Origin of the sequence: Streptomyces sp. CY-1 (assembly GCF_047218265.1) — a bacterium.
Taxonomy (GTDB): domain Bacteria; phylum Actinomycetota; class Actinomycetes; order Streptomycetales; family Streptomycetaceae; genus Streptomyces; species Streptomyces niphimycinicus.
This window is the reverse complement of sequence record NZ_CP178393.1, coordinates 4,224,080-4,339,422: the sequence shown is the minus strand read 5'-3', so window position 1 is coordinate 4,339,422 and position 115,343 is coordinate 4,224,080. Positions and strand designations below refer to the sequence as shown.

Sequence of the window (115,343 nt, the reverse complement as noted above, 5' to 3'; positions counted from 1 at the left end):
GGCGTGCTGTCCCTGCTGGCCCTCGCGAACGGTCCGGCCCTCGCGAACGGTCTGGCCCCTGCGGATGGTCCGGCCCCCGCCAACGGTCCGGCTTCCGCTGACGGCGACGCGCTGCTGCGGACCGCCGCGCTGACGCAGGCCCTCGGCGACGCGGGCATCGGCGCGCCGCTGTGGGTGGCCACGCGGGGCGCGGTGGCCGTGGGCCGTTCGGACGGTGCGGTCAGCCCGGAGGCGGCGCGGCTGTGGGGTCTGGGCCGGGTGGCGGCGCTGGAGCTGCCCGAGCGCTGGGGCGGTCTGGTCGACCTCCCGGAGACCGCCGACGAGCGTGCGCTGGGGCGCCTGGCCGAGGTGCTGGCCGGTGCCGGTGTCGGTGTCGGTGGCGGTGTCGGTGGCGGTGTCGGTGGCGAGGATCAGGTCGCGGTGCGGGCGTCGGGTGTGTTCGGACGTCGGCTCGTACGGGCCACCGCGTCGTCCGGTGACACATGGACGCCGGGCGCCGGTACGACCCTGGTCACCGGCGGTACCGGCGCGCTGGGTGCGCAGGTGGCCCGCTGGCTGGTCGCGGGCGGCGCCGAGCATGTGGTGCTCACCAGCCGCCGTGGCCTGGACGCCCCCGGCGCCGTCGAGCTGCGCGATGAACTCGTCGCCTCGGGCGCCCGGGTGACCGTCGCCGCGTGCGATGTGTCCGACCGGGACGCGCTCGCGCGGCTCCTCGCCGACATCCCGGCCGAGCTGCCGCTGACCGCCGTGGTGCACACGGCGGGGGTGCTGGACGACGGCGTACTGGACTCGCTCACCCCCGAGCGCTTCACATCCGTACTGCGCGCCAAGGCGGCCGCCGCGGCCCATCTCGACGAGCTGACGCGCGACCGGGAGCTGTCGGCCTTCGTTCTGTTCTCCTCGATCAGTGGCACGTTCGGCGCCGCGGGGCAGGGCAACTACGCCGCCGCCAACGCCTATCTGGACGCGCTGGCCGAGCGGCGCCGCGCCCAGGGCCTGCCCGCCACCTCGATCGCCTGGGGCCCGTGGGCCGAGGGCGGCATGGCCACGGACGGGACGCTGGAGCAGCGTCTGCGCCGGGGCGGACTGCCCCCGATGGACGCGGAGTTGGCGATCGGCGCGCTTCAGCGGGCGCTCGACCTCGATGACACCGTGGTCACCGTCGCGGACATCGACTGGGACCGGTTCGCACCGGACTTCACCGCCGCCCGGCCCAGCCGCCTGTTCGCGGACCTCCCGGAGACCCGCGCGGCGGCGGAGGACACCGCCACCGGGACCGCGGTCGACGGCTCCTCGCTCGCCGCCCGGCTGGCCGGGCTCGGCGAGGCGGAGCGCGACCGGCTGCTGTTGGACCTGGTCCGCACGCAGGTGGCCGCGGTGCTCGGACACGACGGCTCGGAGTCCATCGCCGCCGACCGCGCCTTCGGCGAGCTGGGCTTCGACTCGCTGACCGCCGTCGAGCTGCGCAACCGGCTCGGTGCCGCCAGCGGTGTCCAACTGCCCGCGACCCTGGTCTTCGACTACCCGACGGCCACCGCCCTCGCCGGCTATCTGCGCGGTGAACTCATCGGGGCGAGCACCGACATCGCCACCGCCACCGCCGCCGGGACCTCGCAGCCCGCGGCAGTGACGGCCGCGGCCGATGACGACCCGATCGCGATCGTCGCGATGAGCTGCCGCTTCCCGGGCGGGGTGCGGACGCCCGAGGAGCTGTGGCAGTTGCTCACCGCGGGCGGGGACGCGATCGCCGAGTTCCCGGCCGACCGCGGCTGGGACCTGGACGCGCTCTACGACCCGGACCCCGACCGGCGGGGCACCTTCTACGCACGCGAGGGCGGTTTCCTCTACGACGCGGGCCACTTCGACGCCCCGTTCTTCGGGATCTCGCCGCGCGAGGCCCTCGCGATGGACCCGCAGCAGCGGCTGCTGCTGGAGACCTCCTGGGAGGCGTTCGAGCGCGCGGGCATCGACCCGGCGACGCTGCGCGGCACCTCCGCCGGTGTCTTCGTCGGCTCCAACGGACAGGACTACGACGCCTCGCTGCACACCGTCCCCGAGGAGGTCGAGGGCTACCTGGGCACGGGCAACGCGGCCAGCGTGGTCTCCGGCCGGCTCGCGTACACCTTCGGTCTGGAGGGCCCGGCGGTCACCGTCGACACGGCCTGCTCGTCGTCGCTGGTGGCGCTGCACTGGGCGATCCAGGCGCTGCGCCAGGGCGAGTGCTCGCTCGCGCTCGCGGGCGGTGTGACGGTCATGTCGAGCCCCGGCGCGTACATCGAGTTCAGCCGTCAGCGCGGGCTGGCTCCGGACGGCCGCTGCAAGGCGTTCGCGGCGGGTGCGGACGGCACCGGCTGGGGCGAGGGCGTGGGCATGCTGCTCGTGGAGCGGCTCTCGGACGCCCGCCGCAACGGCCACCCGGTGCTGGCGATCGTCCGTGGCTCGGCCATCAACCAGGACGGCGCCTCCAACGGTCTGACCGCCCCCAACGGCCCCGCCCAGCAGCGGGTCATCCGCCAGGCGCTGGCCGGTGCGGGCCTGTCCGCCGCCGAGGTGGACGCGGTCGAGGCCCATGGCACCGGCACCCGGCTCGGCGACCCGATCGAGGCGCAGGCGCTGCTGGCCACCTACGGCCAGGAGCGGGACGCGGACCGGCCGCTGTGGCTCGGCGCCATCAAGTCCAACATCGGCCACACCCAGGCCGCCGCCGGTGTCGCGGGCATCATCAAGATGGTGCTGGCCATGCGCCACGGTGTGCTGCCGCGCACCCTGCACGTGGACGATCCGTCGCCGCACGTGGACTGGTCGGCGGGCGCCGTATCGCTGCTCACCGAGCAGACGGAGTGGCCGGAGACCGGCCGTCCGCGCCGCGCGGGCGTCTCCTCGTTCGGCTTCAGCGGCACCAACGCCCATACGGTCCTGGAGCAGGCCCCGGTCCACGACGAGCCGGCCGACAGCACACCGCACAGCCCGCTCGTACGGCCCGATGTGGTGGCCTGGCCGCTGTCGGCCAAGGGTGAGGACGCGCTGCGGGCCCAGGCCGAGCGGCTGCGCGCCCACCTCGAGGCCGACACCGGGCTCGGCGCGGTGGACGTGGCGTACTCCCTGGCCACCACCAGGTCCGCCCTGGAGCACCGCGCGGTGGTCCTCGGCCCGGACCGGGACCGGCTGCTCGCGGGCCTCACCGCCCTCGCACGCGGCGAGTCCGCCGCCCAGTTGGTCCGGGGCGTGCCCGCCGAGGGCCGCACCGCCGTGCTCTTCACCGGGCAGGGCAGCCAGCGGCTCGGCATGGGCCGTGAGCTGTACGAGGCGAGCCCGGTCTTCGCGGAGGCGCTGGACGCGGTCTGCGCCGAGCTGGACCGGCACCTCGAACGGCCCCTGTACGACGTGCTGTTCGGGGACGACAAGGAATCGCTGGACCGTACCGGCTTCACCCAGCCCGCCCTGTTCGCCATCGAGGTGGCGCTGTTCCGGCTGGCCGAGGCCGCCGGGCTGCGGCCGGACGTCCTGGCCGGGCACTCCATCGGCGAGCTGGCCGCGGCGCATGTGTCCGGGGTGCTGTCGCTGGAGGACGCCGCCACTCTGGTGGCCGCCCGCGGCCGGCTGATGCAGCGACTGCCCGCCCGTGGCGCGATGGTCGCGCTCCAGGCGGCCGAGGACGAGGTCGAGCCGCTGCTGACCGAGCGCGTCGGCATCGCCGCGCTCAACGGGCCGGCCTCCGTGGTCATCGCGGGCGACGAGGACGCGGCGCTGGAGATCGCGGCGTCGTTCCAGGCACGGGGCCGCAAGACCAAGCGGCTCACCGTGAGCCACGCGTTCCACTCCCCGCTGATGGACGGCATGCTCGCCGACTTCCGCAAGGTCGCCGAGGGGCTGACATACCGCGCGCCGCGCATCCCGATCGTTTCCACGGTCACCGGCCGGCCGGTCGCCGACGAGCTGGGCATGGCCGCCGACTACTGGGTGCGCCATGTCCGCCACGCCGTCCGCTTCCTCGACGGTGTCCGCGCCCTGGAGGCGCAGGGCGTCACCACCTACGTCGAACTCGGCCCGGACGGGGTGCTGTCCGCCATGGCGCAGGACTGCGTCACCGCCGGAGGCGACGGCGCCGAAGAGGTGGCCTTCGTGCCCGTGCTGCGCGCCGGGCGCCCCGAGGCGGAGACCCTGACCGCCGCCGTCGCCACGCTGCATGTGCGGGGCGCGGCCGTGGACTGGGAGGCGCTGTTCGCCGGGACCGGCGCCCACCGCGTCGAGCTGCCCACCTACGCCTTCCAGCGGCGCCGCTACTGGCTGGACGGTACCTCGCGGCAGGCGTCCGGCGAGGCGGCCACGGCCGTCGACACGGCCGGTGCCCGGTTCTGGGAGGCGGTCGAGAGCGACGACCTCGCCTCGCTGTCGGACGTGGTGGGCATCGACGTGGACCAGCCGCTCAGCGCGCTGCTCCCGGCGCTGTCCGCGTGGCGGCGCCGCGAACGCGAGCAGTCCGCGCTCGACGGCCGGCGCTACCGCGTCACCTGGAAGCCGCTGGAGGAGCCGCGGCTCGCCGCCGCCCCCGGTGTCTGGCTGGTCGCCGAACCGGCCGCGGCCGCGGGCCACGCCGACACCGTGCGGCGTGTCGTGGCCGCGCTGGCCGACCGGGGCGCCGACATCCGGAGCGTCAGCATCACCCCGTCCGCAGACGGCGGGGACCTCGACCGGGAGGCGCTGGCCGACCGGATCCGCCGGGCGGCGGCCGAGGAGCCCGTGCACGGTGTGCTGTCGCTGCTCGCGCTGGACGAGCGCCCGCACCCCGACCACCCCGCCGTGCCCACCGGGCTGCTGCGCACCGGAGTGCTGGTGCAGGCGCTCGGGGACGCGGGCCTGGACGCCCCGCTGTGGTGCGCCACCACCGGCGCCGTCTCCACCGCCGCATCGGAACCGACCGGCAGCGCCGCACAGGCGCAGCTCTGGGGCCTGGGCCGGGTGGTGGCGCTGGAGCACCCCGAGCGCTGGGGCGGTCTGATCGACCTGCCCGCGACGCTGGACGAACGGGCCGCCGACCGCCTGGCCGGTGTGCTCGGCGGACACGGCGACGACCACGAGGACCAGTTGGCGATCCGTACGGCCGGAATCCTGGCCCGCCGCCTCGCCCACGCCGAGTCCACCCCGGCCACCGGCGCGCCCTGGCGGCCGCGAGGCACGGTCCTGGTCACCGGTGGCACCGGCGCGCTGGGCGCCCATGTGGCCCGCTGGCTGGCGGAGAACGGCGCCGAGCGTCTGGTGCTCACCAGCCGCCGGGGCCCCGACGCCCCCGGCGCCACCGAGCTGAGCGACGAACTCGTCGCCTCCGGAGCCCAGGTGACCGTCGCCGCCTGTGATGTCACCGACCGGGACGCGGTCGCCGGGCTGCTGGCCCGGATCCGAGACGAACACCCGGAGCAGCCGCTCACCGCCGTCGTGCACACGGCGGGCGCCGGGCAGTTCGCACCGCTCGCGGAGACCACCCCGGCGGAGGTCGCCGATGTGGTCGCCGCCAAGGTCGCGGGCGCCGCCCATCTGGACGCGCTGCTCGGCGACACCGAGCTGGACGCCTTCGTGCTCTTCTCCTCGATCGCCGCGGTGTGGGGCAGCGGTGGCCAGGGCGCCTACGCGGCCGGAAACGCCTTCCTCGACGCGCTGGCCGAACAGCGCCGGGCCCGCGGCCTGACCGCCACCTCCGTGGCCTGGGGCCCGTGGGCGGACGGCGGACTCGTCGCCGACGACGAGGCGGCCGAGCAACTGCGCCGCCGCGGCCTGCCGGTGATGGCCCCGCACTCCGCCATCGCCGCCCTCCAGCAGGCGCTGGACCGGAACGAGACCGTGGTGACGGTGGCCGATGTCGACTGGGACCGCTTCGCCCCCACCTTCACCGCCGCCCGCCCCCGCCCGCTCATCGCCGATCTGCCCGAGGTCCGCGCCGCCCTGGCACCGGACCCGGCGCAGGGCGCGGACGGCGGCACGGCCGACACATCGGCGGAGTCCCTGCGGCAGCGGCTCACCGGGCTCACCGGGTCCGAGGCCGACAAGGTCCTGCTCGACCTCGTCCGTACGGAGGTCGCCGCCGTCCTCGGGCACGACGACACCACGGCCGTCCAGGCGGGCCGGGCCTTCAAGGAGCTGGGCTTCGACTCCCTCACCGCCGTCGAACTCCGCAACCGGCTGAATGCGGCCACCGGGCTCCAGCTCACCGCCACCCTGGTCTTCGACCACCCGACGCCCAGCGCGCTGGCCGATGTGCTCCGCGCCGACCTGCTCGGCGAGGACACCACACCCGAACTCCCGGCCCTCGCCGAAATCGACAAGCTGGAATTCGCCCTTTCCCACGTCTCCGACGACGCGACGGAACGCGAACGGGTCACGGCCCGCCTCGAAGCGCTGCTGCGGACATGGAACGAGACCGAGAGCGCGGCGGGCACCGACGGCGGCGAGGACGATGAACTCGCCCTCGACGCCGCCTCCGCCGAAGACATCTTCGACATCATCAACAATGAATTCGGAAGGTCCTGACGTGATGACCGCCCTCAATTCAACTGACCTCAGGAGGTGACGTTTCCGTGGCTAGCGCGAACGAAGAGAAGCTTCTCGACAATCTGAAGTGGATGACCACTGAGCTGCGCCGGGCCCGTCGCCGCCTGACCGAGGTGGAGGCGGACGCGCAGGAACCGATCGCGATCACCGCGATGAGCTGCCGGTTCCCCGGTGGCGTCGGTTCGCCCGAGGATCTGTGGCAATTGGTCGCGGAGGGCGGTGACGCCATTTCCGGATTCCCCGCCGACCGCGGCTGGGACATCGAGGGGCTGGCAGATCCGGACCCCGACCGCAAGGGCACCTTCTACAACAGCGGCGGCGGATTCCTCGACGGCGCCGCCGAATTCGACCCCTCGTTCTTCGGCATTTCGCCACGCGAGGCGCTCGCCATGGACCCGCAGCAGCGGCTGCTGCTGGAAACCTCCTGGGAGGTTTTCGAACGCGCGGGAATCGACCCGACCTCCGTCAAGGGCAGCCGCACCGGCGTTTATGTGGGCGCCTCGGCCATGGGCTATGGCTCGGATGTCTCGGGCGCGCCGGAGGAGCTGGAGGGGCTGCTGCTCACCGGCGGCGCCACCAGTGTGCTCTCCGGCCGTATCGCCTACACCTTCGGGCTGGAGGGCCCGGCCGCCACCATCGACACGGCCTGCTCGTCGTCGCTGGTCGCGCTGCACTGGGCGGCCCAGGCGCTGCGGCAGCGCGAATGCTCGCTCGCCCTCGTCGGCGGCGTCACCGTGATGCCCAACCCGGACGTCTTCGTGGAGTTCAGCCGCCAGCGCGGCCTCGCGCCCGACGGCCGCTGCAAGTCCTTCGCCGCCTCGGCGGACGGCACCGGCTGGTCCGAGGGCGTCGGCGTGCTGCTGGTCGAGCGGCTGTCGGACGCGCGCAGGAACGGTCACCCGGTGCTGGCCGTGGTGCGCGGCAGCGCGGTGAACCAGGACGGCGCGTCGAATGGATTGACGGCGCCCAACGGCCCGTCGCAGCGGCGCGTCATCCGCCAGGCCCTGGAGAACGCCCGGCTGTCCGCCGCCGAGATCGACGTCGTCGAGGCGCATGGCACGGGCACCACGCTGGGCGACCCGATCGAGGCGCAGGCGCTGCTGGCCACCTACGGCCAGGAGCGGCCCGAGGGCCGGCCGCTGTGGCTGGGCTCGCTCAAGTCCAACCTGGGCCACGCCCAGGCGGCGGCGGGTGTCGCGGGCGTCATCAAGATGGTCATGGCGATACGCCACGGCATCCTGCCCAAGACCCTCCACGTCGACCAGCCGTCCCCGACCGTCGACTGGTCGGCGGGCGAAGTGTCCCTGCTGACCGAGGCCCGCCCCTGGGACGAGACCGGCAGGCCGCGCCGGGCCGGTGTCTCGGCCTTCGGCGTGAGCGGCACCAACGCCCACACCATCCTGGAGCAGGCCCCCGAGCCGGAGGCCGATGAGCCGTCGGCCACGGACGAGGACGCCACCCCGGCTCCCGTCGTCACCGCCACCGTGCTGCCGTGGACCCTGTCCGCCGGGAACGCGGCCGCGCTGCGCGACAACGCCCGCCGCCTCGCCTCCCACCTCGACCGCGAACCCGCCCTCGGCACCACCGATGTGGCCTACTCGCTGGCCACCGGCCGGGCGGCGCTGGAGCGCCGCGCGGTGGTCGTGGGCGGGGACCGCGCCGGGCTGCTGTCCGGGCTGGAGGCGCTGGCGCGGGGTGAGTCCGCGCCGGGGCTGGTCGAGGGGACGGTTGCCGAGGGTGAGTTGGCGTTCCTGTTCACGGGGCAGGGGAGTCAGCGGCTGGGGATGGGGCGTGAGTTGTATGACGCCTATCCGGTGTTCGCGGATGCGTTTGATGCGGTGTGTGGTGAGCTGGACCGGCATCTTGAGCGGCCTTTGAAGGAGGTGCTGTTCGGGGAGGATGCCGCGGCGCTTGACCAGACGGGGTTCACTCAGCCCGCTTTGTTCGTGGTTGAGGTGGCGTTGTTCCGTCTCGTTGAGGCGTGGGGGCTGAAGCCGGACTTCCTGTCGGGGCATTCGATTGGTGAGTTGGCCGCGGCGCATGTGGCGGGTGTGTTGTCGCTGGCGGATGCGGCGCGGTTGGTGGCGGCTCGTGGGCGGTTGATGCAGGAGCTTCCGGCCGGTGGCGCGATGATCGCGGTGCAGGCGTCGGAGGACGAGGTCACGGCGCTGCTGACCGAGCGGGTGTCGATCGCCGCGCTGAACGGCCCGACGTCGGTCGTCATCGCGGGTGATGAGGACGAGGCTGTCGCGATCGCGGCGTCGTTCGAGGCGCAGGGTCGTAAGACCAAGCGGCTCACCGTCAGCCACGCGTTCCACTCGCCGCGCATGGACGGCATGCTGGACGCGTTCCGGCAGGTGGCGCAGGGGCTGACGTACGAGGCTCCGCACATCCCGATCGTGTCGAATCTGACCGGGAACGTCGTCTCCGCCGAGGAGATCACGACCGCCGACTTCTGGGTGCGCCACGTCCGCGAGGCCGTCCGCTTCCTCGACGGAGTACGCACCCTTGAGGCCAAGGGTGTTACGACGTTCGTCGAGCTGGGCCCGGACGGTGTGCTCACCGCGATGGCGCAGGAGTGTGTGACCGACGCCGCGTCGGACGCCGCGTTCATCTCCGCGCTGCGCAAGGACCGCCCCGAGGCCGAGACGCTGACCACCGCCGTCGCCCGGGCGCATGTGCGCGGTGTGGCCGTGGACTGGGCCGGGTTCTTCGCCGGTCGGGACGCGGATCAGGTGGATCTGCCGACGTACGCCTTCCAGCATGAGCGGTTCTGGCTGGAGCCGGGTGCCGGGTCCGTCGGTGATGTGGCCGCCGTGGGGCTGGAGTCGGCCGGACACCCGCTGCTGGGCGCCGCGGTGCCGCTGGCCGAGACCGATGGGCTGGTGCTCACGGGTCGGCTGGGTGTGGATACCCATCCGTGGCTGGCCGACCATGTGGTGCGGGATGCGGTGGTGCTGCCCGGCACCGCGTTCGTGGAGCTTGCCGTCCGGGCCGGTGACCAGGTCGGCTGTGACCTGCTCGACGAGCTGACCCTGCACGCCCCGCTGGTGCTGCCAGCACGCGGTGGCGTCCGGCTCCAGCTCACGGTCGGCGCGCCCGACGGCGCCGGACGGCGGTCCCTGACCGTGCTGTCCCGCGCGGAGGACGCCCCGGCCGAGGAGCCGTGGACGCGGCACGCCGACGGTGTGCTCGCCTCGGGCGCGCCCCGGCCGTCGTTCGCGCTGACCGCGTGGCCACCGCAGGGCGCCGAGGCGGCCCGGACCGAGGAGCTGTACGCGGCCCTCGCGGACGGCGGTCTGCGGTACGGCCCGGTGTTCCAGGGGCTCACGGCCGCCTGGCGGCGCGGGGACGAACTCTTCGCCGAGGTACGGCTGGACGAGTCCGCCGCCTCCGACGCGCAGGCGTACGGACTGCACCCGGCGCTGCTCGACTCGGCGCTGCACGCGCTCGGCATGGACGGCCTGGGCGACGGCGACAGCCAGGGCGGGCGGCTGCCGTTCGCCTGGAGCGGTGTGTCGCTGTACGCGAGCGGCGCCTCGGCGCTGCGGGTGCGGCTGGTGCTGCGGGGCGCGGACGGGGTCCGGCTGGAGATCGCGGACTCGGCCGGTGCGCCGGTCGCCGCCGTGGACTCGCTGGTCCTGCGCGCCGTGTCGGCGGAGCAGGTGCGGGCCGCGCGGGCGGCGTACCACGAGTCGCTGTTCCGCGTGGAGTGGACCGAACTCCCGGCCGGAGCGGGCGCCGGAGCGCCCGGCGGCAGCCGGTGGGCGGTGCTCGGCGCGGACGCCCTCGGGCTCGCGTCAGCCGGTGCCGGTGCCGGTGCCGTGGCGTACGCGGACTTCACGGCGCTGGGCGAGGCCGTGGCGTCCGGGGCGGCCGTACCGGAGTACGTGTTCGTGACGCCGTCCACGCGGGGCGGCGACGAGGTGCCGGGCACGGTGCGTGCGGCCACGGCCGAGGCGCTGGGCCTGGCCCAGGCGTGGCTGGCCGATGAGCGGTTCGCCACCTCGCGGCTGGTGTTCCTGACCCTCGGCGAGGGCGAGCCGGTGCGCGATCCGGCGCAGTCCGCGGTGTGGGGTCTGCTGCGCACGGCGCAGGCCGAGAACCCGGACCGCTTCGTCCTGCTGGACATCGACGGCCAGGACGCGTCGCTCGCGGCGCTTCCGGCCGCGCTGGCGGCGGGCGAGGAGCAGCTCGCCGTCCGTACGGGCGTCGCCCGTATCCCGCGCCTGGCCAGGGTGCCGATCGCGGACGAGACGGCGGCCATCGAGGGCGCCTTCGACTCCGAGGGCACGGTGCTGGTGACCGGTGCGTCCGGTTCGCTGGGCGGGCTGGTGGCCCGGCATCTGGTGGCCGAGCGTGGCGTACGGCAGCTCCTGCTGGTGAGCCGTCGTGGCCAGCAGGCCCCGGGCGCGGCCGAACTCGCCTCTGAGCTGAGCGAGTTGGGCGCCGACGTGGTGTGGGCCGCCTGCGATGTGGCGGACCGGGACGCGCTCGCCGCGACCCTCGCCACCGTCCCCGCCGAGCATCCGCTGACCGCCGTCGTGCACACCGCCGGTGTGCTGGACGACGGTGTGATCGGCTCCCTCACCCCCGAGCGCGTCGACCACGTCATGCGCCCGAAGGTGGACGCGGCGTGGAACCTCCACGAGCTGACCCGCGACCTGGACCTGACGGCCTTCGTGCTGTTCTCCTCCGCCTCGGGCGTCTTCGGCACCCCCGGCCAGGGCAACTACGCGGCGGCCAACGCCTTCCTGGACGCCCTCGCCGCACACCGCCGCGCCAAGAGCCTCCCGGCGATCTCGCTGGCCTGGGGCCCCTGGGCGGGCGCCGGTATGGCCGGTGGCCTGGACGAGGCCGACATCAGCCGGATGCGGCGGGCCGGACTGCCGCCGCTGTCCCCGGCCGAGGGCCTGGCGCTCCTGGACGCCGCGCTCACCACGGACGAGGCGGTGCCGGTCCCGATGCGCGTGGACGCCGTGGCGCTGCGCGCCCAGGCCGCGGCGGGCGCGCTCGCGCCGCTGCTGCGCGGGCTGGTGCGGGTCCCGGTGCGCCGTGCGGTGGACGCGGCCGCGGGCGGCGGTTCCGCGCTGGCGGAGCGGCTGGCCGGGCTGAGCGCGGCCGAGCAGGACCGGCTGCTGCTCGACCTGGTCCGTACGCAGGTGGCGGCCGTCCTCGGCTATGCGGGCCCGCAGGCCGTCGAGGAGGGCCGGGCCTTCAAGGACCTGGGCTTCGACTCCCTGACCGCCGTCGAACTGCGCAATCTGCTGCGCGAGGCGACCGGGCTGCGGCTGCCGCCCACGCTCGTCTTCGACTACCCCACCTCGACCAGCCTCGCGGGCCATCTGCGCGAGGAGATCGTCGGGGACGCGGCCGACTCGATCGTCCCCGACCGGGTGATCAGCGCGGTGGACCGCGACGACCCGATCGCGATCGTCGCGATGAGCTGCCGTTTCCCCGGCGGTGTGCGGTCGCCCGAGGAGCTGTGGCAACTGCTGGTCGCCGGTGACGACGCCATCACCCCGTTCCCCGCCGACCGCGGCTGGGACCTCGCCACCCTCTACAGCGACGACCCCGACCTCGAGGGCACCAGCTACACCCGCGAGGGCGGCTTCCTGCACGACGTGGCCGACTTCGACGCGTCGTTCTTCGGCATCTCGCCGCGTGAGGCGCTCGCCATGGACCCGCAGCAGCGGCTGCTGCTGGAGACCACCTGGGAGGCGTTCGAACGGGCCGGGGTCGACCCCGCGTCCCTGCGCGGCAGCCGGACCGGTGTCTACATCGGCTCCAACGACCAGGACTATCTGACGCTGTGGCTGAACGAGCCGCAGGGCCTCGAAGGACACCTCGGCACCGGCAACTCCTCCAGCGTGGCCTCCGGCCGGCTCTCCTACGCCTTCGGGCTCGAAGGCCCGGCCGTCACCATCGACACCGCCTGCTCGTCGTCGGTGGTGGCGCTGCACCTGGCCGCGCAGGCGCTGCGCAACGGCGAATGCTCGCTGGCGCTGGCCGGAGCCGTCACGGTCATGTCGACCCCGGGCGCCTTCCTGGAGTTCAGCCGGCAGCGCGGACTGGCCGCAGACGGCCGGATCAAGGCGTTCTCCGGTGACGCGGACGGCACCAACTGGGCCGAAGGCGTGGGCCTCTTCCTGGTGGAGCGGCTCTCCGACGCCCGCGAGAACGGTCATCCGGTGCTCGCCGTCCTGCGCTCCACCGCCATCAACCAGGACGGTGCGTCCAACGGTCTGACGGCGCCCAACGGCCCGTCCCAGCAGCGCGTCATCCGCCAAGCCCTCGCCAACGCCGGGCTTTCGGCCACCGACATCGACGTCGTGGAGGCCCACGGCACCGGTACGACGCTGGGCGACCCGATCGAGGCGCAGGCGCTGCTGGCCACCTATGGCCAGGACCGGCCCGAGGACCGGCCGCTGTGGCTGGGCTCGGTGAAGTCCAACATCGGCCACACCCAGGCCGTGGCGGGCGCCGCCGGGATCATGAAGATGGTCATGGCGATGCGGCACGGAGTGCTGCCGCGGACCCTCCACGTCAGCGAGCCGACCCCGCACGTCGACTGGTCGGCGGGCGACATCGAGCTGCTGACCGAGGCCCGGCCCTGGCCGGAGACCGGCCGCCCGCGCCGCGCGGGTGTGTCCTCGTTCGGCTTCAGCGGCACCAACTCGCACGCGATCATCGAGCAGGCCCCGCCGGTGGACGCGGTCGCCGCGCCCGCTCCGGAACGGTCCCTGCCCGTCCTCGCCTGGCCGGTCTCGGGCCGTACCGAGGACGCGCTACGGGCCCAGGCCGCACGGCTGAGCCCCTCTGCGGACGCCTTCGTGCACTCCTCCGTGGACAACGGCGCCGACGGGCCGCGCCCGCTCGACCTCGCCTACTCCCTGGCCACCTCCCGTGCCGCCCTGGAACACCGGGCCGTGGCGCTCGGCCGGGACGGCGGCCTCCTCGGCGAGCAACTGGCGGCGCTGGCCGACGGGCGCGGCGCCACGGGGCTCATCGAGGGCTCGGTGACCGGTGGCAAGCTGGCGTTCCTCTTCACCGGGCAGGGCAGCCAGCGGCTGGGGATGGGGCGTGAGCTGTACGACGCCTACCCGGCGTTCGCGGATGCGCTGGACGCGGTGTGCGGGGAGCTGGACGCCCATCTTGAACGGCCTCTGAAGGACGTGCTGTTCGGGGACGACGCCGAGGCGCTGGACCGGACCGGATTCACCCAGCCCGCGCTGTTCGCGGTCGAGGTGGCGCTGTTCCGGCTGGTGGAGGCATGGGGTCTGAAGGCGGACTTCCTGTCCGGCCACTCGATCGGTGAGCTGGCCGCCGCGCATGTGGCCGGTGTGTTGTCGCTGGCGGATGCGGCGAAGTTGGTGGCGGCGCGTGGGCGGTTGATGCAGGAGCTTCCGGCCGGTGGCGCGATGGTCGCGGTGCAGGCGTCGGAGGACGAGGTCGCGCCGCTGCTGACCGAGCGGGTGAGCATCGCCGCCCTTAACGGCCCGACCTCCGTGGTCATCGCCGGTGACGAGGACGCGGCTCTGGAGATCGCTTCCGGTTTCGAGGCGCGGGGTCGTAAGACCAAGCGGCTCACGGTCAGCCACGCGTTCCACTCGCCGCGCATGGACGGGATGCTGGATGCGTTCCGTGACATCGCGCAGGGGCTGACGTACGAGGCCCCGCGCATCCCGATCGTCTCCAACCTCACCGGCGCCATCGTCTCCGCCGAGGAGATCACCAGCCCCGACTTCTGGGTGCGCCACGTCCGCGAGGCGGTCCGCTTCCTCGACGGCGTACGGGCGTTGGAAGCCCAGGGCGTCACCACCTACCTCGAACTCGGCCCCGACGGCGTGCTCTCCGCGATGGCGCAGGAGTGTGTGACCGGCGCGGACACCGCCTTCGCCGTCGCGCTGCGCAAGGACCGCCCCGAGGCCGAGACCGTCACCACCGCGCTCGCCCAGGCGTATGTCCGGGGCGCCGAGGTGGACTGGACCGGGTACTTCGCCGGGACCGGCGCCCACCGCGTCGACCTGCCGACGTACGCGTTCCAGCGCCGCCGCTACTGGCCCGAGTTCGCCCTGGCGGCCGGGACCCCGGCCGAGGGCGCGGTGGACGCGGTGGACGCGCGGTTCTGGGAGGCCGTGGAGCGCGAGGACTGGGAGTCGCTCGCCACCGAGCTGCGGGTCGAGGGCGACCAGCCGCTCAGTGCGGTGCTGCCCGCCCTGTCGACGTGGCGCCGCGCCCAGCGCGAGCGGTCCGCCGCCGACGGCCACCTCTACAACGTGGTGTGGAAGCCGCGTCCGCAGAGCCCGTCGGGCTCCCCGGCCCCGGTCGGCACCTGGCTGACCGTCGTCCCCGCGCACCACGCCGACGACCCGCGGATCACCGCCGTGGCCGACGATCTGACGCGGCGCGGGACCCGGGTCGTCCGCGTCGAACTGGACGCCGCGGACACCGACCCCGCGAACGTGGCCGAGCGCCTCGCCGCGGCGACGGCCGACGGCCCGGTGGCCGGAGTGCTGTCCCTGCTGGCGCTGGACGAGCGTCCGCACCCGGCGCATCCGGCGGTGCCGGTCGGCCTCGCGCTGACCGGTGCGCTGGCCGAGGCGCTGGCACGGCCCGGGGCGCTCGCCCCGCGGGGTGACGACGCCCCGGCGCGGCTGTGGTGCGCCACCCGGGGCGCGGTCGCGACCGGCGGCGCCGACCGGCTGGAGAGCGCCACCCAGGCCCAGGTCTGGGGCTACGGCCGGGTCGTGGCCCTGGAGCAGCCCGAGCGCTGGGGCGGTCTGGTCGATCTGCCGGAGACCGTGGACGAGCGGGCGCTGGACCGGCTCGCGGCCGTGCTCGCCGGGGCCGACGACGAGGACCAGGTCGCGATCCGCGCCACCGGGGTCTTCGTACGCCGCCTCGTCCCGGCCCCGCGCGACGCGGCCACCGCCGCCGCCGAGCCCTGGACGCCGCGCGGCACCGTGCTGGTGACCGGTGGCACCGGCGCCCTGGGGCGGCATGTCGCCCGCTGGCTGGCCCACAACGGCGCGGAGCGGCTGGTGCTGCTCAGCCGCCGGGGCCCCGACGCGCCGGGCGCGGCCGAGATCGTGGCCGAACTGTCCGGCACCGACACCGCCGTGACCGTCGAGGCATGCGATGTGGCCGACCGCGACGCGCTCGCCGCGCTCGTGGAGAAGCTGGCGGCCAACGGCACCCCGGTACGTGCCGTGGTGCATTCGGCCGGGATCTCCCAGGAGCCCGGCACCGCCACCGAACTCCCCGAGTTCGCCGGGATCGTGGCGGCCAAGACGACCGGCGCGGTCCACCTCGACGCCCTCTTCGGCGAGGACGCCGGGCTGGACGCCTTCGTGCTCTTCTCCTCGATCGCCGGGGTGTGGGGCAGCGGCGGCCAGGGTGCGTACGCGGCCGGAAACGCCTTCCTCGACGCGCTGGCCGAACAGCGCCGGGCCCGCGGCCTGCCCGCCACCTCGGTGGCCTGGGGCCCGTGGGCGGAGGGCGGTATGGCCGCCGAGGGCGACGCCGAGGAGCAGTTGCGCCGCCGTGGACTGCCGCCGATGGCACCGGAGCTGAACATGGTCGCCTTCCAGCGGGTGCTCTCCCGCCAGGAGACCGCCGTGACGGTGGCCGATGTCGACTGGGAGCGGTTCGCCCCGGCCTTCACCGCCGCCCGCCCCCGCCCGCTGATCGACGATCTGCCGCAGGTCGCCAAGGCCCTGCGGGGCGGCACCGAGGGCGAATCGGCGGGCACGGCGGCGGCCGACGGCGCCTCCGCGCTGCGCGAGCGGCTCGCCGGGCTGGCCGTGGCCGACCGAAAGGACGCGGTGCTGGAGGTGGTCCGCACCCATGTGGCCACCGCCCTCGGCCATGCGTCGGCCGACGAGGTCGGGGCCGGACGCGCCTTCAGCGAACTGGGCTTCGACTCGCTCACCGCGGTCGAACTGCGCACCCGCCTCGGCGCCACCACCGGCCTCAAGCTGCCCGCGAGCCTGGTCTACGACTACCCGACACCGGCCGCGCTCGCCGAGCATCTGCTGACCGAGCTGGTCCCGGACGGACCGGGGCACGGCCCTGGCCACGTCCCCGCCCATGTGGACACCGATCCGCAGGACGCCGAGCTGCGCCGCACTCTGGCCACCATCCCCATGGGCCGGATCCGGGAGGCGGGGCTGCTGGACACGCTGCTCCGGCTGGCCGATCCACAAGCAGCCAGTTCCGAACCAAGCCGCGTCGAGGACGAGGCGGAGTCCATCGACGAGATGGACGTCCAGCACCTCATCGACATGGCGCTCGACCTCGACAGCCTCGACGGCAACGATTCCTGACGCGGGCCCAAGCACGGAGTACACGATGACAACCCCCAACGAAAAGCTCGTTGACGCGCTGCGGGCCTCGCTGAAGGAAACCGAGCGGCTGCGGAAGCAGAACCAGCAGCTCACCGACGCGTCCCGGGAACCGATCGCGATCGTCGGCATGAGCTGCCGGTTCCCCGGCGGCGTCGGCAGCCCCGAGGAGCTGTGGCGGCTCGTCGTGGACGGCCAGGACGCCATCTCCGGCTTCCCCACCGACCGCGGCTGGGACATCGAGGCGCTGTACGACCCGGACCCGGAGCGCGAGGGCACCTTCTACGCCCGCGGGGGCGGCTTCCTGTACGACGCGAGCCGGTTCGACCCGGGCTTCTTCGGCATCTCGCCGCGTGAGGCGCTCGCCATGGACCCCCAGCAGCGGCTGCTGCTGGAGACCTCCTGGGAGGCGTTCGAGCGGGCCGGGATCGACCCGGACACGATGCGGGGCTCGCGCACCGGCGTGTTCGTCGGCGCGTCCACGCAGGCGTACGGGGCGGGGGAGTACGACCTCCCGGAGGGTGTCGAGGGCCATCTGCTCACCGGCACCGCCTCCAGCGTGGCGTCCGGCCGGCTCTCCTACGCCTTCGGCCTGGAGGGTCCGGCGGCCACCATCGACACCGCCTGCTCCTCCTCCTCGGTCGCGCTGCACCTGGCGGTCCAGGCGCTGCGGCAGAGCGAGTGCTCGCTGGCGCTGGCGGCGGGCGCGACCGTGCTGTCCTCCCCGGATGTGTTCGTGGAGTTCAGCCGTCAGCGCGGCCTCTCCGCCGACGGCCGCTGCAAGTCCTTCGCGGCCTCGGCGGACGGCACCGGCTGGTCCGAGGGTGTCGCGGTGCTGCTGGTCGAGCGCCTGTCGGACGCGCGGCGCAACGGCCACCCGGTGCTCGCGGTGGTGCGCGGCAGCGCCGTGAACCAGGACGGCGCCTCCAACGGCCTGACCGCGCCCAACGGCCCCTCGCAGCGGCGCGTCATCCGGCAGGCCCTGGAGAACGCCCGGCTGACCGCTGCCGACGTGGACGCTGTGGAGGCCCATGGCACGGGCACCACGCTGGGCGACCCCATCGAGGCACAGGCCCTCCTCTCCACCTACGGCAAGGAGCGGCCCGACGGGCGCCCGCTGTGGCTCGGCTCGCTGAAGTCGAACATCGGCCACACCCAGAACGTCGCCGGTATCGGCGGCGTCATCAAGATGGTCATGGCGATGCGGCACGGGGTGCTGCCGCAGACGCTGCACGTGGACGAGCCCACCCCGCATGTCGACTGGTCGACGGGAGAGGTGTCCCTGCTGACCGAGGCGCGGCCGTGGCCCGAGACCGGCCGGCCGCGCCGGGCGGGCGTGTCGTCCTTCGGCGTGAGCGGGACCAACGTCCACACCATCATCGAACAGGCGCCGGAGGCCGAAGCGGCGGAGACCGCTTCGGCTCCTGCGACGGCTCCGGCTGTGGTGCCGTGGGTGCTGTCGGGACGGGGCGCGGGCGCGCTGCGGGACCAGGCCGAGCGGCTGGTCTCGCATGTGGAGGCGCATGGCGAGCTGCGTCCGGTGGATGTCGGGTTCTCGCTGGCGACCGGGCGGTCCGCCTTTGAACACCGTGCGGTGGTGGTGGCCGAGGACCGGGATGGGCTGCTGGCCGGTCTGGGCGCGCTGGTCGAGGGCCGTGGCGCGCCGGGTGTGGTTGAAGGCTCGGTGGCCGGTGGCAAGGTGGCGTTCCTGTTCACGGGGCAGGGGAGCCAGCGGCTGGGGATGGGGCGTGAGCTCTACCAGGCGTATCCGGTGTTCGCCGAGGCGCTGGACGCGGTGTGCGCGGAGCTGGACGCGCATCTGGAGCGGCCGCTGCGGGATGTGCTGTTCGGGGATGACGCGGAGGCGCTGGATCGGACGGGGTTCACGCAGCCCGCTTTGTTCGTGGTTGAGGTGGCGTTGTTCCGTCTCGTTGAGGCGTGGGGGCTGAAGCCGGACTTCCTGTCGGGGCATTCGATTGGTGAGTTGGCCGCGGCGCATGTGGCGGGTGTGTTGTCGCTGGCGGATGCGGCGAAGTTGGTGGCGGCGCGTGGGCGGTTGATGCAGGAGCTGCCTGCCGGTGGCGCGATGATCGCGGTGCAGGCTTCGGAGGACGAGGTCACACCGCTGCTCACCGAGCGGGTGTCGATCGCCGCGCTCAACGGTCCGACGTCGGTGGTCATCGCGGGTGACGAGGATGCCGCTGTCGCGATTGCGGCGGGCTTCGAGGCGCAGGGTCGGAAGACCAAGCGCCTCACGGTCAGCCACGCGTTCCACTCGCCGCGCATGGACGGGATGCTGGACGCGTTCCGCGAGGTCGCGCAGGGGCTGTCGTACGAGGCCCCGCGCATCCCGATCGTCTCCAACCTCACCGGTGGCGTGGTGGCCGCCGAGGAGATCACCACCGCCGACTTCTGGGTGCGCCACGTCCGCGAGGCCGTCCGCTTCCTCGATGGCATACGGGCGCTTGAGGCGCAGAACGTCTCCACGTTCATCGAGCTGGGCCCGGACGGCGTCCTCACCGCCATGGCCCAGGACTGCGCGACCGGCGAGGACGCCGCGTTCATCTCCGCGCTGCGCAAGGACCGCCCCGAGGCCGAGGCGCTGACCACGGCCATCGCCCGGGCCCAGGTCCGTGGCGTGGCGCCGGACTGGGCCGCGTACTTCGCCGGGACCGGCGCGGTTCGGGTCGATCTGCCGACGTACGCCTTCCAGCATGAGCGGTTCTGGCTGGAGCCGGGTGCGGCCTCCGTGGGTGATGTGGCCTCCGTGGGGCTGGAGTTGGCCGGACACCCGCTGCTGGGTGCTGCGGTGCCGCTGGCGGAGTCCGATGGACTCGTCTTCACGGGACGGCTCGGCCTCGACACCCACCCCTGGCTGGCCGATCACACGGTCCGGGACGCGGTGGTGGTGCCGGGCTCGGCGTTTGTCGAGCTTGCCGTCCGGGCCGGTGACCGGGTCGGTTGCGACCTGCTCGACGAGCTGACCCTGCACGCCCCGCTGGTGCTGCCCGCACGCGGTGGCGTCCGTTTGCAGGTCACGGTCGGTGCCTCGGACGACGCCGGGCGCCGCTCGTTCACCGTCTCCTCCCGGCCGGAGGACGCCGCCGCCGATACGGCGTGGGTGCGGAACGCGAGCGGTGCGCTCGCCTCCGGCGCCCCCGCCCCGTCGTTCGACCTGGCCCAGTGGCCGCCGACCGCCGCCGAGGCCATCGAGCCCGAGGCGCTCTACGCCCGGCTGGCCGAGGCCGGGCTGCGGCACGGCCCGGGGTTCCAGGGGCTCACGGCCGCCTGGCGGCGCGGGGACGAACTCTTCGCCGAGGTCCGGCTGGACGACGACATCAAGCCCGGCGCCGGAGAGTTCGCCGTACACCCGGCGCTGCTGGACGCCGCCCTGCACGCTCTCCACGGCCGTGAGGGTGCCCAACTGACCGATGTCTGGCAGGGCGTCCGGCTGTACGCGGAGGGCGCGTCCGCGCTGCGCGTACGGATCGCGCCCGCCGGAGCCGACACCGTGACCCTGGCGCTCGCCGATGCCACGGGCGAGCCGGTCGCCGCCGTTGACGGACTGCGCTGCCGTCCGCTCCCCGACGACCTCACCGGTGACGCGGACGTGGCGCGGCAGAGCCTGTTCCGGCTCGACTGGGTGGCTCCGCAGACCACCTCCGCCGGTCCGGATGCCGCCACTCGCCGTATCGTCCTGGGCGAGGACCCGTTCGGTCTCGTCCCGGCCGGAGTGGCCGCCGCCTCCGCCCCCGATCTGGCCGCGCTGGGCGCGTCCGTCGAGGCGGGCGACACCGCCGCCCCGGAGCTGGTCCTCGCGTCCTTCGCACCGGCGCCCGGCGGCCCGGACGACGACCAGGACGTGGCCGAGGCCGCGCACCGGGAGGCGCGGCGCGCGCTGGCCCTGGTGCAGGGCTGGCTGGCCGATGAGCGGTTCGCCGACGCGCGCCTGGTGGTCGTCACCCGGGGCGCGATGGCCACAGGCGCCGAGAAGGGCGTCACCGATCTGGTGCACGCGCCCCTGTGGGGTCTGGTGCGCTCCGCCGAGACCGAGAACCCCGGCCGCTTCGTCCTCGTGGACGTAGACGGGGCCGCCGAGGCCGCCGGGACGGCCGAGGCGGCCGGGTCCGCCGGCGCCGCCGAGGTCGCCGACACCTTCGCCGACGCGCTCTCCGACGCCCTGGCCACCGGTGAGCCTGAGCTCGCCCTGCGCGCGGGCCGGGCCCTCGCGCCCCGGCTGGCCCGCGCCACGGCCCCGGCCCCGGGCAATGACTCCGACGCCACCCCCGCGTTCGACGCCGACGGCACCGTGCTCATCACCGGCGGCACCGGCGCCCTGGGCCGACTGCTCGCCCGCCACCTGGTCGCCGAGCACGGCGTACGCCACCTCCTGCTGACCAGCCGCCGTGGCGCGGACGCCGACGGTGCCACCGAGCTGGCCGCCGAACTCCGCGAGCGCGGCGCCGAGGTCACCCTCGCCGCCTGCGACGCCGCGGACCGCGACGCGCTCGCCGCGACCCTCGCCGCCATTCCGGCCGAGCATCCACTGACGGCCGTCGTGCACACCGCCGGTGTCCTGGACGACGGCACGGCCGCCGCCCTGACGCCCGAGCAGTTGGAGCGGGTGCTGCGTCCGAAGGTGGACGCGGCCTGGAACCTGCACGAGCTGACGCGCGACCTCGACCTGTCCGCGTTCGTGCTGTTCTCCGCCATCGCGGGCACGCTGGGCGGCGCGGGCCAGGCCAACTACGCCGCGGCCAACGTCTTCCTCGACGCGCTCGCCGCCCACCGCCACGCGACCGGTCTGCCCGCCACCGCGCTGGTGTGGGGCCTGTGGGCCCAGTCCGGCGGTATCACCGGCGATCTGACCGAGACCGATCTGCTGCGGCTGGCCCGCAGCGGCATGGGCGCCCTCACCGACGACGAGGGCATGGCGCTCTTCGACGCCGCCCGCCGCACCGGCCGGACCCTGCTGATCCCGGCCCGGCTCGACCTCGCGGCGCTGCGCTCCGCCGCCGGATCCGGCCCGGTCCCGGCGCTGCTGCGCGGGCTGATCCGCACGACCGGCCGGCGCACCGCCGCGGGCGCGCTCGCCGCCGGTTCGTCCCTGGCCCAGCGGCTGCGCGCGCTCTCCCCGAACGAGCGCCGCCGGACGCTGCTGGACCTCGTCCGCGGCCATGTGGCCACGGCCCTCGGCCACGCCTCCGCCGACGCCATCGAGGCCCGCCGCGCCTTCAAGGAGCTGGGCTTCGACTCGCTCACCGCCGTCGAACTGCGCAACCGGCTCTCCGCCGCCACCGGGCTCAAGCTGCCCTCCACCATCGTCTTCGACCACCCGAACCCCACCGTTCTCGCCGACCATCTGCGCGCCGAACTAATCGGCCTGGACGTCGACGGGGCCGGGGCCGAGGCCGAGCAGGCGGACCCGGCGCTCCCCGCCACCGCCGCCTCCCTCGCCGACGACCCGATCGCCATCGTCGCGATGGGCTGCCGCTACCCCGGCGACGTCCGCTCGCCCGAGGACCTGTGGCAGCTCGTGGCCACCGGCTCGGACGCCATCACCGGCTTCCCCGTCAACCGCAACTGGGAGAGCCAGTGGGCGGCGGACGGCGACGAGGCCGACGCGGCCCCGTCCGACTACGCCCGCGCCGGTGGCTTCCTGCACGACGCGGACCTCTTCGACGCCTCGTTCTTCGGCATCTCGCCGCGCGAGGCCCTCGCCATGGACCCGCAGCAGCGGCTGCTGCTGGAGACCTCCTGGGAGGTGTTCGAGCGCGCCGGGATCGACCCGGACTCGCTCCGCGGCCGCTCCGTCGGCGTGTTCGTGGGCGCGGCCTACAGCGGCTATGACGCGGGCCTGGAGCAGGCCGGCGCGGAGGTCGCGGGCCATGTGATGACGGGCAACGCGGGCAGCGTCATGTCCGGCCGTATCGCCTACGCCCTCGGTCTCGAGGGCCCGGCGGTCACCGTCGACACGGCCTGTTCGTCCTCGCTGGTGGCGCTGCACTGGGCGATCCAGGCGCTGCGCCAGGGCGAGTGCACGATGGCGCTCGCGGGCGGTGTCACCGTGATGACGACGCCCGGCCACTTCACCGAGTTCGGCCGCCAGGGCGGCCTGGCCGCCGACGGCCGCTGCAAGGCGTTCGCGGCCGGTGCGGATGGCACCGGCTGGGGCGAGGGCGTCGGCATGCTGCTCGTGGAGCGGCTGTCGGACGCGCGCCGCCACGGCCACCAGGTGCTGGCCGTCGTGCGCGGCTCGGCCGTCAACCAGGACGGTGCGAGCAATGGCCTGACGGCGCCGAACGGCCCGTCCCAGCAGCGCGTCATCCGCAAGGCGCTGACCAGCGCCGGGCTTACCAGCGGCGATGTGGACGTCGTCGAGGCGCACGGCACCGGTACGACGCTGGGCGACCCGATCGAGGCGCAGGCGCTGCTCGCCACCTACGGCCAGGAGCGGGATGAGGACCGGCCGTTGTGGCTCGGCTCCATCAAGTCCAACATCGGCCACTCCCAGGCGGCGGCCGGTGTCGCCGGAATCATCAAGATGGTGATGGCGATGCGGCACGGTGTGCTGCCGCAGACGCTGCACGTGGACGAGCCGTCGCCGCACGTCGACTGGACGGCCGGTGACATCGCGCTGCTCACGCGGGCGCGGGAGTGGCCCGAGACCGGCCGCGCACGCCGCGCCGCCGTGTCCTCGTTCGGCATCAGCGGCACCAACGCCCACACCATCATCGAGCAGGCCCCGGCCGGCACGGCCGAACCGGTGGAGGAAGAGCCCGAGCGGGGCGGCTCCGATGTGCTGCCGTACGCGCTCTCCGCCAAGGGCACCGACGCCCTGCGGGCCCAGGCCGAGCGGCTCTACGCCCATCTGACCGCACACTCCGACCTCGCACCGGCCGACGTAGCCCACACCCTGGTCACCGGCCGCGCCGCGCTCGACCACCGCGCGGTGCTGGTCGCGGACGGCAGGGACGGGCTGCTGTCCGGGCTGGAGGCGCTGGCGCGGGGTGAGTCCGCGCCGGGGCTGGTCGAGGGGACGGTTGCCGAGGGTGAGCTGGCGTTCCTGTTCACGGGGCAGGGGAGTCAGCGGCTGGGGATGGGGCGTGAGTTGTATGACGCCTATCCGGTGTTCGCGGATGCGTTTGATGCGGTGTGTGGTGAGCTGGACCGGCATCTTGAGCGGCCTTTGAAGGAGGTGCTGTTCGGGGAGGATGCCGCGGCGCTTGACCAGACGGGGTTCACTCAGCCCGCTTTGTTCGTGGTTGAGGTGGCGTTGTTCCGTCTCGTTGAGGCGTGGGGGCTGAAGCCGGACTTCCTGTCGGGGCATTCGATTGGTGAGTTGGCCGCGGCGCATGTGGCGGGTGTGTTGTCGCTGGCGGATGCGGCGCGGTTGGTGGCGGCTCGTGGGCGGTTGATGCAGGAGCTTCCGGCCGGTGGCGCGATGATCGCGGTGCAGGCGTCGGAGGACGAGGTCACGGCGCTGCTGACCGAGCGGGTGTCGATCGCCGCGCTGAACGGCCCGACGTCGGTCGTCATCGCGGGTGATGAGGACGAGGCTGTCGCGATCGCGGCGTCGTTCGAGGCGCAGGGTCGTAAGACCAAGCGGCTCACCGTCAGCCACGCGTTCCACTCGCCGCGCATGGACGGCATGCTGGACGCGTTCCGCGAGGTTGCGGAGGGGCTGTCGTACGAGGCTCCGCGCATCCCGATCGTCTCCAACCTGACCGGGAACGTCGTCTCCGCCGAGGAGATCGCCACCCCCGACTTCTGGGTGCGCCACGTCCGCGAGGCCGTGCGCTTCCTCGACGGCGTACGGGCGTTGGAAGCCCAAGGCGTCACCACCTTCGTCGAGCTGGGCCCCGACGGTGTCCTGACCGCGATGGCGCAGGAGTGCGTCACGGGTGGCAACGCCGCGTTCGTCGCCGCGCTGCGCAAGGACCGTCCCGAGGCCGAGGCGCTGACCACGGCCATCGCCCGGGCCCACGTCCGTGGCGTGGTGCAGGACTGGGCCGCGTACTTCGCCGGGACCGGCGCCCGCCGCGTCGACCTGCCGACGTATGCCTTCCAGCACCGCCGCTACTGGCCCGAGGAGCCGGTGGCGAGCTTGGCCGCCGCCGGTGTCGACGGCTGGCGCTACCAGGTGGCGTGGAAGCCGCTGTCGCTGGGCTCCGCGGCCCGGCTGTCCGGGGTGTGGCTCGTCGCCGCCTCCGCCGAGGACACGGCCGCCGACGCGTGGACGGACGGTGTCGTCCGTACGCTGACCGAGCGGGGCGCCGAGGTGCGGCGGCTCGACCTGGCCGCCGCCGAGGACCGCGCGGGCATCGCCGAGCGGCTGCGTACGGCGGCCGACGGCGGCGCCGTGTCCGGTGTGCTCTCGCTGCTGGCCACCGGGGACGCCGACGCCCTGCTGCCCACGGCCGCCCTCGTGCAGGCCATGGGCGACGCCGCGATCGACGCGCCGCTGTGGTGTGCCACCCGTGGCGCGGTTTCGACCGGGCGTCAGGGCGAGCTGGTGGACCCGGCCCGTGCCCAGGTGTGGGGACTTGGCCGGGTGGCGGCCCTGGAGCTGCCCGACCGCTGGGGCGGTCTCATCGACCTCCCCGAGACCATGACCGACCGGGTGCTGTCGCGGCTCGCGGTGGTGCTCGCCGGGGCCGGGGACGAGGACCAGATCGCGGTCCGCGCCTCCGGGGTGTTCGGCCGCCGGCTGGCGCGGGCGACCGCACGGCAGGTGGCGGAGGCCGAGGGCTGGAGCGCCCGCGGCACGGTGCTGGTGACGGGCGGTACGGGCGCGCTGGGCGGCCAAGTGGCCCGTTGGCTGATCGACAAGGGCGCCGAGCATGTGGTGCTCACCAGCCGCCGGGGCCTCGACGCCCCGGGCGCGGCCGGGCTGCGCGATGAACTCGCCGCATCCGGCGCCCGGATCACCGTCGCCGCCTGCGATGTGGCCGACCGGGAGGCGCTGGCCGGGCTGCTGGCCGACCTCCCCGCCGAGCTGCCGCTGACGGCCGTGGTGCATGCGGCCGGAGTGCTGGACGACGGCATTCTGGAGTCGCTGACCCCCGAGCGCTTCGCCTCCGTCCTGCGTGCGAAGGCCGACGCCGCGCTCGCCCTGGACGAGCTGACACGCGATCTCGACCTGTCCGCGTTTGTGCTGTTCTCCTCGACCAGTGGCACCGTGGGCGCCGCGGGCCAGGCCAACTACGCCGCCGCGAACGCCTTCCTGGACGCGCTCGCCCAGCGGCGGCGCGCCGCGGGGCTGCCCGCCACCTCGATCGCCTGGGGCCCGTGGGCCGCGGGCGGCATGGCCGCCGACGAGGCGCTGGAGCAGCGCATGCGCCGCGCCGGGATGCCGCCGATGGACGCCGACCTCGCGATCGACGCCCTGCAACGCGCCCTCGACCTGGGCGACGCGGCCGTGACCGTGGCGGATGTCGACTGGGACCGGTTCGCTCCGGGCTTCACCGCGGGCCGCCCCAGCCCCCTGCTGGCCGACCTGCCCGAGGTGCGCCAGGCCGCCACGCGCCCCGCCGCCACCGCGATCGGCGAGGCCGCGCCCGCCGAGACGGCCTCCGCGCTCGCGCGGCGGCTCCTCGGCCTGCCCGAGGCGGAGCGCCACCGGGCCCTGCTGGATCTCGTACGGACCCATGTGGCGGAGGTCCTCGGCCACGCCGATGTGTCCGACATCAGCGCCGAACGGGCCTTCCGCGAGATCGGCTTCGACTCCCTCACCGCCGTCGAACTGCGCAATGGCCTGGGCGCCGCCACCGATCTGCGGCTCCCCACCACCCTCATCTACGACTACCCGACGCCGCTCGCCCTCGCCGACCACCTCTTCGCCGAACTGCTCGGCGGCCAGGTGGCGGCGGTCACGGGCGGCGCGTCGCCGGTGGCGGGCGCGGCGGCCGACGACGATCCGATCGCGATCGTCGCGATGAGCTGCCGCTTCCCGGGCGGTGTCCGCACCCCCGAGGAGCTGTGGCAACTGCTGGTGTCCGGCACGGACGCCATCGTGGACATGCCCGCCGACCGCGGCTGGGACCTCCGGACGCTCTACAACCCGGACCCGGACGTCGAGGGCACCTCGTACGCCCGCGAGGGCGGCTTCCTGAGCGACGCGGCCGACTTCGACCCGGCGTTCTTCGGCATCTCGCCGCGCGAGGCCCTGGCCATGGACCCGCAGCAGCGGCTGCTGCTGGAGACCTCGTGGGAGGCGTTCGAGCGGGCCGGGATCGACCCCGCTTCCCTGCGCGGCTCCACCGCCGGTGTCTTCGTCGGCACCAACGGCCAGGACTATCTCTCCCTGCTGCTGGGCGACTCGCAGGGCCTCGAAGGCCATATGGGCACGGGCAACGCGGCCAGCGTGATCTCGGGCCGGCTCGCCTACACCTTCGGTCTCGAAGGTCCCGCGGTCACCATCGACACCGCCTGCTCCTCCTCGCTGGTCGCCCTCCACTCGGCGATCCAGGCGCTGCGCGGCGGCGAGTGCTCGATCGCGCTCGCGGGCGGTGTGACCGTGATGTCGACGCCCGGTGTGTTCGTGGACTTCAGCCGTCAGCGCGGGCTGGCGGAGGACGGCCGGATCAAGGCGTTCGCGGCGGGTGCGGATGGCACCGGCTGGGGTGAGGGCGTCGGCATGCTGCTCGTGGAGCGGCTGTCGGACGCGCGGAAGAACGGCCACCCGGTGCTCGCGCTCGTACGCGGCACGGCGGTCAACCAGGACGGTGCGTCCAATGGTCTGACGGCGCCCAACGGGCCGTCGCAGCAGCGCGTCATCCGCCAGGCGCTGGCGGGTGCGGGTCTGTCCGCGTCCGAGGTGGACGCGGTCGAGGCCCACGGCACGGGCACCCGGCTGGGCGACCCGATCGAGGCACAGGCGCTGCTCGCCACATACGGCCAGGACCGGGCGGAGGGGCAGCCGCTGCTGCTCGGCTCCATCAAGTCCAACATCGGCCACACGCAGGCCGCGGCCGGTGTCGCCGGTGTGATGAAGATGGTCCTCGCCATGCGGCACGGGGTGCTCCCGCGCACCCTGCACGTGGACGAGCCCACCCCGCATGTCGACTGGTCGGCGGGCGACATCAGCCTGCTGACCGAGCAGGTGGCATGGCCGGAGACCGGCCATCCGCGCCGCGCGGGCATCTCCTCCTTCGGCTTCAGCGGCACCAACGCCCACGCCGTCGTGGAAGAGGCCCCCGCGGCCGACGTTGTCGAGGCCGCTGAGGACACCGACGAGGGCGGAACGGCCCTGCCGGTGCTGCTCTCGGCCCGGACGGCGGACGGGCTGCGCGAGCAGGCGCGGCAACTGCACGGCCACCTGACCGAGCGGACCGAGCCGCGGACGGCAGACCTCGGCTATGCGCTCGCCGTGGGCCGCTCGGCCTTCGAGGAGCGCGCGGCGCTGATCGCCGAGGACCGGGACGGGCTGCTGTCCGGCCTGGCGGCGCTCGCCGAGGGACGTACGGCGGCCGGACTCGTTCAGGGTTCGGTGGCCGGTGGCCGGGTGGCGTTCCTCTTCACGGGGCAGGGCAGCCAGCGGCTCGGCATGGGCCGTGAGCTGTACTACGCGTACCCGGTGTTCGCGGAGGCGCTGGACGCGGTCTGCGATGAGCTGGACGCGCATCTTGAGCGGCCGTTGAAGACGGTGCTGTTCGGGGAGGACGCGGAGGCGCTGGATCGGACGGGGTTCACCCAGCCCGCGTTGTTCGCGGTCGAGGTGGCGTTGTTCCGGCTGGTGGAGGCGTGGGGTCTGAAGGCGGACTTCCTCTCCGGTCACTCGATTGGTGAGCTGGCCGCGGCGCATGTGGCGGGTGTGTTGTCGCTGGCGGATGCGGCGAAGTTGGTGGCGGCGCGTGGGCGGTTGATGCAGGCGCTGCCTGCCGGTGGCGCGATGATCGCCGTGCAGGCTTCGGAGGACGAGGTCACGCCGCTGCTGACCGAGCGGGCGTCGATTGCCGCGCTCAATGGCCCGACGTCGGTCGTCATCGCGGGTGACGAGGACGCGGCCCTGGAAATCGCGTCGTCGTTCGAGGCGCAGGGTCGCAAGACCAAGCGGCTCACGGTCAGCCACGCGTTCCACTCGCCGCGGATGGACGGCATGTTGGAGGCGTTCCGTGAGGTTGCGGAGGGGCTGTCGTACGAGGCTCCGCGCATCCCGATCGTGTCGAATCTGACCGGTGGCGTGGTGTCCGCCGAGGAGATCACGACCGCTGACTTCTGGGTGCGCCACGTCCGCGAGGCCGTGCGCTTCCTGGATGGCATCCGCACTCTCGAAGCACGGAACGTCACCACGTTCATCGAGCTGGGCCCCGACGGGGTTCTGACCGCGATGGCGCAGGAGTGTGTGACCGACGCCGAGTCGGACACCGCGTTCGTTTCCGTACTGCGCAAGGACCGTCCCGAGGTCGAGGCGCTGACCACGGCCGTCACCCGGGCGCATGTGCGCGGTGTGGCGGTGGACTGGGCGGCCTTCTACGCCGGGACCGGCGCCACCCGACTGGCGCCGGACGAGCTGGCCGAGCTGCCCACGTACGCCTTCCAGCGGCAGCGCTACTGGCCGAAGGTCTCGTCGCTGTTCCTGGGCGATGTGGCCGCGGTCGGGCTGGGCGAGGCCGAGCATCCGCTGCTCGGTGCCAGCGCCGAACTGCCCAGTGCGGACGGAATGTTGTTCACCGGGCGGCTGGCGCTGTCCACGCACCCGTGGCTCGCCGATCACACGATCATGGACACCGTGCTGCTGCCGGGCACCGCGTTCGTGGAGCTGGCGGTCCGGGCCGGTGACCAGGTCGGCTGCGGGACGCTGGAGGAACTGACCCTCGAAGCGCCGCTGGTCCTGGCCGAGGACGGGGGCGTCCAACTGCGGCTGTGGGTCGGCGCTGCCGATGACACCGGCCGCCGCCCGCTGGAGCTGCACTCCCGTGCCGAACACCTGTCGGCCGAGGAGCCGTGGACCCGGCATGCGTCCGGTGTCCTGGCGTCCGGCGATGCGCCGGAGGCGTCGTTCGAGCTGGCCGCATGGCCTCCGGCGGACGCCGCCGAGGTGGCGGTCGGCGACCGTTACGCCGAGCTGCGGGACGTCGGTTTCGCGTACGGCCCCGCGTTCCAGGGGCTGCGCAAGGCATGGCGGCGCGGTGGCGAGGTGTTCGCCGAGGTGGTGCTGGACGAGGGCACGGCCGAGGAGGCCGCCGCGTTCGGGCTGCACCCGGCGCTGCTGGACGCCGCGCTGCACGCACTCGGACTGGCCGGGCTCGGTGGCACCGAGACCGAGGGACGGCTGCCGTTCGCCTGGACCGGGGTGTCGCTGTACGCGAGCGGCGCGGCCACGCTGCGGGTGCGGATGGCCGCCGTGGGCGGCGACGGCGTCCGCCTGGAGATCGCGGACGCCACGGGCGCCCCGGTCGCGGCCGTGGACTCGCTGGTGCTGCGCCCGGTCTCGGCCGAGCAGCTACAGAGCGCGCGGACGGCGTACCACGAGTCGCTGTACCGCGTGGAGTGGACGACGGCCGGGCTGGTGGACGCCACCGGGGCGGACGCCACGGTCGACGGCCGCTGGGCGGCACTGGGCACGGACACCCTGGGCCTCGCCACCTACCCGGACCTGGCCGCGCTGAGCGAGGCCGTCGATTCCGGGACGGCGCTGCCGGAGTACGTGGTGGTATCCCTGGCAAATGACGGCCCGGGTGCGGCACATCAAGCCCGTCCGGCGATTGAGGACCGGGGCCCAGGGGCGGAGCCCATGGTTGCGGGAAGGGGCGGGATAGGGGAAACCCCCACCCAAGCCGCACACCACGCCACCACCCAAGCCCTCACCCTCCTCCAGTCCTGGCTGGCCGACAACCGCTTCATGGACTCCCGCCTGGTCCTGCTGACCTCGGGCACCGTGGCCACCGAGGCCGCCGAACCGGTGACGGACCTCGCCGGGGCGGCCGTCCGCGGCCTGGTGCGATCGGCACAGTCCGAGAACCCGGACCGCTTCGTCCTGATCGACCTCGACAGCCACGACGACGCACGGGCCGCACAATCCGCGCTTTCCACAGCCCTCGCAAGCGGCGAGCCCGAGATCGCGGTACGGCAAGGCGTCCTCAAGACGCCACGCCTGGCCCGCGCCGCGTCGGCGGCCGACAGCGAGGCCCCGGAGTGGAACCCGGACGGCACGGTGCTGATCACCGGCGCGTCCGGTTCGCTCGGCGGCCTGTTCGCCCGCCACCTGGTGACAGAGCGCGGCGTACGGCATCTGCTCCTGCTCAGCCGCCGTGGCGACCAGGCCCCGGGCGCGCCCGAACTCGCCGCCGAACTGGTCGAGTTGGGCGCGAGCGTCCGCTGGGCGGCGTGCGATGTGGCGGACCGGGACGCGCTCGCCGCGACCCTCGCCACCGTCCCCGCCGACCATCCGCTCACGGCGGTCGTCCACACGGCCGGTGTGCTGGACGACGGTGTGATCGGCTCCCTCACCCCCGAGCGCGTCGAAAACGTCATGCGCCCGAAGGCGGACGCCGCCTGGAACCTGCATGAGCTGACCCGCGACCAGAACCTCTCGGCGTTCGTGCTCTTCTCCTCCGCCGCAGGCGCCTTCGGCGGCCCGGGCCAGGGCAACTACGCCGCGGCCAACGTCTTCCTCGACGCACTCGCCGCCCACCGCCACGCGGCGGGCCTGCCCGCCACCGCGCTGGCGTGGGGCCTGTGGGCCGGTGGCGGCATGGGCGACACCCTGGACGAGGCCGACATCACCCGGATGCGGCGGGCCGGAGTGCCCCCGCTGCCGGTGGCGGAGGGGCTGCGGCTCTTCGACGCCGCGCTGACGGTCGACGAGGCATCGCTGGTGCCGATGCGCCTGGATCTCGCGGCGCTGCGCAACCAGCCCGCCATCTCGCCGCTGCTGCGCGGTCTGGTGCGGGTCCCGGTGCGGCGCGCGGTGGACGCGGTCGCGGCGGGCGGCGAGAACGGTCTTGCCGGGCGGCTCGCCGGGCTGTCCGAGCCCGAGCAGGAGCGGCTGCTGCTGGACCTGGTCCGGGCGCAGGTGGCGACCGTGCTCGGCTACGCGGGTGCGGAGACCATCGGTTCCGGGCGGGCGTTCAAGGATCTGGGCTTCGATTCGCTGACCGCCGTTGAGCTGCGCAATCAGCTCAACTCCGTTACCGGGCTGCGGCTTCCCGCGACGCTCATCTTCGACTATCCGGACCCGCAGGTCCTGGCCCGCCATCTGCGGACCGAGCTGGTGGGCGAGGAGTCGGCGGAGGTGCTCACCCCGGTCCCGGTGACGGCCGTCACCGAGGACGAGCCGATCGCCATCGTCGGGATGAGCTGCCGCTACCCGGGCGGGGTCACCACCCCCGAGGAGCTGTGGCAGCTCGTCATCGGCGCCACCGACGCCATCTCCGACTTCCCCGTCGACCGTGGCTGGGATCTCGACGCGCTCTACAGCGACGACCCCGACCAGGTGGGCACCAGCTACACCCGCGAGGGCGGCTTCCTGCACGACGCCGCCGACTTCGACCCGGACTTCTTCGGGATCAACCCGCGCGAGGCCATGGCGATGGATCCGCAGCAGCGGCTGCTGCTGGAGACGTCGTGGGAGGCGTTCGAGCGCGCGGGCATCGACCCGGCGGCCGTACGCGGCAGCAAGACCGGTGTCTTCGCGGGCGTCATGTACCACGACTATCTGACCCGGCTGACCGCCGTCCCCGAGGGGCTGGAGGGCTATCTCGGCACGGGTGGCGCGGGCTCCATCGCCTCGGGCCGGGTGGCGTACACCTTCGGGCTCGAAGGCCCGGCGGTCACCATCGACACGGCGTGCTCGTCGTCGCTGGTGGCGCTGCACCTGGCCGCGCAGGCGCTGCGCAACGGCGAGTGCTCGCTGGCGCTGGCCGGTGGTGTGACCGTCATGGCCACCCCGGACACGTTCATCGACTTCAGCCGCCAGCAGGGGCTGTCCACCGACGGCCGCTGCAAGTCCTTCGCGGCGTCGGCCGACGGCACCGGCTGGGCCGAGGGCGCGGGCATGCTGCTCGTGGAGCGGCTCTCGGACGCGCGGCGCAACGGCCACCGCGTCCTGGCGGTCGTGCGGGGCTCGGCCATCAACCAGGACGGCGCGTCCAACGGTCTGACGGCGCCCAACGGTCCGTCCCAGCAGCGCGTCATCCGTGACGCGCTGACCAGCGCCCGGCTCACCACCGCCGATGTCGATGTGGTGGAGGCGCACGGCACGGGCACGACGCTGGGCGACCCGATCGAGGCCCAGGCCCTGCTCGCCACCTACGGCCGCAGCCGGCCGGAGGGGCAGCCGCTGTGGCTCGGCTCGCTGAAGTCCAACATCGGCCACACCCAGGCCGCCGCGGGTGTCGCGGGCATCATCAAGATGATCATGGCGATGCGGCACGGAGTGCTCCCGCAGACGCTGCACATCGACGAGCCCACCCCGCATGTGGACTGGTCGGCGGGCGACCTCGAGCTGCTGACCGAGGCCCGGCCGTGGCCGGAGCTCGGCCGGCCGCGCCGGGCGGCCATCTCGTCGTTCGGCGTGAGCGGCACGAACGCGCACACGATCATCGAGCAGCCTCCGGCCCCCGAGGAGATCCCCGCGACCGGTCCGGTGGCGGAGCTGCCGACGGTGCCGTGGGTGCTCTCGGGCAAGTCCGAGGCCGCCCTGCGCGGCCAGGCCGAACGGCTCCTCGCCCACCTCGGCACCCACCCCGACCTGGACACCACGGACGTCGGCCACGCGCTGGCGACGGGCCGGGCGGCGCTGGAGCGGCGCGCGGTCGTCGTCGGCGAGGACCGGGACGGGCTGCTGTCCGGCCTGGCGGCGCTGGCACGCGGCGAGTCGGCCGCGGGGCTGGTCCAGGGGACGGTGGCCGAGGGCGGCAAGGTGGCGTTCCTCTTCACCGGCCAGGGCAGCCAGCGGCTGGGGATGGGGCGTGAGCTGTACGACGCCTATCCGGTGTTCGCGGAGGCGCTGGACGCGGTCTGCGATGAGCTGGACGCGCATCTGGAACGGCCGTTGAAGACGGTGTTGTTCGGGGAGGACGCGGAGGCGCTGGATCGGACGGGGTTCACTCAGCCCGCTTTGTTCGCGGTCGAGGTGGCACTGTTCCGGCTGGTGGAGGCGTGGGGGCTGCGGCCCGACTTCCTCTCCGGCCACTCGATTGGTGAGCTGGCCGCCGCGCATGTGGCGGGTGTGCTCTCGCTTGCCGATGCGGCGAAGCTGGTGGCGGCGCGTGGGCGGTTGATGCAGGAGCTTCCGGCCGGTGGCGCGATGGTTGCGGTGCAGGCTTCGGAGGACGAGGTCACACCGCTGCTCACCGACCGTGTGTCGATGGCCGCGCTCAACGGGCCGACCTCAGTCGTCATCGCGGGTGATGAGAACGAGGCTCTGGAGATTGCCGCTGGTTTCGAGGCGCAGGGCCGTAAGACCAAGCGGCTCACCGTCAGCCACGCGTTCCACTCGCCGCGCATGGACGGGATGCTGGACGCGTTCCGCGAGGTCGCGGAGGGGCTGTCGTACGAGGCCCCGCGGATCCCGATCGTCTCCAACCTCACCGGTGGCGTCGTCTCCGCCGAGGAGATCACGACGGCCGACTTCTGGGTGCGCCACGTCCGCGAAGCGGTCCGATTCCTCGATGGCGTACGGACGCTGGAAGCCCAGGGCGTCACCACCTACGTCGAGTTGGGCCCCGACGGTGTCCTCACCGCCATGGCCCAGGAGTGCGTCACCGGCGATGCCGCCGCCTTCGTCTCGGCGCTCCGCAAGGGGCGCACCGAGCCGGTGGCGCTGACGGCGGCCCTCGCCGCGCTGCACACCCGAGGGCTCGCCCTGGACTGGTCGGCGTTCTTCGCCGGTACGGGAGCCCGCGCCATCGAGCTGCCGACCTACGCCTTCCAGCGGCAGCGCTTCTGGGTGGAGAACCCGGAGGAGGTCCGCGAGACCGTCGCGGCCATGGATTCCGTGGACGCGCGGTTCTGGGAGGCCGTCGAGCGCGAGGACTTGGAGGCCCTGGCCGGGACGCTCCAGTCCGAGGACGCCGACGCGCTCTCCTCGCTGGGCGCCGTGCTGCCGATGCTGTCCTCGTGGCGGCGCCGCCAGGGCGAGCTGTCCACCCTGGACGCCTGGCGCTACCAGGTGGCCTGGAAGCCGGTGGCCGCCCGCGCCGAGGGGGCGCTGACCGGCCGCTGGCTGGTCGTCACCACCACGGAAGAGGCGGACGGCGCGCTGGTCGAGGGTGTCGTACGGACGCTGTCCGCACGCGGCGCCGAGGTCCAGCGGGTCGAGCTGGCCGTCGACGACCGTACGGGCATGGCCGAGCGGCTGGCCGAGGCGGTCTCCGACGCCCCGGCGGCCGGGGTGTTCGCGCTGCCGTCCCTGGCGGAGGGTGCCGACGGGCTGGTCCGCATCGCCGCCCTGGCTCAGGCGCTGGGCGATCTGGGCGTGGACGCGCCGCTGTGGGTCGCCACGCGCGGTGCGGTCTCGACCGGCCGCGCCGACGGTCCGGTGGACCCGTGGCAGGCGCGGGTCTGGGGCCTGGGCCGGGTCGCGGCCCTGGAACTGGCCGAGCGGTGGGGCGGTCTGGTCGATCTGCCGGAGACGGTGGACGACCGGGCGCTGTCGCGGCTGGCGGGCGTGCTGGCCGCCGGCGCGGGCGAGGACCAGGTGGCGGTGCGCGCCTCCGGTGTCTTCGGCCGCCGGCTGACCCGGTCCGCCGATACCGGGCGTGGCCGCGACTGGCGGCCGGGCGCGGGCTCGGTCCTGGTGACCGGCGGTACGGGCGCGCTGGGCGCGCATGTGGCCCGCTGGCTGATCGACAGGGGCGCCGAACACGTGGTGCTCACCAGCCGTCGTGGCCTCGACGCCCCCGGCGCGGCCGAGCTGCGGGACGAACTTGCCGCCTCGGGGGCCAGGGTCACCGTCGCGGCCTGCGACGTCGCCGACCGCGAGGCGCTTGCCGCGCTGGTGGCGGGGCTTCCGGCCGAACTGCCGCTGACGGCGGTGGTGCACGCGGCCGGGGTGCTGGACGACGGCGTACTGGAGTCGCTGACCCCCGAGCGCTTCGCATCCGTGCTGCGTGCCAAGGCCGACGCCGCCGCCAATCTGCACGAGCTGACGCGGGACCTGGACCTGACGGCCTTCGTCCTGTTCTCCTCGTTCGCGGGCTCGATCGGCGCCGCCGGTCAGGCCAACTACGCCGCCGCGAACGCCTTCCTGGACGCGCTCGCCGAGCGCCGCCGGGCCGAGGGCCTGCCCGCCACCTCGGTGGCCTGGGGCCCGTGGGCCGAGGGCGGGATGGCCGCGGACGACGCGCTGGAGCAGCGCATGCGCCGCGCCGGTGTGCCGCCGATGGCGACGGACCTGGCCATCGCCGCGCTACAGCGCGCCCTGGACCTGGACGAGACCGCGGTGACGGTGGCGGACATCGACTGGGAGCGGCTGGCCCCCGGCTTCACCGCCTCCCGGCCGAGCCCGCTGCTGCTGGAGCTGCCCGAGGTGCGTACCGCGCTGGAGGCCGACGGCGGGCGGACGGCCCGTACGGCCGGTGGTGGCGCGGACGAATCCTCGCTGGCCCAGCGGCTCGCGGGGGTCCCGGCGGCGGAGCGCGAGCGGATGCTGCTGGACCTGGTGCGCTCGGCCGTGGCCGATGTGCTGGGCCACTTGGACGCGGAGGCGGTGGAGGCGGACCGGGCGTTCCGGGATCTGGGCTTCGACTCGCTGACCGCCGTCGAACTGCGCAACCGCATGAACACCGTGACCGGGCTGCGGCTGCCGCCCACGCTGGTGTACGACTACCCGTCGTCCTCGGCGCTCGCCGCCCACCTCCGTACGGAGATCCTGGGCGAGGAGAGCGCGGCCGAGACGGTCGCCGGTGTGCCGGCCAGGACGGTGGCCGTCGCCGACGATCCGATCGCGATCGTCGGGATGAGCTGCCGCTTCCCGGGTGGGGTGCGGTCGCCCGAGGAGCTGTGGCGGCTCCTGGTCTCCGGGCAGGACGCGGTGACGGGCTTCCCGGCCGACCGCGGCTGGGACCTGGAGGCGTTGTACGACCCGGACTCCGCCACCGAGAACACCAGCTATGTCCGCGAGGGCGGATTCCTGGCGGACGCCGGGGACTTCGATGCCTCGTTCTTCGGCATCTCGCCGCGTGAGGCGCTCGCGATGGATCCGCAGCAGCGGTTGCTGCTGGAGACCTCGTGGGAGGCGTTCGAGCGGGCCGGGATCGACCCGACGACGCTGCGCGGTCAGCAGGTCGGCGTGTTCGCGGGCACCAACGGCCAGGACTACATGTCACTCGTCCTCCACTCGCCGGACGGCGGCGATGGCTTCATGGGGACGGGTAACGCGGCCAGTGTGATGTCGGGCCGGGTGTCCTACGCGCTGGGTCTCGAGGGCCCGGCGGTGACGGTGGATACGGCCTGCTCGTCGTCGTTGGTGGCGTTGCACTGGGCGATTCAGGCGTTGCGGGCGGGTGAGTGCTCGTTGGCGCTGGCCGGTGGTGTGACGGTGATGTCGACGCCGGGTTCGTTTGTGGACTTCAGCCGTCAGCGTGGGCTGGCGGAGGACGGTCGGATCAAGGCGTTCGCGGCGGGTGCGGATGGCACCGGCTGGGGCGAGGGCGTGGGCATGCTGCTCGTCGAGCGGCTGTCGGACGCCCAGCGCCACGGCCATGAGGTGCTGGCGGTCGTGCGCGGCTCCGCCATCAACCAGGACGGTGCCAGCAACGGCCTGACGGCGCCGAACGGTCCCTCGCAGCAGCGGGTGATCCGGCAGGCGCTGGCGGGTGCGGGTCTGTCCGCGTCCGAGGTGGACGCGGTCGAGGCGCACGGCACCGGTACGACGCTGGGCGACCCGATCGAGGCCCAGGCACTGCTGGCCACCTACGGCCAGGAGCGGGACCCCGAGCGGCCCCTGCTGCTCGGCTCCATCAAGTCCAACATCGGGCACACCCAGGCCGCCGCCGGTGTCGCCGGTGTGATGAAGATGGTGCTGGCGCTGCGGCACGGTGTGCTGCCGCCGACCCTGCACGTGGACGCGCCGACGCCGCATGTCGACTGGTCCGCCGGGGAGTTGGAGCTGTTGACCGAGGCGCGGGAGTGGCCGGAGACCGGCCGTCCGCGCCGGGCGGCGGTCTCCGCGTTCGGCATCAGCGGTACCAACGCGCACACTCTGCTGGAGCAGGCCCCGGAGCCGCAGGAGAGCCCGGTCGTGGCTCCGGCGGTGGAGCTGCCGACGGTGCCGTGGGTGCTGTCGGCCAAGTCCCCGGCCGCCGTACGCGGACAGGCCGAACGCCTCCTGGCCCACCTCGGCGGCGAGCCCGCACCGGCCGCCACCGATGTGGCCTACTCGCTGGCCACGACCCGCGCCGCCCTGGACCACCGGGCCGTGCTCACCGCGGACGGCGGGGATGGGCTGCTGGCCGGTCTCGCGGCGCTGGCGCGGGGCGAGTCCGAGGTGCCGGGCCTGGTCGAGGGCTCGGTGGCCGGTGGCAAGGTGGCGTTCCTCTTCACCGGACAGGGCAGCCAGCGGCTCGGTATGGGCCGTGAGCTGTACGACACCTTCCCGGTGTTCGCGGACGCGCTGGACGAGGTGTGCGCCCACCTGGACGCGCATCTCGAACGGCCGCTGCGTGATGTGCTGTTCGGCGACGACGCCACCGCACTGGACCGGACCGGCTTCACCCAGCCCGCGCTGTTCGCGGTCGAGGTGGCGCTGTTCCGGCTGGTGGCGACCTGGGGTCTGAAGGCGGACTTCCTTTCCGGGCATTCGATCGGCGAGCTGGCCGCCGCGCATGTGGCGGGTGTGCTGTCGCTCGCGGACGCGGCGAAGCTGGTGGCGGCTCGTGGCCGTCTGATGCAGGAGCTGCCTGCCGGTGGCGCGATGATCGCCGTCCAGGCGTCCGAGGACGAGGTGGCGCCGCTGCTCACCGACCGTGTGTCGATCGCCGCGCTCAACGGGCCCACGTCGGTCGTGGTCGCGGGTGATGAGGACGAGGCTGTCGCGATCGCCGCGGCGTTCGAGACCCAGGGTCGTAAGACCAAGCGGCTCACCGTCAGCCACGCCTTCCACTCGCCGCGCATGGACGGCATGTTGGACGCCTTCCGCGAGGTCGCGGAGGGGCTGACCTACGAGGCCCCGCACATCCCCATCGTGTCCAACCTGACGGGCGAGCTGGTCTCCGCCGAGGAGATCACGACGGCCGACTTCTGGGTGCGCCACGTCCGGGAGGCCGTGCGCTTCCTCGACGGCGTCCGCACCCTCGAAGCGCGAGGTGTGACCACCTTCGTGGAGCTGGGCCCCGACGGTGTCCTCACCGCCATGGCCCAGGACTGCCTGGCCGAGCCCGACGCGGCCGAGCTGCTGCCCGCGCTGCGCAAGGGCAGGCCGGAGGCCGAGGCGCTGACCGGCGCGCTGGCCCGGCTGTACGTCCGTGGCCCGGCCCCGGACTGGGAGGCGTTCTTCGCCGGTACGGGTGCGCGGAAGGTCGCGCTGCCCACGTACGCCTTCCAGCGCAGCCGCTACTGGGTCGACGCCCTGCTGAGCCTGGACGAGGTCGCCTCGGCGGGGCTCGGCTCGGCCGATCACCCGCTGCTGGGCGCGGCGGTGGAACTGCCCGACGCGGATGCCTATGTGTTCTCCGGGCGGCTGTCGCTCGCCTCGCACACGTGGCTGGCGGACCACACGGTCGCGGACACGGCCGTGCTGCCCGGCTCCGCGTTCGTGGAGCTGGCGGTGCGCGCCGGGGACCATGTGGGCTGTGGGCTGCTGGAGGAACTGACCCTGGACGAGCCGCTGATCCTGCCGGAGCGCGGCGGGGTGCGGCTGCGGGTGTCGGTCGGCGAGCCGGACGCCGACGGGCGTCGCCCACTGGGTGTGTACGCGCGGGACGAGCGCGCCGAGGCCGACCGGCCGTGGACCCGGCACGCCGCCGGTGTGCTCGCCTCGGGCGAGGCCCCTGGGGGCCAGGCACTGACGGGCGTTGCCACGGCGGGCGTGGCCTCGGCAGGCGTGGCTCCGGCGGCCGGCGGCGCCGAGGCGCTGTCCGTGTGGCCGCCCGCCGACGCGGAAGCGGTCGACACCGATGAGCTGTACGCGAGCATGGCGCGCGCCGGGCTGCTGCACGGCCCCGCGTTCCAGGGCCTGCACCGCGTCTGGCGGCGTGGCGAGGAGCTGTTCGCGGAGGTCCGCCTCGCGGCGGAGCGGCAGCCCGAGGCCGCCCGCTTCGCCCTGCACCCGGCCCTGCTGGACGGTGCGCTCCAGCCGCTCGCGCTGGGCGCGGGCGGTGCCGCGGTGGCGCGCTCCTGGCGTGGGGTGAGCCTGTACGCGGTCGGCGCCGAGGCGCTGCGCGTACGGCTGGCGCTGACCGAGGACGGCGCGGTGTCGATGGTGGCGGCCGATGAGACGGGTGCGCTCGTCGCGTCGGTGGACGCGCTGGAGACCGCGGCGCTGGAGGCGGACCGGATCGCCGGTGCGACCGCCTCCGACCGCCATGAGTCGCTGTTCCGTATCGACTGGGCGCCGGTGGCGGCACCGTCTGCCGCCACCTCGCAGGCGCCTTCGCGGACCGGGGCGGCGGGCTTCGCCGTCATCGGCGGCGATGAGCTCAAGCTGAGCGTGGCACTGGAGACGGCCGGGTTCCGCGCCTCGGTCCACGACGACCTCGGCTCGCTGAACGCGGCGGTCGAGGCGGGCGAGGCCGCGCCGGACACCGTGCTGGTGCCGTTCCCGCCGGAGCCGAGTGCTGCCGAGAGCGGCCTCGCCGCCGGTGCGCATACGGCCACCCACCGCGTCCTGGCCCTGCTCCAGGAGTGGCTGAACGGCGGTCGGCCCGGTTCGGCCCGGCTGGTGGTGGTCACGCGTGGCGCGGTCGCCACGGCCGCCGACCCGGCGGTGGCGGACCTGGTGCACGCACCGGTGTGGGGTCTGCTGCGCTCCGCGCAGACGGAGAACCCGGGCCAGTTCGTGCTGCTGGACGTGGACGGCGAGGTGTCCTACCCGGCGCTCGCGGCGGCGCTGGACTCGGGCGAGCCCGAGCTGGCGCTGCGCGCCGGGGCCGCGTACGCACCGCGCCTGGCCAGGGTCGGGACAACCCCGGCCGCCGGGACGTCGGAGCGGAAGGCCATCGACCCGACGGGGCGGGCCACCGACCCGACCGGCACGGCCACCGGGCCCACCGGCACGGCCATCGACCCGGACGGCACGGTGCTGATCACCGGCGCCACCGGCGGTCTGGGCAGGCTGTTCGCCCGCCATCTGGCCACCGCGCACGGCGCCCGCCATCTGCTGCTGACCAGCCGCAGCGGCCCCGCCGCCGACGGCATGGCCGAACTGGTGGCGGAGCTGGCCGAGTTGGGCGCACAGGCCACCGTCGCCGCATGCGACGCTGCCGACCGGGAGGCGCTGGCCGGGCTGCTGGCCACGATTCCGGCCGACCGTCCGCTCACGGCCGTGGTGCACACCGCGGGCGTCCTCGACGATGGCGTCATCGACATGCTGACGCCCAAGCGGGTGGACACGGCGCTGCGGCCCAAGGTCGACGCGGCGGTCAACCTCCACGAGCTGACCCGCGACCTGGACCTGTCCGCCTTCGTGCTCTTCTCGGCCGCGGCCGGCACGCTGGGCGGCGCGGGCCAGGGCGGCTACGCGGCGGCGAACGTCTTCCTGGACGCCCTCGCCGGTCACCGCCGCGCCACCGGCCGTACCGCACTGTCCCTGGTGTGGGGCATGTGGGCCGAGGAGCGGGGCATGGGCGGCCGGCTCGGCGAGGCCGACCAGCAGCGGGCGGCGCGCGGCGGGGTGCTGCCGCTGTCCGCCGAGGAGGGGCTCGCCCTGTTCGACGCGGCCCACGCCGTGGCCGACGAGGCGGTGCTCGTGCCCGTACGGCTGGAGATGGCGACGCTGCGCGCCGCCGCCGCCACCGGGGAGCTGCTGCCGCTCTACCGCGGCCTGGTGCGCACGCCCGTGCGCCGCGCCGCGACCGGCGGCCCCGCCGCCCCGGAGGCGGTGGCGGACACCGCGGACGGCACGCTGGCCCAGCGGCTGGCCGGGCAGTCGGAGGCCCAGCAGCAGTTGACCGCGCTGGACCTGGTCCGCCGTCAGGTGGCGGCCGTGCTGGGCTATGCCTCGAAGGACCAGGTGGGCGCCGAGCAGGCGTTCAAGGATCTGGGCTTCGACTCGCTGACGGCCGTGGAACTGCGGAACCGGCTGAACGCGGCCACCGGGCTGCGGCTGACGGCCACGCTGGTCTACGACTACCCGACACCGGTGGCGCTGGCGCGGCATCTGCGTCAGGAAGTGGCGCCGGAGGCCGACGGCCCCGGAGTGTCCGTACTGGAGGAGCTGGAGCGGCTGGAGAACAGCCTGTCCTCGCTGTCGCCGGAGGATCTGGCATCGGTGACGGAGGACGAGGCCGCGCATGCGAACATCGCGGTGCGCCTCCAGACGCTGCTCGCGAAGTGGAACGACGTGCGTCGCACCGCGGACGACGCCGGGGCGGACGCCGAGGCGGACGCGTTCGAAGAGGTCAGTGACGACGACCTCTTCGACTTCATCGACAAGAGGTTCGGTAACGGCTGAAGCGCGGCAGCACACCCATCCGAACCCCCCGACGAACCAGAGCATTGCGAATAGGTGAACGTCCATGGCGACTGCGAACGAAGCCAAGCTCCGCGAATATCTGAAGAAGGTCACCACCGACCTGACCGCCGCCCACCGGCGGCTCCAGGAGGTCGACGACCAGGCCCATGAGCCGATCGCCATCGTGGGCATGAGCTGCCGCTTCCCCGGGGGTGTGCGCACCCCCGAGGAGCTGTGGCAGCTCATGGCCTCCGGCGGCGAGGCGCAGACGGAGTTCCCGGCCGACCGCGGCTGGGACCTGCGGAACCTGTTCGACCCGGACCCGGACACCCCGGACACCACCTACACCCGCGAGGGCGGGTTCCTGGCCGATGCCACCCGGTTCGACGCGGCGTTCTTCGGGATCTCGCCGCGTGAGGCCATGGCGATGGACCCGCAGCAGCGGCTGCTGCTGGAGACCTCGTGGGAGGCGTTCGAGCGGGCCGGGATCGACCCCGCGTCCCTGCGCGGCAGCCGGACCGGTGTCTTCGCGGGCATGAACGCCTCCGACTATCTGTCGGTGGCGCTCGACGCCGAGGACGACTTCGGCGGCCACCTCGGCACGGGCAACGCCAGCAGCGTCGTCTCCGGCCGGCTCTCCTACGTCTTCGGTCTCGAGGGCCCGGCCGTCACGGTGGACACGGCCTGCTCCGCGTCGCTGGTGGCGCTGCACCTGGCCGTCCAGTCGCTGCGGCTCGGCGAATGCTCGCTCGCCCTGGCGGGCGGCGTCCATGTGATGTCCACCCCCGGTCTGTTCATCGAGTTCAGCCGCCAGCGCGGGCTGTCGCAGGACGGCCGCTGCAAGGCGTTCTCGGCGGACGCCGACGGCTTCGGCCCGGCCGAGGGCGTGGGCGTGCTGCTGCTGGAGCGGCTCTCGGAGGCGCGTCGCCGAGGCCACAAGGTGCTGGCCGTGGTGCGCGGCTCCGCCGTCAACCAGGACGGCGCGTCCAACGGTCTGACCGCGCCCAACGGCCCCTCCCAGCGGCGCGTCATCCAGCAGGCGCTGGCCAACGCCCGGCTGTCCGGCGGCGATGTGGACGTCGTCGAGGCGCATGGCACGGGCACCTCGCTGGGCGACCCGATCGAGGCGCAGGCGCTGCTGGCCACCTACGGCCAGGACCGGCCCGAGGAACTGCCCCTGCTGCTCGGATCGGTGAAGTCCAACATCGGCCACACCCAGGGCGCCGCGGGCATCGCCGGGGTGATGAAGATGGTGCTGGCGATGGAGCACGGGGTGGTGCCCGAGTCGCTGCACATCGCCGAGCCGTCCCCGCACATCGACTGGGCGGCGGGGAAGGTCGCGCTGGTCAGGTCGGCCACCCCGTGGCCAGAGACCGGCCGCCCGCGCCGTGCGGGCATCTCCTCCTTCGGCTTCAGCGGCACCAACGCGCACACCATCATCGAGCAGGCCCCCGCCGAGGAGCCGGGCCCGGTGGAGCTGGTGTCCAAGCAGCCGGGTGTGCTGCCGTGGGTGCTCTCCGGCAAGAGCGAGGCGGCGCTGCGCGCCCAGGCGCGGCGGCTGCTGGACCGGCTCCACGACGAACCGGCGCTGCGCCCGGTGGACATCGGCCTGTCGCTGGCCACCACCCGCTCCGCGCTGGACCACCGCGGTGTGGTCCAGGGCCGGGACCGCGAGGAGCTGATGGCCGGGCTGAACGCGCTCGCCGACGGCGGCATGGCGGCCGGTGTGGAGCGGGGCACGGTGGTCGCCGGGCAGACGGCGTTCGTCTTCCCCGGGCAGGGGTCCCAGTGGGTGCGGATGGGCGTGGGGCTGATGGACGCCTCGCCCGTCTTCGCGGCCCATATCGAGGAATGCGCCGCGGCGCTGGCGGAGTTCACCGACTGGTCGTTGGTGGATGTGCTGCGTGGTGCCGAGGGCGCGCCGTCGCTGGACCGGGTGGATGTGGTTCAGCCGGTGTTGTTCGCGGTGATGGTGTCCCTGGCCGAGCTGTGGCGCTCGCTGGGTGTCGTCCCGTCCGCGGTGATCGGCCACTCCCAGGGCGAGATCGCCGCCGCGTATGTGGCGGGGGTCCTGTCCCTGAAGGACGCGGCGCGTGTGGTGGCGCTGCGCAGCCAGGCCATTGGCCGGGTGCTGGCGGGCAAGGGCGGCATGGTGTCGGTGGCGCTGCCGGTGGCGGAGGTCCGGGAGCGGATCGCGGCGTGGGGTGAGGAGCGCATCTCGGTGGCGGCGGTCAACGGGCCGTCGTCGGTGGTCGTCTCCGGCGAGCCGACCGCCCTCGATGAGCTGGTCGCCGCGTGTGAGGCCGATGAGGTGCGGGCGCGCCGGGTGCCGGTGGACTACGCCTCGCACTCAGCCCAGGTCGAACTGCTCCGCGAGGAGCTGCTGGAGCTGCTGGCCCCCGTACAGCCGAAGAGCGCCCAGGTGCCGTTCCTGTCGACGGTGACGGGGGAGTGGGCCGAGGGTTCCGAGCTGGACGCCGAGTACTGGTTCACCAACCTGCGCCGCACCGTTGAGCTGGAGGGCGCGGTCCGGCGGCTGCTGGACGAGGGCTTCGGGGTGTTCATCGAGTCCAGCGCCCATCCGGTGCTGACGATGGGTGTGCAGGAGACGGCCGAGGACGCCGGTGTGGACGCGGCCGCGATCGGTTCGCTGCGCCGTGACGAGGGCGGGCAGGACCGCTTCTGGGCCTCGGTCGGCGAGGCGTGGTCGCGCGGGGTGAGCGTCGACTGGGAGGCCGTGTTCGACGGCACCGGCGCCCGCCGTATCGAGCTGCCCACCTACGCCTTCCAGCAGCAGCGCTACTGGCCCGAGGCCGCGCCAGAGCGGGCCGCCGGGAAGAGGGGGCACGACCCCGTGGAGGCGAGGTTCTGGGCCGCCGTGGAGGCCGAGGACTGGCAGACCCTGGCCACCGAGCTGACGGTCGACGGCGATCAGCCGATGAGCGCCGTCCTGCCCGCGCTGGCGTCTTGGCGCAAGCAGGCCCGTGAGCAGTCCACGGTGGACGGCTGGCGCTACCGCGTCACCTGGAAGCCGCTCGCCGAGGAGCGGTCCGCGCGGCTGTCCGGCGCGTGGCTCCTCGTCGCCCCGGCCGCCGAGGACATCTGGACCGAGGCAGTGGCCGGGGTGCTCGCCGAACGCGGCGCCGACGTACGGCGGATCGCCGTGGACACCGGCATCGACGGCCGGGAGGAGCTGGCCGAGCGGCTGCGCACCGCGCTCGCCGAGGCCGACGGCGGCTCTTTCGCCGGAGTGGTGTCGCTGCTGGCCACGGCCGAGGGCGCACACCCCGGGCACGCCTCGCTGCCCGCCGGAACCGCCGCCCAGCTCGCGCTGATCCAGGCCCTGGGCGACGCCGGAATCGGCGCCCCGCTGTGGTGCCTGACGCACGGCGCCGTGTCCGTCGGTGGCACGGACCGGCCGGCCGCCCCCGAGCAGGCGCTCGTCTGGGGTCTTGGCCGGGTGGCCGCGCTGGAGCACCTGGAGCGCTGGGGCGGTCTGATCGACCTGCCCGCCACGCCCGACGAGCGCGCCCTGACCCGGCTGGCGGGCCTCCTCGCCGCCGACGGCGACGACGACCAGGCCGCGATCCGCGCCACCGGGGTCTTCGGGCCCCGCCTGGTGCGCGCCCCGCTGGCCGACACCGCCGCCGTACGGTCCTGGAAGCCGACCGGCACCACGCTGGTCACCGGCGGCACGGGACGGCTCGGCGGGCAGGTCGCCCGGTGGCTGGCCCGTAACGGCGCCGACCACCTGGTGCTGGCGAGCCTCAGGGGCCAGGACGCCCCCGGGGCCGTCGAGCTGGCGGCCGAGCTGACCGGGCTCGGCGCCAAGGTCACCCTCGCCGCCTGCGATGTGACCGACCGCGCCGCGCTCGCCGAAACCCTCGCGGCCATCCCGGCCGACCAGCCGCTGACCGCCGTCGTGCACACCGCCGCGGTCATCGAGGACGGCGTGATCGAGGGGCTGACCCCGGATCAGGTCGAGCGGGTGCTGCGGCTCAAGGTGGACGCCACGCGCCATCTGCACGAGCTCACCCGGGACCTGGACCTGACCGCGTTCGTGCTGTGCTCGCACTTCTCCGCCACCTTCGGCGCACCCGGCCAGGGCAACCAGGCGCCCGGCAACGCCTTCCTGCACGCCTTCGCCGAGCAGCGCCGCGCGGACGGGCTGCCCGCCACCACGCTGACCTTCGGCCCGTGGGGCGACGGCGGCACGGTGGACGGCGCCGTCGGCGACCGGATGCGCCGCCACGGCATCAACGAGATGGCGCCGGAACCGGCCGCGACCACCCTCCAGCACGCGCTGGACCGGGACGAGACCGCGCTGACCGTCATCGACATGGACTGGCGGCGCTTCACCCTCGCCTTCACCGCCGACCGGTCGCGTCCGCTGCTGCACGACCTGCCCGAGGCCCGCGAGGTCGTCGAGGAGATGGCGGCGGCCGAGACCGACGACGACGCCGGGGCGGCCCTGGCCGGACAGCTCGCGGCGCTGCCGGAGACCGAGCGGGAGCGGGTGCTGCTGGATCTGGTGCGCAACGCGGTGGCCGCCGTGCTCGGCCACTCCGGCGCCCAGGCGATCGAGGCGGGCCGGGCCTTCAAGGAGCTGGGCTTCGACTCGCTCACCGCCGTCGAACTCCGCAACCGGCTCGGCGCCGCGAGCGGGCTGAAGCTGCCCCCGAGCCTGATCTTCGACCACCCGACCCCGGCCGCCGTGGCCGCCTATCTGCGGGCCGGGATCGCGCCCGACGAGGCGGCCGACGGCACCGCCGTGCTCGAGGAACTCGACAAGCTGGAGACCGCGCTCACCGGCACCGCGCCCGACAACATCACCCGGGCCCGGATCACCATGCGCCTCCAGTCGCTGATGGCGAAGTGGAACGAGTCGGACGGCACGGCGGTCACCGCCGAACCCGCCACCACGGCGGCGCCGGAGCGCCCGGCGAAGGAAACGGTCGACGCCGAGCAGCTCCAGTCGGCCAGTGACGAAGAGCTCTTCGCATTCATCAACAAGGGTCTCGGAAGGGCATGACGGGAATTCTGCTATTGACGTCGTTCTCGATGTCGGCCAGGATTTTCCATACCCTTCAATAGAGTTGCCGAATACCGGCTGCCCCCTATCGCTCCTTGGGTCTCCAGGGGGTCATAGGGGGCATCTAGGGGTTGTTGTGAGGGTTAGTTCACACATAGCCTCTCAGCGAGAAGTCGACTGATTTGGTTGTTGGTTACCGGCTCCCCTGTCGAGGATCTGTGGAGCATTTCCGATGCCGTCTGCCGTAATTGGATTGCGTAAATGGCGAATGAAGAGACGCTGCGGGACTACCTCAAGCTGGTAACGGCGGATCTGCACCAGACTCGCCTCCGCCTGCAAGAGGCCGAGGCGAAGAACCACGACCCCATCGCGATCGTGGGGATCGGCTGCCGTTATCCCGGGGGCGTTCAGTCGCCCGAGGACCTGTGGCGCATCGTCAGCGAGGGCGTCGACGCGGTCAGCGAGTTCCCGCTGGACCGTGGGTGGAATGTCGACACGATGTACCACCCGGACCCGGACCACCCCGGCACCAGCTATGTGCACGAGGGTGGATTCGTCGACGGCATAGCCGATTTCGACCCGTCGCTCTTCGGCATCAGCCCGCGAGAAGCGCTCGGCATGGACCCGCAGCAGCGGATGCTGCTGGAGACGTCCTGGGAGGCGTTCGAGCGGGCCGGAATCGACCCGGTCGCGGTGCGCGGCCGGCAGATCGGCGTCTTCGTCGGCACCAGCAATCACGATTACCTGGGCGCGATCCTCAGTTCCAACGAGAACTTCGAGGGCTATTTCGGCACCGGTAACGCCGCGAGCGTCGCCTCCGGCCGCCTTTCCTACACCTTCGGTTTCGAGGGCCCGGCCGTCACCGTCGACACCGCCTGCTCCTCCTCGCTGGTGGCCCTCCACCTGGCCGTCCAGGCGCTGCGCAACGGCGAATGCTCGCTCGCGCTCGCCGGTGGCGCGACCCTCATGTGCGCGCCCGGCGTCTTCGTCGACTACAGCAAGATGCGCGGACTGGCCCTCGACGGCCGCTCCAAGCCCTTCGCCCCGGAGGCCGACGGCTTCTGCCTGGGCGAGGGCGTCGGCATGCTGCTCGTCGAGCGGCTGTCGGACGCCCAGCGCAAGGGCCACCCGGTCCTCGCCGTGGTCCGCGGCTCCGCCGTCAACCAGGACGGCGCGTCCAACGGCCTCACCTCGCCCAACGGCCCCTCGCAGCAGCGCGTCATCCTCCAGGCACTGGCCAACGCCCGCCTCAGCCCCGACCAGGTCGACGCCGTCGAGGCCCACGGCACCGGCACCGCCCTCGGCGACCCCATCGAGGCCCAGGCGCTTCTCGCCACCTACGGCCAAGGCAGGCCCGAGGGCAAACCGCTGCTCATCGGCTCCATCAAGTCCAACATCGGCCACGCCCAGGCGGGCGCCGGTGTCGGCGGCGTCATCAAGATGGTCATGGCGATGCGGCACGGTGTGCTGCCCAAGACCCTCCACCTCACCGAGCCCACCCCGCACGTCGACTGGACTGCCGGGGACGTCGAACTGCTCACCGCCACCACCGAATGGCCCCAGGACCCCGAGGGCGCGACCCCGCGCCGCGCGGGCGTCTCGTCGTTCGGCATGAGCGGCACCAATGTGCACACCATCCTCGAGGAGCCCCCGGCCCTCGCCGCCCCCGCCGAGAGCGCCGAGCCGGAACCGGAGCGGATCGAACCGCTCCTGGTCCCGGTCGTGCTCTCCGGCAAGGACGAGCAGGCGCTGCGCGCCCAGGCCCTGCGGCTGCGGAACCATCTGACCGCCCGCCCCGGCCACCGCCTCGCCGACCTCGGCTACTCCCAGGCCGTCACCCGCGCCGCCCTCGACCGCCGCGCCGTGGTCCTCGCGGCCGATCACGACGAACTCCTCGCGGGCCTCGACGCGCTCGCCGAGGGCCGCCACCACCCCGAGCTGGCCGAGGGGCTGGCCGCCGAGGGCAAGGTCGCGTTCCTCTTCACCGGCCAGGGCAGCCAGCGCCTCGGCATGGGCCGTGAGCTGTACGAGACCTACCCGGTCTTCGCCGAGGCGCTGGACGCGGTCTGCGCCCAGCTCGACCGGTTCCTCGACCGGCCGTTGAAGGACGTGCTGTTCGGCGACGACGCCGCCACGCTCGACCGGACCGGCTTCACCCAGCCCGCGCTGTTCGCCGTCGAGGTCGCCCTCTTCCGCCTCGTCGAATCCTGGGGACTGCGCCCCGACTTCCTCGCCGGCCACTCCATCGGCGAGCTCACCGCCGCCCATGTCGCCGGAGTGCTCTCGCTCACCCACGCCTGTGCCCTGGTGGCCGCGCGCAGCCAGCTCATGCAGCAACTTCCCGCCGGTGGCGCGATGATCGCGGTGCAGGCGTCGGAGGACGAGGTGACGCCGCTGCTGACCGAGCGCGTCTCGATCGCCGCGCTCAACGGCCCGACGTCGGTCGTCATCGCGGGTGATGAGGACGAGGCTGTCGCGATCGCGGCGTCGTTCGAGGAGCGGGGCCGTAAGACCAAGCGGCTCACCGTCAGCCACGCCTTCCACTCCCCGCACATGGACGGGATGCTGGAGAACTTCCGTCAGGTCGCCGAGCGGCTCACCTACGAGGCTCCGAAGATCCCGATCGTTTCCAACCTCACCGGCACTCTGGTGAGCGCCGACGAGATCACCACGCCCGACTTCTGGGTGCGCCACGTCCGCGAGGCAGTCCGCTTCCTCGACGGCGTCCGCCGCCTCGAGGACCACGGCGTGACCACCTTCGTCGAACTGGGCCCCGACGGTGTCCTCTCCGCCATGGCCCAGGAGTGCGTGACCGGCGACAGGAACCGCACGTTCGCGTTTCTGCCCGCCCTGCGCTCCGGCCGCCCCGAGGCCCGCACCCTCGGCCACGCGCTCGCCCAGGCCCAGGTCCGCGGCGTGCCCGTGGACTGGGCCACGTACTACGCGGGCACCGGCGCCCGCCGCGTCGAGCTGCCCACCTACGCCTTCCAGCGGCAGCGCTACTGGCCCGCCAACCCCTTCTCGTACGGCCCCGACCCCGCCGAAGCCGAAGCCGCCGCCCCGGCCGTGGCCGACGCCCGGTTCTGGGAGGTCGTGCACAGCGAGGACCTGGCCGCCCTGGTCGACACCCTCGGCCTCGACGGCGACCAGCCCCTCAGCGAGGTGCTGCCCGTCCTGTCCGCGTGGCGCCGGCGCAGCCACGTCGACACCACCGTCGACGGCTGGCGCTACCGCATCACCTGGACACCGCTCCCGCAGACCCAGGCCAAGCCGCTCACCGGCACCTGGCTCGTGGTCACCCCCGAGGGGCGTACGGAGGACCCGTGGGTGGCCGCGTCGCTGCGGCTGCTGGCCGAACGCGGCGTCACCGTCCACGAGATCGCGGTCGACGGCACCACCGCCGACCGCACCGCCCTCGCCGAGCGGATCCGCACCGCCCTGACGCGGGATCCGGCGCGGGAGACCGGCGGGGCCCCGCACGCCGACGGTGTGCTCTCCCTGCTCGGCCTGGACGAGCGCCCGCACGACCGGCACCCCTCCCTCACCGCCGGGCTCGCGGGGACCCTCACCCTCGTCCAGGCCCTCGGTGACGCCGAGATGGACGCCCCGCTGTGGGCCGCCACCCGCGGCGCGGTCTCCGTCGGCCGCTCCGACCGGCTCACCAGCCCCGACCAGGCCCAGATCTGGGGCCTGGGCCGCACCGCGGCCCTGGAACACCCCGAGCGCTGGGGCGGTCTGATCGACCTGCCCGAGACCGCCGACGAGCGCGCCCTCGGGCGGTTCGCCGACATCCTCGCCGGACCCGAGGGCATCAGCGGCGAGGACCACCTCGCCATCCGCCCGCAGGGCATCCACGTCCGCAGGCTCGCCCGCGCACCGCACCACGAGACCACCGGCGACGGCTGGAGCACCCACGGCACCGCCCTGATCACCGGCGGCACCGGCGCCCTCGGCGGCCACGTCGGCCGCTGGCTCGTGGCCCACGGCGCCCAGCACATCCTGCTCACCAGCCGCCGCGGCCCCGACGCCCCCGGCGCCGCCGAACTGCGCGACGAACTCACCGCCCTCGGCGCCCAGGTGACCATCGCCGCCTGCGACGTCGCCGACCGCGACGCTCTCGCCGGGCTGCTGGCGACCGTCCCCGCGGACCTTCCGCTGACCACGGTCGTGCACGCCGCCGGAGTGCTGGACGACGGTGTCCTCGACGCCCAGACCCCGCGGCGGATGGCCGATGTGCTGCGCGCCAAGGCCGACGCCGCCCGCCATCTGCACGAACTCACCCGCGGCCTCGACCTGTCCGCCTTCGTGCTCTTCTCCTCCATGGCCGCCACCTTCGGCGCCGCCGGACAGGCCAACTACGTGGCCGCCAACGCCTACCTCGACGCGCTCGCCGAGCAGCGCCGCGCCGAGGGGCTGCCCGCCACCTCCATGGCCTGGGGCGCCTGGGCCGACGGCGGCATGGCCACCGACGAGCTGGTGGCCGAGCGGCTCCGGCAGTCCGGACTGCCCGCCCTCGCCCCCGAACCGGCCACCGCCGCCCTGGGCGCCGCGCTCGACCTCGACGAGACGTTCTCCCTCGTCGTCGACATCGAATGGGACCGCTTCGCGCCCGGCCTCTCCGGCCACCGCCCGAACCCGCTGCTCGCCGAGCTCTCCGAGGCGCGCCGCGCGATCGAGGCGGCCCGCACCGCCACCGGCGGCCCCGCCATCCCCGGCCAGCCCAACTCGCTGGCCCAGCGGCTGACCGACGCCGGGACCGACGAGGAACGCGACCAGATCGCCCTGGACTTCGTCCGCACCCAGGTGGCCGTCGTCCTCGGCCACCCCGGACCGGACTCGGTGGAGCCCAGCCGCGCCTTCCGCGACCTCGGCTTCGACTCGCTGACCGCCGTCGAGATCCGCAACCTGCTCTCCACCCTCACCGGGCTCAAGCTGCCCGCCACCATCATCTTCGACTACCCCACCCCGATCGCCCTCGCCGACCATCTCCAGGCCGAACTCATCGGCTCGCGCCCGGCGGTGACCGGCGCGTCGTCGGTCGGTGTGGCGCTGGACGACGACCCGATCGTGATCGTCGGCATGAGCTGCCGCTTCCCCGGTGGGGTGCGCTCGCCCGAGGAGCTGTGGCGGCTGCTGGCGTCCGGACAGGACGCGGTGACGGGCTTCCCGGCCGACCGCGGCTGGGACCTGGAGACGCTGTACGACCCGGAGGGCACGGGCGAGCACACCAGCTACGTCCGCGAGGGCGGATTCCTCGCCGACGCCGCCGAGTTCGACCCCGTCTTCTTCGGTATTTCGCCGCGTGAGGCGCTCGCGATGGATCCGCAGCAGCGGTTGCTGCTGGAGACCTCGTGGGAGGCGTTCGAGCGGGCCGGGATCGACCCGACCACGCTGCGCGGACAGCAGGTCGGCGTGTTCGCCGGTACCAACGGCCAGGACTATCTGCCCGTCATCCTCTCCGCCCCCGATGGCTCCGAAGGCTTCATGGGGACGGGCAACGCGGCCAGTGTGATGTCGGGCCGGGTGTCCTACGCGCTGGGTCTCGAGGGCCCGGCGGTGACGGTGGACACGGCCTGCTCGTCGTCGTTGGTGGCGTTGCACTGGGCGATTCAGGCGTTGCGGGCGGGTGAGTGCTCGTTGGCGCTGGCCGGTGGTGTGACGGTGATGTCGACGCCGGGTTCGTTTGTGGACTTCAGCCGTCAGCGTGGGCTGGCGGAGGACGGTCGGATCAAGGCGTTCGCGGCGGGTGCGGATGGCACCGGCTGGGGCGAGGGCGTGGGCATGCTGCTCGTCGAGCGGCTGTCCGACGCCCGGAAGAACGGCCACCCGGTGCTGGCGGTCGTGCGCGGCAGCGCGATCAACCAGGACGGTGCGTCCAATGGTCTGACGGCGCCGAACGGTCCCTCGCAGCAGCGGGTGATCCGGCAGGCGCTGGCGGGTGCGGGTCTGTCCGCGTCCGAGGTGGACGCGGTCGAGGCCCACGGCACCGGCACCAAGCTGGGCGACCCCATCGAGGCCCAGGCACTGCTGGCCACCTACGGCCAGGAGCGCGACGCCGACCAGCCGCTGTGGCTCGGCTCCATCAAGTCCAACTTCGGCCACACCCAGGCCGCCGCCGGTGTCGCCGGTGTGATGAAGATGGTGCTGGCCATCCAGCACGGCATGCTGCCGCAGACCCTCAACGTCGATGAGCCCACCCCGCATGTGGACTGGTCGGCGGGTGCGGTGTCACTGCTGACCGAGGCGCGGGAGTGGCCCGAGACCGGCCGTCCGCGCCGGGCCGCCGTGTCCTCGTTCGGCATCAGCGGCACCAACGCGCACACCATCATCGAGCAGGCCCCCGCGTACGCGGACGAGACCGAGGACCCGGCGCCCGCCGCCGCGCCCCGGTCCGGCGTCCCGGCCGCCTGGCTGCTCTCCGCCAAGTCCCCCGAGGGCCTGCGCGACCAGGCCGTACGGCTGCGCGCCCACCTGGACGAGCGCCCCGAGCTGGACCTCACCGACGTGGCGTTCACCCTCGCCACGCGCCGTACCGCCTTCGAGGAGCGCGCGGCGCTGATCGCCGAGGACCGGGACGGGCTGCTGTCCGGCCTGGCGGCCCTCGCCGAGGGACGTACGGCGACCGGGCTCGTTCAGGACACGGTGGCCGGTGGCAAGGTGGCCTTCCTGTTCACCGGGCAGGGCAGCCAGCGGCTCGGTATGGGCCGTGAGCTGTACGACACCTTCCCGGTGTTCGCGGATGCCCTGGGCGAGGTGTGCGCCCACCTGGACGCGCATCTCGAACGGCCGCTGCGCGATGTGCTGTTCGGCGACGACGCCGAGGCGCTGGACCGGACCGGCTTCACCCAGCCCGCGCTGTTCGCCATCGAGGTGGCGCTGTTCCGGCTGGTCGAGGCGTGGGGTCTGAAGGCGGACCTCCTCTCCGGCCACTCCATCGGCGAGCTGGCCGCCGCGCATGTGGCCGGTGTGCTCTCGCTCGCGGACGCGGCGAAGCTGGTGGCCGCTCGTGGGCGGTTGATGCAGGAGCTTCCGGCCGGTGGCGCGATGATCGCGGTGCAGGCGTCGGAGGACGAGGTCACGCCGCTGCTCACCGAGCGGGTCGGCATCGCCGCGCTCAACGGGCCGACGTCGGTGGTCATCGCGGGTGACGAGGACGAGGCTGTCGCGATCGCGGCGGGCTTCGAGGAGCGGGGCCGTAAGACCAAGCGGCTCACGGTCAGCCACGCCTTCCACTCGCCTCGCATGGACGGCATGTTGGAGGCGTTCCGCGAGGTCGCGGAGGGGCTGACCTACGAGGCCCCGCGCATCCCGATCGTCTCCAACCTCACCGGGACCGTCGTCTCCACGGAGGAGATCACCAACCCCGGCTTCTGGGTGCGCCACGTCCGCGAGGCCGTCCGCTTCCTCGACGGCGTACGCACGTTGGAGGCCCAGGGCGTCACCACCTATCTCGAACTCGGCCCCGACGGTGTCCTCACCGCCATGGCCCAGGAGTGTGTGACCGGCGAGGACGCCGCCTTCGCCGCCGTGCTGCGCAAGGACCGTCCCGAGGCCGAGGCGCTGCTGTCGGCCGTCACGCGGGCGCAGGTGCGCGGGGCGGCGGTGGACTGGGCGGCGTACTACGCCCGAACGGGCGCCACGCAGATCGCCCTGACCGCGTTTCCGACGTATCCCTTCCAGCGGCAGCGCTACTGGCCGAAGGTCTCCTCGCTGTTCCTCGGCGATGTGGCCGCGGTCGGGCTGGGCGAGGCCGAGCATCCGCTGCTCGGCGCCAGCGCCGAACTGCCGGACGCGGACGGGATGCTGTTCACCGGGCGGCTGGCGCTCTCGACCCATCCGTGGCTCGCGGGCCACACCATCCTGGACACCGTGCTGCTGCCCGGCACCGCGTTCGTGGAGCTGGCGATCCGCGCCGGTGACCAGGTCGGCTGCGACTACCTCGAAGAGCTGACCCTCGAAGCGCCGCTGGTCCTGCCCGCGCAGGGCGGTGTCCAGCTCCGGCTGTCGGTCGGTGCGGCCGACGAGACGGGCCGCCGTCCGCTGTCGCTGCACTCCCGGCTGGAGAGCCTGCCCGCAGAGGAGCCGTGGACCCGGCACGCCGCCGGTGTCCTGGCGTCCGGCGGCCGTCCGGAGGCGTCGTTCGAGCTGAGCGCATGGCCTCCGGCGGACGCGGCCGAGGTGGAGCTGGAGGGCCGCTACGAGGGCCTGCTGGACATCGGTTTCGCCTACGGCCCCGCGTTCCAGGGGCTGCGCAGGGCGTGGCAGCGCGGCGGCGAGGTGTTCGCCGAGGTGGCGCTGGACGAGGACACGGCCGAGGAGGCCGCCGCGTTCGGGCTGCACCCGGCGCTGCTGGACGCCGCCCTGCATGCCATCGGCCTGGCCGGTCTGGGCAACACGGGCGGGGAAGGGCGGCTGCCGTTCGCCTGGAGCGGGGTGTCGCTGTACGCGAGCGGCGCCTCGGCGCTGCGGGTGAAGCTGGCCCCCACGGGCGCCGAGGGCGTCCGGCTGGAGATCGCCGACACCACCGGTGCGCCGGTCGCGGCCGTCGAGACGCTCGGGCTGCGCCCGGTCTCGGCCGAGCAGTTGCGAAGCGCGCGGACGGCGTACCACGAGTCGCTGTTCCACCTGGAGTGGACGGTGCCGACCGGGCTCGCCGACACGGCCGGGGCGGACGTGCCGGCCGACGGCCGGTGGGCGGTGCTGGGCGCCGATCCGCTCGGACTCGGGACCACGGCGTACGGGGACCTCGCGACGCTGGCCGACGCGGTCGCCGCGGGCACGGCGCCCGCGCCCGAGTACGTCGTCGTGTCGCCGTCCGCCGAGACCGGTGAGCGGGTGGCCCGTGCGGCGCACCGCGCCGCCGCCGCGGCGCTCGACGCCGTCCAGCGGTGGCTGGAGGAGGAGCGGTTCGGGGACGCCCCGCTGGTCGTGGTGACCCGTGGCGCGGTGGCCGTCGAGGCCGCCGAGCCGGTGGCGGATCTGGCCGGTGCGGCCGTATGGGGTCTGCTGCGCTCGGCGCAGTCGGAGAACCCGGGCCGGTTCGTGCTGGTGGACACCGACGGCCGGGACGAGTCGCTGCGGGCCCTGCCCGCCGCCCTGGCCTCGGACGAGCCGCAGATGGCGATCCGCGCGGGCGCGGTGTCCGTGCCCCGGCTGGCGCGGGTGGCCGTGGAGCCGGAGCGGGACGACGCCCGGGGCCTCGACCCCGAGGGCACGGTGCTGGTGACCGGTGCGTCCGGTTCGCTTGGCGGGCTGGTGGCCCGGCATCTGGTGGCGGAGCGTGGCGTACGGCAGTTGCTGCTGGTGAGCCGCCGTGGCGACCAGGCTCCTGGCGCCGCTGAACTCGGCGCGGAGCTGGCAGAGTTGGGCGCGAGCGTGCGCTGGGCGGCGTGTGATGTGGCGGACCGGGACGCGCTCGCCGCGGCCCTCGCCACCGTCCCCGCCGAGCATCCGCTGACCGCCGTCGTACACACCGCCGGTGTGCTGGACGACGGTGTGATCGGCTCGCTGACGCCCGAGCGCGTCGACCATGTCATGCGTCCGAAGGTGGACGCCGCGTGGAATCTGCATGAGCTGACCCGCGAGCTGGACCTGACGGCCTTCGTGCTGTTCTCGTCCTCCTCCGGTGTGTTCGGCGGCCCGGGCCAGGGCAACTACGCCGCGTCCAACGTCTTCCTGGACGCCCTCTCCCAGCACCGCGCCGCCCAGGGCCTGCCCGCCACCGCGCTGGCATGGGGCCTGTGGGCCGGGGCCGGTATGGGCAGCACCCTGGACGAGGCCGACATCGCCCGGATGCGGCGCGCCGGACTGCCGCCGCTGCCGGTGGCGGAGGGCCTCGCGCTGCTCGACACCGCGCTGACCGTCCGTGAGGCGTCGCTGGTACCGATGCGGGTGGACATCGCGGCCCTGCGCACCCTGGCCGCAAGTGGCGCGGTCTCGCCGCTGTTCCGCGGTCTGGTGCGGATCCCGGCGCGGCGGGCGGTGGACGCGGTCGCGGCGGGCGGCGGCGAGAACGGACTTGCCGGGCGGCTCACCGGGCTGTCCGAGCCCGAGCAGGAGCGGCTGCTGCTGGACCTGGTCCGTGGCCAGGTGGCCACCGTGCTCGGCTACGCCGGTGCGGAGACCATCGGTTCCGGCCGGGCGTTCAAGGAACTGGGCTTCGACTCACTGACCGCCGTCGAGCTGCGCAACCAGCTCAACACGGTCACCGGGCTGCGGCTGCCCGCCACGCTCATCTTCGACTACCCGGACCCGCAGGTCCTGGCCCGCCATCTGCGGACCGAGCTGGTCGGCACGCGGACCCCGGCGGTGCACACCCCGGTGCCGGTCGTGGCCGCCACCGACGACGAGCCGATCGCCATCGTGGCGATGAGCTGCCGCTACCCCGGCGGGGTCACCACCCCCGAGGAGCTGTGGCAGTTGCTCGCCGCGGGCGAGGACGGCATCTCCCGCTTCCCCGACAACCGCGGCTGGGACCTCGAGGCGCTCTACGACCCGGACCCGGAGACCCAGGGCACCTCCTACGCCCGCGAGGGCGGCTTCCTGCACGACGCCGCCGAGTTCGACCCGGCGTTCTTCGGCATCTCGCCGCGCGAGGCGCTCGCCATGGACCCGCAGCAGCGACTGCTGCTGGAGACCTCCTGGGAGGCGTTCGAGCGCGCCGGTATCGACCCGCTGTCCGTGCGCGGCAGCAGGACCGGTGTGTTCGCGGGCGTCATGTACCACGACTACGGGTCCCGGCTGCACGCCGTCCCGAACGAGGTCGAGGGCTACCTCGGCACCGGCAGCTCCAGCAGTGTGGTGTCCGGCCGGGTGGCCTACACCTTCGGTCTGGAGGGCCCGGCCGTCACGGTCGACACGGCCTGCTCGTCGTCGCTGGTCGCGCTGCACCTCGCGGCGCAGGCGCTGCGTCAGGGCGAATGCTCGCTCGCGCTCGCGGGCGGTGTCACGGTGATGTTCACCCCGGGTACGTTCATCGACTTCAGCCGCCAGCGCGGACTGGCCAGGGACGGCCGCTGCAAGTCCTTCGCGGCTGCGGCGGACGGCACCGGCTGGGGCGAGGGCGCGGGCATGCTGCTCCTGGAGCGGCTGTCGGACGCCCGCCGCAACGGCCATGAGGTGCTGGCGATCGTGCGCGGCAGCGCCGTCAACCAGGACGGCGCGTCCAACGGCCTGACCGCCCCCAACGGCCCGTCCCAGCAGCGCGTCATCCGCCAGGCGCTGGCCAACGCCCGTCTGACCACCGGTGAGGTGGACGTGGTCGAGGCGCATGGCACGGGCACGACGCTGGGCGACCCGATCGAGGCGCAGGCGCTGCTGGCCACCTACGGCCAGGAGCGGGACGCGGAGCGGCCGCTGTGGCTCGGCTCCGTCAAGTCCAACCTGGGCCACACCCAGGCGGCCTCCGGTGTCGCCGGAATCATCAAGATGGTGCTGTCGATGCGGCACGGTGTGCTGCCGCAGACGTTGCACGTGGACGAGCCGTCGCCGCACGTGGACTGGTCGGCGGGCGCGGTGTCGCTGCTCACCGAGCGGATGGAGTGGCCGGAGACCGGCCGTCCGCGCCGCGCCGCGGTGTCCTCGTTCGGCATCAGCGGCACCAACGCCCACGCCATCATCGAGCAGCCGCCCGCCACCGGGACCAGCGAGCCCGCGGCGGAGCCCGAGGCCCTGCCGTATGTGCCCGTGCTGCTGTCGGCCCGCACCGAGGACGGTGTGCGGGCGCAGGCGCGGCGGCTGCGGTCGCGGATCGCCGCCGAACCCCGGGCCGCCCTCACCGACCTGGGCTTCTCGCTCGCCACCACCCGCGCCGCGCTCGAACACCGCGTCGCCCTGGTCGCCGAGGGCCACGACGACGCGCTGGGCGCGCTCGACGCGCTGGCCCGTGGTGACCACCCGGCGCAGACGCTGCGCGGTGTCGCCACCGAGGGCAAGGTGGCGTTCCTCTTCACCGGCCAGGGCAGCCAGCGGCTCGGCATGGGCCGTGAGCTGTACCGGACGTTCCCACGCTTCGCGCAGGCACTGGACGAGGTGTGCGCCCACCTGGACGGACATCTGGAACGGCCGCTGCGCGATGTGCTGTTCGGCGACGACGCCGAGGCGCTGGACCGGACCGGCTTCACCCAGCCCGCGCTGTTCGCCATCGAGGTGGCGCTGTTCCGCCTGGTCGAGGCGTGGGGCCTGAAGGCGGACTACGTGTCCGGCCACTCGATCGGCGAACTGGCCGCCGCGCATGTGGCCGGTGTGTTCTCGCTCGCCGACGCCTCCGTGCTGGTCGCGGCCCGTGGCCGCCTCATGCAGGAACTGCCCGCCGGTGGCGCGATGATCGCTCTCCAGGCGTCCGAGGACGAGGTCGCGCCGCTGCTCACCGACCGCGTGAGCATCGCCGCCCTCAACGGCCCGAACTCCGTGGTCATCGCGGGTGACGAGGACGCGGCGACCGAGATCGCGGCGGACTTCGAGGCGCGGGGTCGCAAGACCAAGCGGCTCACGGTCAGCCACGCCTTCCACTCGCCGCATATGGACCCGATGCTCGCGGACTTCCGCAAGCTGGCCGCGTGCCTGACCTACAACGCCCCGAAGATCCCGCTGGTGTCCTGCCTCACCGGCACCGTGGTCTCCGCCGACGAGATCCGCCTGCCGGAGTTCTGGGTGCGCCATGTCCGGGAGTCCGTCCGCTTCGCCGACGGCGTCCGCACCCTGCGCGACCAGGGCGTGACCACCTTCGTGGAGCTCGGCCCGGACGGGGTGCTCTCCGCGATGGGCGAGGACTGCCTTGCCGAGACGGAGACCGGGACTGGGACCGGGACCGGGACCGGGACCGAAGGAGAGGCCGGCACCGGCGCGGTGTTCGTACCCACCCTGCGCAGCGGCCGCCCCGAGGCCCAGGCGCTGGCCACCGCCCTCGCCCACGCCCATGTCCGCGGCGCGGCCCCGGACTGGGCGGCGGTCTACGCCGGGCGCGGCGCCCGCCGCGTGGAGCTGCCCACCTACGCCTTCCAGCGCCAGCGCTACTGGCTCGATGTGGGCATCTCCGTCGAGGACGTGATCTCCGCGGGCCTCGACACGGCCGACCACCCGCTGCTGGGCGCGGCGGTGGAACTCCCCGACACCGGTGGCTTCGTGTTCACCGGGCGGCTGTCGCTGCTGACCCACCCGTGGCTGGCCGACCACGCCGTCATGGACGCCGTGCTGCTGCCCGGCACCGCCTTCGTCGAACTCGCGCTGCGGGCCGGCCACGAGGCGGGCTGCGACACGGTCGAGGAGCTGACCCTCCAGGCGCCGCTGGTCCTGCCCGAACAGGGCGCCGTCCAACTGCGGCTGGAGCTGGCGGCGGCCGACGAGGCCGGGCGCCGTTCGCTGACCCTGCACTCCCGCCGGGAGGACGTCCCCGCCGACGAGCCGTGGATCCGCCACGCCACCGGCTTCCTCGCCCCGGGCGAGCAGGCGGCCGACGCCGAGCGGGTGGACCTGGGCGTATGGCCCCCGGCCGACGCCACGGCCCTGGCCACCGAGGAGTTCTACGAGGGCGCTGCCGCCGCCGGACTCGGCTACGGCCCGGTCTTCCAGGGGCTGCACACCGCCTGGCGGCGCGGCGACGAACTGTTCGCCGAGATCCGGCTGCCCCAGGGCTTCGAGCCCGAGGCCGCCGCATACGGGGTGCATCCGGCGCTGCTGGACGCCGCCCTGCACACGCTCGGCCTCGACCCGGAGGGCGAGGGGAGCGAAGGGGCGCGGCTGCCGTTCGCCTGGACCGGCGTACGGCTGTACGCCGGGGGCGCCGCATCGCTGCGCGTACGGCTGCGGCCCGGCGCCGACGGGGTGTCGCTGCACCTCGCCGACGGCACCGGCGCCGCCGTCGCCACCATCGACGGCCTGGTGCTGCGGCCGCTGTCGACCGAGCAGCTCGACGCCTCGCGCGCCGCACACCACGAGTCGCTGTTCCGGCCCGAGTGGACCGCGCTTACGACGTCCGCCACCGATATCCCGCTCGGCGAGCGCTGGGTGACCCTCGGCGCCGCCACCGGCTTCACGGCCACCGGCTCCACGGCCACCGGCTTCACCGTCGCGGGCGAGCGGCTGGACGACTACGCGGACCTCGCGGCACTCGCCACCTCCCTCGACGGCGGCGCTTCCGCCCCCGACGTGGTCGTGGCACCCCTCGCCGCCACCGGCGGCGCGACGGCCCTGCCCGGCACCGCGCGGGCCGTCGCCCGGAACACCCTGGACCTGGTCCAGAACTGGCTGACCGACCAGCGGTTCGCCGACACCCGGCTCGTCCTCGTCACCCGTGGCGCGGTCGCGGCGGCTCCCGGCGAGGACATCGCCGACCTGGCCCACACCACCGCCTGGGGCCTGGTCAAGTCCGCGCAGTCGGAGAACCCCGGCCGCTTCGTCCTGGTCGACCTCGACGGCACCGACGCCTCCCAGCGGGCCCTGCCGTCGGTGCTCGCCACCGACGAACCGCAGCTCGCCCTGCGCTCCGGCACCGGCCACGCCTACCGGCTCGCCCGGGTCCCGGCCCGGCCGGACACCCCTGAGTCCGCCACATTGGGCGATCCGGAGGGCACCGTGCTGCTGAGCGGCGCCACCGGCGCGCTCGGCGGACTCTTCGCCCGCCACCTGGTGGCCGAGCGCGGAGTGCGGCGTCTGCTGCTGGTCAGCCGTCGTGGCGGCGAGGCACCGGGCGCGGCCGAACTCGCCGCCGAACTGGGCGAGATGGGCGCCGAGGCCACCTGGGCGGCCTGTGACACCGCCGACCGGGACGCCCTGGCCGCCACCCTCTCGGCGATCCCGGCAGCGCATCCGCTGACCGCCGTGGTGCACACCGCGGGCGTCCTGGACGACGGTGTGATCAGCTCGCTGACCGGTGAGCGGATCGACACCGTGCTGCGGCCCAAGGTGGACGCGGCGTGGAACCTCCACGAGCTGACCCGCGAGCTGGACCTGGCCGCGTTCGTGCTCTTCTCCTCGGCCGCCGGTGCCTTCGGCAGCTCGGGACAGGGAAACTACGCCGCGGCCAACACCTTCCTGGACGCGCTCGCCCAGCACCGCCACGCCCAGGGCCTGCCCGCGAGCTCGCTCGCCTGGGGCCTGTGGGCGGCGGCCGACGGCATGGCCGGAAGCCTCGACGCCTCCGATGTGACCCGCATCTCGCGCGGTGGCTTCGCGGCGCTCCCGCAGGACGAGGGCCTGGCCCTCTTCGACCTGTCGGGCACCCTGCCCGAGGCCGTGCTCGTCCCGATCCGCATCGACACCGGCGCGCTGCGCGGCCAGGCCGCCGCAGGGCTGCTGCCGCCGCTGCTGCGCGGCCTGGTCCGCACCCCCGTACGGCGCTCCGCCGACACCGGGACCACCGGTGCCGGGACCCTGGCCGACTCCGGCGCGGGCTCGCTCGCCGAACGGCTCTCCGGACTCTCGGAGACCGAACGCGACCGGGAACTGCTGGAGGTCGTCCGGAGCCATGTGGCCGCCGTCCTCGGCTACGCCACCCCGGACGACGTGGACGCCGGTCGCGGCTTCCTCGACCTCGGCTTCGACTCGCTCACCGCCGTGGATCTGCGCAACCGACTGGGCGCCGCCGCCGGGCTGCGCCTGCCGGTCACGCTGATCTTCGACTACCCGACGCCCACCGCGCTCGCCGGGTATCTGCGCGAGGAGCTGGGCCTGGACAGTGCGGCCGGACACCCGCCCGTACACGCGGAGCTCGACAAGCTCGAGGCGATCCTCGCCACGATCGCCCCGGACGACATCGAGCGCCCCGGCATCACCACCCGCCTGCGCGACCTCCTGTCGAAGTGGAATGAAACGCAAAGTGCTACGGACAGCACCGCAGAAGACCGTGAAATCCAGTCCGCTACGGCAGACGAGATCTTCGATCTCCTCGACGACGAGCTCGGGCTCTCCTGACCTGCTCCACAAGAGCTCATCGACTTATCTCAGCACCGCGGGGACGGCGTAATGGCGACGGCGAACGAAGAGAAGTACCTCGACTACCTCAAGCGGGCCACCACCGACCTGCGCGAGGCGCGGCGGCGGCTGCGCGAGGTCGAGGAGCGTGAGCAGGAGCCGATCGCCATCGTGGCGATGAGCTGCCGCTACCCCGGCGGGGTCAGCACCCCCGAGGAGCTGTGGGAGCTCGTCGCCCGCGGCGGTGACGCGGCCACGCCGTACCCCACCAACCGCGGCTGGGCCACCGACGTCCTCTTCGAGCCGGACCCGGACAGCGGCCAGGAGCCGTACGTCCACGAGGGCGGCTTTCTGCACGACGCGGCCGACTTCGACCCGGCGTTCTTCGGCATCTCGCCGCGCGAGGCCCTCGCCATGGACCCGCAGCAGCGGCTGCTGCTGGAGACCTCCTGGGAGGCGTTCGAGCGCGCGGGCATCGACCCGACCTCGCTCCAGGGCAGCCAGACCGGTGTGTTCGCGGGCGTGATGTACCACGACTACGCCTCCCGGCTGTTCTCCGCGCCCGAGGATGTCGAGGGCTTCCTGGGCAACGGCAGCTCCGGCTCCATCGCGTCGGGCCGCGTCGCCTACACCTTCGGCCTGGAGGGGCCGGCCGTCACCATCGACACGGCCTGCTCCTCCTCCCTGGTCGCCCTGCACTTCGCCGCCCAGGCGCTGCGTCGCCGGGAGTGCTCGCTGGCCCTGGCCGGCGGTGTCACGGTGATGTCCACCCCCGGCACCTTCACCGAATTCAGCCGCCAGCGCGGCCTCGCGGCGGATGGCCGCTGCAAGTCGTTCGCGGCCGCGGCGGACGGCACCGGCTGGGGCGAGGGCGCGGGCATGCTGCTGCTGGAGCGGCTCTCCGACGCCCGCGCCAACGGCCACCAGGTGCTCGCCCTCGTCCGCGGCAGCGCCATCAACCAGGACGGCGCCAGCAGCGGGCTGACCGCCCCGAACGGCCCCTCGCAGCAGCGCGTCATCCGCCAGGCCCTGGCCTCCGCCCGGCTCTCCGCCGGGCAGATCGACGTGGTCGAGGCCCACGGCACGGGCACGACCCTGGGCGACCCCATCGAGGCGCAGGCCCTGCTCGCCACGTACGGGCGCAACCACACCGAGGACCAGCCGCTGTGGCTGGGCTCCATCAAGTCCAACATCGGCCACACCCAGGCCGCCGCCGGTGTCGCGGGCATCATCAAGATGGTCATGGCGATGCGCCACGGGACGCTTCCGCGGACCCTGCACGTCGACCAGCCCACCCCCAATGTCGACTGGTCGGCCGGGGCCGTCTCGCTGCTCACCGAGGGGCGCGCCTGGCCCGACACCGACCAGCCGCGCCGGGCCGCGGTGTCCTCGTTCGGCATCAGCGGCACCAACGCGCACACCATCCTGGAGCAGGCGCCCGAGCCGGACGCCGAGGAGCCGCAGACCGCGAAGACGGCCGACGACGGCGCCCCGGCCGAGGCCCGCGCCGCCGCCGCGCTGCCGCTGTGGACCGTGGCGGCCAAGAGCCGCCCCGCGCTGCGCGCCCAGGCCGCGAACCTGCGCGCCCACCTCGAAGCCCACCCCGAACTGCGCCTCACCGACGTCGGCTTCTCGCTGGCCATCGGCCGGGCCGCCTTCGACCACCGGGCGGCGATCGTCGCCGACGACCGCGAGGGCCTGATACGCGCCCTCGACGCACTCTCCCGCGAGGAGCCCGCGACCGGGCTGGTCGAGGGGAAGGTCGCCGGTGGCAAGGTGGCGTTCCTGTTCACGGGGCAGGGGAGTCAGCGGCTGGGGATGGGGCGTGAGTTGTATGACGCCTATCCGGTGTTCGCGGATGCGCTTGATGCGGTGTGTGCGGAGCTGGACGCGCATCTGGAACGGCCTTTGAAGGATGTGCTGTTCGGGGACGATGCCGCGGCGCTTGACCAGACGGGGTTCACTCAGCCCGCGTTGTTCGCGGTCGAGGTGGCGTTGTTCCGGCTGGTGGAGGCGTGGGGGCTGCGGCCCGACTTCCTCTCGGGGCATTCGATTGGTGAGTTGGCCGCCGCGCATGTGGCGGGTGTGTTGTCGCTGGCGGATGCGTGCCGGTTGGTGGCGGCGCGTGGGCGTTTGATGCAGGCGCTTCCGGCCGGTGGCGCGATGGTCGCGGTGCAGGCGTCGGAGGACGAGGTGCTGCCGCTGCTCACCGAGCGGGTCAGCATTGCCGCGCTCAACGGCCCGACGTCGGTGGTCATCGCGGGTGACGAGGATGCGGCGCTCGAGATTGCCGCGTCGTTCGAGGCGCAGGGTCGTAAGACCAAGCGGCTCACGGTCAGCCACGCGTTTCACTCGCCTCGCATGGACGGGATGCTGAATGCGTTCCGGCAGGTTGCGCAGGGGCTGACGTACGAGGCTCCGAAGATTCCGATCGTGTCGAATCTGACTGGTGGCGTGGTGTCCGCCGAGGAGATCACGACGGCCGACTTCTGGGTGCGCCACGTGCGCGAGACCGTCCGCTTCCTCGACGGCGTACGGACGCTGGAGGAGCGCAACGTCACGAAGTTCGTGGAACTGGGCCCGGACGGTGTGCTCACCGCCATGGCCCAGGACTGCCTGACCCGCGACGACGCCACCCTTGTGTGCGCGCTGCGCTCCGGCCGCCCGGAGCTCCAGAGCCTGGCCGCCGCCGTCGCCGGGGCCCATGTCCACGGTGTTTCCCCCGACTGGGCCGCGGTGTTCGCCGGGACGGGCACGGCCCGTACGGACCTTCCGCTCTACCCCTTCCAGCGCGACACCTACTGGCTCGACACCGGCTACTGGGCGGGCGACATGGTGTCCGCCGGGCTCGGCGCGGCCGACCACCCGCTGCTGGGTGCCGCGGTGGCGCTCGCCGACTCCGACGGTTTCCTCTACACCGGCCGGCTCGCCCTGGACACCCATCCGTGGCTGGCCGATCACGCGGTGGCGGGCTCGGTGCTGCTGCCCGGCACGGCCTTCGTGGAGCTGGCGATCCGCGCCGGCGACCAGGTCGGTTGCGATCTGCTGGAGGAGTTGACGCTGGCGGCGCCGCTGGTGCTTCCCGAGGTGGGCGGCGTCCAGCTCCAACTGTCGGTGGGTGCGCCCGACGCTTCGGGGCGGCGCGCGCTGACGGTGTACTCGCGGCACGAGGACGCGGCCGTCGACGAGCCGTGGCTGCGGCATGCGTCGGGTGTGCTGGGCTCGGGCGCGCCCGCGGCGTCGTTCGACCTGGCGGCGTGGCCTCCGGTCGGCGCGTCGGAGCTGCCGGTCGATGGTCTGTACGAGGGTCTGGCCGAGGCGGGGCTCGCCTACGGCCCGGTGTTCCAGGGGCTGACGTCCGCGTGGCGGCTGGGCGATGAGGTCTACGCGGAGCTGGAGCTGCCGGAGGAGGCGCGGGCCGAGGCGGGTGCGTTCGGTCTGCATCCGGCGCTGTTGGATTCGGCGCTGCATGCGGTGGGTCTTGGTGGTCTGATCGAGGGTGCGGACGGGGCGCGGCTGCCGTTCGCGTGGTCTGGTGTGTCGTTGCATGCGGTGGGTGCGTCGGTGCTGCGGGTGCGCCTGTCGTCGGCCGGTGCGGACGCGGTGTCGCTGGCGGTGGCGGATGGCGCCGGGCGGGCTGTGTTGTCGGTGGGTTCGCTGGTGCTGCGGCCGGTGTCCGTGGAGCAGATCCAGGGCGCGCGGGGTGGCCGTCAGGAGTCGCTGTTCCGGCTTGATTGGTCCGAGGTGTCTCCTCAGGGTCCGGTGGGACGCTGGGCGCTGCTGGGGTCCGACGCGCTCGACCTGGCGTCGACCGGCCGGCGGTTCGACACCTATGCCGACCTGGACGCGCTGGCCACGGCGGTCGACTCCGGCGCGGCGTTGCCGGATGAGGTGGTGGTCGCTCTTCAAGCCCGTCCGGCGTTTGAGGACACGCCCGAAGGGCGTCCGGGGTCCTGGGGCTTGCCCCAGGTTGCGGGGAGGGGCGGGACTGGGGAATGCTCCTGGCCCGTCGATGCGGTGCACCGCGCCACGGCCCAGGCGCTGAGCCTGCTGCAACAGTGGCTGGCGGACGACCGTTTCACGAACTCGCGTCTGGTCCTGTTGACTTCGGGTGCCGTGGCGGCTGGTGCGGACGAGCCGGTGGCCGATCTGACCCATGCCGCCGTCTGGGGCCTGGTGCGCTCGGCCGAGTCGGAGAACCCGGGCCGGTTCGTCCTGGTCGACGTCGATGGCGCGGCCGATTCGGTGCGGGCGGTGCCGGACGCGCTGGCGTCGGGCGAACCGCAGGTGGCGGTACGGGACGGGGTACTGCGGGCGCCGCGTCTGGCGCGGGCCGCCGCCGCGAGTTCGGGTTCCGGGGACGACGCGCCGGAGTTCGACGTCGATGGCACGGTGCTGGTGACCGGTGCGAGTGGCACGCTGGGCGCTCTGTTCGCCCGCCACCTGGTGGCGGAGCGTGGCGTACGGCACCTGCTGCTGGTGAGCCGCCGCGGCGACGAGGCGCCGGGCGCGGCCGAACTCGGTGCGGAACTGATCGAGTTGGGCGCCGAAGTGCGCTGGGCGGCGTGCGATGTCGCCGACCGTGGCGCGTTGGCCGAAACTCTGGCCGCGCTCCCCGCCGATCATCCACTGACGGCCGTGGTGCACACGGCCGGTGTGCTCGATGACGGTGTGATCGGTTCGCTGACGCCGGAGCGGCTGGAGAAGGTGCTGCGCCCGAAGGTGGACGCGGCCTGGAACCTGCATGAGCTGACCCGCGACCTCGACCTGTCCGCGTTCGTGCTCTTCTCGTCCGCCGCCGGTGTCTTCGGCGCCGCCGGACAGGGCAACTACGCCGCCGCCAACGCCTACCTGGACGCGCTCGCCCAGCACCGTACGGCGCTCGGCCTGCCCGGAACGTCCCTGGCCTGGGGCCTGTGGGCCGCCGAATCCGGTGGTATGGCCGGTGAGCTGGACCAGGCCGATGTGTCCCGGATGAGCCGGGGCGGCGTCGCCGCGCTGGCCACCGACGAGGGCAAGGAGCTGTTCGACGCGGCCGGACGGGCGGGCGAGGCCCTGCTCGTCCCGGTGCGTCTCGACCTGGCGGCGGCACGGGCCGAGGCGGCGTCCACCGGTGTGGTGGCCCCGCTGATGTCCGGGCTGGTGCGGGTCCCGGCGCGGCGTACGGCCGAGGGCTCCGCCGGAACGGGCGCCCTGGCGCAGCGGCTGGCCCGCCTGAACGACACCGAGCAGCTCGAAACGCTGCTGGAGCTGGTCCGCACCCAGGTCGCCGCCGTCCTGGGCTATGGCACCGCCGACTCCGTCGACCCCGACCGCGCCTTCCGCGACCTGGGCTTCGACTCGCTGACCGCCGTCGAACTGCGCAACCGCCTGAACGCGGTCACCGGGATGCGGCTCCCCGCCACCCTGGTCTTCGACTACCCCACCTCCCTCGTCCTGGCCGAACACCTCCGGGACGAACTGGCGGGCACCGGAGCCCAGTCGGGCCTGCCCGTCCAGGCCGTGGGCGCGATCGACGACGAGCCGATCGCCATCGTCGGCATGAGCTGCCGCTTCCCGGGCGGGGTGCGCACCCCCGAGGACCTGTGGCGGCTGCTGTCCGCCGGCCAGGACGCGATCTCCGGCTTCCCCGTCGACCGTGGCTGGGACCTGGACGCGCTCTACCACCCGGACCCGGAGCACCCCGGCACCTCGTACACCCGCGAGGGCGGTTTCCTCCACGACGCCGCCGACTTCGACCCCACCTTCTTCGGGATCTCACCGCGCGAGGCGCTGGCGACGGACCCGCAGCAGCGGCTGCTGCTGGAGACGTCGTGGGAGGCGTTCGAGCGCGCGGGCATCGACCCGGCCACGCTGCGCGGCAGCCGTACCGGTGTGTTCGCGGGCGTGATGTACCACGACTACGCCACGCTGGTGGAGCAGGCCCCGGACGGCGGTGGCGAGGGCGCGATCGGCTCCGGCAGCACGGGCTCCATCGCCTCCGGCCGCGTCGCCTACGCCCTCGGCCTGGAGGGCCCGGCCGTCACCGTCGACACGGCGTGCTCGTCGTCGCTGGTGGCGCTGCACTGGGCGATGCAGGCGCTGCGCTCGGGCGAGTGCACGATGGCGCTGGCCGGTGGTGTCACGGTGATGGCGACGCCCGGTACGTTCGTCGGCTTCAGCCGCCAGGGCGGCCTGTCGGCCGATGGCCGCTGCAAGGCGTTCTCGGCGGACGCGGACGGCACGGGCTGGGCCGAGGGCGCGGGCATGCTGCTGGTCGAGCGGCTGTCGGACGCGCGGAAGAACGGCCACCCGGTGCTGGCCGTGGTGCGCGGCAGCGCGGTGAACCAGGACGGTGCGTCCAACGGTCTGACGGCGCCCAACGGTCCGTCCCAGCAGCGTGTCATCCGGCAGGCGCTGGCCGCCGCCGGGCTGTCGGTCGGCGACGTGGACGCGGTCGAGGCGCACGGCACGGGCACGACGCTGGGCGACCCGATCGAGGCGCAGGCGCTGCTGGCCACGTACGGCCAGGAGCGGGACGCGGAGCGGCCGTTGCTGCTCGGCTCCATCAAGTCGAACATGGGCCACACCCAGGCCGCCGCCGGTGTCGCGGGTGTGATGAAGATGATCCTCGCCATGCGGCACGGGGTGCTTCCGAAGACCCTGCACGCGGACGAGCCGTCACCGCATGTGGACTGGTCGGCGGGTGCGGTCGCGCTGCTGACGGATCAGGTGGAATGGCCGGAGACCGGCCGCCCGCGCCGCGCGGGTGTGTCGTCGTTCGGCATCAGCGGCACCAATGTGCACACCATCATCGAGCAGGCGCCGGAGGTGGCGGCGGCGGAGACTCCCGCGGCTCCCGCCGTCCCGCCCGCCGTGGTGCCGTGGGTGCTGTCCGGGCGGAGTGCGGCTGCGCTGCGGGACCAGGCCGAGCGGCTATTGGCGCATGTGGAGGCCCGGCCCGAGCTGCGTCCGGAGGACGTGGCGTACTCGCTGGCGACGGGCCGCTCGGCCTTCGACCACCGTGCGGTGGTGGTGGCCGAGAACCGGGATGGGCTGCTGAAGGCTCTGGGGGCGCTGGCCGAGGGACGTCGCTCTGCGGCGCTCGTTCAGGGCTCGGTGGCCGGTGGCAAGGTGGCGTTCCTGTTCACGGGGCAGGGGAGTCAGCGGCTGGGGATGGGGCGTGAGTTGTATGACGCCTATCCGGTGTTCGCGGATGCGCTTGATGCGGTGTGTGCGGAGCTGGACGCGCATCTGGAACGGCCTTTGAAGGATGTGCTGTTCGGGGACGATGCCGCGGCGCTTGACCAGACGGGGTTCACTCAGCCCGCGTTGTTCGCGGTCGAGGTGGCGTTGTTCCGGCTGGTGGAGGCGTGGGGGCTGCGGCCCGACTTCCTCTCCGGGCATTCGATCGGTGAGTTGGCCGCCGCGCATGTGGCGGGTGTGTTGTCGCTGGCGAATGCGTGCCGGTTGGTGGCGGCGCGTGGCCGTCTGATGCAGGCGCTTCCGGCGGGTGGCGCGATGATCGCGGTGCAGGCGTCCGAGGACGAGGTGCTGCCGCTGCTGACCGAGCGGGTCAGCATCGCCGCGCTGAACGGGCCCACTTCGGTCGTCATCGCGGGTGATGAGGACGAGGCCGTCGCGATCGCGGCGTCGTTCGAGGCGCAGGGTCGGAAGACCAAGCGGCTGACGGTCAGCCATGCGTTCCACTCTCCGCGCATGGACGGCATGTTGGACGCGTTCCGCGAGGTTGCGGAGGGGCTGTCGTACGAGGCTCCGCGTATCCCGATCGTGTCGAATCTGACCGGTGGCGTGGTGGCCGCCGAGGAGATCACGACGGCCGACTTCTGGGTGCGCCACGTGCGCGAGGCCGTCCGCTTCCTGGATGGTGTGCAGACCCTTGAGGCGCAGGGCGTCTCCACGTTCGTCGAGCTGGGCCCGGACGGTGTGCTCACCGCCATGGCCCAGCAGTGTGTGACCGGCGAGGACGCCGCGTTCGCCGCCGCGCTGCGCAAGGACCGCCCCGAGGCCAAGACGCTGACCACCGCCGTCGCCCGGGCCCAGGTCCGTGGTGTGGCGGTCGACTGGGACGCCGTCTTCACCGGTACGGGCGCGGCTCGGGTCGAGCTGCCGACGTACCCCTTCCAGCACGCGCGCTACTGGCCCGAGCTCCCGGCCGCTGCCCTGGGCGGTACGGCCGGGCTGGGGCTGGCCACCGTCGACCATCCGCTGGTCGGGGCGGCCGTGCCGCTGGCCGGTGGCGAAGGGCTGCTGCTCACGGGCCGACTGGGCCTCGACACGCACCCGTGGCTGGCGGACCACGCCGTGATGGGTTCGGTGCTGCTGCCGGGTACGGCTTTTGTGGAGCTGGCGATCCGCGCCGGTGACCAGGTCGGTTGCGATCAGGTCGAGGAGTTGACGCTGGCGGCGCCGCTGGTGCTTCCCGAGGTGGGAGGTGTTCAGTTTCAGCTTTCGGTCGGTGCGCCGGATGGCTCCGGTCGTCGTGGGTTCGAGGTGTACTCGCGGTCCGAGGACGCGCCCGCCGATGAGCCGTGGCTGCGCCATGCGTCCGGTGTGCTGGTGGAGGGCGCTTCGGAGCCGTCGTTCGACCTGGGGGTGTGGCCTCCGGCGGGTGCGACGCCGGTTGCGCTCGATGGTCTGTATGAGGGCATGGCGGGTCTGGGGCTCGCCTACGGCCCGGTGTTCCAGGGGCTGACGTCCGCGTGGCGGGTCGGTGACGAGGTCTTCGCCGAGCTGGAGCTGCCGGAGGAGGCGCGGGCCGAGGCGGGTGCGTTCGGTCTGCATCCGGCGCTGTTGGATTCGGCGCTGCATGCGGTGGGTCTTGGTGGTCTGGTCGAGGGTGAGGGTGCCCGGCTGCCGTTTGCGTGGGCTGGTGTGTCGTTGCACGCGGTGGGTGCTTCGGTGTTGCGGGTGCGGTTGTCGTCGGCTGGTGCGGATGCGGTGTCGCTGGCGGTGGCTGATGGTGCCGGGCGGGCTGTGTTGTCGGTGGGTTCGCTGGTGCTGCGGCCGGTGTCCGTGGAGCAGATCCAGGGCGCGCGGGGTGGCCGTCAGGAGTCGCTGTTCCGGCTTGATTGGTCCGAGGTGTCTCCTCAGGGTCCGGTGGGACGCTGGGCGCTGCTGGGGTCCGACGCGCTCGACCTGGCGTCGACCGGCCGGCGGTTCGACACCTATGCCGACCTGGACGCGCTGGCCACGGCGGTCGACTCCGGCGCGGTGTTGCCGGATGAGGTGGTGGTCGCTCTTCAAGCCCGTCCGGCGTTTGAGGACCGGGGTGCTGGGGCGGAGCCCGCCGCTGGCGCGGCTTCGCATGCTGGCTCGGGTGCGGCAATTCAAGCCCGTCCGGCGTTTGAGGACACGCCCGAAGGGCGTCCGGGGTCCTGGGGCTTGCCCCAGGTTGCGGGGAGGGGCGGGATAGGGGAATGCTCCTGGCCCGTCGATGCGGTGCACCGCGCCACGGCCCAGGCGCTGAGCCTGCTGCAACAGTGGCTGGCGGACGACCGTTTCACGAACTCGCGTCTGGTCCTGTTGACTTCGGGTGCCGTGGCGGCTGGTGCGGACGAGCCGGTGGCCGATCTGACCCATGCCGCCGTCTGGGGCCTGGTGCGCTCGGCCGAGTCGGAGAACCCGGGCCGGTTCGTCCTGGTCGACGTCGATGGCGCGGCCGATTCGGTGCGGGCGGTGCCGGACGCGCTGGCGTCGGGCGAACCGCAGGTGGCGGTACGGGACGGGGTACTGCGGGCGCCGCGTCTGGCGCGGGCCGCCGTGGACGCCGAGCGGCCGCTCGATGTCGATGTCGATGCCGAGGGCACGGTCCTGGTGACCGGTGCGAGCGGCACGCTGGGTGCTCTGTTCGCCCGCCACCTGGTGGCCGAGCGTGGCGTACGGCGTCTGCTGCTGGTGAGCCGCCGTGGTGGCGAGGCGCCGGGTGCGGCCGAACTCGGTGCGGAACTGGCCGAGTTGGGCGCCGAGGTGCGCTGGGCGGCGTGTGATGTCGCCGACCGTGGCGCGTTGGCCGAGGTGCTCGCGGCGATTCCGGCGGAGCATCCGCTGACGGCCGTGGTGCATACGGCCGGTGTGCTGGACGACTGTGTGGTCGGCTCGCTGACGCCGGAGCGGTTGGCGCGGGTGTTGCGTCCGAAGGTGGATGCGGCGTGGAATCTGCATGAGCTGACCGGCGATCTCGACCTGTCGGCGTTTGTGCTGTTCTCGTCCGCCGCCGGTGTCTTCGGTAACGCGGGGCAGGGCAACTACGCCGCCGCCAACGCCTATCTGGACGCGCTGGCCCAGCACCGTCGGGCGCACGGCCTGGCCGGTTCCTCGCTGGCCTGGGGTCTGTGGGCCGACTCCAGCGGAATGACGGGTGAGTTGGACGACGCGGATGTGTCCCGGATGAGCCGGGGCGGCGTGGTCGCGCTGTCCGCCACCGAGGGCATGGAGCTGTTCGACATCGCGGGCCGCCTTGGTGAGGCGCTGCTTGTGCCGATGTCGCTGGACATGGCCGCGCTCCGGGCGCAGGCGGCCGGCGGTGCGCCGGCGCCGCTGTTCCGTGGGCTGGTGCGGGTTCCGGCGCGGCGCGCGGCGGAGGGTGCGGCAGCCTCGGGCGCGCTGGCGCGGCGGCTGGCCGGGCTGGACGCGGCCGAGCAGCTCGATGTGCTGCTGGACCTGGTCCGTACGAACGTCGCGACGGTGCTCGGATACGCCGGTCCGGAGACGGTTGACCCCGACCGCTCCTTCCGTGAGCTGGGCTTTGACTCGCTGACGGCGGTGGAGCTGCGGAATGCGCTGGGCGGTGTGAGTGAGCTGCGGCTGCCCGCGACGCTGGTCTTCGACTACCCGACGCCGATGGTGTTGGCGGAGTTCCTGCGCGCTGAGGTGGTGGGTGCGGCTGCCGCTGTGTCCGGGCCTGTTGTGGTGGCTGCCGCGGATGATGAGCCGATCGCGATCGTGGGATTGGGCTGCCGTTATCCGGGTGGGGTGGAGACTCCGGAGGATCTGTGGCGGCTGGTCATGGAGGGCCGCGACGCGATCTCGGAATTCCCGACCGACCGTGGCTGGGACCTCGGGGCGCTCTACCACGCGGACCCGGACCACAGCGGCACGAGCTACGCCCGCGAGGGCGGCTTCGTCGACCGGGCGGGCCACTTCGACCCGAGCTTCTTCGGGATCTCGCCGCGTGAGGCGCTGGCGATGGATCCGCAGCAGCGGTTGCTGCTGGAGACGTCGTGGGAGGCGTTCGAGCGGGCCGGGATCGATCCGGGCGCGCTGCGCGGCAGCCGTACCGGTGTCTTCGCCGGTGTGATGTACCACGACTACGCCTCCTCGCTGCCCGCGCTTCCCGAGGGCGTGGAGGGCTTCGTCGGTACGGGCAACGCGGGGAGTGTGATTTCGGGGCGGTTGGCGTACACGTTCGGTCTTGAGGGGCCGACGATTACGGTGGATACGGCGTGTTCGTCGTCGTTGGTGGCGTTGCATCTGGCGGTTCAGGCGCTGCGGAACGGTGAGTGTTCGCTGGCGTTGGCCGGTGGTGTGACGGTGATGGCGACTCCGGCGCCGTTTGTGGAGTTCAGTCGTCAGCGTGGGCTTGCGGGGGATGGGCGTTGCAAGGCGTTCTCCGCTGACGCGGATGGCACGGGGTGGTCCGAGGGTGCGGGCATGCTGCTGGTGGAGCGGCTGTCGGATGCGCGGAAGAACGGGCATCCGGTGCTCGCCGTGGTGCGGGGCTCGGCGATCAACCAGGACGGTGCGTCCAATGGTCTGACGGCGCCCAACGGTCCGTCCCAGCAGCGCGTTATTCGTCAGGCGTTGGCGAACGCAGGGCTGTCGACTGGTGATGTGGACGCGGTGGAGGCGCACGGTACGGGCACCAGCCTTGGTGACCCGATCGAGGCGCAGGCGCTGATGGCGACGTATGGCCAGGAGCGGGATGCGGAGCGGCCGTTGCTGCTCGGTTCGATCAAGTCGAACATGGGTCATACGCAGGCTGCTGCCGGTGTTGCGGGGATCATCAAGATTGTGATGGCGATGCGGCATGGTGTGTTGCCGCGGACGCTGCACGCTCAGGAGCCGTCGCCGCATATCGACTGGTCGGCGGGCGCTGTTTCGTTGTTGCAGGAGTCGGTGGAGTGGCCGGAGTCGGGTCGTCCCCGGCGGGCGGCGGTCTCGTCGTTCGGCTTCAGCGGTACCAACGCGCACACCATCATCGAGCAGGCCCCGGCCATCGAGGACGAGGCCCCGCGTGAGGTGGCCACGGTCCCCGGTGTGACGTCGTGGCCGCTGTCGGCGAAGACCGCCGACGCGCTGCGTGCGCAGGCCATGCGGCTCCGTTCCTACCTGGACGGGCGGCCGGAGATCGCACCGGCCGACCTCGGCTACTCGCTCGCGACCACGCGCGCCGCCCTGGACCACCGCGCGGTGCTGGTGGCCGAGGACCGCGAGGGTTTCCTGCGCGGTCTGGACGCCCTGGCGCACGGCGAGTCCGGTGCGGAGGTGATCCAGGGCTCGGGCGCCGCTGTCGGCAAGGTGGCGTTCCTGTTCACGGGGCAGGGCAGCCAGCGGCTCGGCGTGGGCCGTGAGCTGTACGACGCCTACCCGGCGTTCGCGCAGGCGCTGGACGCGGTCTGCGATGAGCTGGACGCGTATCTCGAACGGCCGCTGAAGACGGTGATGTTCGGGAACGACGCGGAGGAGCTGGACCGGACCGGGTTCACCCAGCCCGCGCTGTTCGCGATCGAGGTGGCGCTGTTCCGGCTGGTGGCGACCTGGGGGCTGAAGGCGGACTTCCTCTCCGGCCACTCGATCGGTGAGCTGGCCGCCGCCCACGTGGCGGGTGTGCTCTCCCTCGCCGACGCGGCGAAGTTGGTGGCCGCCCGTGGCCGTCTGATGCAGGAGCTGCCTGCCGGTGGCGCGATGATCGCCGTCCAGGCGGCCGAGGACGAGGTGCTGCCGCTGCTCACCGAGCGGGTCAGCATCGCCGCCCTCAACGGGCCCACCTCCGTGGTCATCGCGGGCGACGAGGACGCGGCCGAGCGGATCGCGGCGGACTTCGAGGAGCGGGGCCGTAAGACCAAGCGCCTCACCGTCAGCCACGCGTTCCACTCCCCGCGCATGGACGGGATGCTGGAGGCGTTCCGGGAGGTGGCCGAGGGGCTGTCGTACGAGGCCCCGCGGATCCCGATCGTCTCCAACCTCACCGGCGCGGTCGTCTCCGCCGAGGAGATCACGACGGCCGACTTCTGGGTGCGCCACGTCCGCGAGGCCGTCCGCTTCCTCGACGGTGTTCGCACCCTCGAGGCCCAGGGCGTCACCACCTACCTCGAACTCGGCCCCGACGGTGTCCTCACCGCCATGGCCCAGGAGTGCGTCACCGACGCCGAGGCCGCCGGATTCGCCGCAGCGCTGCGGGCCGGTCGGCCCGAGGCGCGGGCCGTCCACGCCGCCATCGCCCGGGCGCATGTCCGTGGTGTCGCGGTGGACTGGGAGGCGGTCTTCGCCGGTACGGGCGCGGCTCGGGTCGAGCTGACCGACCTGCCGACGTACGCCTTCCAGCGCCGCCGGTACTGGCCCCAGGCGTCGGCGTACGGCGTCGGCGGCACGGCGGGGCTCGGACTCGCCGACGCCGACCACCCGCTCGTGGGCGCCGTCGTACCGCTCGCGGGCGGCGATGGGCTGCTGCTGACCGGGCGGATCTCGGCGCAGACGCATCCGTGGCTGCTCGACCACGCCGTGATGGGTTCGGTGCTGCTGCCCGGCACGGCCTTTGTCGAGCTGGCGGTTCGTGCCGGTGACCAGGTCGGCTGTGATCAGGTCGAGGAGTTGACGCTGGCGGCGCCGCTGGTGCTTCCCGAGGTGGGAGGTGTTCAGCTTCAGCTTTCGGTCGGTGCGCCGGACGACTCCGGCCGCCGGGCGTTCGAGGTGTACTCGCGGTCCGAGGACGCGCCCGCCGATGAGCCGTGGCTGCGCCATGCCTCCGGTGCGCTCGTGGAGGGCGCCCCGACGCCGTCGTTCGACCTGAGCGCATGGCCGCCGGCCGGTGCGACGCCGGTCGAGCTCGACGGTCTCTACGAGGGCATGGCGGGTCTGGGGCTCGGCTACGGCCCGGTGTTCCAGGGGCTGACGTCCGCGTGGCGGCTCGATGGCGAGGTCTACGCCGAGCTGGAGCTGCCGGAGGACGGACAGTCCGACGCGGGGCTGTTCGGTCTGCATCCGGCGCTGTTGGACTCGGCGCTGCACGCGGTCGGTCTTGGCGGTCTGATCGAGGGCGAGGACGGGGCGCGGCTGCCGTTCGCGTGGGCTGGTGTGTCGCTGCACGCGGTGGGTGCTTCGGTGCTGCGGGTGCGGTTGTCGTCGGCTGGTGCGGACGCGGTGTCGCTCGCGGTGGCCGATGGTGCCGGGCGTGCCGTGCTGTCGGTGGATTCGCTGGTGCTGCGGCCGGTGTCGGCCGAGCAGATCAGCGGGGCCCGGGGCGGTCGTCAGGACTCCCTCTTCCGCTTGGAGTGGACCGAGTTCGCGGCCGAGACGGATGCCGGGATCGGCAGCGGCTGGGTGGTGCTCGGCTCCGAGGCGCTGGAGCGTGGCCTCTCCGGCTCGGACGTGGCCGCGTACCCGGATCTGGCGGCGCTGGGCGCGGCGATCGAGTCTGGCGCGGCAGTGGCCGATGAGGTGCTGGTCGACTTCTCGTCCGACGGGGACGGCGGTCCGGCCGCAGTGCACCGGGCCACGGCCAGGGCGCTGGAGCTGATCCAGACCTGGCTGGCCGATGAGCGGTTCGCGGATGCGCGGCTGACCGTGCTGACCTCGGGCGCGGTGGCCACCGAGGCCGCCGAGCCGGTGGCGGACCTGGTGGGTGCCGCGGTATGGGGTCTGCTGCGCTCGGCGCAGTCGGAGAACCCGGGCCGGTTCGTGCTGGTCGATGTCGATGGTGCGGCCGGTTCGCTGTCGGCGGTCGCGGGTGCGCTGGGGTCCGGTGAACCGCAGGTGGCCGTACGGGACGGGGCGCTGCGGGCGCCGCGTCTGGCGCGGGCCTCCGTGGACGCCGAGCGGCCGCTCGATGTCGATGCCGAGGGCACGGTGCTGGTCACGGGTGCGAGCGGCACACTGGGCGGTCTGCTGGCCCGCCACCTGGTGGTGGAGCGTGGTGTACGGCATCTGCTGCTGGTGAGCCGTCGTGGTGACCAGGCGCCGGGTGCGGCCGAACTCGGCGCCGAATTGGTCGAGTTGGGCGCGAGCGTGCGTTGGGCGGCGTGTGATGTGGCGGACCGGGACGCGCTCGCCGCGACCCTCGCCGACGTCCCCGCCGACCATCCGCTCACAGCGGTCGTTCACACGGCCGGTGTGCTGGACGACGGTGTGATCGGTTCGCTGACGCCGGAGCGGTTGGCGCGGGTGTTGCGTCCGAAGGTGGATGCGGCGTGGAATCTGCATGAGCTGACCCGCGATCTCGACCTGTCGGCGTTCGTGCTGTTCTCGTCCGCCGCCGGTGTCTTCGGCAATGCGGGGCAGGGCAACTACGCCGCCGCCAACGCCTTCCTGGACGCGCTGGCCCAGCACCGTCGGGCGCTCGGCCTGGCCGGTTCCTCGCTGGCCTGGGGTCTGTGGGCGGACTCCAGCGGGATGACCGGGGAGTTGGACGAGGCCGATGTGTCCCGGATGAGCCGGGGCGGCGTGGTCGCGTTGACCGCCACCGAGGGCATGGAGCTGTTCGACGCCGCGTACCGCACGGACGAGGCGCTGCTCGTGCCCGTCCGGCTGGACCTGGCCGTGCTGCGCGCCGAGGCGGCGTCGGCCGGTGTGGTCGCGCCGCTGCTGCGGGGGCTGGTGCGGGTTCCGGCGCGGCGTGCGGCGGAGGGCGCGGCGGCGTCGGGTGCGCTGGCGCGGCGGCTCGCCGGTCTCAGCGAGGCCGAGCAGCTCGACGCCCTGCTGGAGCTGGTCCGTACGCAGGTCGCCGCCGTACTCGGCCATGACTCGCTGGACACCGTCGAACCGCATCGCTCCTTCCGTGAGCTGGGCTTTGACTCGCTGACGGCGGTGGAGCTGCGGAATGCGCTGAGCGGTGTGAGTGAGCTGCGGCTGCCCGCGACGCTGGTCTTCGACTACCCGACGCCGATGGTGTTGGCGGAGTTCCTGCGCGCTGAGGTGGTGGGTGCGGCTGCTGCCGTGTCCGGGCCTGTTGTGGTGGCGGCGGCTGATGATGAGCCGATCGCGATCGTGGGGTTGGGCTGTCGTTATCCGGGTGGGGTGGAGACTCCGGAGGATCTGTGGCGGCTGGTCATGGAGGGCCGCGATGCGATCTCCGAGTTCCCCACAGACCGTGGCTGGGATCTGGATGGGCTCTACCACCCGGACCCTGACCACCCGGGCACCTCGTACTCCCGCGAGGGCGGCTTCGTCGACCGGGCGGGCCACTTCGACCCGAGCTTCTTCGGGATCTCGCCGCGTGAGGCGCTGGCGATGGATCCGCAGCAGCGGTTGCTGCTGGAGACGTCGTGGGAGGCGTTCGAGCGGGCCGGGATCGATCCGGGCGCGCTGCGCGGCAGCCGTACCGGTGTCTTCGCCGGTGTGATGTACCACGACTACGCCTCCTCGCTGCCCGCGCTTCCCGAGGGCGTGGAGGGCTTCGTCGGTACGGGCAACGCGGGGAGTGTGATTTCGGGGCGGTTGGCGTACACGTTCGGTCTTGAGGGGCCGACGATTACGGTGGATACGGCGTGTTCGTCGTCGTTGGTGGCGTTGCATCTGGCGGTTCAGGCGCTGCGGAACGGTGAGTGTTCGCTGGCGTTGGCCGGTGGTGTGACGGTGATGGCGACTCCGGCGCCGTTTGTGGAGTTCAGTCGTCAGCGTGGGCTTGCGGGGGATGGGCGTTGCAAGGCGTTCTCCGCTGACGCGGATGGCACGGGGTGGTCCGAGGGTGCGGGCATGCTGCTGGTGGAGCGGCTGTCGGATGCGCGGAAGAACGGGCATCCGGTGCTCGCCGTGGTGCGGGGCTCGGCGATCAACCAGGACGGTGCGTCCAATGGTCTGACGGCGCCCAACGGTCCGTCCCAGCAGCGCGTTATTCGTCAGGCGTTGGCGAACGCAGGGCTGTCGACTGGTGATGTGGACGCGGTGGAGGCGCACGGTACGGGCACCAGCCTTGGTGACCCGATCGAGGCGCAGGCGCTGATGGCGACGTATGGCCAGGAGCGGGATGCGGAGCGGCCGTTGCTGCTCGGTTCGATCAAGTCGAACATGGGTCATACGCAGGCTGCTGCCGGTGTTGCGGGGATCATCAAGATTGTGATGGCGATGCGGCATGGTGTGTTGCCGCGGACGCTGCACGCTCAGGAGCCGTCGCCGCATATCGACTGGTCGGCGGGCGCGGTGTCGTTGTTGCAGGAGTCGGTGGAGTGGCCGGAGTCGGGTCGTCCCCGGCGGGCGGCGGTCTCCTCGTTCGGCTTCAGCGGCACCAACGCGCACACCATCATCGAGCAGGCCCCTGAGCCCGAACCGGTGGAGGCTCCCACCGCCCCGGTCGCTCAGCCGTCCGTTCTGCCGTGGGTGCTCTCCGGCAAGAACACCGACGCGCTGCGCGCCCAGGCCGGGCGGCTGCTCGCCGACGTCGAGGGGCGGCCGGAGCTGTCGCCGACCGACCTGGCGTACTCACTCGCGACCACGCGCGCCGCGCTCGACCACCGTGCCGTGGTCGTCGGCGGGGACAGGGCCGGGCTGGTCTCGGGTCTGGAGGCGCTGGCACATGGCGAGTCGGCGGCCGGGCTCACCGAAGGCGCGGTGGCGGACGGCAAGGTGGCGTTCCTGTTCACGGGGCAGGGCAGCCAGCGGCTCGGCATGGGCCGTGAGCTGTACGACGCCTACCCGGCGTTCGCGCAGGCGTTCGACGCGGTCTGCGATGAGCTGGACGCGCATCTCGAACAGCCGCTGAAGACGGTGCTGTTCGGCGAGGACGCCGAGGAGCTGGACCGGACCGGGTTCACCCAGCCCGCGCTGTTCGCGATCGAGGTGGCGCTGTTCCGGCTGGTGGCGACCTGGGGGCTGAAGGCGGACTTCCTCTCCGGCCACTCGATCGGTGAGCTGGCCGCCGCCCACGTGGCGGGTGTGCTCTCGCTCGCCGACGCGGCCAAGCTGGTGGTCGCCCGTGGCCGTCTGATGCAGGCGCTTCCGGCCGGTGGCGCGATGATCGCCGTCCAGGCGTCCGAGGACGAGGTGCTGCCGCTGCTCACCGAGCGCGTGAGCATCGCCGCGCTCAACGGCCCGACCTCGGTCGTGGTCGCGGGCGACGAGGACGCGGCGCTGGAGATCGCGGCGGCCTTCGAGGAGCGGGGCCGTAAGACCAAGCGCCTCACCGTCAGCCACGCGTTCCACTCCCCGCGCATGGACGGGATGCTGGAGGCGTTCCGTGAGGTGGCCGAGGGTCTGTCGTACGAGGCCCCGCGGATCCCGATCGTCTCCAACCTCACCGGCGCGGTCGTCTCCGCCGAGGAGATCACGACGGCCGACTTCTGGGTGCGCCACGTCCGCGAGGCCGTCCGCTTCCTCGACGGTGTCCGCACCCTCGAAGCCCAGGGCGTCACCACCTACCTCGAACTCGGCCCCGACGGTGTCCTCACCGCCATGGCCCAGGAGTGCGTCACCGACGCCGAGGCCGCCGGATTCGCCGCAGCGCTGCGCAAGGACCGCCCCGAGGCCGAGACCCTGACGGCCGCCATCGCCCGCGCCCATGTGCGGGGTGTGGCAGTCGACTGGGCGGCGTTCTTCGCGGGGACCGGCGCCCGGCGCACCGAGCTGCCGACGTACCCCTTCCAGCGCGAGCGCTACTGGCTGGAGGCTCCCGCCGGAGCCGTGGGCGACGTGGTCTCGGCCGGTCTCGGCTCGGCCGATCACCCGCTGCTGGGCGCGGCGGTGGATCTGCCCGACTCCGAGGGCTTCCTCTTCACGGGCCGGCTCTCGCTCCGTACGCACCCCTGGCTGGCCGACCACGCCGTCATGGACACCGTGATGCTGCCCGGTACGGCCCTGGTCGAGCTGGCGGTGCGCGCCGGTGACCAGGTCGGCTGCGATCTGCTGGACGAGCTGACCCTCGAAGCGCCGCTGATCCTTCCGGAGCGCGGCGGGGTGCAACTGCGGGTCGCCGTGGACGAGCCCGACGGCCCCGACGGGCGGCGCGCGCTGACCGTCTACTCGCGGCTGGAGGACGCCGCCGACGAGCCGTGGATCCGGCACGCCTCCGGTGTGCTCACGCTCGCCGGTTCCTCCTCCGCCGTCACCACCGGCACGGTGGAATGGCCCCCGGCCGCCGCCACGGCCACCGATCTCGAACCGCTCGACGTGGACGGGCTGTACGACGGCTTCGCCGCGCTCGGCCTCGCCTACGGGCCGGTGTTCCAGGGGCTGCGGGCCGCCTGGCGGCGCGGGGACGAGGTGTTCGCCGAGGTGGCGCTCGACGAGGACCGGCAGGGCGAGGCCCGTTCGTACGGGCTGCACCCGGCGCTGCTGGACGCCGCGCTGCACACGGTGGCGCTCGGCGGGTTCTTCCCGGCCGAGGAGGCGGGCCGGGCCCGGCTGCCGTTCTCGTGGGACGCCGTACGGCTGCACGCGGTCGGCGCGACCGCGCTGCGGGTGCGGGTCTCCCCGGCCGGGCAGGGCGCGGTGGCGCTGGAGATCACCGACGAGGCCGGTGCCCCGGTGGTGTCGGTCGGTTCGCTGGCGCTGCGGCCGCTGGACGCCGAGCAGTTCGCGGCCGCCCGTACCGCACACCACGAGGCGCTGTTCCGGCTCGACTGGGCCGCGCTGCCCGCATCCGCCGAGCCGCAGCGGCCGGAGGACACCGCCCTGTGGGCCGTTCTGGACGGCACCGGTGGCGATCTGAAGATCACGGCCGCGCTGACGGACGCGGACACCGGTATCGAGGCCGAGACCTACGCGGGGCTCTCCGCGCTCGCCGAGGCGGTGGAGGCCGAGGGGATCGCGCCCGACGTGGTCCTCGTGCCGTGCCTGCCCGACCTGGGCACGCCCGGGGACACCGCGGGCGCCGCGCACACCGTCGTACGGCGGACGCTGGCGCTGGTGCAGGAGTGGATCGCGGACGAGCGGTTCGCCGACTCCCGGCTGGTCCTCCTCACCCGTGGCGCGGTGGCCGTGACCACGGGCGACGACACCGGGGCCGAAGGGGCGGCAGCGGCCGAAGGGGCCGAGGGTGTGGACGACCTGACCCACGCCGCCGCCTGGGGTCTGGTGCGCTCGGCACAGGCCGAGCACCCGGGCCGGTTTGTTCTGGTCGATGTCCATGGAGACCTCGACGTTCAAGGAGACGGCGCCGCCACCGGCTGGCTCCCCGCCCTGGTGGCAGGCTTGCGCACGGACGAGCCGCAGCTCGCCGTCCGCGCCGGGACCCTCCACGCACCGCGCCTCGCGCGGGTGGCGGCCCTGGACGAGGCGGCCGTGCCCGGTCTCGACCCGACGGGCACCGTGCTGATCACCGGCGCGTCCGGCACCCTGGGCGGGCAGCTCGCCCGCCATCTGGTGACCGAGCGCGGCGCCCGCCACCTGCTGCTGACCAGCCGCCGTGGCGCGGCGGCGGCGGGCGCCGCCGAACTGGCCGCCGAGCTGGGCGGGTTGGGCGCCGAGGTCACCTGGGCGGCGTGCGACGCGGCCGACCGGGACGCGCTCGCCGCCCTCCTGGCGGACATCCCCGCCGACCACCCCCTCACCGCCGTGATCCACGCGGCGGGCGTCCTGGACGACGGGATCATCGAATCCCTCACCCCGGAGCGCGTCGAGCGGGTGCTGCGGCCCAAGGTGGACGCGGCGTGGAACCTCCACGAGCTGACCGGCGACAGCGACCTCTCCGCGTTCGTCCTGTTCTCCTCGGCGGCCGGTGTCTTCGGCAACCCGGGGCAGGGCAACTACGCGGCGGCCAACACCTTCCTGGACGCCCTCGCCCAGCACCGCCGCGCCCAGGGCCTGCCCGCCACCTCCCTGGCCTTCGGCCTGTGGGAGGACGACGGCGGCATGGCCGCGACCCTCGCCGACGCCGACCGGCAGCGGATGAGCCGCGGCAGCATGGGCGCGCTGAGCAACGCCGAGGGCCTGGCCCTGTTCGACGTGTCCGGGCTCGCCGGACACGCGGTGCTGATCCCCGCCGCCCTGGACATCGCCGCCCTGCGCGCCCAGTCCACGGCCGGGGTCGCCCCGCTGCTGCGCGGGCTGATCCGTACCCCCGTACGGCGGGCCGCGGCCGGCGGCGGCGGGGCGGACGAGGCGGCGGGCCTCGCCGAGCGGCTCGCGGGCATGTCCGCGGCCGAACGGGACCGCTTCCTGCTCAACCTGGTCTGCGGCCAGGTGGCCACCGTGCTCGGCTACGGCAGCGCGGCGGCGATCGAACCGGGCGCGGCCTTCAAGGAGCTGGGCTTCGACTCGCTCACCGCCGTCGAACTCCGCAACCGGCTCGGCGCGGCCACCGGACTCCGGCTGCCCGCCACGCTGATCTTCGACTATCCGACCCCCGACGCCCTGACCGACCATCTGCGCGCGGAACTCCCGCACGGGGACGGCGGCGGCCCGTCGGTGTTCGGCGAACTCGACCGCCTGGAAGCCGCCCTGGCGGTGGCCGCCGACGACAGCGTCACCCGCTCCAGGATCACCATGCGCCTCCAGGCGCTCCTGGCGAAGTGGAACGACGCCCAGGAAGCGACCGCGGACGGCGACACCGACGACCACGACCTCGAATCCGCGACCGACGATGAGCTATTCGACCTGCTCGACGACGAACTCGGCTCCTCCTGAACGGGAGCGTTCTGAACACATGAGCACCCCCTCCCTCTTCGCAAGGAGCCGACGCAATGGTGAATAACGAGGACAAGCTCCGGGATTACCTCAAGCGGGCCACCGCCGACCTGCGTCAGGCCCGCCGACAGCTTCGCGAGGTCGAGGAGCGGCACCAGGAGCCGATCGCGATCGTCGCGATGAGCTGCCGCTACCCGGGCGGTGTGCGCACCCCCGAGGAGCTGTGGCGGCTCGTCCTGGGCGGTGAGGACGCGATCTCCGGCTTCCCCACGGACCGCGGCTGGGACATCGAGTCGCTCTATGACGCCGACCCCGACCAGGCGGGCGCCAGCTATGTGAACGAGGGCGGATTCCTCTACGACGCGGGCGGCTTCGACCCCACGCTCTTCGGGATCTCGCCGCGTGAGGCCATGGCGATGGACCCGCAGCAGCGGCTGCTGCTGGAGACGTCCTGGGAGGCGTTCGAGCGGGCCGGGGTCGACCCGACCGGGCTGCGCGGCAGCCGGACCGGCGTCTTCGCGGGCGTGATGTACCACGACTACACCTCGCGGCTGGACTCCGTGCCCGAGGGCGTCGAGGGCTTCCTCGGCACCGGAAGCTCCGGCTCCATCGCCTCGGGCCGGGTGTCGTACACCTTCGGTCTGGAGGGCCCGGCGGTCACCGTCGATACGGCGTGCTCGTCGTCGCTGGTCACCCTGCACATGGCGGTCCAGGCGCTGCGCAACGGTGAATGCTCGCTCGCGCTCGCGGGCGGTGTCACGGTGATGGCCACCCCGTCGACGTTCACCGAGTTCAGCCGGCAGCGCGGGCTCGCCGCCGACGGCCGCTGCAAGCCCTTCGCCGCCGCCGCGGACGGCACCGGCTGGGGCGAGGGTGTGGGCATGCTGCTGGTCGAGCGGCTGTCGGACGCGCGCAAGAACGGCCACCCGGTGCTGGCGATCGTGCGCGGAAGCGCCATCAACCAGGACGGCGCGTCCAACGGCCTCACGGCGCCCAACGGCCCGTCCCAGCAGCGCGTCATCCACCAGGCGCTCACCAACGGCCGCCTCTCCGCCGCCGATGTCGACGCCGTCGAAGCACACGGCACCGGTACGACGCTCGGCGACCCGATCGAGGCGCAGGCGCTGCTCGCCACCTACGGCCAGGAGCACACCGAGGACCAGCCGCTGCTGCTCGGCTCGATCAAGTCCAACATCGGGCACACCCAGGCCGCGGCCGGTGTCGCCGGAATCATCAAGATGGTCATGGCCATCCGCCATGGCGTCCTGCCCCGGACCCTGCACATCGACGAGCCGACCCCGCATGTCGACTGGTCGGCGGGCGCGGTGTCGCTGCTCGCCGAGACCACCCCCTGGCCGGAGACCGACCACCCGCGCCGGGCCGCCGTGTCCTCCTTCGGCTTCAGCGGCACCAACGCGCACACCATCCTGGAGCAGGCCCCCGCCGAGGAGACCGAGGAGGCGGGGGAAGCCACCGGGCGACCGGCTCCTTCGGCCAAGCGGCTGGACGTGGTGCCGTGGGCGGTGTCCGGCAGGAGCGAGGCGGCGCTGCGCGACCAGGCGCAGCGGCTGCTGGCGCACCTCGAGGCCGACCCCGGGCTTGGCCCGGTCGACGTGGGCCTCTCGCTGACCACCACCCGGGCCCAGCTCGACCACCGCGCCGTGGTGCGCGGCCACGACCGTGCCGACCTGCTGGCCGGGCTCGCCGCCCTGGCCGAGGGCGGAATGGCGGCGGGGGTCGCACAGGGCTCCGTCGTCGGTGGCCGGACGGCGTTCGTGTTCCCGGGGCAGGGGTCGCAGTGGGCCGGTATGGCGGTGGGGCTGATGGACGCCTCGCCGGTGTTCGCCGCGCGGATCGAGGAGTGTGCCGCGGCGCTGGCGGAGTTCACCGACTGGTCGTTGGTGGAGGTGCTGCGTGGCGCCGAGGGCGCGCCGTCGCTGGAGCGGGTGGACGTTGTTCAGCCGGTGTTGTTCGCGGTGATGGTGTCCCTGGCCGAGCTGTGGCGTTCGCTGGGCGTCGTCCCGGCGGCCGTGGTCGGGCATTCGCAGGGTGAGATCGCGGCGGCCTGTGTGGCGGGGATTCTGTCGCTTCAGGACGCGGCGCGTGTGGTGGCGCTGCGGAGCCAGGCGATCGGCCGGGTGCTGGCGGGCAAGGGCGGCATGGTGTCGGTGGCGCTGCCGGTGGCGGAGGTCCGGGAGCGGATCGCGGCGTGGGGTGAGGAGCGCATCTCGGTCGCCGCCGTGAACGGGCCCTCCTCGGCGGTGGTTTCGGGTGAGCCCGAGGCGCTGGACGAGCTGTTGGCGTCGTGTGAGGCCGATGAGGTGCGGGCGCGCCGGGTGCCGGTGGACTACGCCTCGCACTCCGCGCAGGTCGAGCTGCTCCGTGACGAGTTGCTGGAGCTGCTGGCGCCCGTACAGCCGAAGAGCGCCGAGGTGCCGTTCCTGTCGACGGTGACGGGGGAGTGGGTCGAGGGTCCGGAGCTGGACGCGGAGTACTGGTTCACCAACCTCCGTCGCACCGTTGAGCTGGAGGGCGCGGTCCGGCGGCTGCTGGACGAGGGCTTCGGTGCCTTCATCGAGTCCAGCGCCCATCCCGTGCTGACGATGGGTGTGCAGGAGACCGCCGAGGACGCGGGCCGTGAGGCTGCCGCGATCGGTTCGCTGCGCCGTGACGAGGGCGGCCTGGACCGCTTCTGGATCTCCGTCGGCGAGGCGTGGACGCGCGGCGTCGGCGTCGACTGGCAGGCGGTGTTCGACGGTACGGGCGCGGAGCGCGTCGAGCTGCCCACGTACGCCTTCCAGCACCAGCACTACTGGCTCGAGGCGGGCACCCCCGCCGCTGCCGCCACCGCCGCCGACCCCGTAGAGGCCCGCTTCTGGGAGGCCGTGGAGCGCGAGGACTGGCAGGCGCTCGCCGCCGAGCTGGACGTCGACGGCGATGAGCGGGTCAGCGCGCTGCTGCCCGCCCTGGCGACCTGGCGCAAGCAGAGCCGTGAGCAGTCCACGGTGGACGGCTGGCGCTACCGCGTCACCTGGAAGCCGCTCGCCGATGGGCAGCCGGCACGGCTGTCCGGCGCGTGGCTCGTCGTCGCCCCGGCCGGCGAGGACACCTGGTCCGACGCGGTGGCCGGGGTGCTCGCCGAACGCGGTGCCGACGTACGGCGGATCGCCGTGGACACCGACGCCGACGGCCGGGACGAGCTGATCGAGCGGCTGCGGGCCGCGCTCACCGAAACCGACGGCATTCCGTTCGCCGGAGTGCTGTCGCTGCTGGCCCTCGACGGCCACCCGCACCCCCGCCACCCCTCCGTCCCCGCCGGAGCGGCGGCGCAGCTCGCGCTGGTGCAGGCGCTGGGCGACGCGGAGATCGGCGCGCCGCTGTGGTCCGCCACCCGTGGCGCCGTCTCCGTGGGCCGTACGGACACCCTCGAATCCCCCGAGCAGGCGCTGGTCTGGGGGCTCGGCCGGGTGGCCGCGCTGGAGCACGGCGAGCGCTGGGGCGGTCTGGTCGACCTGCCCGGGGCGCCCGACGAGAAGGCGCTGGCCCGGCTGGTGACCGTGCTCGCCGGGGCCGAGGAGGAGGACCAGGTCGCGATCCGCGCCACCGGGCTGCTGGTACGCCGTCTGGTGCGCGCCCCGCTGGCCGCCACGCCCGCCGTACGGACCTGGGAACCGGCCGGTACGACGCTGGTCACCGGCGGTACGGGCGCGCTGGGTGCCCATGTGGCGCGCTGGCTGGCCGGCAACGGGGCCGAGCATTTGGTGCTCACCAGCCGCCGTGGCCTGGAGGCCCCGGGCGCGGCGGATCTGCGGTCCGAACTGACCGAGCTGGGCGCGAAGGTGACCATCGCCGCATGCGATGTGGCCGACCGTGCCCAGGTCGAGGCGCTGCTCGCGGGCATCCCCGCCGAGCACCCGCTGACGGCCGTCGTCCACACGGCCGCCGTGCTGGACGACGGGGTGATCGAGAGCCTGACCCCGGACCAGGTGGACCGGGTGCTGAAGGTCAAGGTCGACGCCACCCGCCATCTGCACGAGCTGACCCGGGAACTGGACCTCTCGGCGTTCGTGCTGTTCTCGTCCTTCGCGGCCACCTTCGGCGCGCCCGGCCAGGGCAACTACGCCCCGGGCAACGCCTTCCTCGACGCCTTCGCCGAGCACCGGCGCGCCCAGGGGCTGCCCGCCACCTCGCTGGCCTGGGGCCCGTGGGGCGAGGGCGGGATGGCCGAGGGCGGTGTCGGTGACCGGATGCGCCGCCACGGTGTCATCGAGATGGCGCCGCGGTCGGCCGTCACCGCGCTCCAGCACGCGCTGGACCGCGACGAGTCGGTGCTGACCGTCGTCGACATGGAGTGGAAGCGCTTCGTTCTCGCCTTCACCTCCGGCCGCTCCCGTCCGCTGCTGCACGACCTGCCCGAGGCGCGGGACGTCATCCAGGACATGGCCGGGGACGCCGAGGCGGACGGCGCGGGCGCGGTGGCGCTGGCGCAGCAGCTCGCCGGGGTGCCGGAGGCCGAGCAGGAGCGGCTGGTGCTGGAGCTGGTCCGCACCGCCGTCGCGGCCGTCCTGGGCTACGCGGGCGCGGACGACGTCGAGGCGGGCCGGGCCTTCAAGGAGCTGGGCTTCGACTCGCTGACCGCCGTCGAGCTGCGCAACCGGCTCGGCGCCGCCAGCGGGCTGAAGCTGCCGCCGACGCTGATCTTCGACTACCCCACCCCCACGGTGCTCGCGCGCCATCTGCGCACCGAGATCGCGGGCGGGCAGCAGGCGGCCGTGGCCGCGCTGCCGACCGCGGCGGCGCTCGCCGACGACGAGCCGATCGCCATCGTCTCCATGAGCTGCCGCTTCCCGGGCGGTGTGCGCACCCCGGAGGAGCTGTGGCAGTTGCTCACCTCCGGCGGCGACGCGCTGTCGGAGTTCCCGGGCGACCGCGGCTGGGACATCGAGTCCCTGTACAACCCGGACCCGGACGCACAGGGCACCAGCTACACCCGCGAGGGCGGATTCCTCACCGGGGCCGCCGACTTCGACCCCACCTTCTTCGGGATCTCGCCGCGTGAGGCCATGGCGATGGACCCGCAGCAGCGGCTGCTGCTGGAGACCTCTTGGGAGGCGTTCGAGCGGGCGGGCATCGACCCGGCCACGCTGCACGGCACCCCGTCCGGTGTCTTCGTCGGCACCAACGGCTCCGACTACTCCATCGTCATGCGCAGCAACACCGAGGGCTACGAGGGCCATCTGGCCACCGGCAGCGCCGCGAGCGTCGTCTCCGGCCGCCTCTCGTACACCTTCGGCCTGGAGGGCCCGGCGGTCACCGTCGACACCGCGTGCTCGGCGTCGCTGGTGGCACTGCACCTGGCCGTCCAGTCGCTGCGCCAGGGCGAGTGCACGATCGCCCTGGCGGGCGGGGTGACCGTGATGGCCACCCCGGGCACCTTCATCGAGTTCAGCCGCCAGCGCGGACTGTCCTCCGACGGCCGCAGCAAGGCGTTCTCCTCGGACGCGGACGGCTTCAGCCCGGCCGAGGGCGTGGGCATGCTGCTGGTCGAGCGGCTGTCGGACGCCCGGAAGAACGGCCACCCGGTGCTGGCGGTCGTGCGGGGCTCGGCCATCAACCAGGACGGCGCGTCCAACGGTCTGACGGCGCCCAACGGCCCGTCCCAGCAGCGGGTGATCCGGCAGGCCCTCGCCAACGCCCGGCTGTCCCCCGCCGAGGTGGACGTGGTCGAGGCACACGGCACCGGTACCACGCTGGGTGACCCGATCGAGGCGCAGGCGCTGCTGGCCACCTACGGCCAGGAGCGGCCCGAGGGGCAGCCCCTGCTGCTCGGCTCGATCAAGTCCAACATCGGCCACGCCCAGGCGGCCGCCGGTGTGGCGGGTGTGATGAAGCTCGTCCTCGCGCTGCGCCACGGCGTGCTGCCGGAGTCGCTGCACATCGTCGAGCCCACCCCGCATGTGGACTGGTCGGCGGGCGAGGTCGAGCTGCTGACCGAGGCGCGCGAGTGGCCGGAGACCGGCCGTCCGCGCCGGGCCGCGGTGTCCTCGTTCGGCTTCAGCGGCACCAACGCGCACGCCATCATCGAGCAGGCCCCGGCCGAGGAGCCGGACGAGACCGAGCCGGCGACCCGGCGGCCCGGCGCGCTGCCGTGGACGGTGTCCGGCAGGAGCGAGGCGGCGCTGCGCGCCCAGGCCGCCAAGCTGCTGGCCCACCTCGACGCCGACCCGGCCGCGCGCCCGCTGGACATCGGCCACTCGCTGGCCACCACCCGTGCCGCCTTCGAGCAGCGCGCGGTGCTGGTGGGTACGGACCGGGACGAATTCGCCGGTGGTTTGGACGCCCTCGCTAGGGGGCAGGTCCTGCCCAACCTGGTGCAGGGGGCCTCAATCGGGGGCAAGGCCGCATTCGTGTTCCCAGGACAGGGGTCACAATGGGTAGGCATGGCCGTGGAGCTGTTGGATGCTTCACCGGTGTTCGCTGCCCGTATTGATGAGTGTGCCGCCGCGCTCGCAGAGTTCACCGACTGGTCGTTGGTGGATGTGCTGCGCGAGGCGGAGGGCGCACCGTCACTGGAGCGGGTGGACGTTGTTCAGCCGGTGTTGTTCTCCGTGATGGTTTCGCTCGCGGAGCTGTGGCGTTCGCTGGGGGTCCGGCCGTCGGCCGTCGTCGGGCACTCGCAGGGTGAGATCGCGGCGGCCTGTGTGGCGGGGATTCTGTCGCTTCAGGACGCGGCGCGTGTGGTGGCGCTGCGCAGTCAGGCGATCGGCCGGGTGCTGGCGGGCAAGGGCGGCATGGTGTCGGTGGCGCTGCCGGTGGCGGAGGTCCGGGAGCGGATCGCGGCGTGGGGTGAGGAGCGCATCTCGGTGGCGGCCGTCAACGGGCCGTCGTCGGTGGTCGTCTCCGGTGAGCCGACCGCGCTGGACGAGCTGTTGGCGTCGTGTGAGGCCGATGAGGTGCGGGCGCGCCGGGTGCCGGTGGACTACGCCTCGCACTCCGCGCAGGTCGAGCTGCTCCGTGACGAGTTGCTGGAGCTGCTGGCGCCCGTACAGCCGAAGAGCGCCGAGGTGCCGTTCCTGTCGACGGTGACGGGGGAGTGGGTCGAGGGTCCGGAGCTGGACGCGGAGTACTGGTTCACCAACCTCCGTCGCACCGTTGAGCTGGAGGGCGCGGTCCGGCGGCTGCTGGACGAGGGCTTCGGTGCCTTCATCGAGTCCAGCGCCCATCCCGTGCTGACGATGGGTGTGCAGGAGACCGCCGAGGACGCGGGCCGTGAGGCTGCCGCGATCGGTTCGCTGCGCCGTGACGAGGGCGGCCTGGACCGCTTCTGGATCTCCGTCGGCGAGGCGTGGACACGTGGCGTCACCGTCGACTGGGAGGCGGTGTACGAGGGGACCGGCGCGGAGCGCGTCGAGCTGCCCACGTATGCCTTCCAGCACCAGAGCTACTGGCCGCAGCCGGCCGACGCCCCGGCCGACGAGTCGGGCACGCCGTCCGACGCCGTCGACGCCCGCTTCTGGGAGGCCGTCGAGCGCGAGGACCTGGCGTCGCTGGCCGACACCCTCGCGTTCGCGGACGACGGTGAGCGGTCCTCGCTCGGCGCCGTCCTGCCCGCCCTGGCCACCTGGCGCAAGCAGGCCCGTGAGCAGTCCACGGTGGACGGCTGGCGCTACCGCGTGACCTGGACCTCCCTGACCGAGCGCCAAGCCCCGCGGTTGTCCGGGACCTGGCTGCTGGCCGTGCCCGAGTCCGCCGCCATCGACGACTGGACGCTCGGCGCGGTCCGGATGCTCACCGAACGCGGCGCCGAGGTACGGCAGATCACCCCGAGCGCCGTGGAGTCGGACCGCGCCTCGCTGACCCGCCTGGTGCGCGAGGAGCTGGCCGACGCCGCGACCGTCTCGGGGGTGCTGTCGCTGCTCGCCTTCGACCAGGGCACCGCGCCCGGCACCGACGGTGTCGACGCCGGGCTGACCGGCACCGCCGTGCTGATCCAGGCGCTGGGCGACGCCGGGGTGGACGCGCCGCTGTGGTGCGCCACCCGGGGCGCGGTCGCCGTCGGGCAGACGGACACCGTCGAATCCCCCGACCAGGCGCTCGTCTGGGGCCTGGGCCGGACCGCGGCGCTGGAGTACCCGGAGCGCTGGGGCGGTCTGGTCGACCTGCCCGGATCGCCCGACGAGCGGGCGCTGGCCCGGCTCGCCGGGGTGCTCGCCGGGACCGAGGGCGAGGACCAGCTCGCGGTGCGCGCGGCCGGGGTGTTCGCCCGCAGGCTCGCACACGCCCCGCTGGCCGGCGCCCCCGCCGTACGGACGTGGAAGCCCGCCGGTACGACGCTGGTCACCGGCGGTACGGGCGCCCTGGGTGCCCATGTGGCGCGCTGGCTGGCCGGCAACGGGGCCGAGCATCTGGTGCTCACCAGCCGCCGTGGCCTGGAGGCCCCGGGCGCGGCCGAGCTGCGGGACGAGCTGGCCGAGCTGGGCACCAAGGTGACCGTCGCCGCGTGTGATGTGGCCGACCGCAAGGCCGTCGAGACGCTGCTGGCCGCCATCCCGGCCGACCAGCCGCTCACCGCGGTCATGCACGCGGCGGGTGTCCTGGACGACGGTGTCCTGGACGCGCTCACCCCGGAGCGGTTCGCCACCGTCCTCGGCCCCAAGGCCGACGCGGCGCGCCATCTGCACGAGCTGACCCGCGATCTGGAGCTGTCCGCGTTCGTGCTGTTCTCCGGTATCGCGGGCACCCTCGGCGACGCCGGACAGGGCAACTACGCGGCGGCCAACGCCTATCTCGACGCGCTGGCCGAACAGCGCCGCGCCCAGGGCCTGCCCGCCACCTCGGTGGCCTGGGGCCGCTGGGGCGAGACGGGGCTTGCCGCCGACGGGGCCATCGGCGAGCGGCTGGACCGGGGCGGTGTCCCGGCGATGGCGCCGCACGCGGCCATCACCGCGCTCCAGCGGGCCCTGGACCACGCCGACACGGTCGTGGCCGTCGCCGACATCCAGTGGGACCGCTTCGCCTACGGCTACACCGCGGTCCGCCCGAGCCCGCTGATCGGCGAACTGCCCGAGGTCCGGCGGCTGCGGGAGACCGGCGCCACGGCCGGTGAGCCCGGCACGGCCTCGGACGGATCCCCGGCGGACGCGCTGCGCAAGCGGCTGGCCGGGATCTCCCGGGCCGAACAGTCCGTGGTCGTCCTGGAGGTCGTGCGCACCAACGCGGCCGCCGCGCTCGGCCACCCCTCGACCGACGAGGTCGGCGCCGGGCGGGCGTTCAAGGAGCTGGGCTTCGACTCGCTCATCGCGCTGGAGCTGCGCAACCGGCTGACCGCCGCCACCGGGCAGAAGCTGCCCGCCACGCTGGTCTTCGACTACCCGACCCCGGCGGTCCTCGCCGAGTTCCTGTGCGGCCGGATCGTGGGCGACGGCGGCACGGCCGCCGCCCCCGGGCTCGCGGAGCTCGACGCGCTGGAGTCCGCGCTGTCCGTCCTGGACCCCGCCAGCGAGGCACGGGACGACATCGCGGCCCGGCTGCGGGACCTCGCGGCGAAGTGGGCGGAGCCCCGTACGGCCGAGGCCGAGGCGGCGGACGGCGAGAGCGGGACCGTGACGGAGAAGTTGCAGGAGGCGACGCCCGACGAGGTCTTCGCCTTCATCGACAAGGAACTCGGAATCTGAGGATCTGAAGGTCCCCGGGCGCAAGGTTTGTGACGAGAAGCATGGGTGAGACTCCAATGGCGGATCAGGACAAGATCCTCGACTACCTCAAGCGGGTAACTGCCGATCTGCACCAGACGCGGCAGCGTCTTCGCGAGGTCGAGTCGCAGGAGCCTGAGCCGATCGCGATCGTCGGCATGAGCTGCCGGTTCCCCGGAGGCGTCACGTCTCCGGAGCAGCTTTGGGAGCTCGTGGCCGCGGGCGGCGACGCCATCGCGGACTTCCCCACGGACCGCGGCTGGGACACCGACGCGCTCTTCGACGCCGATCCCGACCAGCAGGGCACCAGCTACACCGACAAGGGCGGATTCCTGGAGGGCGCGGGCGAGTTCGACGCCGCGTTCTTCGGGATCAGCCCGCGCGAGACCCTCGGCATGGACCCGCAGCAGCGGCTGCTGCTGGAGACGTCCTGGGAGGCGTTCGAGCGGGCCGGGATCGACCCGGCCACGCTCCGCGGCAGCAAGGCCGGTGTCTTCGTCGGCACCAACGGCCAGGACTACCCGGAGCTGATGCACACGCTGCCGCAGGGCGTGGAGCAGTATCTGCTCACCGGCAACGCGGCCAGCGTCATCTCCGGCCGGATCTCCTACACCTTCGGTCTTGAGGGCCCGGCGCTCACCGTCGACACCGCCTGCTCGGCGTCGCTGGTGGCGCTGCACCTGGCCATCCAGGCACTGCGCAACGACGAGTGCTCGCTGGCGCTCACCGGTGGTGTCACGGTGATGAACAGCCCGCGCGCGTTCATCAACTTCAGCCGCCAGCGGGGCCTGGCGCCCGACGGCCGCTGCAAGGCGTTCGCCGACGGCGCGGACGGCACCGGCTGGGGCGAGGGCGTCGGCATGCTGCTGGTCGAGCGGCTGTCGGACGCCCGCAAGAACGGCCACCCGGTGCTGGCGATCGTCCGTGGCTCGGCCATCAACCAGGACGGCGCCTCCAACGGTCTGACGGCGCCCAACGGCCCGTCCCAGCAGCGCGTCATCCGCCAGGCGCTCACCGACGCCCGGCTCACCCCGGCCCAGGTGGACGCCGTCGAGGCACACGGCACCGGCACCAGCCTCGGCGACCCCATCGAGGCACAGGCCCTGCTCGCCACGTACGGGCAGAACCGGGCCGAGGGCCGCCCGCTGTGGCTCGGCTCGATCAAGTCCAACTTCGGCCACACCCAGGCCGCGGCCGGTGTCGCGGGCATCATCAAGATGGTCAAGGCCATCGAGCACGGTGTGCTGCCCAGGACCCTGCATGTCGACGCGCCCTCCCGGGACGTGGACTGGACGGCCGGTGCCGTCTCCCTGCTCACCGAGAACACCCCGTGGCCGGAGACCGGCCAGCCGCGCCGCGCGGGCATCTCCTCCTTCGGTGTGAGCGGCACCAACGCGCACACCGTCATCGAGCAGGCGCCCGCCGAGGACCGCGAGGCCCCCGGCGATGACGCGACGCCCTCGGAGTGGACCGGCGTCGGCGGTCTGGTGCCGGTGCTGGTGTCCGCGCAGAGCGCGGCGGCGCTGCGTGCCCAGGCCGAGCGGCTCACCGCCCGTCTGCGCGACGAGCCGGGCCTCGGCCTGGCCGACCTGGCCCACTCGCTGGCCACCACCCGCGCCGCGCTGGACCACCGGGCCGTGGTCCTCGCGGGCGAGGGCGGCCGCGAGGAACTGCTGCGCGGACTGGCCGAGCTGGCCGAGGACGCCCCCGCGAGCGGTGTCGTGCGCGGCGAGGTCGGCGAGGGCAAGGTCGCGTTCCTCTTCACCGGCCAGGGCAGCCAGCGCACCGGAATGGGCCGTGAGCTGTACGCGGCCGTCCCGGCGTTCGCCCGCGCCCTGGACGAGGTGTGCGCCGAACTCGACCAGCACCTCCAGCGGCCGCTGCGCGAGGTGATGTTCGGCGACGACAGCGGACTGCTGGACCGCACCGGCTACACCCAGCCCGCGCTGTTCGCCCTCGAAGTGGCGCTGTTCCGGCTGCTGGAAACCTGGGGTGTGAGGCCCGACTTCCTCGTCGGCCACTCCATCGGCGAACTGGCCGCCGCCCATGTGGCGGGCGTGCTGTCGCTTGCCGACGCCTCGAAGCTGGTGGCCGCCCGTGGCCGGCTGATGGAGGAACTGCCCGCCGGTGGCGCGATGATCGCCATCCAGGCGGCCGAGGACGAGGTGGCGCCGCTGCTCACCGAGCGGGTGTCCATCGCCGCGCTCAACGGGCCCACCTCGGTCGTCATCGCCGGTGACGAGGACGCGGCCGTCGCGATCGCCGCGTCCTTCGAGGAGCGGGGCCGTAAGACCAAGCGGCTCACCGTCAGCCACGCGTTCCACTCGCCGCGCATGGACGGCATGCTGGACGCCTTCCGGGAGGTCGCCCGGCAGGTGACCTATGCCCCGCCGGTCATCCCGATCATCTCCAACCTGACCGGTGGCTCGGTCTCCGCCGACGAGATCTGCTCGCCCGACTACTGGGTCCGGCACGTCCGTGAGGCGGTCCGCTTCACCGACGGCATCCGCCGGCTCGAGGAGTACGACGTCGGCGCCTATGTGGAGCTGGGCCCCGACGGGGTGCTCTCCGCCATGGCGCAGGACTGCGTCACCTCCGAGGGCGCCGTGTTCGTCCCCATGCTGCGCGGCGACCGCCCCGAGGCCACCGCCCTGGCCGGTGCGCTCGCCCGCGCCCATGTCCACGGCGTGGCCGTCGACTGGGCCGCGGTCTTCGAGGGCTCCGGCGCCCGCCGCGTCGAACTGCCCACCTACGCCTTCCAGCGCGAGCTGTACTGGCCCGAGCCGCCCGGCCCCTGGACCGGCGACGTCACCGCCGCCGGACTCGGCTCGGCCGACCATCCGCTGCTCGGCGCCGCCGTGTCGCTCGCCGACGCCGCCGGATTCCTCTTCACCGGCCGGCTGTCCCTCCAGACCCACCCGTGGCTGGCCGACCACGCCGTCATGGACACCGTGCTGCTGCCAGGCACCGCCTTCGTGGAGTTGGCCATCCGCGCCGGTGACCACGTCGGCGCGGACGTCCTGGAGGAGCTGACCCTCGAAGCCCCGCTGGTGCTGCCCCCGCAGGGCGGCGTCCAGCTCCAGGTGTCCGTGGGCGCCCCGGACGAGACCGGCCGCCGCTCGCTGACCCTGCACTCGCGCCTGGAGGACGCCGCCGACGGCACCTGGGGCGAGGGCGAGTGGACCCGCCACGCCACCGGTGTGCTCGGCACCGGCGCCACCACCCCCGGCGAGGACCTCGCCGCCTGGCCGCCGGCCGGTGCCACCGAGGTCCCCGTGGACGGCCTCTACGAGTGGCTCGCCGAGACCGGATTCGCCTACGGCCCCGTCTTCCAGGGCCTCCAGGGCGCCTGGCAGCACGAGGACCAGGTGTACGCCGAGGTGCGGCTGCCCGAGAGCGCCCGCGCCGAGGCCGAGCTGTTCGGCCTGCACCCCGCGCTGCTGGACGCGGCCCTGCACGCCGTGGGCATCGGCTCCCTCCTGGAGGACACCGAACACGGCCGCCTCCCCTTCTCCTGGAGCGGTGTCCGGCTCCACGCCGTCGGCGCCGCCACGCTCCGCGTCCGGCTCTCGCCCGCCGGGCAGGACGCCGTGGCCGTGCTGGTCACGGACGAGAGCGGCGCACCCGTCGCCTCCGTCGACTCGCTGCTGCTGCGCCCCGTCTCGCCCGACCAGGTGCACGCCGCGCGCGCCGCCTTCCACGAGGCGCTGTTCCGCGTCGAGTGGACCCCCGCCCCGGTGCCCGCCGCCACCACCGTCGTGGCCGGGCAGTGGGCGCTGCTGGGCGCCGACCACCCCGAGCTGGCCGCCGCCCTGCCCACCGCCGCCGGTTACGCCGACCTGGCCGCGCTCGGCGCGGCCGTGGACGCCGGGACCCCGCTGCCGCAGGCCGTCGTCGCCCCGTTCTTCGCGGACGGGACGTTCTTCGCGGACGGGACGGACCTTCCGGTCGAGGCCGCCGTACGCGAGGCGCTGCACCGCGCGCTGGAGCTGGTCCAAAGCTGGCTCGCCGACGCCCGCTTCGAGGGCTCCCGGCTGGTCATCGCCACCCGTGGCGCCGTCGCCACCTCCGCCGACGCGGACACCGAGGACCTGGTCCACGCCCCGCTGTGGGGTCTGCTGCGCTCGGCGCAGTCCGAGAACCCGGACCGCTTCACCCTGGTCGACATCGAGGGCGGCGACGCCTCGTACCGCGCGCTCGCCCCCGCCTTGGCCACCGGCGAATCGCAGCTCGCGGTCCGCGCCGGAACCGTGGTCGTCCCGCGGCTGGCCAAGGTCGCCTCCGACCCCGAGCAGACCGCCCCCGCGCTCGACCCCGAGGGCACCGCCCTGGTCACCGGCGCCACCGGCACCCTCGGCGGGCTCGTCGCCCGCCATCTGGTCACCGAGCACGGCGTGCGCCACCTGCTGCTGCTCAGCAGGCGCGGGGCCGACGCCCAGGGCGCCGCCGAACTCGTCGCCGAGCTGCGCGCGTCGGGCGCCGAGGTCACCCTCACCGCCTGCGACGTGGCCGACCGCGACGCGCTCGCCGCGACGCTCGCCGCCATTCCGGCCCAGCATCCGCTGACCGCCGTGGTGCACACGGCGGGCGTGCTGGACGACGGTGTGATCGGCTCGCTGACCGCCGAGCGCGTCGACCGCGTCCTGCCGCCCAAGGTCGACGCCGCGTGGCACCTGCACGAGCTGACCCGCGACCTCGACCTGTCCGCGTTCGTGCTGTTCTCCGCCGCCGCCGGCACCCTCGGCGGCCCCGGCCAGGCCAACTACGCGGCCGCCAACGCCTTCCTGGACGGCCTCGCCCACCGGCGGCGCGCCCAGGGGCTGCCCGCCACCGCCCTCGCCTGGGGTCTGTGGGCCGAGCGCAGCGGCATGACCGGCGACCTGGACGACACCGACATCCAGCGCATCACCCGCGCCGGAGTGGCCGCGCTCTCCTCCGAGGAGGGCCTCGCCCTCCTGGACACCGCCCTCGCCGTGGGCGACCCCACGCTCGTCCCCATGCACCTGGACCTGGCGCCGCTGCGGCACGCCGACGCCAGCATGGTGCCCGCGCTGCTGCGCGGTCTGGTGCGGGCTCCCGGCCGCCGCGTGGTGGAGTCGGGCGGCGGCGCGGCCCCCGGCGGGCTCGCGGAGCGGCTGCTGGGACTGTCCGTCCCCGAGCGCGACCGGCTGCTGCTGGAGATCGTCTGCGGTCAGGTCGCGGCCGTCCTCGGCTACGCGGGCCCCGAAGCCGTCGGCGCCGGGCGCGCGTTCAAGGAGCTGGGCTTCGACTCGCTCACCGCGGTCGAGCTGCGCAACCGTCTCGGCGCCGTCACGGGCGTACGGCTCCCGGCCACCCTTGTCTTCGACTACCCGACGCCCACCTCGCTCGCCGGCTTCCTGCGCACCGAGATCCTGGGTGACCAGGCCGACGAGGCTGCCTCCGCCCCCGCCGCCACCGTGGCCGTCGCCGACGACGAGCCCATCGCCATCGTCGGCATGAGCTGCCGCTACCCGGGCGGGGTCACCAGCCCCGAGGAGCTGTGGGAGCTGGTCACCGGCTCGGTGGACGCCATCTCCGGCTTCCCGACCGACCGTGGCTGGCAACTGGACGGGCTGCTGGGCGACGACCCCGGGCAGACCGGCACCAGCGCCACCATCGAGGGCGGATTCCTCTACGACGCGGGCGAGTTCGACCCCGATTTCTTCGGGATCAACCCGCGCGAGGCCCTCGCCATGGACCCGCACCAGCGGCTGCTGCTGGAGAGCTCCTGGGAGGCGTTCGAGCGGGCCGGGATCGACCCGGCGACCGTGCGCGGCAGCAAGACCGGCGTCTTCGCGGGCGTCATGTACCACGACTACCTCTCCCGGCTGACCGCCCTGCCGGAGGGCCTGGAGGGCTACCTCGGCACCGGTACGGCGGGCAGTGTCGCCTCCGGCCGGGTGGCCTACACCTTCGGGCTCGAAGGCCCGGCGGTCACCATCGACACGGCGTGCTCGTCGTCGCTGGTGGCGCTGCATCTGGCCGCGCAGGCGCTGCGCAGCGGCGAGTGCACCATGGCGCTCGCGGGCGGTGTCACCGTCATGTCCACCCCGGACACCTTCATCGACTTCAGCCGCCAGGGCGGTCTGTCGGCCAGCGGCCGCTGCAAGTCCTTCTCGGGCGACGCGGACGGCACCGGCTGGGCCGAGGGCGTGGGCATGCTGCTGGTGGAGCGGCTGTCGGACGCGAAGAAGAACGGCCACCGGGTGCTGGCGGTCGTGCGGGGCACGGCGGTCAACCAGGACGGTGCGTCCAACGGTCTGACGGCGCCGAACGGCCCCTCCCAGCAGCGGGTGATCCGGCAGGCTCTCGCCAACGCACGGCTGTCCGCGTCCGAGGTGGACGCGGTCGAGGCCCATGGCACCGGTACGACGCTGGGCGACCCGATCGAGGCGCAGGCGCTGCTGGCCACCTACGGCAAGGAGAAGAGCGAGGACCAGCCGCTGTGGCTGGGCTCGATCAAGTCCAACTTCGGCCACACACAGGCCGCCGCCGGTGTCGCGGGCATCATCAAGATGGTGCAGGCGATGGACCACGGCGTACTGCCCCAGTCGCTGCACATCGACGAGCCCTCGCCGCATGTGGACTGGGCCGCGGGCGCGGTCTCCCTGCTGACCGAGGCGCGGGAGTGGCCGGAGACCGGGCGTCCGCGCCGGGCCGGTATCTCCTCCTTCGGCGTCAGCGGCACCAACGCGCACGCCATCATCGAGCAGGCGCCGGAGCCCGAACCGGCCGAGGGGTCCGCGCTTCCGGCCGCCCGGCCGTCCGTGCTGCCCTGGATCGTGTCCGGGAAGAGCGCCGACGCGCTGCGGGCGCAGGCCGAGCGGCTGCTCGCCGACCTGGAGCGGCGGCCGGAGCTGTCGCCGACCGACCTGGCGTACTCGCTCGCGACCACCCGTGCCGCGCTGGACCACCGCGCCGTCGTGGTCGGCGGTGACCGCGCCGCGCTGGTCTCGGGCCTGGCGGCGCTGGCGCGTGGCGAGTCGGCCTCGGGGCTGGTCCAGGGCTCGGTGGCGGACGGCAAGACGGCGTTCCTGTTCACCGGGCAGGGCAGCCAGCGGCTCGGCATGGGCCGTGAGCTGTACGACGCCTATCCGGTGTTCGCCGAGGCGCTGGACGCGGTCTGCGACGAGCTGGACGCGTATCTCGAACGGCCGCTGAAGACCGTGATGTTCGGGAACGACGCGGAGGAGCTGGATCAGACCGGGTTCACCCAGCCCGCGCTGTTCGCCATCGAGGTCGCGCTGTTCCACCTGGCCGAGGCATGGGGCCTGCGGCCCGACTTCCTCTCCGGCCACTCCATCGGCGAGCTGGCCGCCGCCCATGTGGCCGGTGTGCTCTCGCTCGCCGACGCGGCCAGGCTGGTGGCCGCCCGTGGCCGTCTGATGCAGGCGCTTCCGGCCGGTGGCGCGATGATCGCCGTCCAGGCGTCCGAGGACGAGGTGCTGCCGCTGCTCACCGAGCGGGTCAGCATCGCCGCGCTCAACGGCCCGACCTCGGTCGTGGTCGCGGGCGACGAGGACGCGGCGCTGGAGATCGCGGCGGCCTTCGAGGAGCGGGGCCGTAAGACCAAGCGGCTCACCGTCAGCCACGCGTTCCACTCGCCGCGCATGGACGAGATGCTGGAGGCGTTCCGGGAGGTGGCCGAGGGTCTGTCGTACGAGGCCCCGCGCATCCCGATCGTCTCCAACCTCACCGGGACCGCGGTCCCCGCCGAGGAGATCACCAGCCCCGGCTTCTGGGTGCGCCACGTCCGCGAGGCCGTCCGCTTCCTCGACGGTGTACGGACGTTGGAAGCCCAGGGCGTCACCACCTATCTCGAACTCGGCCCCGACGGTGTGCTGTCCGCCATGGGCCAGGACTGCCTCGCCGACGCCGAAGCGGCCGGTTTCGCCGCCGCGCTGCGCGGCGGCCGTCCCGAGGCCGAGACCGTCGCCACCGCCCTGGCCGCCCTGCATGTCCGCGGGGTCACGCCGGACTGGTCCGCGTACTTCGCCGGGACCGGCGCCCACCGCGTCGACCTGCCGACCTACGCCTTCCAGCACCGCCGCTTCTGGCTGACGTCCCCCGCGGGCTTCGTGGGCGACGTGGAGTCGGCGGGCCTGGACCGGGCCGACCATCCGCTGCTGGGCGCGGCCGTGCCGCTGGCGGACTCCGACGGCTTCCTGTTCACCGGCAGGCTCTCCCTCGAAAGCCACCCCTGGCTGGCCGACCACGCCGTCATGGGCACCGTGCTGCTGCCCGGCACCGCCTTCGTGGAGCTGGCCATCCGCGCCGGTGACCAGGTGGGCTGCGACAAGCTGGACGAGCTGACCATCGAGGCGCCGCTGGTCCTGCCCGAGCGTGGCGCGGTCCAGTTGCAGATCCTGGTCGGCGCCCCGCAGCAGGCCGGGCACCGCACGCTGGAGCTGTACTCGCGGGGGCAGGACGCGCCCGCCGAGCTGCCGTGGATCCGCCATGCCAGCGGTGTGCTGGTGGCCGGTGGCCCGCGGCCCTCGTTCGACCTGACCGCATGGCCGCCGCCGGGCGCCGAGCCCGCCGAGGTCGAGGGGCTCTACGAGCACCTGGCGCAGGGCGGCTTCGCGTACGGGCCGATGTTCCAGGGGCTGAGCGCGGCCTGGCTGCGCGGCGACGAGGTGTTCGCCGAGGTGCGGCTGCCGGAGGACCGCACGTCCGAGGCCACCGCGTTCGGGCTGCACCCGGCGCTGCTGGACGCCGCGCTGCACAGCACGTTCGCCCGTCCCGACGGCGATGAGCAGGGGCGGCTGCCGTTCTCCTGGAGCGGGGTGTCGCTGCACGCGGTCGGCGCCGACGCGCTCCGGGTCCGGCTGACCCCGGCCGGGGCCGACGGGGTGGCGCTGGAGCTGGCCGACGGCACCGGTGCCCCGGTGGCCTCCGTCGAGCAGTTGGCGCTGCGCCCGGTGTCCGCCGGACAGCTCGCGGACGGCCGGTCCGCCGCGTACCACGAGTCGCTGTACCGGCTGGACTGGGCCACCGTGCCACTGGCCACCGAAGGCGCGGCCACCGCGGCCTGGACGGTGCTCGGCGAGGGCGCGCCCGCCGCGCTGACGTCGGGCGCGGCCGTCCACGCCGATCTGGACGCGCTGGCCGCGGCCGGGGACGCGCCCGAGTACGTCCTGGCCTACCTCGACCCGCGCGGCGCCACCGATGACGAGGTGACCGCCGCCGTCCACACCGCCACCCAGCGGACGCTGGCGCTCGTACGGGCGTGGCTGGCCGACGACCGGTTCGCGGCGTCCCAGCTCGTGCTGGTCACCCGGGGCGCGGTGGCCATCGCGGGCGACGCCGGTACCCACGACCTGGCCCACGCCCCCGCGTGGGGCCTGGTGCGCTCGGCGCAGTCGGAGAACCCCGACCGGCTGGTGCTGGTGGACCTCGACGGCACCGACGCCTCCTACGAGGCGCTGGGCACCGCGATCGCCTCCGGCGAGCCGCAGTTCGTGCTGCGCCGGGGCGCCGTACACGCCCCCCGGCTGGCGCGCACCGCCGCCAGTGGGCCCATGGTGCCGCCGCCCGGCGAGCCTGCCTGGCGCCTGGACATCCAGGACAAGGGCACCCTGGAGAACCTCACCCTGCTGCCCAGCCCGGAGGCCGCCGCGCCGCTGGAGACGGGGCAGGTGCGGGTCGCGGTCCGGGCCGCCGGTGTGAACTTCCGCGATGTGCTCAACGCGCTCGGCATGTACCCCGGCGACGCGGGCCTGATGGGCAGCGAGGGCGCCGGTGTCGTCCTCGAAACCGGCCCCGGGGTCACCGATCTGGCGCCCGGCGACCGGGTGATGGGCATGCTGCCCGGTGGCTTCGGACCGCTGGTGGTCGTGGACCGCCGCATGATCGCGCCGATGCCGGAGGGCTGGTCGTTCGCCCAGGCCGCGTCCGTGCCGATCGTCTTCATGACGGCGTACTACGCGCTGCGCGACCTGGCCGACCTCCAGGGCGGCGAGTCGCTGCTGGTGCACGCCGCCGCCGGTGGTGTGGGCATGGCCGCCGTGCAGTTGGCCCGCCACTGGGGCGTGGACGTCTACGCCACCGCCAGCCAGGGCAAATGGGACACGCTGCGCTCGCTGGGACTGGCCGACGACCGGATCGCCTCCTCCCGCGACCTGGCCTTCGAGGAGAAGTTCCGCGAGGCCAGCGGCGGCCGCGGCGTCGATGTGGTGCTGGACTCGCTGGCCCGGGAATTCGTGGACGCCTCGCTGCGGCTGCTGCCGCGCGGCGGCCGGTTCGTCGAGATGGGCAAGACCGACGTCCGGGCGCCGGAAGAGGTCGCCGCCGCCTACCCCGGCGTCTCCTACCAGGCGTTCGACCTGACCGAGGCGGGCCTGGACCGCATCCAGGAGATGCTGTGCGAGCTGCTGGAGCTGTTCCGGCGGGGCGCGCTGCGGGCGCTGCCGATCACCGCATGGGATCTGCGGCAGGCCCCGGACGCGTTCCGCTACCTCAGCCAGGCCCGCCACATCGGCAAGGTCGTGCTCACCGTGCCGGCCCCGTGGAACCCGGACGGCACCGTGCTGATCACCGGTGGCACCGGCACCCTGGGCGGCCTGGTCGCCCGGCACGCGGTGACCGAGCGCGGCGCCCGCCGTCTGGTGCTCACCAGCCGGCGCGGTGAACAGGCCGCCGGCGCGGCCGAACTCGCCGCCGAGCTGCGCGAGTTGGGCGCCGAGGTCACCATCGCCGCCTGCGACGCCGCCGACCGGGACGCGCTCGCCGCCGTCCTGGCCGACATCCCCGCCGGGCATCCGCTGACCGCCGTCGTGCACACCGCCGGTGTGCTGGACGACGGTGTGATCGACTCGCTGACGCCGGAGCGGCTGGAGAAGGTGCTGCGCCCCAAGGTGGACGCGGCCGTGAACCTGCACGAGCTGACCCGCGACGAGGACCTGGCCGCGTTCGTCCTGTTCTCCTCCGCCGCCGGTACGTTCGGCGGCCCCGGGCAGGCCAACTACGCGGCGGCCAACTCCTTCCTGGACGCCCTGGCCCGCCACCGCCAGGCCCAGGGCCTCGCCGCCACCTCGCTGGCCTGGGGCCTGTGGGCCGAGGCCAGCGGGATGACCGGTGAGCTGGAGGCCACCGACAAGTCCCGGATGACCCGCTCCGGTGTGCTCGGGCTGTCCTCCGCCGAGGGCCTGGCGCTGTTCGACGCCGCCCAGCAGGTGGGCGACGCCTTCCTGGTGCCCATGCAGCTCGACCTGGCGCCGCTCACCGGCGCGCCCATCGAGATGGTGCCGCCGCTGCTGCGCGGTCTGGTGCGTGGCGGTACGACCCGCCGCACCGCCGAATCCGGCGCGGCCCAGGACGGCTCCTCGCTGGTGGAGCGGCTGGTCCGGCTGGACGCGGCCGAACGCGAGCAGACCCTGCTCGACCTGGTGCGCGCCCAGGTGGCCGTGGTGCTCGGCCATGACTCGCCCGACGCGGTCGAGGCGAGCCGGGCCTTCAAGGACCTCGGCTTCGACTCGCTGACCGCGGTGGAGTTCCGCAACCGCCTCGGCGGCGCCGCCGGGCTGCGGCTGCCCGCCACGCTGGTCTTCGACTACCCGACGCCGACCGCGCTCGCCGGATATCTGCTGGAGGAGCTGCTCGGCTCCGAGGCGGCGGCGGCCGTCCCCGCACGGGCGGAAGGCCCGGCGGGTGGCGTGGCCGACGAGGACGACCCGATCGCGATCATCGCCATGAGCTGCCGCTTCCCCGGGGATGTGCGCACCCCCGAGGACCTGTGGGAGCTGCTGGCCGAGGGCCGGGACGGTATCGCCCGGCTCCCGGAGGACCGCGGCTGGGACCTCGACGCGTTCTACGACCCGGACCCGGACCGGCCCGGCACCTCGTACGCCCGCGAGGGCGGCTTCTACTACGACGCCCACCACTTCGACCCGGCCTTCTTCGGCATCAACCCGCGTGAGGCGCTCGCCATGGACCCCCAGCAGCGGCTGCTGCTGGAGACCTCCTGGGAGTCCTTCGAGCGGGCGGGCCTCGACCCGGGCGCACTGCGCGGCAAGCAGGTCGGCGTGTTCGTCGGCCAGATGCACAACGACTATGTGTCGCGGCTGCACACCGTCCCGGAGGGCGTCGAGGGCTATCTCGGCACCGGCGGCTCCAGCAGCATCGCCTCCGGCCGGGTGTCGTACACCTTCGGCTTCGAGGGCCCGGCCGTCACGGTCGACACGGCGTGCTCGTCGTCGCTGGTGGCGCTGCATCTGGCGGCGCAGGCGCTGCGCAACGGCGAGTGCACGATGGCGCTCGCGGGCGGTGTCACCATCATCACCACCCCCGATGTGTTCACCGAGTTCAGCCGCCAGCGCGGACTGGCCAGGAACGGCCGCTGCAAGCCGTTCGCCGCCGCCGCCGACGGCACGGCCTGGGGTGAGGGCGTGGGCATGCTCCTGGTGGAGCGGCTGTCGGACGCGCGGAAGAACGGTCACCGGGTGCTGGCGGTCGTGCGGGGCACGGCGGTCAACCAGGACGGTGCGTCCAACGGTCTGACGGCGCCGAACGGCCCGTCGCAGCAGCGGGTGATCCGGCAGGCGCTGGCGAACGCCGGTCTGTCGGCTGTTGATGTGGACGCGGTCGAGGCGCACGGCACGGGTACGACGCTGGGTGACCCGATCGAGGCGCAGGCGCTGCTGGCCACGTACGGCAAGGAGAAGAGCGAGGACCAGCCGCTGTGGCTGGGCTCGATCAAGTCCAACTTCGGCCACACACAGGCCGCCGCCGGTGTCGCGGGCATCATCAAGATGGTGCTGGCGATGCGGCACGGCGTTCTGCCGAAGTCGCTGCACATCGACGAGCCGTCGCCGCATGTGGACTGGGAGTCGGGTGCGGTCTCGCTGCTGAGCGAGGCGCGGGAGTGGCCGGAGACCGGGCGTCCGCGCCGGGCCGGTATCTCCTCCTTCGGCATGAGCGGCACCAACGCGCACGCCATCATCGAGCAGATGCCGGAGCCCGAACCGGCTGCGGCGCCCGCGCTTCCGGCCGCTCAGCCGTCCGTTGAGCCGTCCGCGGAGCCGTCCGTTCTGCCGTGGGTGTTGTCCGCCAAGACCCCCGAGGCGCTGCGCGCCCAGGGAGCCCGGCTCCGGGCCCATCTGGCCGACCACCCCGAGCTGTCCCTCGCCGACATCGGCCACTCGCTGGCCACCTCCCGGGTGTCCTTCGAGCACCGGGCGATGCTCGTCGCCGCGGGCCGGGACGGCTTCCTGGCCGGTCTCGACGCCCTCGCCGAGGGCCGCACCACGACCGGGCTGGCCGAGGGCACGGTGGCCGAGGGCGGCAAGCTCGCCGTCCTGTTCACCGGCCAGGGCAGCCAGCGGCTCGGCATGGGCCGCGAGCTGTACGGCGCCTACCCGGCGTTCGCCGAGGCGCTCGACGCGGTCTGCGACGCGCTGGACGCACATCTGGAGCGGCCGCTTCGTGAGGTGCTGTTCGGCGACGACGCCGAGGAGCTGGACCGGACCGGCTTCACCCAGCCCGCGCTGTTCGCGGTCGAGGTGGCGCTGTTCCGCCTGGTCGAGACCTGGGGAGTGAAGCCGGACTACCTCTCCGGCCACTCGATCGGCGAGCTGGCCGCCGCGCATGTGGCCGGTGTGCTCTCGCTCGCGGACGCGGCGAAGCTGGTGGCCGCCCGTGGGCGGTTGATGCAGCGGCTTCCGGCCGGTGGCGCGATGATCGCCGTCCAGGCGTCCGAGGACGAGGTGACCCCGCAGCTCGGCAAGCGGGTGAGCATCGCGGCCGTCAACGGCCCGACCTCGGTCGTGGTCGCGGGCGACGAGGACGCGGCACTGGAGATCGCGGCGTCCTTCGAGGCGGAGGGCCGCAAGACCAAGCGCCTCACCGTCAGCCACGCCTTCCACTCGCCCCATATGGACGGCATGCTGGACGCCTTCCGCGAGGTGGCGCAGGGGCTCGCGTACCAGGCCCCGAAGATCCCGATCGTGTCGAACCTGACCGGTGGCGTGGTGGCCGCCGAGGAGATCACCAGCCCGGACTTCTGGGTACGCCACGTCCGGGAAGCCGTCCGCTTCCTCGACGGGGTCCGCACCCTGGAAACCCAGGGTGTCACCACCTACCTGGAACTCGGCCCCGACGGGGTGCTGACCGCGATGGCGCAGGACTGCGTCACCGAGGACGGCGGTTCCTTCGCCACCGCCCTGCGCGGCGGCCGGCCGGAGGCCGAGACGCTGCTCACGGCGGTCGGCACCGCCCAGGTCCGGGGCGCCGCCGTGGACTTCACCGCGCTGTACGCGCCGTACGGGCCGAGCCAGGTCGACCTGCCGACGTACGCCTTCCAGCGCCGCTCGTTCTGGCTGAACGCCGGACCGGTCGGCGGCGACGCCACCGCGATCGGCCTGCACGCGGCCGGTCACCCGCTGCTGGGCGCCGCCGTGGAGCTGCCCGACTCGGACGGCATCGCCTTCACCGGACGGCTCTCCCTCCAGACCCAGCCCTGGCTGGCCGACCACGCCGTGATGGGCACCGTCCTGCTGCCCGGCACCGCGTTCGTGGAGCTGGCGCTGCGCGCCGGGGACCACGTGGGCTGCGACCGCCTGGACGAACTGACCCTGGAAGCCCCGCTGATCGTGCCCGACCAGGGCGCCGTCCAGCTCCGGCTCGCGCTCGCCGCGCCCGACGACACCGGCCGCCGCGCGCTGACCCTGCACTCCCGCACCGAAGGCGCCCCGGCCGACGAGCCCTGGCTGCGCCACGCCACGGGCGCCTTGGCGGCGGGCATGGTGGAGGGTTCGTTCGACCTCACCGCATGGCCGCCCGCCGAGGCGGAGCGCATCGACACCGATGGCCTCTACGAGGGCCTGGCCGAGGCGGGCTTCGCCTACGGCCCGGTCTTCCAGGGCCTGACGGCCGCCTGGCGACGCGGCGACGAGGTGTTCGCCGAGGTATGCCTGCCGGAGGACCGCAAGTCCGACGCGAGCGCGTTCGGGCTCCACCCGGCGCTGCTGGACGCCGCACTGCACGCCCTGGGCCTCCAGTCGACCGCGGAGGGCACCGGCCAGGGCCGCCTGCCCTTCTCCTGGACCGGCGTCTCCCTGCACGCGGTGGGCGCCTCGGCCCTGCGTGTGCGGCTGGATGGCACGGCCACGGGCACGGTGACCCTGGAACTGGCCGACACGACGGGCGCCCCGGTGGCATCGGTCGAGGCCCTGGCCCTCCGCACGATCTCCCCGGACCAGTTGGGCGCGTCCCGCCCGGGCGGCCCGTCCGATTCCCTGTTCCGCCTGGACTGGGCGCCGGCAGCGGCGTCGCCGTCCGGGGAGGCAACCCCCGACCGCTGGGCGGCAGTGGGCCCCAACACCCTGGGTCTGACGAGCTACCAGGACCTGGCGGCGCTGGCAGAGGCACTCGACTCCGGCGCAGAGCTGCCGGAGTACGTAGTGGTGTCGCTGCCCACTCAAGCCCGTCCGGGCGCGGCAACTCAAGCCCGTCCGGCGATTGAGGACACGCCCGAAGGGCGCCCGGATGCGGCACTTCCAGCCCGTCCGGCGTTTGAGGACCGGGGCCTTGGGGCGGAGCCCCAAGTTTCGGGAAGGGGCGGGATTGGGGAAAGCCCCACCCGAGCCGCACACCACACCACCACCCAGACCCTCACCACTCTCCAGACCTACCTGGCCGAAGACCGCTTCGCGGACACCCGCCTGGTAATCCTCACCACCGGCGCCGTAAGCACCACCCCGGACGACTCCGCGCCCGACCCGGCCCAAGCCGCCGCCTGGGGCCTCGTCCGCTCCGCACAAGCGGAAAACCCGGACCGCATCGTCCTGGTGGACACAGACGGCCAAGGCGAGACGACCCAGAAGACCGTGGCCGCCGCCCTGTCCACAGGCGAACCACAGACAGCCATCCGCGACGGCGCCATCCGGGCGCCAAGGCTGGCACGGGCCACCGTGGCGACGGAGAACCAGGCCCCCGAGTGGAACCCCGAAGGCACGGTCCTGATCACGGGCGCCACCGGCACCCTGGGCACCCTGTTCGCCAAGCACTTGGTGGCCGAGCAAGGCGTACGCCACCTCGTCCTGCTCAGCCGCCGCGGCGCGCAGGCCCCCGGCGCCGCCGAACTCACCACCGAACTCACCGAGCTGGGCGCCGAAGCCCGATGGGCGGCCTGCGACGCGGCCGACCGCACCGCCCTCGCGGAGGTCATCGAGTCCATCCCCACCGCCCACCCCCTCACCGCCGTCATCCACACGGCAGGTGTCCTGGACGATGGCGTGATCGCCTCGCTGACCCCGGAGCGCATGGCCGCCGTGGCCCGCCCGAAGGCCGACGCGGCGTGGAACCTCCACGAGCTGACCCAGGGCGCGGACCTGTCCGCATTCATCCTGTTCAGCTCGGCCGCAGGCGTCTTCGGCGGCCCAGGCCAGGGCAACTACGCGGCGGCCAACGCCTTCCTGGACGCACTCGCCCAGCACCGCCGCGCGGGCGGCCTCCCCGCCACTTCCCTCGCCTGGGGCCTGTGGTCCGTGGCCGGAGGCATGGGCGGCGAGCTGGACGAGGCGGAAATCGCCCGCATCCGACGCGGCGGCATCGGCGTGCTCACCGCCGAGACCGGCCTGGAGCTGTTCGACGCCGCGCAGGGCTCGGACGAGGCCGTCCTCGTACCGCTGCCGCTCGACATGGCAGCCCTCAGGGCACAGGCCGGAAGCGGCATGCTCCCCGCGCTCTTCCGCGGTCTCGTCCGGGCCCCCGCCCGCCGCGCCGCCGAGTCCGCGGCGGCCGCCGCGGCCGGTGCCGAGGCGTTGCGGGAGCGGCTCGGCGGGCTCTCCGAGCCCGAGCGGGAAGAGGTGCTGCTGGAGCTGGTGTGCACCCAGGTGGCGGCCGTGCTCGGCTACCCGGGCCCGGAGACGGTCGACCCGGCCCGCTCGTTCAGCGAGGTCGGCTTCGACTCGCTGACCGCCGTGGAGCTGCGCAACCGCCTGAACGCGACCACCGGAGTCCGGCTCCCGGCGACGCTGGTCTTCGACTACCCCACACCGAACGCACTGGTCGAGTACCTGCGCGGGGAGATCCTGCCGGACGACGCGACGGCGGTCACCTCGCTGCTCGCGGAGCTGGACGGGCTGGAGAAGTCCCTGTCCGGGGCCACCCCGGACGACGAGGGCCGGAGCAGGATCACCGCGCGGCTACAGGCACTGCTCGCGCAATGGAATGACGACCGAGGACCGGAAGACGGCGCCGGGGTCGCGGAGGAGCTGGAGTCCGCCACGGACGACGACCTCTTCGACTTCATCGGCAAGGAATTCGGGATCTCCTGAAATGACCGTGGCCGGCGTGAAGTGACAAGGTCTTCCGGATTCCTCGAGAGGGAAACGCACGTATGAATGAGGAAAAGCTCCGTTACTTTCTCAAGCGGGTGACCGCCGACCTGCATGAGACCCGGCGCCGCCTGCAAGAGGTGGAGTCGGAGGACCAGGAGCCCATCGCGATCGTCGGCATGAGCTGCCGCTACCCGGGCGGCGTCGAGTCGCCCGAGGACCTGTGGCGGCTGGTGTCCGAGGGCGGGGACGGCATTTCCGAGTTCCCCACCGACCGTGGCTGGGACATCGGGCGGCTCTTCGACGACAATCCGGACGGCGCGGGCACGAGCTATGTCCGGGAGGGCGGTTTCCTCCACGACGCCAACTACTTCGACCCGGCGTTCTTCGGCATCAATCCGCGCGAGGCCCTCGCGATGGACCCCCAGCAGCGGCTGCTGCTGGAGACCACCTGGGAGGTGTTCGAGCGGGCGGGCATCGACGCCACCTCCGTACGCGGCACCCGTACCGGTGTCTTCGCGGGCGTCATGTACCACGACTACGCTTCGCGGCTGCGCGCCGTGCCGCCCGGTGTCGAGGGCTATCTCGGCACCGGCGGCTCCAGCAGCATCGCCTCCGGCCGGGTGGCGTACACCTTCGGTCTGGAGGGCCCCGCGCTCACCGTCGACACCGCGTGCTCCTCGTCGCTGGTGACCCTGCATCTGGCCATGCAGGCGCTGCGCAACGGCGAATGCTCGCTGGCGCTGGCGGGCGGTGTGACCGTGATGTCGACGCCCGGCACCTTCACCGAGTTCAGCCGCCAGCGCGGGCTGTCCTTCGACGGCCGCTGCAAGTCCTTCGCGGCGTCGGCGGACGGCACCGGCTGGTCCGAGGGCGCGGGCATGCTGCTGGTGGAGCGCCTGTCGGACGCCCGCCGCAACGGCCACAAGGTGCTGGCCGTCGTCCGTGGCTCGGCCATCAACCAGGACGGCGCGTCCAACGGTCTGACGGCGCCCAACGGCCCGTCCCAGCAGCGCGTCATCCGCCAGGCGCTCGCCAGCGCCCGGCTGACCGCCGACCAGATCGACGTGGTCGAGGCACACGGCACCGGTACGACGCTGGGTGACCCGATCGAGGCGCAGGCGCTGCTGGCCACCTACGGCAAGGAGAAGAGCCCGGAGCGGCCGCTGCTGCTGGGCTCCATCAAGTCCAACGTCGGCCACACCCAGGCCGCCGCCGGTGTCGCCGGGATCATCAAGATGGTCAAGGCCATCGAGCACGGCTTTGTGCCCAAGTCCCTGCACATCGACGAGCCGTCGCCGCATATCGACTGGTCGGCCGGGGCCGTCTCGCTGCTGACCGAGGGCCGGCCGTGGCCGGAGACCGACCGTCCGCGCCGCGCCGCCGTGTCCTCGTTCGGCATCAGCGGCACCAACGCCCACCTGATCATCGAGCAGGCGCCGGTGGCGGAGGACACCGAGGCCGAGGAGACCGAGGAGGCCCCGGAGGCCCCCGCCGAGGAGACGGCGGAGCCCCGCGACCTCCCGCTGCTGCCGTGGCTGGTCTCCGCCAAGGGCGAGGACGCCCTGCGCGCCCAGGCCGCCCGGCTCCACAGCTATGTGGCCGACCACCCCGAGCTGGACCCGGTGTCCCTCGGCCACTCCCTGGCCACCACCCGCGCCGCCCTGGAGAACCGGGCCGCCGTCATCGCCGGTGACCGCGCGACCTTCCTCGACCGCCTCGCCGCGCTCGCCTCCGGTGAGCCCGCCGCCGGGGTGGTCCAGGGCGTGGAGACCCGCGGCAAGCTGGCGTTCCTCTTCACCGGCCAGGGCAGCCAGCGCCTCGGCATGGGGCGCGAGCTGTACGCGACGTACCCGGCGTTCGCCGAGGCGTTCGACGCGGTGTGCGCCGCGCTCGACCCGCGCCTCGAACGGCCCCTGAAGGACGTGCTGTTCGGGGACGACGCCGCCGCGCTGGACCGGACCGGCTTCACCCAGCCCGCGCTGTTCGCCATCGAGGTGGCGCTGTTCCGCCTCGTCGAGTCGTGGGGCCTGAAGCCGGACGTGGTCTCCGGCCACTCCATCGGCGAGATCGCCGCCGCGCATGTGGCGGGGGTGTTCTCGCTCGACGCCGCCGCACTGCTGGTGGCGGCCCGGGGCCGGTTGATGCAGCGGCTGCCGGGCGGCGGCGCGATGATCGCCGTCCAGGCGTCCGAGGACGAGGTGACGCCGCTGCTGACCGAGCGCGTCTCGATCGCCGCGCTCAACGGCCCGACGTCGGTCGTCATCGCCGGTGACGAGGACGCGGCCGTGGAGATCGCGGAAGGCTTCGAGGCCCAGGGCCGTAAGACCAAGCGGCTCACCGTCAGCCACGCCTTCCACTCGCCGCTGATGGACCCGATGCTGGAGGCGTTCCGCAAGGTCGCCGAGAGCCTGACGTACGAGGCCCCGAAGATCCCGGTGGTCTCCAACCTGACCGGCGGCATAGCGCCCGCCGCCGAGATCGCCACCGCCGACTTCTGGGTCCGCCATGTCCGCGAGGCCGTGCGCTTCCTCGACGGCATCCGCGCCATGGAGGCGCAGGGCGTCACCACCTACCTCGAACTCGGCCCGGACGGGGTGCTGTCCGCGCTCGGCCAGGAGTGCCTGGTGGGCGAGTCCGAGCACGTGGCGTTCGCCGCCACGCTGCGCAAGGACCGCCCCGAGGCCGAGACCCTGACCACCGCCCTGGCCACCCTGCACACCCGGGGCACCGCCCCCGACTGGGCGGCGTACTACGCGGGGACCGGCGCCGAGCGCGTCGAACTGCCCACCTACGCCTTCCAGCGCGAGCACTACTGGCTGGACGCGGGCACCGCCTACGGCGACGTGACCTCGTTCGGCCTCGGCACAGCCGACCACCCGCTGCTCGGCACGGCCGTGTCCCTGGCCGACGCCGAGGGCTTCCTGTTCACCGGGCGGCTCGCGCTGGACACCCACCCGTGGCTGGCCGACCACGCCGTCATGGGCGCGGTGCTGCTGCCCGGCACCGCCTTCGTGGAACTGGCGGTGCGCGCCGGTGAGCAGGCCGGCTGCGACCTGGTCGAGGAACTCACCCTGGAGGCCCCGCTGATCCTGCCCGAACGGGGCGGGGTCCGACTCCAGATCGCCGTGGGCGCCCAGGACGACACCGGCCGCCGCACCCTCGCCCTCCACTCCCGCCCCGACGAGGCCG

At 73.6% G+C, this 115,343-nt stretch carries 8 protein-coding genes and 1 pseudogene (2 of these 9 running past the window's edge); all 9 read left to right on the top strand.

Features of this window, described 5'->3' with window-relative positions:
- Window positions 1-6,522: the final stretch of a type I polyketide synthase gene (locus ACK1X7_RS18350; protein WP_413115360.1), read on the top strand. It extends 18,291 nt beyond the left edge of the window; 6,522 of the gene's 24,813 nt are visible here — the last part of the coding sequence; its start codon lies beyond the left edge, outside the window; the stop codon is at window positions 6,520-6,522.
- A gap of 47 nt (window positions 6,523-6,569) precedes the next feature.
- Window positions 6,570-16,871, top strand: coding sequence for a type I polyketide synthase (locus tag ACK1X7_RS18345; protein ID WP_413115359.1), 10,302 nt, complete (start codon window positions 6,570-6,572; stop codon window positions 16,869-16,871).
- 25 nt (window positions 16,872-16,896) lie between these two features.
- The gene (locus tag ACK1X7_RS18340) at window positions 16,897-42,447 is read left to right on the top strand and encodes a type I polyketide synthase (protein ID WP_413115358.1); all 25,551 of its coding nucleotides are present in this window, start codon (window positions 16,897-16,899) and stop codon (window positions 42,445-42,447) included.
- 70 nt (window positions 42,448-42,517) lie between these two features.
- Window positions 42,518-47,479: pseudogene (locus ACK1X7_RS18335) on the top strand (type I polyketide synthase); the annotation flags it as partial.
- 279 nt (window positions 47,480-47,758) lie between these two features.
- Window positions 47,759-63,388: a type I polyketide synthase gene (locus ACK1X7_RS18330; protein WP_413116888.1), complete on the top strand. Its 15,630-nt coding sequence runs from the start codon at window positions 47,759-47,761 to the stop codon at window positions 63,386-63,388.
- A gap of 51 nt (window positions 63,389-63,439) precedes the next feature.
- A complete protein-coding gene (locus ACK1X7_RS18325) occupies window positions 63,440-85,162 on the top strand; it encodes a type I polyketide synthase (protein ID WP_413115357.1) in 21,723 nt (7,240 codons plus the stop codon).
- 59 nt (window positions 85,163-85,221) lie between these two features.
- The gene (locus tag ACK1X7_RS18320) at window positions 85,222-94,836 is read left to right on the top strand and encodes a type I polyketide synthase (protein WP_413116887.1); all 9,615 of its coding nucleotides are present in this window, start codon (window positions 85,222-85,224) and stop codon (window positions 94,834-94,836) included.
- 56 nt (window positions 94,837-94,892) lie between these two features.
- Window positions 94,893-112,151: an SDR family NAD(P)-dependent oxidoreductase gene (locus tag ACK1X7_RS18315; protein ID WP_413116886.1), complete on the top strand. Its 17,259-nt coding sequence runs from the start codon at window positions 94,893-94,895 to the stop codon at window positions 112,149-112,151.
- Window positions 112,152-112,213: 62 nt separating this feature from the next.
- Window positions 112,214-115,343: the beginning of a type I polyketide synthase gene (locus ACK1X7_RS18310; RefSeq protein ID WP_413115356.1), read on the top strand. 8,624 nt of this gene lie beyond the right edge of the window; the window shows 3,130 of its 11,754 coding nt (coding positions 1-3,130); the start codon lies at window positions 112,214-112,216; its stop codon lies beyond the right edge, outside the window.

Excerpts from the sequence above, each read along its gene's own strand:
- ACK1X7_RS18340 (WP_413115358.1), top strand. The coding sequence starts at position 16,897 with ATGACAACCCCCAACGAAAAGCTCGTTGACGCGCTGCGGGCCTCGCTG.
- ACK1X7_RS18325 (WP_413115357.1), top strand. The coding sequence starts at position 63,440 with ATGGCGACGGCGAACGAAGAGAAGTACCTCGACTACCTCAAGCGGGCC.
- ACK1X7_RS18315 (WP_413116886.1), top strand. The coding sequence starts at position 94,893 with ATGGCGGATCAGGACAAGATCCTCGACTACCTCAAGCGGGTAACTGCC.